The sequence below is a fragment of the Thalassotalea ganghwensis genome, assembly GCF_053485795.1.
The window spans coordinates 115,344-230,686 of record NZ_JBQRUM010000005.1 but is presented as its reverse complement, the minus strand read 5'-3'; the positions used below and the strand labels follow the sequence as shown (position 1 = coordinate 230,686).

Sequence of the window (115,343 nt, the reverse complement as noted above, 5' to 3'; positions counted from 1 at the left end):
CTGCTTTCGCCCGCTAATTCAATACCTGTTTGCTCACCAAAGCCTGCTTCAAAAAATTTATCCAGAAAGTACTCTTTAGGCATTGATAACGCTAATTTCGATGTCCCCATGTTAGAGCTGTGTATCAAAATATCAGTAAGTGATTGCTCTTTACGGTTGATTGGGTCGCTAACGCGTCGCCCACCTAGACGCATCCAACCAGGGTTAGTATCAACAATTCCATCCGCTTCAATCTGACCGAATTCTAATGCCGATATTATGGTTAACGGCTTCATCGCAGAACCAGGCTCGTAAAAGTCGGTGATCGCGCGGTTTCTAAAGCGGTGTGGTGCTACATCAACGCGATTGTTGGGGTTATAGCTTGGGCTATTAACTAAAGCGAGAATTTCGCCAGTATGGACATTGGTTACAACAACAGAGCCAGAAGTTGCTTTAAATGCCTTAACCGCCCCTTTTAATTCTTTATAGGCAAGCGCTTGGATACGCTGATCAATGCTGAGGACTAGGTCTTGAGGAGGTGTCGACTCAACATCTTCCAATATCTCAATAGGATTCCCTTTAGCGTCTTTACGATAGCGCTTTTTGCCACTTTCACCAGTGAGTAGGTTATCGAAAACTCGTTCAATACCTTCAATGCCTTTATCATCTAAATCGGTAAAACCAACAACATGAGCACTGATCTCTCCGGTCGGATAAAAACGTTTCGATTCCTTACGAAGATAGATGCCTGGGATTTTTAGTTCTTTAATGTATCTTGCCATCGCAGGGGAAACCTGACGCTCAACATAGATAAATCGACGCGTTGGATGCTCAGTAATACGATTTTTCAGATCAATGACATCTTTATCGAGTACTTCAGCCAACGCTTGCCAATGGTCTACCATTGCTAAGCCATTATTGGCGATAACTGTTTTCGGATCAGCCCACACCGTTTCAACTGGCACACTTACCGCTAATTCATTGCCATTTCTGTCGACAATTGAACCACGATGCACTTCGTTCTCTGCGGTACGCAATGAACGCAAGTCGCCTTGACGTTGCAGCATATCAGGTTCTATGACTTGAATATAAGCAGAGCGTGCCGCTAAGCTCACATAAATCAAAACAACAACAGAAACCACGACGTAAAAACGCCATGCGACTGTTTTTGGTTTTTGATTTACGGCTCTATTACTCACATTACACTCATTTAATTTTTATTATCACTTCCGAATCAACACTCGGACGTTTCATATTCAACTTTTTACGGGCTTTACTTTCTATAACGCTATGCTCTGCCAAACTGTTTTGCTCTATTAGCAAATTACGCCATTCAACATCTAACTCATCTCGCTCGCTCAACAACCGCTCCAGTGTTACCGTAGTTTGGCGATTTAAATGGGTAAAATAAATTACCGCAAATGCACTCCCCACAACGGCTACTAGCAACAAGTAAGTCAACAAATGGCGTTGAATGTCCTGCCAGATATCGAAAACCAGCACGACCTTTTTCGTCGCCATTACTTAGTCAGCCAACCTTTGTGCGACTCGCATCACCGAGCTTCTTGAGCGCACGTTTTCTTCAACTTCCGATTGCGATGGTTTAGTTTTGCGTCCAACCAACGAAAGTTTTTTACCTTTATTTAATTCAGCTTCACTTACTGGCATACCGCGAGGCACTTGTTTACCTTGTGAATGCTTCTTCATGAACTGTTTTACCAGACGATCTTCTAATGAATGAAAACTGATCACCACCAAGCGCCCATCAACTTTTAGTACGTCGAGAGAGGCTGCTAATGCATTTTCGATTTGTTCCAATTCACTGTTGATATACATACGAATAGCTTGAAAAGAACGCGTAGCAGGATGCTTTTTTATTTCTCGCTGCGGTGCCGTTTTTTTAATAAGCGCTGCTAATTCACTGGTTCTTGTTAATGGTTGTTGCTCTCTGGTATCAACAATCGCATTTGCGATACGCCACGCATGCTTTTCTTCACCGAAAGTTTTTAGTACCCAGCTAATATCCTCAACATCGGCTTTTGCTAACCATTGGGCCGCAGTTTGACCTTTACTGGTATCCATGCGCATATCTAATGGGCCATCTTTCATGAAGCTAAAGCCTCGTTCAGCCTCATCGAGTTGCGGCGAAGAAACGCCAAGATCCATCAAAATACCGTCGACTTGCCTCGTTAACCCCAGTTTTTCAGCGATTTCAGCTAGGTTGGCAAAACCATCATGCACAATTGAAAATCGAGCATCACTGGCATACTTTTCTGCTGCTTTAATCGCCGTAGGATCTCTATCGATAGCAATGAGCCTGCCTGAGTCAGACAGTTGAGAAAGGATAAGCCCCGAGTGGCCGCCGCGACCAAACGTACAGTCGATATAAATACCGTCTGGCTTAATCGCGAGTCCAGTGATAGCTTCGTCAAGCAGCACTGAAATGTGTGACTTATCTTTTTGCATTTAAATAAACGCCGTTTTTTATATTGTAATTTTTATTTACAGAGACAAGTCTAAAAGACGCTCTGTAAGTTCTATTTCACCGGACTGAATCTTGGCGATGCCTTGTTGCATTTGTCCTTGCCAAGCTTCTTCACTCCATATTTCAAACTTTTTAAGTTGACCAACTAGCATAATGTTCTTTTCTAGCCCGGCATGCTGTCTCAAAGGTCCGTTAATCAATAAGCGACCACTCTTATCAATTTCACAGTCGGAGGCATTACCAAGTAACACTTGCTGTAAAATGCGCTCTTGCGGATTCATACTTGATAAACCACAAAGCTTTAATTCAATTTCTTCCCATTCAGGGAGTGGGTATAACAATAAACAAGGGTGTTGAATATCGACGGTACACACCATTTTTCCTTGGCAATCAGAAAATAGCTCCTCGCGATACTTCGTCGGTATCGTGATTCTATTTTTACTGTCTAGCGTGATTGCGCTGGTGCCTCTAAACATAACCTTATTTTTATATTGGAATCTTATCTGATCCACTATTTCCCACTTTTCTCCACATTTATACAGTTTAGTGAGAATTGTGAAGCTATGTCAAGCAATGATTTACTATTTTGATCGCCTTGATCACTAATAAAATAGCGGGTTGAAAGGAAGTTGATGAATTTGTGGGGTTTTGTGGATCTGAGGCCCAATTTTAACAAGAAAACTTCATTAATGGCAGCAATAAAGCGGTCAATATTGTGCCAAAGAGACAAATAGTTAACATTCCAATAGCTTATCAGGGCAGTGATACCAACTGAATTAAATATTTGATCATTCAGCGAGAATTAAAACAATCCCTTATGGTTTTAACCCCACCGCTCCGATAACAATTAACCAAAACGAAAAAAACAATTTTAATCGTCTCGCTGAAAGTCGAGTAACCACAGTTTTAGCGATGACACCACCAAGCAGTGCAGAAAGTGACATCGGTGCTAATACAACCAGCAATAGCCAAGAGCACAAAAATGTGGTGAATAAACTTATTGTTACCTTACTCAGACGATTTAAAAGCATTAGAAAAAACGAAACTAAGATGTTTGAGATTTAATATGCGCTCGAATTAAGTCTTCCGCCCAGTCATTAAGATGTTGCTTAGACAAATAGTTAGCGCCCGCGGGGTGTAATATCAAATAACCTTTTTCGGTTGGTTTTATCTCACTAATCTCCTGCCAAGCAATACGTTGTTGATGATAAAAAGATTTGGTGGTGATGTGTTGTTCATCAATGGTTAAATCTACCGTGGTTTTAGATTCCTTACTGAGCATTTGTCGAGTGACCCACCACGCCTTTCGGTAGATTTGAGCAACTATTTCGAGAATACCTAACGCAAAAATAAACCACGCGGCATAGTCATTGACCTCAGTAAACAACACTAAAACCATACCTAATACAATAAAAAATATGGCTTTAGCGTATAACTGTGAAAATGATTTAGGCTGCTCTGATTGCTCGAAGCACTCTTGATAATAGGCTTTATCAAGAACCAATTGATGTTGATATACGTTGCTCAAATCTTAGCTTCCAATGTGTGGTTCAATTAAGTGCATGACCATATCACAATGATCACTGCGATCATTTAATGCTGGGATATAATGGTACGTTTCGCCGCCTGCTGATAGAAAAACATCTTTATTTTCATGTTTAAGCTCTTCTAAGGTCTCTAAGCAATCAGCACTGAAAGCAGGACTAATAATCGCGACATGTTTGTGACCTTCCTTAGCTAATTGCGCTAACGTTTCATCAGTATAAGGTTTAAGCCATTCAGCCTTGCCAAACCGCGATTGAAAGCTCATCACAAAATCTTGCTCTTGCCATCCTAAACGCTCTCTCACCAAGCGAGTGGTTTTATGACAAAAACAGTAATAAGGATCTCCGCTGTCAAGAAAGTGCTTAGGCATACCATGATAAGAAAGCACCAATTTATCTGGCTTACCATGTGCGGCGACATGCTCTTCAATTGTCTTTACTAAAGCTTCGATATATAAAGGCTGATCATGATAACTGCCAATAAAATGGAGTGATGGGATCCAACGCCATTTCTTCATATGATTTACAACAGCATCAAATGTCGAACCAGTGGTTGGGCCGGCATATTGCGGATACATTGGTAAAACAATAATGCGCTGTACCCCTTGTTTTTGAAAGTTTTCTAACGCATTGTCAATACTTGGCTGACCGTAACGCATCGCTAAGTCGACGATAACCTTATCTTGATGCTTTTCTTGTAATCGTGAGGCGACTTGCTCGGTCAACGCTTGGCTAATCACCATTAATGGCGAGCCTTGCTCAGTCCAAATACTTTGATATAACTTGGCTGACTTTTGCGGTCGTACTCTTAAAATAATGCCATGCAGTATCACCATCCAAATGAGGCGTGGTATTTCAACCACACGAGGGTCGGATAAAAACTCTCGCAAGTAACGTCTTAATGCAGGTGCCGTTGGTTGCTCTGGCGTACCTAAGTTTGTTAACAAGACCCCAACCTTGGCTTTAGTTTGGTGAATTTCTTTGCTGCGCCCCAAAAATCTCGACATCATGATGACCTTATCGTTACAAATACCAACAATACTTATTCGATGACACTATCGATCACTAAGTTAAGTGTTTCTTTGCTATTAACCACCACATTATCAAGCTGCGCTTTATAATCACCCGGGTTAATACCTGCGCTACCCGTTGATGATGCAATAGCAAAAACATGAACCTGTTCAGCTTGGCTTAGTTTTGCTTGGGGCGTCATAGCATTGTCATCACTTAAGGTGATAGTTACAGGTAAGTCACTGGTTCTGAGTTTTAATGCTGCTAATGGCATTCTTGAACCGCTAGTCGGTATTGCGTAAACAAAAACGACCCGATCTTCTTGCTCCATAAGTTCATTGTTTAATGCTTCAGATAAGCTCACATTAATTGACAATGAAGCATTTTCCGCGGATGAAGGTTGAGCATTTTGCGGAAGACGACGTTGAGCTTCAGTAATTGCATTTTGCAAGGCGACAACATTAACGTTTTCGCGGTTGTCGTTTACAACCAGCTGCCAATAGCTAATTGCTTGCTCAAACTCTTCGCGTAGAAAGTGATCCATCCCCAGCAAAATGTTGGTAGAAGGTTCTTTCGCATCTAGCGCCAACGCTTTATCAATATATTGTTGTACATCGGCTGTAATTTGTTGATTATTTTGATAGTAACTCGCCTGTGCTTTAACACCATAGACATCAGCTTTTTCGCCTTCTATCGCTAATACGGTATCAAACGCTTCTTGAGCTTTACTAAATTCACCAACAGAAACCAAAGCTTGCCCATAGCTATACCACAAATCGGAATTGTCTGGCGTTAATGTTAACTGTTGTTTAAATTGCGCTAATTGCGCCGCTTGCTGCTGCTGGACACTTAGCTGCTCATTAGTACTTTGCTTTGGTTGACTAACTATTTGTTGGTAGGCACCTTGCTGATGGTAATAGTAGCCACTAAAACCAATGACAAAAAGCGTTAAAAACGCTGGCCACATTATGCTTAACGGTTTTGAAGAAGCACTACCTTCTTGCTCCGCTTTATTTTCTTCAATGTCTTGCAATAAGCTTTGGTTAAGTTCAGTCAATAAATATTGATAGCTTTCTTCATCGATATTTTTTTGCTCAAAGTCTTTTTCTATCTCAGCTTTATGCTCATGATATAAATCAATATTCATTTGGTCACGAAAGCGATTATCGACATCACTCACATGACTTTTTTGCTTAAAGAAGTGTAACCAAATAACCAGGATAATAAGCGCGATAAAAGCGATAAGAACGATCAGTAATTCAGACATAAGTTATTTATCTTTTAAAATATCTTCAAGTTTTTGCTGCTGTTGAGGCGAAAGCGTTTTGTTTTTCTTTTTAGCACTAGTTCTTAAGACAAACACAACCACCATTGCACCCAACAATAATAAAATTGCTGGGCCAAACCACAGGATATAAGTCAAATTTGACACTTTGGGACGATACAAAACAAACTCACCGTAGCGCTTAACCATAAAATTAACAATTTCACCATCGCTTTTGTTTTGCATTAACATTTCATAGACCTCTCGGCGAAGATCCGCAGCAATGGGGGAGTTTGAATCTGCCAAATTTTGATTTTGGCACTTAGGGCAGCGCAACTCTTTAATTAACGTGTTGTATCGCTTTTGAGTCACCTTGTCTTCAAATTGATAAACATCAGTTGCAAACGCAGATAACGAGCTGACCGATAAAACCAAAGCACATAGTAATAGAAAGTGTTTCATTAACTTTTTTCTCCCATTCTTTCTGCTTCTAAAATTGATATCATCGGTTCAAATTTTTCCTTCCAAACCATGCCATCAATCGGCCCAGCATGTCTCATGCGAATGATACCTTGATGATCGATCACAAACGTTTCAGGTGCGCCATACACTCCCAAGTCAATACCAAGCCGACCTAAACGGTCAAATATCGAAAAGACAAAAGGGTCTTTATAATCATTTAGCCATTGCAAGGCATCTGAACGTTCATCTTTGTAATTTATGCCATATAAAGTGATCCGTTTATCTTTAGCAATATCAACTAAAAAGGGATGCTCTTGAGTACATGCCCAGCACCAAGATCCCCATACATTTAACAAAACAATTTCGCCAGTTAAATCTTGCTCAGTAAGTTGTTTATTTTCATCACTCAGTTGAGGCAAGCTAAACTTAGGCATCGGCTGACCAACAAGCGCTGATGGCAATTTTTGCGGATCATTGAATAAACTCAGATATAAAACTGATCCAAGTGCAATAACCACAATTAAAGGTAAAATACGAATTAACTTATTCATTAACGCGCTTCCTCCGCAACTGCACTCTTTATCACTGATTTTGATGCGCGAACCTTCGCTTTATTTTCAACACGACGACGATAACGTTTGTCAGCCATGGCAAATAGTCCCCCAATGGCCATAAAAATTGCCCCTAGCCAAATCCAACGAACGAAGGGTTTATGATGAACTCTCACTGCCCAAGCACCATCTGGTAACGGATCGCCTAACGCAACATAAACATCTCTGAACAACCCTGGATCAATACCTGCTTCGGTCATTCCCATGGTTTGCACTAAATAGGTACGGCGTTCAGGTTTAAGCAAAGCGATAAAGTCTCCATCTTGGTAAATTTCAAACTGCCCTTGCTCGGCCGAGTAATTAGGCCCTTTAACTTGTTTAATACCGTTAAATTTGACATCAAAGCCAGCCACATGAGCTGTTTCACCGCTCGCCATTTTAACATTAGTTTCTGTTTCATAAATAGAAACTAAGGTGACACCAACCACCGTTACAGCGATACCTAAATGAGCGATAGTCATTCCCCACTGGCTCAAACTAACCTTATCAAATTGATACCGTTTACCGTCTCTTTTAGCTTGATTACGCAAGTCTTTAATCACCACCAACGCAACCCAAAACGCAAGCGTCATTCCCATGGCAACCAAGGCATTAAATTCACCGCCATACACAAAAGGAAAAGCAACACCAAGCACAATACTAATGACTGAGGGCTTAACAATTTGTTTTCTTAATTCCCCTTGCTTGGCTTTTTTCCAACGGATTAATGGACCAATGCCCATAACGATAAATAAACAGCTCATTATTGGCACAAATACCGCGTTGAAATATGGCGGTCCAACAGATATTTTGCCTAATCCCATCGCATCAATAATCAACGGGTAAATCGTCCCTAGTAACACAGTCACTGCAGCAACAACTAAGATGATATTAGCTACCAGTAACGCCGTTTCTCTAGAGTAAAAGGCAAACCGACTAAAACTGGCTACGTTTGACGCTCTAAGCGCAAACAAGGTTAATGAACCACCAACGGTAATTGCCAGGAGCATCAAGATGAATGAACCTCGTGTTGGATCACTAGCAAAAGAATGAACCGATGTAATAACACCTGAACGAACCAAAAACGTCCCTAATAAACTTAAGCTAAAGGCAAAAATCGCTAACAATACGGTCCAGTTTCTAAAGGTACCTCGCTTTTCGGTAACCGCTAAAGAATGGAGTAATGCCGTACCAACAAGCCAAGGCATAAAAGAAGCATTTTCAACGGGATCCCAGAACCACCAGCCGCCCCAGCCAAGTTCGTAGTAAGCCCACCAACTTCCTAAGGCGATCCCTAACGTTAAAAATATCCACGCAGCTACAACCCATGGCCTTGCCCACCTTGCCCAAGCGGCATCTAGCTTACCAGCCATCAAGGCAGCAACAGCGAATGCAAATGACACAGCAAAACCAACGTAACCCAAATACAGCATTGGCGGATGGATAATTAAGCCAACATCTTGTAACAATGGGTTTAAATCTCGCCCTTCACTCGGAACCACTGGCCATAAACGATCAAATGGATTTGAAGTCAGCAATGTAAATAACATAAAGCCAACGGCTACCATTCCTAGCACGGAAAGCACCCGAGCAATAAACACTTCGTCAATGCCTTTGCTAAACTTGGCTACCGCCATTGTCCATGCCGTTAATGAGAAAACCCACAACAATAACGAGCCTTCATGTCCACCCCATACGGCACTAATTTTAAAATAATAAGGCAATAAAGAGTTTGAATGCCCCGCGATATAGCGAACAGAGAAATCGTCGACAACAAAGCTATACGCTAAGATGACAATACTTATCGTAGTAAAAGCAAACATACCAAAGGTTAATGGTTTAGCATAACGGGCAAGGTGTAAGTGACCTGTTACACTGCCAAACAACGGAACAATACTTAAGCATAAAGCAAATGCGAGCGCGACGACTAAGGCTAAATGCCCCAATTCAGGTATCATAGAATTCTCCGAATACTAAGTTGGTAAACTTAGACTACTCAAACACGATAAATAATTGTTTCAGCCATGTAGGCAAAAAAATTGCTGCAATTCTAGCACTGTTTTACGTAAACTTGCATCAATCGATCAAAGCAAATACAAAAATAGCTGCGAAAGGTCAACACATCCTAGGATCATGAGCGATTGTGTAGTAGCATTAGCGCCATTAATTGAGACTAAAGATCTAGAGCTTATTTGTCGCCTCTTGGGTTTAGCAAGCATAAAAATTCAATGTCTGATTCGATAGAACCATTACTTTCCGCTAAGAACCTCACCTGTATTCGTGAAGAAAGGGTCTTGTTTGAAGCGCTCGATTTAACCTTCTTACCCGGTGAAATTGTCCAAATAGAAGGACCTAATGGCGCGGGAAAAACCAGTCTTTTAAGAATTTTGGCGGGTTTAAGCGTGCCATATGACGGCAATGTTTTCTTTCATCAACAAGATATCACGAGAGACAAAGAAACATTTCATCAAAATTTACTCTATATAGGTCATCTTGCTGGAGTAAAAGGTGAAATGACGGCGCAAGAAAACCTCACGTTCAATTTGGCAATGGCTGGCTTAATATCAAATCAGGCTGAACAAACCCTTGAAAAAGTCAACTTACTAGGGTTTGAAGATGCGCTTGCCAATCACCTAAGTGCCGGACAACATCGCCGCATCGCATTAGCAAAGCTTTGGCAAAGTAATGCGCCTATTTGGATACTCGACGAACCTTTTACCGCAATTGATAAAACCGGCGTTTCAACGTTAGAACAACTATTTGTAGACCATACGAAACGCGGTGGGTGTGTTATTCTCACCACTCACCAAGATTTAAACCTCAGCGAGAATCAATATAGAAAAATCTCGCTCGCTTATCGCTTTTACTGATGGGAAAATTGGATGCAATCTCAATTAAATTCTGTCGACAATAAACTTTCTTATCGCCGCGCGTTTAGTTTAGTATTTTCTCGTGATATCACTATTGCCTTCCGCCATAAAGACGATATTTTTAATCCATTGCTGTTCTTTGTCATCGTCATTACCTTATTCCCTTTAGGTATTGGGCCTGAGCCTAACACGCTCTCAAGGATTGCACCGGGTATTATTTGGGTAGCTGCTTTGTTAGCAACACTATTATCACTTGATCGGCTATTTAAATCGGATCATAGTGATGGTTCATTAGAGCAATTATTATTAAGCCCAGCACCATTGTTTATCATCGTCTTGGCAAAAGTAACTGCACATTGGGTGCTGACCGGCTTACCTTTGCTCCTTGTTGCACCACTTTTAGCTGTATTATTAAATTTGCACAGCGATAGCTACTATGCATTATTCCTTACCTTACTGTTAGGAACACCTATTTTAAGTTTTATTGGTGCCATTGGTGTCGCATTAACCGTAGGCATTAAAAAAGGCGGCGTCTTGCTGAGCTTATTGGTCCTGCCGCTTTATATTCCCGTATTGATATTTGCGACCAGTGCTATCGATAGTGCGGCAATGAACTTACCCTACAATGGACAACTTGCTATAATCGCCGCTTTATTGGTGGGATCTGTCACCTTAGCTCCCTTAGCAATATCATCAGCCCTAAAAGTGAGTACAAACTAACATGTGGAAATGGTTACATCCTTATGCTAATCCAGAGGTGAGCTATCACTTCACAGGTAAATTAATACCTTGGTTTAAAACCTTATCGTTATTCCTCTTTTCGATTGGATTAATTTGGGTCTTACTTTATGTCCCTGCTGATTACCAACAGGGTAATAGTTTTAGGATCTTTTATATACATGTACCAACTGCGATCCTTTCATTAAGTATTTATACGGCAATGGCAGTTGCTGCTTTTTGTGGCTTGGTATGGCAACTAAAACTTTCAGATGCCTCTGTGGCCGCCATAGCACCGGTAGGCGCAGTTTATACAGCGATTGCATTGATCACTGGCGCTGCGTGGGGAAGACCTACGTGGGGCACCTGGTGGGTTTGGGATGCACGCTTAACATCAGAGCTGATTCTTCTTTTCCTTTACTTGGGCGTCATTGCTTTACACAATGCTTTTAGTGACAAAAATCAAGCTGGAAAAGCCGCTAATATCTTGACCTTAGTAGGGGTCATTAATATTCCCATTATCAAATATTCAGTTGAATGGTGGAATACATTACACCAAGGACAAACCGTCACCAAACTTGGCGCGCCATCAATGGCGTCAAGCATGTACTGGCCATTTGTTGTTTGTTTTTTCGCTTTTGTCTGTTTTGCTGGCTGGATAATATGTCAGCGCTTTAGAACCGAATTAATACAACGCAATGCGATGCGTCCATGGGTGAAACAATTAGTCATTGGAGATAACCGTGCAGTTTAATAGTTTTAGCGAATTTATCGCCATGGGCAACCATGGTTTCTATATTTGGTTATCGTTTGGCATTACCTTTGTGTTGATGGCCTTGTTACTTATCTTTACGCAAGTAAATGATAAAAATGTCCGTAAACAAATCATGCAACGCGATCGCCGCGAGCAAAAACTAAAACGTGCGGCGCAGCAACAAGAATTTAGTAAATCTCAAGAGGAATCGCTATGAACCCGCGTCGTAAAAAGCGACTAACCATTGTCGTTTCAATTCTAATCGCCATTGGTATTATTACCTCTTTAGTGTTGTATGCGCTAAGCCAAAATATTGATTTGTTTTATACACCAAGTGAAATAATCAATGGGAAAGATGATACGGGTAAAAAACCTAGCATAGGTCAACGCATTCGCGTTGGGGGATTAGTCGTTCCTGGCAGTGTCAAACGAGATCAAGACAGTCTTAAAGTTCAATTTGACTTAACCAATAAAGGTGAAACCATTACCGTTAAATATGATGGCATCTTACCGGATTTATTTCGTGAAGGTCAGGGCATTATTGCCAATGGCGTATTATCAGAAAGCACGTTAATTCAAGCACATGAAGTGTTGGCTAAACATGACGAAAACTATATGCCAAAAGAAATCGCCGACTCTTTAGGTGAAGGTCATCAAAAGCCTACCTACTCTGCAGAGCAATTAAAGAAAAACGGCTATTAACTTATCCTAGCATCAGGCATGACATCACAAATTAGCCTCAAATCACTTGGGTGATAATGAGGCTATTTCTTATTCAAACCTGAGGTTATTTAGGATGATAAGTCGAGATGATTCTCTGACCCTCTTGTTCCAAAATCACTTCAACTTTGTGTACCTTAACCAATAAGCTATCACGCTGACCTGGTTTTAGCCCAATAACATTAAAATATAAACGGTGCAAAAAAGTCGCCTTATTTTGCGCTAAAGCAGTCAATAAATTGTCTACTTGACTTCTCTCATACGGGATAGGCTTAATATCTTCATGATTAGCAATAAACAATTTGTATTGACGCGCAAAACGGTTATTACGGGTGTATAACGCTTCAAATACCATACTGTAATACTCTGATACCTCGGTAACTTTAAATTGCTCATGCGCATAATCATAGCTACCAATATCCATTGAGCTGATCACTTCAAAGCAGTCTGTACTGTAAGCCTTAACTTCATTTTTGAAGTCTTGCTGAGCTTTGGCAAGCACCTGCGCTTCTTGCTGTTCATTACCAAAAACCTTTTGGAGTAATTCGATATTGGTTAACGCTAAATACGCGCGACTATAACGTTGGTAGTCATAATCAGTGCCCATAAGTTTAGCAACAGAAAAAATACCATCTCGATGGCTAAACTCTCGATAATTTTGACATTCTTTTGCTAAAAGCTGAAGGCTCGTCGTTAAGGATACAATGAGTAAGATAAAAAAGGTAAAACGCTTCACTTTAAACACCATCATGGGTTGAAAAATTAACAGAACAGCGTATCAAAGGCTGGTATTCTCATCCCTTTGCAATAGCCTATATTATGGTATCGCTTTTTACTCTGCCCTGCCCATCTTTAGACATTAGTACAAAAGAAAATAATCACGCCACTTCAACAACATTTAAACAGCAATTTAGCGCGTATTGATATTTCTCGGCAAAAAAACCGCTAAAAATAAACCCGCTTTAAACAGTATAGATAAAAAAAACCCCGAGAATAAACTCGGGGTCGATCAATTCGATCAATTAACGCACCCTCAAACTAATGAGATGATTCACCCGGTATCGGGGAATTAGGAAGAAACACACCAAGAGGCTATTTCCATGATTTCATTTTATGACCTTTTACGGCATAAAATAGTATGAATAAATAACAAGGTAACATGACAACATAGGCGCCTTGCTGGCCGATAGAAGTACCACTGGCTAGCCCCCAGAACAAAGGTCCAAAAGCCCCGCCTGCAATTCCCATGATAAGTAACGCTGATCCAGTACTTGTTAAGGCCCCTAATCCTGATAATGCTAACGGCCATACCGCTGGCCAAACAATGGCATTTGCCAAACCAAGCAATGCAATCAGCAATAAGGTATCTGGTAGTTGCGCACCACCAAATGGCACGAGTAAAGCATTTGCTATCGTATATGACTGACTATCACCCCAAATAATTAATAGCGTTAAAATAACTCCCAAAACAGCCGATATCATTAAAGCAGTGGGCTGGGAGATGAACCTAGGGATAGTTAAAATGCCTAGACTATAGCCAACGACCATACAAACCATAGTGTAAGATGTCATCACAGCATAGTTTTCTACCCCAAGTGATAATGCAAATGTGCCAATGGTATCGCCTGCGATAACTTCAACAGCAACATAAACAAAAAGGGCAACCACTCCTAATGCGAGGCTAGGTGTCGCAAGCGCTGCTTTTATTTGGCCTTCACTGTGGTTTTCTTCCTGCTCACCTTCTAGTTCTGGCAAAGGAGATTTCTTAACAGCAAATGCCAAAAGACCAATAAAAATTGCCATACCAAGATATGGCAATACTAAGCTATTTGCCATTTCATCAATTTTGGCTTGAGTCAATTCTGTACCGACAGTATCAGTGAAGTTACTTAATATAAGAGCGGTAAATACCATCGGAGCGACAACACCTGCTCCTTTATTTAAAATACCCATAACGCTAACTCGCGCAGCAGCTGATTCTTCAGGTCCCAACCGCACTACATAAGGATTAACCGCCGTTTGTAGCAATGTTTGCCCTGTCCCCATCACCAATTGTGCAAACAGAAACAGCGCAAATATTTGCGTTTTTGCTGCGGGTATAAACAGAAGGCCAGCAACCATCATCACCCCCATGCCAAGGGCCATGCCATTTTTGTAGCCGACTTTTCGTATCACCCAGGCAGACGGCAACGCAGTGAATGTCACCGCGATATAAAATGAAAATAAAATTAACGACGCTTGAAATGGTGTTAATTGTAAAATCTGTTTTAAGTAAGGCATTAAAGAGCCATTTAGCCAGGTAGCAAACCCGAGAATAAAAAACAAAATAGCGACAATTGCCATCGGCAACACACTACTTTTGCGTTTTGTGCTTTGTACTGTCATTTCCATAATTTCCTCAAATTCTAGCGTTGTTATTGTTGTTATTTATTTTGTAAAAACCGCTTGTCCACCTATCCATGTCGACAACACAGTGTGTTTATGATCAAGTACAACAAAGTCTGCTGCCTGACCGACTGTTAACTGGCCACGAATACCCTTTTGATTGAGGTAATTGGCTGGATACGTGCTCGCCATTCTAACCGCTTCTTCTAAATCAATGCCTAAACCATTTACACTATTATTCACTGCGGTGATCATGTCCAGTGCTGCTCCGGCTAACTCACCGGTAGTCGAGGTCAGTTTACCGTCTCGTAGATAGACCGTTCTGCCAAAAAATGCGAATTGTGTTTGCTCACTACCTACAGTTGACATCGCATCAGTGACTAAGAACAGAGAACCTCTAGGCTTGGTTTTAAGCGCTAATTTAGCTGAGGTGTAATCGACATGGTGGCCATCGAGTATAATGCCGCAACTGGTATGGTCATTTAATAACGCACAGCCGGTGACTCCTGGCTCTCGTCCTTGTATAGGTGACATCGCGTTAAATAAATGTGTAAAACCATCCGCTCCGGCATCAACTGCTTGTTGAGCGGTGTTATAATCTGCATTGGTATGGCCCAGACATACTTTGATGCCCAGCGACACCATTGTTTGGATATCTTCTTTTGATACAGTTTCAGGAGCTAAAGTCACTAAAATTTGTCCGATATCTTTACGTTCGAGAATTGCCCATTCTCGCGCTGAAATTGGACGAATAAACTCTTGAGCATGAGTTCCTTTTTTGGCTACTGATAAATGCGGCCCTTCAAAATGTATCCCAAGGATACCAGGTACTTGTTCCGCAATTGCTAAAGCAACAGCATCAGCAGCTTGTTCCATAACCTCAACTTTATCGGTGATCAGTGTTGGTAACATGCCGGTGGTACCAAACTGAGAATGAGCGGTGATGATGGTCTTCAGTTTATCTAACGAGGGAGAATCATTAAACAATACACCACCACCACCATTAACTTGTAGGTCGATAAAACCTGGAACGACTAGGCCACTCAACTGATCATCGATAGTATCAGTATGTTCATCAATGGCTGTGATGATACCAGACTCTATCGTTAGCACTTGTTCGCTACGAATATCTTCGCCATTAAACAAGCGTTGAGCTAAAAGTCGTTTTGTAGCCATTATAGTGTCCTAGTTACCTTCTTTAGACCTTTAGGTTCATCTGGGTTAAACCCTCTACTTACAGCAACCTTGGCGACATCTAAATAGAAACGCTGCAATACAACTAATGGTGCTAGACGCGGATGAATCTTATCATCGAGTTGCGATAAGCTAACAATATCAGCCCCTCGCTCGGTGACATCTTCAATTTGTAACTGATGTGATTTAGCACTTTCATCGTTCACTTGGCAGTTTAGGATAGCAAGTCCTTGCTCGACTAGCGTTACAGGACCATGTAAAAACTCGGCACTACTAAAGGCTTCTGCATGAATACTGGCCACTTCTTTTAATTTTAGCGCCATCTCTTTTGAAACCGCATAGCCCAACCCTCGACCTAGCACTACCATATTTTTCACCCCATCAATCGATTGTGGAGTAAGCTGGTAATCACTCTCAATAATGGATTTTAATGCACTTGGAAGGGTGTCTAAAGCCGCTATCAACGACTGATTTTGTGTCCAATACGCCGTTAATTGAAGAAGTGCTGACAGTGTTGCTAAATAACTTTTGGTTGCTGCTACCGAAATTTCTGCCCCCGCCTTTAATGGTAAAACCACATCAACGATATCTTTTAGCGGCGAGGATTCGTCGTTGACAAGTGCAACGCAAAAAGCACCCGCTTTTTTCGCCATTTCCGCTTGTGCAATAATGTCAGGACTTCGGCCCGACTGCGAAATAACAATGACTAATGCTTGTGCGAGTTTTAGCTGCTTACCATAAACACTCGATACTGAAGGTGCTGCAGCAAACGTAGGTACAGAGGCTTCAATTTCAATTAAGTACTTTCCAAATACGCCAGCATGATCAGACGACCCTCGACCAATAATCATGACCATTTTAGGATCAAAGTCTCTAAGCTGCTCACCGAGCTGTTGTGCGAGTTGCTGATTAGAAGCAAGCTGCCCTTGAATGACTTCAGGTGCTTGTTTAGCTTCTTTTTCCATAATAGTTTGTGACATGTGCGAGCCTACCTTTTTAATTTATTGTTTGCGCGTTTAACAGTGCGAGCTGCTGTTTGGCAAATAACACTGACCCCAACTCTGGCGGACAAAGTGGTTGTTTTAATATATCTTGGACATCCTTAGCTAACCAAGGAATCAATCTCACCGTTAGGCCACCGATAAGTGAAAGCCTAGGTGGTTGTTGTTTGAGTAACTGTCTTGCGACGCCATCAATATAAGCTGCACCTTCTTTAACAATATTGATGGCGACAGAATCACCGGCTTCTGCGGCATCAAAAACAATATTAGCCATTTTGGCATAAAATGCTGCTGGCTTTCCGGCGATGATTTCCACTAGCTCAATACTATGATTGACTTGATGAAGCGCGAGTAGTTTTTCATTAATCAAAGAGGATTCAACTAAGCCATCGAGTGACATCAATACATGATTGGCGGCTTGAAAACCAAACCAAGCACCACTGCCTTTGTCACCATGAGGAAAACCGTGTCCACCGATGGTATAGGGCTGACCATTAACATAAGAAAAACCACAAGAGCCTGTTCCTGAGATAATAACTGCACCATCTCCTCCTCGGTGAGCACCCAGACAGGCAACCAGCAAATCAGTCGCCAAAAACATTTCTTTAAATGGATGCTGCCAATTGGCTATTTTGTCAAACAATACCGGTAGATTAACTCCCGCTAAACCAACCCCAGCAATAACTTGATCAAGTGATAATTGAGCAATGTTAGCATCAGCTAATGCTAACTCGGCCGACTCTGTAATGGAGTCTATTGCTTGCTGGTAGCCGTGCAAAGGATTTGCAGGACCCGAAATGCCGCTGCCTAATACATTATTATTCGCATCAACTATGATAGCTTTGCATTTACTACCACCGCCATCAATGCCAATAAAATACTGATTTTCATTACTACTACCGAGCATTTCGACCTCGTGTATTTTTTAATTATTTTCAGCGACACTTTCCTGATCATCGCCCTTTAACTTTTTTACATCTTAACCACAAATGACAGCGTTGTCATTTATTATTTTAAAATTGAAGAAATAAATTTTTATTTATTTAAATTCAAATTGTTACGTTATAATATTGTTTTATTTTACCTGAACTGTGCGAGAAAAACGCTGACCATCATAGCTCACCGCCCTAACAAACACGTTATTTGAGACATTTACCGGCCCCTGATAACTTTGCCAATCTCCCTCCCCCTTTCGATATTGAATCGCAAGGCCAGGGAAAGCAATATTGGCGTATAACCGACCATCTTCAATTTTGGCACCTACGGTTGGCAAGCGATAAAAGATGTTGTCTCGTTCTAGCTTAATAAGTTCTTTTTGACCTAACGCATTAGCAAACACTTTCCACTGCTGGTTTCGTTGTTCTTTAAGTGATTGATTAAAAACATTGGTCTGTTGCGAATATTTAAACCCCTGATAATTATACGGCACTGCCCAATTCGCTTGATGCCAAGCACGTTCGGCCAAGGCTAACACTCTCGGAAAAATTTTATATTCAGCCATCTCATCGTTAAATAAGTTTTCACTCCAAAGCTGACCTTGCAAACCATAAAAACGCCTACCTTGCTCTATCGGTTTGTGAATAATATTTCCGTGTTGGTCATGTTGTAACGTGTCATCTACTTGGTAAGGCAAATCTTGTCTATCCAACCAAAACTCAGCGTGGATAGGTAAGTTTTCTGGCATAAACTGAAAAACTTTTTCGGTATTGGTATGTCTAGACGCCCAATAATAGCCGTGCTCTTTCGGATCAGCTTCATACGGAAAATCAAAATACGTCGCGTCAGGCGTTGATACCACAATTTGCCAATTTCTATTGGTTAGTTCGTTAACTTTGTGATGAGCATCCCAAGGTAAATGATCCCAAGCATTTGCTTGGACAACAGCAGGCATATTGTTTTTATTCGTATGCTCTAAACCATCACTCCAGGCTGCTGGCTCTATGCCCATGTCAGATAACATGTTTGCTACCCGCTCAACGAAGTAAGCGCCTAATTGTTTAGTCTCAGTTATCCCTTTATCATTATTCGCTAAAAATGTCTGACATACCTCAGAGTCAGTCCACGCGCCTGCCGTTTCATCAGCGCCAATATGGTAACGAGTCAATGGCTGACCTGCATCAGCGTGTATTTTTTGAACTTCTTTCATCACTTTTTCAACAAAAGCGAAAGAGGATTCTTGACACGGATTGATCGTGTTGTCGTTATAAAACTGCACTGACGAATAGCGCGACTTATCGTTTGGATCGTGCAATAAGTACTGGCGCGCTTTGTCATGCTGTTCGGCTTTGTTGTATTTTTCAAAACGTGCCGCCATTGATTTGATCGCAGCGCGCGAATGCCCGGGCATATCAAGAGATGGGATCACTTGAATATGTCGCTCATTGGCTGCGCGTAAAATGTCTTGATAATCTTCAACACTGTAGTAACCATTGACCTGACTTTGTGGATCAATGCCTGCGCCAAGCTGGGGCATTAAACATTGTTGCTCAGATAAATCAAAACAGCGACGTGCACCAACCTCAGTCAACTCGGGAAGCCCAGGAATTTCAAGACGCCATGCTTCATCCTCGCCCATGTGCAAATGTAACTTATTTAATTTATAAGCAGCCATTTGCTCCATCAAGGACAACAAAAATTCCTTACTTCTAAAGTTTCTTGCAGTATCGACCAATAAACCTCTAAAACCAAAGAGTGGTTCATCGTGAATCGCCAACACTGGGATAGTTAGTTTACCCGGCACGACTAAACTCGCTATTGACTGCAGTCCGTAAAAAACACCGGCACCATCAACGCCTGTGACAGAAATATTCTCTTTGCTGATCATTAGTTGATAACTGCCCATTGGCTTCTCAGGGTTTGACACAACACTAAGAGTTATCGGAATGCCTTGGTCCTTTTGCACAAGCCCTAATTTATCCATGCGTTTTAACGCAACATTAACGTCGCGAATATCAACATTACCAAAGTCAACCTGGATGCCACTTGATAAATCTAGCGTTGCACCTGATTGATCGCGAATAATAGATTTTGGTGTTGGGATAATAACATCGCTAACATCGACGAGCCCTTCCCCTAATTTGGTATTGTCTTGGTAGTAGTCGCTACTTAATTTCCACTTTGTTTTATCCGCTGGCGTGCGCTTAAACTGATGCTGGTAATCGGTATACTCAGTCACATAAGGCAAATACAGTAAACCGGTATCATCATCAATTGCAGCTCGCGTACTTTCAATTACCCTAGGTTCAAGGCCATCGGCATAAATGATGTAGTTTGGCAGTAAATCAGACTCTGACAATGACCAAAACCCAGCACGGTAGGTAATTGTTTTCGTCTCTCCCTTTTTAAAACCACGAAATTGTGAAGTTAAGGTTATTTTATGTAAATCACCATTGAGATGCTCGATAGCGAACTCGCCTTGGTCAACATTATGGATAGGTGCAATTTGGCCGTAAAAGATCTGCCAATTATTGGCATCTATCGCTTCCTTTGCAGTTAAATGTAATTTCGCTTCATAACAATTACCATCAGTAATATCAGACTCACACTTTTCCTTTTGTTTATTACTGACTAATTCAAATCTTACATCTAAACTATTGGCAATAGCATCGACATCGGGTTGCGCTGCAAGCTTTAACGATATTGTCGGCGATGATAAAGCTTTTTGACTATCTAGCGCATCCGGTTTATCACAGCCAAATAATATCACCGTCGTTAACGCCAAACCTGTCGAAATCTTTTTACTCATACATCACCATAATTAATTTTTAAAGCTGTTGATTCGTTTTCTCGTATTATTCACTTTACCAATTTTGACAGCGCTGTCAAAAGAAATTATGCTTTGCATTAAAATTAATCGATATTGACGAAAAATAGCAGATGAAAGCAACTATTGATAAAGAAACGAAGCGAGTGGTTATCGTTGGTGGTGGCACTGCCGGTTGGATTAGTGCATGCTATTTGGCTAAACATTTGAATAGTAAGGCAGAAAACTCCGTAAAGGTTACGGTCATTGAATCTGAAGATATTGCTACCATTGGTGTTGGCGAGGGAACCTTTCCGACGATTAAAACCACACTCGCCTTTTTGGGCATCAATGAAGCCGAGTTTCTTGAACAAACAGATGCAACATTTAAACAAGCGATCAAGTTTGATCATTGGCTTTATACCCCTGGTACAAGCCAGCACAGAAATAGCTACTTTCATTTATTTGATGTGCCTAAAGGTGCGCCAAATTTTGACTTATCCCCCTATTGGCTAAATAAACATCATGAAAACGCTTGTCATTTCGACGAGCAAACCTCGGCACAAACTTATTTATGTCGGGCGGATTTAGCACCTAAAAAAATCACGCAAAAAGCCTTTCATGGGCTCAACTATGCCTACCATTTAGATGCGGTAAAATTTGCTCGTTTTTTAAGGGATTATGCCATCAAAAACCTCGGCGTCACTCACCTAGTTGGCACTGTATCTGATGTCTCTTTGGATAAGCAAGGCTTTATTCGAGCGCTTAAGAGTGAACAACAAGGGGAACTCATTGGTGATTTATTTATAGATTGTTCTGGCTTTAGTGCACTACTCATCGATAAAACCTACAAAATAGACTTTGTCGACAATAGTAATGTCCTCTTTGTAAACCGGGCTGTCACTATGCAGATCCCTTATCAAGATGAGCAATGCTCAATTCCAAGTTGTACGATTTCCACAGCACATGCTGCAGGATGGACTTGGGATATTGCCCTGACAAAAAGACGCGGTGTCGGCTATGTTTATTCAAATGCCCATTGCAGCGACGAGCAAGCCGAGCAGACTCTGCGCCATTATATTGGTTATCAAGCAGATCAACTAACAACACGAAAAATTTCGTTTCAAAGTGGCTATCGAGAAAAACAGTGGCATAAAAACTGCGTAGCAATTGGGCTTTCAGCAGGGTTTGTTGAGCCATTAGAGTCTTCCGCCATCGCGATGATCGAACTAGCGGCTAAATTTGTCGCCGAAGAGTTTCCATACTCCAGAGCAATGATGGCAATAAGTGCTGATAAATTTAACCAAGCGTTTAGCTATCGTTGGCAAAGGATAATCGACTTTATTAAGCTGCACTATGCAATAAGCAAGCGCAAAGACAGTGAATTTTGGTGCGATAACCGCGAACAAAGCAGTATCCCACAAACGCTACAAGATAACTTAGCAAAGTGGGCTCTGACACCTGTCACTCGTAATGATTTTCCTTCGATGTATGATTTATTTGGTTTAGAAAGTTATCAATACGTTTTATATGGCATGGAATACTTACCTGACATCCGTCATATGCAACCGGCCCTAGATCAGCACTGCAATATTGCTCACTACCTATTTAACCAAGTAGTTCAGCAACGTGAAACGCTTGCTCAGCAAATGCCGAGTAATCGAAAATTAATTATGCAAGCCTATCAGCATGGATTTAGCAAGCTATAAACAGCTGCAAATCACCAGATAGGCGCTCTGGTATTAACGAGGCCTTCTCGTTTAAATACTTGTTCCATCGCAGGTGTCATCATAAATTTCAATCTAGGTTCAAGGAGATTGACATCGTTCTCTGACAGTTTTACTTGCTGTTCAATAACCTCTGCAATCGCTTTTATTTCTTCAATCGCGTTAGCGCGTTTTACCTTTTTGATTTGTTGAGCAAATGCAGTGTCCGGATAAAACTGTTGAATATGCTGTTTAAAGAGTTTCACCCACTTCTTTGCATATTCTTTACCATTTCTCACGGTTTTATGAAGATAAATATTGAGGGTGATCAGAAACTTTTTATGGCTTTCAATAAACGCTTTGTTTTTTAACGCTATTTCAAGGATACAAAACCTCGTCGTGTATGGCAGTATGTGATCAAACCTGTCGCCAATATGTCGGTATTTTTTTCGATTGATTTCTGAAGCTTTAGTTAATAATCTATCATTAAAGTGCTGATAAAGTTTCAAGTCTAACGCATTATTTTCAAGGATATTTGCTATAGTTTGTTTATCTAATGCTTGAAGCGGAGGACGATTAATCGTCGCTCTTTTTATCGCCACCTTATCGGGCCAACGAATAGAACCACTCTGTTCGAAATAGGCCAGTGATAAATCAAAATGTTCATAGATACCAACATGAACATTGAGGCACTCCATCCTCTCAATAATGTCAATTGCTCTTGCTTCGCTCATTAAATTTGGATCGTAAATACGATCACCATTTAAAAACTTGAGCATATAGTTGGCGGTTTCAGTAAGGGTAATGAACTCGTCAAAATCTCGTGGCTCTTTCGATAAAAGCGCCATAAACTCAGGATGTTGGCGCAAAAAGTAATACTCTGAAATTAGCCGATCGACTGGGTGTCTCAACATGGTAAAAATAAAATATTCTTGATATTTTTCTTTACCTTCTTCAGTAAATATATCGCCACAATTGGATTTTTTCGTCTCATAAATTAAGTGGCGATAATTAAAATCAGGTGTTGTTTGCCACTCGGTATTTTGCATCATGCAATTAATACTGGTACCGCCCGTTTTCGGGATATGAATAAAAATCGGTTTATCTTCTGCTTTACTGTTATTCATTATTTGTTCGCATTAATTTTTTAGTCTACTTAATCGACTGACCCTATCGCTCAACTCAGTTGTTTGCTTAACCACTTGCGGATTTCACTTTGTAACTTTGGGGTTAACTTATCGAGCACACCATGGGCATGCTCAGGAATATGTTGATACTTACCAGACTGCTCTGAAAAAATGTAGTACTCGAAAAACGCTCGCCAAGCATCTTTTTGTTGTTGCGGTAGATCTCTAATCGACAACATCGCCATTAACAAATTATCTTGTGGAACCGGTTTGTTTTTACCTGATATTGCACCACCACTCCAATAATTGACGAGCATATTGACACCGCCATATGCCTCAACATGGTGCCACCACAGAGATGGAATATAGATAGCATCTCCAGGTTCAAGTTCAGCTTGCAAGCCATGCTCAAGGGCTGTCGCCACTTTAGGAAATCGTTCAAAATCTATATCGTTAAAATCTACCAAGCTTACCGGTGCTCCAGCAGGAGTAAATTCAATTGGCCCGACATAGAGATTAGCTAATTGCTCAGGCGGAAATAGCGTAAAACGGCGTTTACCGGCAACGACACAAGCAATATTTTCCGCATCATCGTTATGCGCATTGACGATAGAATCGTTACCTATCCAAACTCGGCTCACTCTATCTTCACGTAAAAAATCAAAGGAATTTTGTTGCTCAAACTCTGGAAAGTAGTCACTTAGAGGCGCACTTTGTAGTGCAATAACATCTTGTTCTTTAGCGCTGGCATTAGCGAGTAGCTGTTCAAAAAACAGCTCAAAAGATACAATATCTCGAGTAAAATTAAATCCATTAAACGCTTGATTATAAAAGAACAATCCCTTTTCTTTACGAGGAAGTTTCGCACAGCGAAGCTTACCGCCAGCATATATGCCTTTAAGGTAAGTGACTAACGCTTTGTTGCCTGCACTTGAGTGCTGAACACATGGCCAATGTTTAACAAGCCCTTTTAATATCGCGGGTTGTGCTAACGGTTGAATTTCTTGCTCGAAAGTCGTTTTAGTCACATTCTGCCAGCAGGTTACGCCCTTTAATGGTGGCAACATCGCTCACTCCTAACTTGCTTTTTGATTCGCTTTTAACTGTAATAAACGATTTATTTGACTCAATGAAGCAAGATGAGCATAAATTGCTGGGAAATAATGTTGCTTGTATAACGATAAGACAACGTCATCCGATAAGCTTTGCAGTACTTGTTCATCCACTTTGTAAACACCATTTATTTTGTGCTCCCCCTCAGGGCCTAAACGTACTGTAAACTCAGTTGCTTGCAGTAAATCGTTTTCAACCAAGGTCTTGATAAACTTATCTGTAGCTTGTTCTTTCGCAATCATATCAGAAACCAAGTTACTCATTTGTTGAGTAGCTTCGGTTAAACTGCCATCATCATTAAATATTCTAACGCCCTTAGATTCGTGTAATAGCTCACTATTCTCATCAATACATAGTACTAAATTATCGTCAGTTATATTCTCCCCACCAGCAGCAAATGGATAGCGACGAATATTTACTGGCACATAATGAGTGAACACCTTGCCTTGATTAAAGACTAAGTTTTCCCCGCTCGAAAATCCTAAAAGCGCGACCGCTTTAAATTGACCAGTCTCTTGCTGTTTCACAAAAACGATGGGAAAGTTAGTCGACGCGGCGAGAAACTCCGACGCAAGCAGTGGTATCATACTTTGCTGCCCAATATGAGGATACGTAGGGTCGACATCCACTCTTAATGTTTTATGTTTATTTGAATCTAAAGGTACCATGCTAATGGCCATAATATTTCCTCATTTAATTGGCTTTTACTGAGCATTCGCTTGCTAAGCTAAATTCTACTCAAACCATATTGTTTTATTTTTTCAATGACTTCTCGATGCATAGCTAGCTGCTTAGCTAACTGAGATGCATGCTGCTGAATACGGTTAAAGCCCTGCTGCGCTTGCTGTTTTTGCGGTAAATTCTTGATGTCGATTTCGGTGTTAAAATTCATCCCATATAAGACGTACAGATAATTCTCTAATTGAAAGACTTCATATTGACTAAAAAAATCAGAAGGTGTTGGCACATTGTGCTGCCAAAAAGCGAGCTTTTCCAGCAAACTGTCTGGGGCTGTTTTTGGATCAACATTATCACGCCAAAAATCGTTATCGTTTCGTTGACTCAAAAAATAATGTAATTTTATGAACTCTATCACCCGCTCCCAAGCGTAGCAGGTTATTTTGTTGTAACTTGATTGCGCGTAATGTACGCCCTGTAAGTGATTAGGTAGCTTTTCAGCGAGTAACTTAGCACTTGCTTCAACAATGAGTAAAGCGGTTGCTTCAAGCGGTTCAACAAAGCCCGCTGATAAGCCTATCGCCACGCAGTTCTTAACCCAAAACTGTTCTCTGTAACCAATATTCATTGGAATTTTTCGCGCAATTAAGCCTTCACTTTGTGTTCCTGCATATTCGCGCAGCGTTTGTTCTGCTTGCTGATCACAAGTATGAGCACTGGAATACACATAACCAACACCTTTTCGTTGTGTCAAACCGATATCCCAAATCCACCCAGCCTCTTTTGCTGTCGCGATAGTGTATGGTGGTATTTCAATGTCACCTTGCGGATAAGGAACTTGCATCGCTATCGCTGTATCTACCAGCAATTGATGTGATTTACTGACAAATTTTACTTGTAAGGCCTTAGCAATTAACTTCGCTGCGAAGCCCGAGCAATCAATAAATAAGTCGCCATGAAATCGCTGCCCCTCGCGACTGACTAAAGTACTAATATTGCCTTGTTTATCCAATTCAACATGTTCAATAGTGGCAAATACTCGCTGAATGTTTAACTGGTTTTCACCGTGTTTAGCCAAAAAAGCGCCAAACTTCGCCGCATCTAAATGATAAGCGTATTCTGCTGCGCCTTGATATTCTTGATGCGTTATTTTCTTGGGGGCTAATCCAAGGTCACATAAGAGCGCTTGTCCACTAAGGGCGTGGGCATAACTCTGTTGCTGCGTTCCGGCCAACCAATGTGAGGATAAATCAACTGCTTGAATATTCGGATAGTTAAACAAGTGATGGTAGCTATGAGATTTACCTTCACTTGGACTATAAAGCCAATCAACAAACTTAATTGATTGTTTAAAAGTGACGTCACATTCGCGAATAAAGTCAGTTTCCGATACGCCAATCATTTTGAGCGTTTGTCGCATTGTCGGCACAGTACCTTCACCAACCCCGACTGTAGGAATATCTGGAGATTCAATAACCGTCACCTGATAGTGAGCTGCATCACGCTTGGCTAATTGACTCGCTAAAATGCAAGCGCTCAACCAACCTGCAGTACCACCGCCTAATACGATTATTTCTTGAAAAGGCTTTTTCATATGACCTCAATACACCTAGGATAAAAAACCTGACTATTTACTCTCAATAATCCACCTTAACCAATGTAAAAATATTGCTCAAGGGATAAAAAAAGCCGAGCATGAGCTCGACTTTTTTAGACTTAACTTCAACTAGAAGTTAACACGTACACCAGCAACAAAGCGGCGACCGTTGGCATAAAGCGACATAATACGCGCTTTATCAACGTTATATTCCATCACTTCTTCATCGGTTAAGTTAACCGCTTCCAATGTAAAGGTAATATTTTCGTTAAAGTTATAAGCGGCACTTGCATCCCACTGACCAAATGCATCGTTGAATAACTCGTCGCCGTTAAAGTGCAATCCTTTGTACCACTCACTACGGTAGTTATACATTAAGCGAGCGCCAAATGTATCGTTTTCATAGTATGCTGTCAGGTTCAACATGTTCTGAGAAGTACCTTCAACTAACCCTGAACCAGGTTTTTCTGGGTTATGCTCTTCTTCCGCATCGCTATTGGTGTAGGTATAGTTTGCTGAAAAACCGTAACCACCAAAGTCGTGTTGAATCGCAAGTTCAATACCGTCAATCACACCACCTAAGCCGTTGCCAGGTTGAGTAAAATCTACATCAACCATCTGGTCGCTTTCTTGATCATAACGTTGCTCTCTAACAACAGATGAAGTTCTTAGCGATTTAATATCTTTGACAAAATATGTTGCTGAAAATAACGAGGCATCGGCATAGTACCATTCATATGAAATATCAAACTGATTAGCTAAGGTTGGTTTTAAGTACGGATTACCACGAGAGCCAGCTCCAACGAATCCTTCATCACCACTTAATGAACCAAACGTTTCCAAACCAGAAATATCTGCCCAATTTTGGCGCGCCATAACACGAGCGGCACCCACGCGTAAGATTTGATCATCGGCTAAGTCAAAGGCAATGTTAAAGCTCGGTAAAAACTCATTGTAGTCATTATCTTTAGAAACCCACTCTAAATAGCTTGGGTCTAACCATTCACCATTGATAGTTTTAAGGCCCCAAGAATCACCTGAGAATTCATAGCCAGAAGAGGTTTGATCGGTGGCGACATAACGTAAACCTAAGTTACCTCTAAAACCGTCACCTGAAAAGTCACCTTGCACATAAAGCGAGATAACGTCTTCTTCTACTGCCCAAATTTCTGGTAAGTTATCGTGAACAAAGTAAAAGCTATCAACGCCATTTAGGCTACCAAAAGCGATTTCTTCCATCACGTCACGTACATGGCCAACTTGATTGGTTATATTACCATTTGCTAAAACATCTACATTCACAGCACCATCAGCATTTAAACCGCAATCGGCAAGTGTCGGACATTGATTGAAAATCCACGCCATATAATGTGGCTGATCACCAGCACCATCTTGTGGGCCGTGCCAGCTATATGCAGTGCGCTCTTGAGTACGCTCTGCTTGGCGATATTTAACACCAGTTTTAATACTTGTAAACGGGCCAACTTCAACTGGTACTTCAATGTCTAATTGTGCAAAAGTCTCTTCATCAGTAGTTGGTTTTGAGCCCCCCCAAATCCAACCAGCAGCAAAATTACTACCATTTGACGGATCAACACCTACATCAACACTAGGTGTACCGGTTAAATCAAAACTATAACCTGCTTCTGGCGCAACATATTCCCATGAGGTTTCACGGTAAGTACCACCTTTTGCTTTGGTTGAACCAATTTCAAAATTCAGCTGGTAATCAGCACCAGAATAATCGACATCTAAATGAAACTGGTTAGTTTTCGTTGATGATACACGGTTGATATAGTTATAGGCATAACGGCCATTGGCACTTGATGACGCCAGTACCGCACCATTTTCAACCGTTGTTGCATTCGCAATGACTTCATTTCGCTCAGCTTCTGCTGTACCAGCAAAATTAATTAAATTGGCATTTTGGTTGTCAACGTCCATTTCAGATGACATTGCGTTGAACGTAACCAGTAAGTTGTCATTTGGAGCATACTGCAAGGTACCGAAAACCGTTTCACGCTCTCGATCTTGTAAGAACTTAGGTACACCAATATTACGAGGTACGGAAAACTCATCGTCTTCACTCTCGATCCAACCTAAGACTTCAAAACCTTGACGTTCAAGGGTACGATCTTGCTTAACAGCTGAGATCATTACACCAAAAGTTTCTTCTTCATTCTTCCAAGAGTACATACCTGAAAGGTTTGGATCTGTTTCACCCGAGCTATCAGAGTATTGTGCTTCAGCCGCTAAGCTAACCGTATTGGCGTCTAAATCGAGTGGGCGACGTGTACGTAAAATAACGGTACCACCAAGAGAACCTTCATCAATAGAAGCAGATGGCGATTTATACACTTCTAAATCTGAAATAATAACAGAAGGTAGCATAGTGTAGTTAAAACTACGGTTTGCTTCATCTAAAATAAACCAGTCAGCAGTACCAACAGTTTGTCCATTTAATAAAGTGCGATTGTACTTAGGTCCAGCACCACGAATGGTGATTTTTTCACCTTCGCCAAATTCACGACTTACCGCAACACCAGTAATACGAGATAATGTTTCAGCAACGTTTTTATCTGGAAACTTCCCGATATCTTCGGCAGTAATTACGTCTACTACGTTATCCGCAAATCGCTTAGCATTAAGATTCTCTTTTAAAGAACCGCGAATACCGCGAACTTCAATTACTTCTGTTGCTTCGTCAGCCTGTTTAGCTTCGTCTGCCGCCAAAGCAAGTGGTGAGACACCACCAGCAAGAACCATGGCAACACTACTTGCTAGAACGCCTTTTTTAAATGTTTTAGATGACATCGACTTTCCCTTACACACGTTTTTTAAAAGTATAGTTATGTTTAATAACCTTATTAAAGACAGCGCTGTCTTTAATATTTATGACAGCGTTGTCATTTGGTTAAGTAAAACCATACACAAAAATCTTTCAATTGGCTAGTCATTAACCAAAAAAAATAAAGGTTTTTATTTAACCCTATAATTATAAAGCAAATATTATTTAATCATTGTTAAAGAACATTTTAGAATGTCTCGAAAATTACTACTTGATTAATTAAAAAAGGCTTATATAAAAGCCTTTTAAAAGATCTAAAACTTATTAAAAACTAAAGCGATTGAGTACAACGCTTATAATAACGAATTAAATTTGCTGTCGAACAATCGTGCTGTGTTGACAAAGCATCACTCACTAGCTCTTGATGTATACTTGCTGCTAGCCCTTTGCCAAGCTCTACCCCCCATTGATCAAAGGAGCATATTTTTAAAATAATGCCTTGCACAAATATTTTGTGTTCATAAAGCGCAATTAGATTACCTAGTGTTTTAGGATCGATACGCTTTAATAAAATGGTATTCGTTGGCCTATTGCCTTGATGCACTTTATGAGGAGCAACCTTATCTATATATTCAGGTGTCCGCCCTTTCGCTTTTAGATCTTCCCGTACTTGTTGTTCATTAACGCCAGTCATTAATGCCTGCGTTTGTGCAAAAAAGTTCGACATGAGGGTTTCGTGATGCCCTTGCACTGGTGTGACACTAGCAACTGAACCGATAAAGTCAGCGGGAACGATATTATTACTTTGATGTAAATATTGGTAAAATGCGTGCTGGCCATTTATTCCCAGTTCGCCCCAAATTGAAGGTACTGTTGCATAGTCAACTTCTACTCCATCCCAAGTCACCGACTTACCATTGCTCTCCATTTCTGCTTGCTGTAAATAGGCAGAAAGCATATGCAATGTTTGGTCATAAGGTAAAATAGCCTGCGACTTCGCCCCCAAAAATGTCGTATTCCAAACGCTCAGCAGCGCCAGAATGGTCGGCATATTCTCTTTTAGGGGTGCCTGTTCAAAATGCCTATCCATTTCATTAGCACCTTCAAGCAACGCCTTAAACTTATCAAAACCAAGATCGAGTGCAATCGCGAGGCCGATTGCTGACCACAACGAAAATCGACCGCCAACCCAGTCCCACATGTCGAAGATATTTGTCTCTTCAATACCAAACGACTTGGCATTTTCTTTATTTGCAGTCACCGCAACAAAATGTTTTGCTACCGATTTACTATCAAAAGATGACGCAGTTAACCAATTAATCGCGGTTTTGGCATTGGTCATGGTTTCTGTGGTGGTGAACGTCTTACTTGAAACAATGAAAAGTACTTTTTCAGGATCTAACGGCCTAAGTATTTCTACGATTTGAGCCCCATCTACGTTAGAGACGTAGTGAACGCGTATGCTGTTATCGCTATAGTGCTTTAGCGCCTCGGTGACCATTTGTGGACCAAGATTTGAGCCCCCTACTCCGATATTAACGACATCAGTGATACGCTTTCCAGAGTACCCTCGCCATTGCCCTTCGCGCACGGAATGAACAAAAGCTTCCATTTTACTCAGTTGTTGATTAACGCTTTCTGTAACGTTTTCACCATCAACTATCAAAGGTGAATTGTCATTTCTTCGTAACGCAGTATGCAATACCGCTCGTTCTTCAGTACTATTAATTTTTTCACCTGAAAGCATTTTTTCACGCCATTGCTCTACTTCACACTCTTGGGCAAGATTTAATAAAGTGTCCATGACTTCGCTGTCTATCAGATTTTTTGAGTAGTCGAGTAATAGCCTTGGAAGCTCAATGGAAAATTTTTCAAACCGCTGTTTATCTTGAGCAAATAGGTCATTCATATGCTCTGTTTTTTTTTGTTTCGCTAACTCACTTAACCGCTTCCAGCTACTTAACAATTGACGATCTGACATACCCCACTCCATCACCTAGAAAAAGAATTTTGCCAACCATATTCCAAAATGACAGCGCTGTCAATTTGATTTGATTGTTCGTTGGTGCCCAATTATTAAACTTCCGCCATGCTAGGAAAAATTAGTAGTTGCTGAACATCAGATAAACCAATACCCTATGACAACGATAGACAATAAATAGCGCTTAATGTTTGCAACCTTATTCATTGACTCAGCAAACAGTGAAACAAGCGCATTTCCAATGACGAGTAAGGTTCAAATAATAGATGAAAGCAACGATTAATGATGTTGCCAAGCAAGCTGGCGTTTCAATTAAAACCGTTTCAAGAGTGATGAATAATGAGCCTTCCGTACGCCAGCCGACGAGAGAAAAGGTTATGGCGGTGGTAAAGGAGCTTAATTACCAACCGAACTTGGCCGCGCGAAATTTGGCCGGCACCAAAGCTTTTAGTATTGCCTTTATTTATGATAATCCAAACGCCTACTACGTTATCGACATGCAAAATGGTATTCTGCAAGCATGTAAACGATTGGGGTTTGAACTACTCATCCACCCCTGTAGTGCAAAATCCGAAGGGTTACTTGATGAAATTAGCAATATGATCAAACACTCGCGTATCGCTGGGTTGATCTTGACGCCGCCATTCTCGGAAAATCCAGAGTTTGTAAAACATCTATTAGCTTTAGATATTGATATTGTACGGATAATGTCTGGAGATAATAAACCTGATAACTTAACGCCTTGTATAATGGTTAATGACTTTGAAGCATCGTTAAGTATTACACAGCATTTAATCGATCAAGGTCACAAAGAAATTGCTTTTATTGCCGGTGAAGCAGAGCATAAATCCACGGTTGAGCGATTAAAAGGTTATAAACAAGCATTACTCAACAACCAGTTAAACGTTGATAAGCATTTGATTATTCGTGGTGAATACTCTTTTGAATCTGGCGTAGAAGGTGCCAAAGCACTGCTAAGTGGTAAAAGTTTACCCAGCGCTATTATGTGTTGTAATGATGAAATTGCCGCTGGGGCGTTATTTGCGTCTCGCCTATTAGGAGTAGCAGTACCTGAAAAATTAGCCATAACAGGTTTTGAAAACAGTCCATTTTCACGCCAAACTTGGCCAAGATTAACAACCGCAGATCAGCCAACCAGTGAAATTGCAGAAAATGCTGCTAACTTATTAATTGCGACGTCAAAAAAGCAACCTATTAACCATATAGTAACTCACTATACGCCGCAATTAATCGTGCGAGATTCAACCGCTAACAACGCATAAATAGCATCAGGCCTTAATCGTGAGGACTAAGGCCTTGTTTAATTTTTTCAATTCGTTCTTGGTGTCTGTGATGAGCTTTTAAACCAGCAATGGCAAACACACCAACAATGGCGACGATAGGAATTAACAAAGATAAAACATCTGTAGTAAACAAGCGACTTAACCAGTCCATATATATATTCCTTTATTTTCTTGTCGTTATTTTGTGCAATACGTTAATTGTAGTTTATTATTCTTCGAAGTACGTACCCCAACCATCATAATCTACATTTTGTTGTTTTGCTAACCCAAACATAGTTTTTATTTCATCATTAATGATAGTAGCATCTAAAGGCTGCTCGGTGATCACATCAAACGCATAAACTTTTTCGCCACTCTCCAACATGGCTTCTTCGGGTTCTTCTACTTCTAATCCCATTTTAAAAGCGGCAATCGCTGCCTTTTCAAGCAAATCAAAATCAGTGCTAGAAAAGTGATGTTCTATCGTGTGGTGAACCTCTTCGTTTGTTCCATCTTCAATGAGGTCGTTGATTAAATTGTCGGTGTGTTCAAACCATTGCGCTAGTTCTTGATCAATCATAAAAATTCTCTATTGCCTGAATATCAGGCGTTAACATTAGGCTATTTGCTCGGCTTCAGCTGATAATGCCGCTATTTTTGCTTTCATTAAAGCATGAGTTTCATTGGCAATAGCTCTCATGTTGTCACTATTGGCATCATCTAAGTATATCGGTGGTAAAAATTCGATAATCATCTTACCGTTGTTCCAGCGATTAAGGTGTATTTTATCATGCAAATTACTGGCGCAAATTGGCACGATAGGTACATGAGCTTGCATTGCCGTTCGAAACGCGCCGGTTTTAAAAGGTAAAAGGCCTCTACCATTACTTCGCGTCCCTTCTGGGAATAGCCATACGGAAAGTTGTTTTTCTCTGATTTTGTTGGCGGTCAACGCAATCGTGTTCATCGCTTTATTGGTATTTTTTCGATCGATCAAAATATTACCGGTTAACCAATACATCTGACCGAAAAATGGGATCCATTTTAAACTTTTTTTACCAACACTAACCGTACCAGGACGAACAGCATTACTGACAGTAAAAATGTCGTAACTATTTTGATGGTTACAAATATAAACTACAGGGCTTAACGATTTGACACTTTCTGGAACTCTCACTTCAACAGTTAAACCAAGAAGCTTGGCAACTTTGCCCATCACTTTAGCGGTATGATAAACGTTGTCACGATGAAATGGTCTCAACAAACTGTAGCAACATGAAACTATAGAAATAAAAACAATCGCTACAGCCATTAAAATAATGCGTAAAATGGCTAACAAAATAGCACCTCAATAATCAACAAGTGCGCAAGTATACCTTAATGTTTACGATGCTAAAACAAGCAGATACCTAACTTTCACTTTCATTGAATGTTTTTACCAAAATGTAAAATCTAAATATCTTGGCAAATTAAGCATTTATAAAAAACAATCAATTTCTGTGTAATTTTTACTTAAAGTTTTTGCTAATTTAGCTATAGTAGAGGGTAGGCTTTTAAAAACAATAATAACAAAGAGAACACGAAGTACATTTATATAAGTTTTTCAACGAGTCACTTGGGGGGAATATGCGATTAATAGTTGTAGCGATATTATGGCTATTCTCTTCTGTTGTTTTTGCAAATAATTTGGAAAACAGCGCCGACTCGCAATCAAAACCTAACGAAACGTTATCTGATCATGAGCACACCAAAGCGACAAGTTTCAGTCAACAGCTAGGGCTGATTGCCATCAATATTCCTGAAATGCTCTCAGGCCAACAACAAACGTCGCAATTAACACCTTCAATCGCTGCTGATAACAACCTCAGCAACACAAGCCTTTATAGTCGAGATGGCGCTTGGTTTAATAAAAATGAAACGGCCGGTATTTGGTTAGGCAGGATTATTACCGACGAATCTTCGTTTGCTTCATCTTCACACATAATGCCTACTCAGGGTACCTCAGGGTTAAACGCAGCGATTAATGTTGGCCGTTTTAGCGCAGAAACCGCACTATTTACCAATGGCGACAGTGTTTTGAACAGTGAGAAGTTCTACCTTCAAGGTAGCTACACGTTTTTAGAAAAAGATTCATTTAATCTGGCGATCACTGCGAAATTAGAAACGTTAAGCTCTCAAGGGGTAGGTAAGTATCTAGGAGAGGACATCTATAACTTTAAAGCCGATTCTGTGATAAAACATCAAGCAAAAAACGCCACACTTGGTTTAGTTGGTACTTTTGAACTTGCACCAAACTGGACGGTTATGGGCGCTTTAACCTCAACAACTATCGATAAAGATATTCAAAAAAGTCCATTAATTAATAGTAATTATGTCAACATGGCATTAATTGGCACCAGTTACTCGTTTTAATTACTCTTCTACTTGGTAACATCATTGATTAACTGATTCGTGGATCAGTTTCTTTCACCATAGGCTCGCGGTTAAATTGTTCAAAAAAAGTCACTAATGTTTGATCATCTTGCCACTGATAAAGCGAACGAAATGCCATCCAGTCGAGTAAACAAAATAACGACACCGATAAGTAGTGCCATGAGTTAAACTCTCCCTTTGCTACCGCCTCACTCAGCGATTTCATAATATGCTGTACGCGTTCTCTTTGTAAGTTAAAAAATAAAGCATCTTCTGATGTATCAATTGCAGAGCGTTCTAACACTAGCATTGACACTAAAGCATCATTAGCACCATTAATTAACGTCAATAAGTTTTCTTGATGCCAGCTCATTTTATCCAGTTGATATTTTTCTCTTAAATAACGATAAATGACATTGGAGTCATAAATAATTTGCTCGTTATCTATTAACACGGGAATTTTCTGAATAGGATTATTGTCAGTTAGTACAGCTCGCGAATTAGCTTCGAAAATATCCATGTCAATAAACTCAATCCCCTTACTTAAAAAGAATAACTTGAGTCTTCGAACATAAGGTGACGTGGTTGAACCTAAAATTTTCATAAAAATCCCCTACAGCGATAATTTCCAACACTGTAACGTTACAGTGGTTTTCAAACCAGCTTGAATCGTTATTAAGCGATTCAAGCTTTGGAAAATTTTCATTACGCTGCAGGAGTTTATTTCACTTCTAAAGTAAAGTGTTACCTCTAGTCTCTAGTTACTTTGGAATTGGAAAGCCTCGGTCACGCATTAGCGCTTCTACTTTAGCATCACGCCCTCTAAATAGACGATAAGCTTCAGCAGGATCGATAGCGTTTCGCACTGAAAACAAATGATCGACTAATTTTTTAGCCATCGCTTTGTCGTAATAACCACCTGGCGCTTGCTCAAAAGCTTCGGCAGCGTCAGAGGTTAACACTTCAGCCCACATGTAACCGTAATAACCCGCTGAGTATCCCTCACCTGAAAAAATATGCCCAAAGTGCGGCGTACGATGTCGCATGACAAGCTCTTTTGGCATATTCATCGCTTTTAGGGTTTCGCGTTCAAACTTATCTGGATCAATTCCTGTTGGATCTATGGTATGAAGTTTTAAATCAATCATCGCTGAAGCTAAATATTCGGTCGTTTTAAAGCCTTCGTTAAAAGTTGCGGCTTTTTTAATTTTCTCAACTAACTCTGCTGGAATCGACTCTCCAGTTTCAGCATGCGTTAAGTAATTATCAATAACCGCATCAGTCGTTAACCAACGCTCCAATAATTGAGATTGAAACTCAGTATAATCACGGACACCGCCATTTTGCGAAGGATACTCTACATTGGATGATAAATAATGCAATGCGTGACCAAACTCGTGAAATAACGTTTCAGCATCATCCCAAGAAATTAACGTAGGTTTACCCGCGACACCTTTAACAAAGTTTGAGTTATTCGAAGATAGTACATTGGTTTTTCCTTCAAATGTCGTATGACTACGATAGGAGGTTGCCCATGCACCAGAACGTTTGCCTTTACGAGCATATGGGTCTAAATACCAAAGGCCAATATGAGCACCAGTGGATTTATTTGTCACTTCCCAGACTTTTACGTCTTGGTGAAATACAGGAACTGAGCCTTCTTTTACTGGGGTGAACTCAAAATCAAATAACTCACCGGCGACATAAAACATCGCTTTTATTAAGTTATCTACCTGCAAGTATTGTTTAACTTCATCAGAATCTAAATCGTATTTTGCCTTACGCACTTTTTCCGCATAGTAACGATAGTCCCAAGGAGCTATTTCGATATTAGCGCCTTCTTTATCTGCGACCGCTTGCATATCTGCAACTTCTTCTTTTACTCTTGCTATCGCAGCAGGCCAGACTTTATTCATTAAAGCAAATGCATTCTCTGGCGTTTTGGCCATTCTATCTTCTAAACGCCACTGAGCATAATTGTCATATCCGAGCAGCTGAACACGCTCATGACGTAACTTTAAAATTTGGGCAATAATTTCATTATTATCGTACTCGTCACCGTTATCGCCGCGGCTATAATAAGCAGTCCATACTTTTTCTCGTAATGCTCGATTGTCCGAATAGGTTAAAAATGGGTCCATTGAAGATCGGGTATTGGTGATAGCATATAACCCCTCTTTTCCTAAACTTTTGGCTGCTGCCGCCGCTGCAGTTACCACAGAATCAGGTAAACCGCCGAGCTGTTCTTGGGTTAAAAATGTTACATAGTTTTCTTCGTCAGCTAAAACATTATTGCCAAATTGCGTATGTAGCTTTGACAGCTCTAACTGTATTTCAGCGTAACGCTCTTTATCTTTACCCGACAACAACGCACCACTGCGAACAAAGCCAAGATACTTATTCTTAACTAAGCGCTGCTGATCTTTACGTAAGGTTTTCATTTCATCGCTTTCATAAACCGCTTTTATGCGCTGAAACAAAGCTTCATTTTGATTTATTTTGGAGTAAAACTCAGACAGCATTGGTGCCAATTCTTTTGATATTTCACGGACTTCAGGGGTCGATTTATTTGAGCGCCAAATACCATAATACGCATAAACACGATCTAGATCTTGACCTGCGGCTTCCATTGCAACAATGGTATTTTCAAAGTTAGCTGGCGCAGAATTATTTACGATAGCGTCGATTTCTGCTAATTGAATAGCCATCGCCTTTTCCATCGCCGGCTTTAAATCTTCAAGTTTAACGGTATCAAATGCAGGAACCCCTTGATATGGCCCAGTCCATTTTGCAAATACCGTATTGGTTTGCTGCACTTGTTGAACAGGAGCCGGTTCTTTGTAGGCGACTGTTGAGGTCGTTCCACAAGCGACTATAGTCCCTGCAAGTGCTAATGATATCGCGAGTTTAATTTTATTTTGCATGCTTATCCCTAGTTATTATTGTTATCAAATCACCTATATAAGCAAAGCTTAACGGCTTTCTCAAGTTTTGCAGGTTTAACTGCCCAGTTTGACCGACAAATAACATGTACGCTAAAACCAATAAATAAACATCACCACTCATCTGTGCGCAGATGCGTTTATTATCATTACTTTGCAGTATTAGAATAAGACGTGCTAACTTAAGCTTCATGGTAAGTTGAAGCAATGCCATCATCTAAGAATGACTAACAAAATAAAAAAACAGCGTAATCTAAATACGATTGAACTTCACTTATAGCTGAACAAAAAAGCCAGCGTCATTGCAGTAACGCTGGCTTTGATATGTTTTTTAACAATGGTTTTGCTAAAACAAGTCTTCTGAAAAAGCAAACAAAGGTTCTGCACCCGATTTTATTGCTGCGATTAAAGAATGACGACGTGGTAATAAACGTGCAAAATAGTAACGCGCTGTTAATAATTTACTTTGATAAAAATCATCATTACTATCAAGTTTTGACATCGCTACTTGCGCCATTTGAGCCCATGTAAAAGCCATCGCGGTATAACCTAATAAATGCAAGTAATCATTCGCTGCACACCCCAACTCTTCTGGATTTTGTGCCGCTTGGCCAAGTATATATTCAGTGACTTCGGCAAAATCTTGAATTGCATCGGCAAGAGGCTGGGTAAATTCTTGCATTTTTACATCCGTGGTTTCAGCTAAATAAGCACTTACTTCTTCAATAAATACTGTTGCTAACTGCCCTTTTGAGCCCGCCACTTTACGCGCGAGCAAATCCATCGCTTGAACACCATTGGTCCCCTCGTAAATTTGAGCAATGCGCGTATCCCGCACCAGCTGTTCTTGACCCCACTCACGAATAAACCCATGCCCACCAAAAACTTGCTGTCCAGTAACGGTTGAATCAAATCCTAGGTCGGTAAAAAATGCCTTGGCTACTGGTGTCATTAACGCTACTAATTGTTCTGCTTTTTGCTTAGCTGTTCCTTCACCGTAGGTGGCAATATCAAGTTGCATTGCAATATAGCTCGATAATGCGCGAGAGCCTTCATTCTTTGCTTTCATGTCAAGTAGCATTCGGCGAACATCACCGTGAACCATAATTGAATCAGCGGCTTTTTCTGGAGATTTTGCACCTGATAATGCTCGTCCTTGCACACGATCTTTCGCATATGCTAACGCATTTTGATAAGAGCGCTCTGCGGCACCAATTCCTTGAATTCCAACACCAATACGTTCAAAGTTCATCATGGTAAACATGCACGCTAAACCTTTATTGAGTTCACCAACCAAATATCCTTTAGCGCCATCAAAGTTCATTACACAAGTTGCTGAAGCATGAATACCCATTTTGTGCTCTATTGAACCACAGGTGACGTGGTTAAACTCACCTAAACTTTCATCATCATTAACGAGGTATTTCGGAACAAGAAATAAGGAGATACCTTTTGGACCCGCCGGTGCGTCTGGGAGCTTAGCCAGCACTAAATGAATAATGTTGTCGGTTAAATCGTGTTCACCGCCGGTTATGAATATTTTATTACCGGTGATTTGATAACTACCATCGGCTTGAGGGATTGCTTTGGTGCGGATCATACCTAAATCAGTGCCGGCATGAGATTCAGTTAAACACATCGTCGCCGCCCAATCACCCGCATACATGCGAGTTAAATAACGCTGCTTAAGTTCTTCGATCGCATGCTTGGCGATTGATAATGCCGCACCGGCTGTCAGCCCTGGATACAAACTAAATGAAATATCTGCTGAACAAAGCATTTCTTCATGCAATGCCGTGATCATTTTTGGCATGCCCATGCCGCCATAACTGATATCTCCACCTAAAGCAGTCCACCCCCCTTCTGCATAGGTTTTAAAAGCCTCTTTATAACCTTCAGCTGTGGTGACTTTGCCATCAGAAAAGCTCACACCTTGCTCGTCTCCCTGACGAGAAATGGGCGCAACGACTTGTTCAGCAATTTTGGCGCATTCATCAAGAATCGCATCTGCCGTTTCAACGTCCACGTGGTCACTTAATGTGGGTAGCTTTTGCCATAGCGCTTCCACATTAAATACTTCATGAAGTAAAAATTTCATATCTTTTAGTGGTACACGATAATCAGCCATCATAGCCTCCGCAGCTAAAAATAAAACAAACAATTAAAACAGCTGTTTGAATATAACCAATCCTTTAGGTAATTGCAAAGTCTGCCGATAGCAATTTATATCAACAAGAGGATATTTGGCGCGCTTTGCCGATAGCGCTATACTAACTAAATGAAAATTAAAGCAATCTTATTAACACTCGCTATGGTGCTTAGCTTATGTCTCAGTGGGCCCGTAATTGCAGAGCAAACTTCGTTTATTAAACTTAAACGCGGAGAAAGTTACCTCTTTAAATACCAATGGCGAGATATTAACGATCAACCACAGTCTTTAGCGTTTTCAATCCCCCGCAAGAGTCTTTTTGCCAAATTTAGAGGATTTCGTCGATACAAAAGTGCGATGGCAAATGAATACGTTAAAACCGCACTTAAAAAACATTTTCGTCAACATCCGATCACCGGTGTAACACTTGAATATACGGGTTCAATAGAAGGTAATATCATCGAAGTTTCTGGGCGAAATGAGCAACTTGTTAATCAAACATATCAAACATTGATGGAATTAGAGCAAAAGTTTTTCCAACAATACTTGGAGCAAAGTTTTTATCATCAGTTTAACCTTCCAACCGGTGAAATTGGCATCAAGCCTGATCATCTGCGCTTTGCTCGCTTATCAGTAGATGATTTAAAGGTAATTAAGTCGATTGTTTTAGACGAAGTTGAAGTAAAAAATATCCGCAAGGTTACCAATTACTTATTAGGTTTTGTACAAAATATTCCCTATGAAACATTAGAATCGAGAGCAACCTCTCTTGGCGCCGGTTACAACCCACCATTACGTGTACTTTGGGAAAATAAAGGCGATTGTGATAGTAAAGCAACGTTAACCGTAGCGATGTTAAGAGCGCTCATGCCTCGCATTAAAATGGCACTAGTTTTTATTGATAAGCACGCGCTTTTGGGAATTAATGTTCCTCCACAAGGAAATGACAGTCAAATTACCATCGATAATGTGACTTATGTATTAGCTGATCCAACAGGCCCTCGTTTAATGAACCTAGGTCAAATTAGTGCCGAGGTTCAGAACGTCATTAATAGTGGACACTATACGATAGAAACCTTTCACGATTAACATCAATGGCAAGCTTGAGCTTTTTCCTCCAACACCTGCAATATACTGCTCAATAGCAATTCAGCTTTAACCGGTTTTGAAACATGTAAATCCATGCCTGCTTCGAGACTTTGCAAACGATCCTCCTCTCTAGCATGAGCGGTCATCGCGATTATTGGTAAATTCGCAAATTTGGGATTTTTTCGAATTTCTTTTGTTGCAGTGAGACCATCCATAACCGGCATTTGAATATCCATTAGCACCAAATCAAAGGTCTGTGTTTGCAGTGCATGTAATGCTTTTTCTCCATTTTCAGCTATGACAACTTCCGCTTCCATACTTTTCAGCAGTTCTTTAGCAACTAATTGATTAACTAGATTATCTTCAACTAATAATATGTTAATGCCTGAAAGATTCGCTTTGGTATCTATCTCGTTAACCGCTTTACTTGCTTGATTAGTTTGGGAAACATTTTGATGAACAACCAGCGCATTTCTTAAGTCATCAAATAAGCGAATTAAACAGTAGCGATACATCGGGTGCTCACAGACGACATACGGTAGTTGATAACGATCAAACCATTTTAAGGTATTGATATTAGTGCCTTGTTGTTGACCTTGACACAAAACGAATGCTTCGACATCAAACGCTTTATTTTTTAATCCTTGCTGAAGCTGTTGACATATTGTCTCAGTGCATTGCTCCGCATCAACAAACGCAACAGTTGGCAACTTGTCTTTTGGCACAAAATTCATCAGTTCAGTTACCGAGGCTAACGTCGTAACCGGATAAGCTAACGCGGTTAAATTTTCCGAAATGGTCTCTGGCAACGAAGGGGCGGCGTTTATAAATTGATATGATTTGTCTAAGGTTAATTTGTTGTCCGTACTTTGCACAGACATCGGCAACGTAAAACTGAAGGTTGCCCCTTCACCTTCATCACTATCAATAATAATGTTTCCACCAAGCAAATTGACAATTTGTTGGCAAATGGACAAGCCAAGTCCTGAACCACCGTATTTTCTGGTCATCGATTCATCAGCCTGGCGAAACGCTTCAAATAAAAATGACTGCTTGTCTTTGGCAATACCGATACCGCTATCTTGCACACTAAAATGAACCAAAGCGTTTTTTTCGTTTTGATGCGCTTGGCTTTGTTGCGCTTCACTTTGTTCAAGTTTAGAAAGTGAAAGATTGATATAGCCGCTTTCAGTAAATTTAACGGCATTATTAATTAAGTTGGAAATAACTTGTACCAACCTCATTTCATCAGTGTCGACATACATCGGCACATTAGGGGCGATATCAACATTAATCGCTAGGCCTTTTGACGCCGCTAAACCGATATTTAGTTTCAACGCTTGATTAACCACTTTATCTAAGCTTGTTCGCGATTTAACCATGGTCATATTGCCCGATTCAATCTTAGCAAGATCTAATAACTCATCGACTAAATGCAGTAATGCTGTAGAGGCACTTTGTGCATTATCTAAATGAATACGCTGGCCACTCGACAACCCCGATTGACTTAGTAAAAAGTGCATTCCTTGAATTGCATTTATCGGCGTGCGAATTTCATGACTCATATTGGCTAAAAACTGACTCTTAGTGCGGTTTGCTTGCTCTGCTTGGTTTTTTGCTTGTTCTAATGCCAAATTGATTTCAGTTTGTTTGGTAATATCACGAATCATGACAATTGAACCCAGCACTTCTTTATCGCCATTGATAAACTGCTCGATAAAAATATCGTACGTTTTTCCTTGGGCTTTAACTTGCTTTATAAATGCTTTATCGAGTGAGTGAATGTTGCTGTTTTCAATTAGGACATCGGCGATTTCTTTATAAACCAGAGATGGCGCCTTGCGCCCTAACATTTGACTTTCACTGATCCCAACAAGGCGTTCAAAAGCTAAGTTGCACCCAATAATGTTTCCATGAGTGTCATTAAAAATTAAATAGTCTGGAATGGCATCCATCACCGACCGCAATATGGCATAGTCATGCTGATGCTGTTCACTTTTGTCCCGTAATGCTTGGGTTTTTTCATGAACACGTAAATCAAGAATTTTATTTTGATCCTTGAGTTGCTGCATTAAGCTTCTGTTTTGGCTAAAGATATCTTCAACCAGCTGAAACCAATGTCTCCACCCTTTAGGCGGACGAACCACGCCATGGTCACCTCTAGCACTATGCTCTATATGGGCAATAAATTCTTGAGTAGGTTTAATAAATGTTCGACGTGTAACGTAATAAATGGTCACGAGTAAACTAATGAGCCCAGTTAATGACAACAAAAAGCTCGTTAAAAACTGATCGGTTACTTGATTAACGACATTACTGTATGGTTGATATCGTAGAATTATCCAGTCATTTAGCGGGATACGGGTATGCTGTACAAAGTAATCTCCTAACTTAAATCCTTTGTTATGGTTATACATTGAAGAATAAGTTAATGAGGTTAATTCTTTTGGTTCAATATTGGCAATACTGGTGTTAGCACTAACTTGTTCACTGCCTTTGGTTTTGTGGACTAGAATGGAGTTATTTTTATCTATCACCAATAAACCGACATCAGGTGAACTGATTTTGGTGATTTTTTCATGTAACTTACCTAAGCTAATATCAATGACTACCGCTCCTGCAAGCTTATCACCATAAAATACTGGCGCTGCTAATGCGGTGTTCAACCCCTTTTCTGCTGCATCTTCATAAGGGCGAGACCAATAAAAATAATCGTGTTGATCTTTTTTAACCTTGGCGATAGCTAGCATGTGCTCCATATTCACGGTACGCTCAGTAAACTGCCAAGTATCGCGACTTATCCACGGATACAAACTAATAAAATTTGAATAGGAGGTATAGTAAAACCAATTAGCCTCTTCATTAATTTGCTCTGCAGCGATAAAAGCCGGCGTTAAAGCGCGAGCCATTTTAAGCTCTAATGCTAGTTGAGGACTTATCTCATCAATACGACCAATACCGGTAATATTGGCGTCGAGCGGTTGGCGATACTTAATTATGTCATGATTAGCTTTGGCAAGATAAAAATGCTCTCCATCTTGAACAAGTTGAGGCTCTTGAATTGATAACTCATCGGGGTTATCTAAATAGTAATTGGCAAAGTCTCGCATGCCAGTCAAGGCATTTACCGAGCCTGACAATACATTATTTAAGTAATCAGCGTGTTTAGTTAGCCTTTCGTATTTTTCAGCTTTGAACGCTTCAAAGCCGTGAACATATCTTGTTATTGCCATCGCAATTGCAGCAATAACTAATACAATAAAAACCGCTAACACGGAAGCATGGTAACGACGAACAAGATTGTTCTTCAAAGGAGTTCTTAACATCGTTTAAACATTGGCCTCCAGTTGTAAACCTTTAGAATACACGACTACTCATTCACGTCTAGTTGTTTAGCGAGTAAAGCAGAACAAAGAATAAATAAAGCCGAAACCAATACACAGATCCCTAAACCAAACTGCTGAAAAAGATAACCCGATAATATCGTGCCAAGCAACCTCCCTAATGCATTTGCCATATAGTAAAACCCGACATCAAGGGAGACTGAACGTCGATCGGCGAAATTGACAATTAAATAACTATGCAGTGAGGAGTTTATCGCAAAAAAAGCGCCAAAGGCAAAAAGGCCAATCATTAACATTAGTGCCGAGGCTTGCAAAAAAATCACACAAAGTGCTAAAGCCAAAGTCACCACAAATAGTGCCAAGGCCCAACTGGCCGCTGCACTGGTTGAAATACCACCACGACTATTTTTTTTGGTAATTGCTGGCGCTATAGACTGCACGATACCATAGGCTATTATCCAACACGCCATAAACGCACCAACTTGCCAGTGACTCCATGCTAAACTTTGCGCTAAATAGACAGGCACAGCAATTACAAACCAAATATCACGAGCTGCAAAGAGGAACATTCGAGCCGCAGATAAATAGTTAATCGAGCGACTTTTAGAAAATAATTCCGTGAATTTTGGCTTTGTTTTACTTTTACCTAAATCTTTGGTTAAAAAAACTAAGCTAACAATCCAAACCACAAGCAACGCAGCAGACATTGTTAACACAGCACCTTTGAAACCAAATAAGGTCAGTAATAAGCTGCCAAGAAAAAAGCCAACCCCTTTTAAGGCATTCTTTGAGCCTGTGAGTAAAGCGATCCAGCGATATAAAGTATTGTTAGCATCTTCTGGCACAAACAATTTTATCGCACTTTTCGCGCTCATTTTATTAAGATCTTTGGCAATACCTGATAGCGCTTGAGCAAACATCACATAAAACACGGTTAAATAGTCGCTCGGAACCGCCAACATCGCTAAAGCGATAATTTGCATCACTAAGCCGGTATTCATCGTTTTATTCAAGCCGATTTTCGCGCCCAACCAACCACCAACCAAGTTGGTAACCACCCCAAAAATTTCATAAAAAAGAAATAAACTGGCAATGGCAAGTGGTGCATATCCTAACTGATAAAAGTGCAAAACTATCAGCATTCTCAAAGCGCCATCTGTTAGCGTGAACATCCAATAGTTCGCAGTAATTAGACCATACTGCTTTAACGCGGGAGAAAACGAAGGGTTGCCAACCATCAAAAAACTCGTCCATTTTTATCAACTGAGAAACAAAAAACACAGGTTAACCTGTGTTTTTTACCGACTATATTTTTGTATAAATACAGCGCATTATTTTAACCAGAAAATAAGGTGCTGACTATCGATTATCGTGTGCTAGTGTCGTTAATCTGTGTTTATTTTTCTGCAATAGGCTATTTTTGATAATAGCGAAGCCGCGTGATCGAGGTTTGGTTATTCTAAATGAGTGAATGCTAATGCCACTGCTATTTAAAATAGCTATTGCCCCTTTCGTTTATGTCTAGGGGCTGAGGCTAAAATTTTAAACAAAGGTCAATAAACCCTAGAGCGTGTTGATCTAGCGCTCACTATAGGTTTTCTTCAGCAAATGAAGCAAGTCGACTTCGTACGACACCATTAAGGTTAACGGTTGCGCTGCCTGGAAAGTCCTTAAAGCGCTCGACAATGTAGGTCAATCCAGAGGTCAATGCTGTTAAATAATTACTGTCTATCTGAGCCAAATTACCTGAACACACTATTTTTGTACCTTCACCACAGCGGGTGATAATAGTTTTCAGTTGCGAAGCCGTTAGGTTTTGGCATTCGTCTAACAAAACTAAGCTATTTTGAATGCTACGACCACGCATAAAGTTAATGGATTTGAACTGAATATTCGCCTTATCCATAATGTAATTTAAACTACCACTCATGTTTTCATCATGCTTGTGCAGCACTTCAAGTGAGTCTGTAATCGCCGCTAACCAAGGCGCCATTTTCTCTTCTTCGGTACCCGGTAAAAACCCAATAGACTCGCCAATTTCAGGTGTACTTCGTGTCACAATAACTTTGTCATACAAACCACGCTCAATCACTTGTTCAAGCGCACTTGCTAACGCCAACAGTGTTTTACCACAGCCGGCAGGCCCAGTGAGGATAACCAACTCAATATTTGGATCAAGTAAGGCATCCATCGCCATCCCTTGATAAATATTTTTTGGCGTTATCCCCCATGCTTGCTTGGCCATTAATCGCTCACGACTTAAATCGATAAAGGAGAGTCTTTCATCATCATAACCCGTGACCCTGCCAGCAAAATGTTCACCTTCATCAATCAGGTATTCATTCATATAAACGCTTGGGATAACATCTCGCTTAATATAATGTGTGGTATTACGCCCTTCTGTTTCACTTTCACAATCTTGTACTAGCTGCCAAAAGTCTCCTTCGAACTTATGGTAGCCTTTGGTTAAAAACTGAATATCATCAATCAATTGATCGGTACGATAGTCTTCAACGTGGTTTAAGCCTGCACCTTTAGCTTTAAGGCGCATGTTAATATCTTTAGTGACTAAAACGACTTTCTTATTTTTATGCTTGCTTTGAAGGTGAATTGCCGTATTAATAATGCGATTGTCATTTTCATTGTATGACAACTTACCCGCGACGTGCTCTAAGGTATAATCGTTGAATATTGATAAACAGCCACTGGCATGAGTTTCGTCGCTATTCGGTAATGGCACACCAGCTAACACTTGCTCTGGTGTCGCATCAACTAAGGCATCCTCTAATGCTCTGATAGCAACTCGGGCATCTCTGCTAACATCTCTTTGTCGATCTTTAATTGAATCTAACTCTTCCAGTACCGTCATCGGAACAACGACGTCATGTTCTTTAAAAGATAGAAAAGCGAAAGGTTCGTGAAGTAAAATATTGGTATCGAGAATATAAATCGTTTTTTCTTCAGTCATAGAGCAGTGTCCAATTTCAGTAATGGAAAAAGTCGAAATTGATAGAATGATGCATGCTCAAATTCCACATTGCCTCGCCTAAAAAAGTCGACGTAGATATAGTCAAACAGTCAGATTCCTTGAGTGCATTTAACTTAACTTTGACAGTTTATTTGGCATCTCGCAAGCGACTTTTATAAAAAAATACAGGTCAAAAAAAATCGCTTTTTAAGGCGTTTTTTTTGTGTCATTATGAGGAGATAACTCGCCCTCCCCTATCTTCTTTTCTCTTGTCATTAAGATTTTTAAGAATTTTTTAATGATCACAACTATGATTAACGTTACCATAGCGCCCTTTTTTCGCAGCCTAGTGCTCAAAAGTTAGTTTTGGAGTGAGTTTTTATGTCGTTTTACCCTGGTCAACGTTGGATAAGTGATGGAGAATCAGATCAAGGATTAGGAACAGTTACTACTGTTGAAGGTCGATTTATTACCATCATGTTCACTGCCACTGGGGACATAAGAAAATACGCCATAGAAAACGCGCCACTCACCCGTGTTATTTTTAATCAGGGAGATACCATTCCAAGCCATGAAGGCTGGAAAATGATTGTAAACACAATTGAAGGTGATGAGTTACTGACTTATCACGGCACGAGAACCGATAACGATGAGCCTGTAAGTTTAAAAGAGGTGATGATTGATCACTTTATTAAGTTTAATAAACCACACGATAGATTACTTAATGGACAAGTTGATCGACTCGATTGGTATCGTTTAAGAAAAGATAGTCTCTCTCATCAATACAATCTTCAGCAATCTGAGCTTACCGGTTTAATCGGCGGTAGAGTTAGCCTTATTCCCCATCAACTGTATATTGCCGAAGAAGTGGGTAGTCGATTTGCGCCACGCGTTTTACTCGCCGACGAAGTGGGTTTAGGTAAAACGATTGAAGCGGGTCTGATCATTCATCAACAATTAGTGACAGGACGAGCACAACGAGTACTGATTGTCGTTCCTGAATCGTTAGTTCACCAATGGTTGGTGGAAATGCTAAGACGCTTTAACCTTAAATTTAGTATTTTTGACGAGAGCCGATGCCAAGAAAGTGACCAAGAAAACCCATTTAGCGATGAACAGTTAGTGCTCGTTAACCTTTCGTTTATTACCAATAATCCGACATGGTATGAAGCCCTTGTCGCTGAAGAATGGGACTTAATGATCGTTGACGAAGCGCATCATTTAAACTGGCAAGTCGATAACCCTAGTATCGAATACCAATGTATCGAGCAATTATCACAAATAGTTCCTGGCGTATTATTGTTAACGGCCACTCCTGATCAACTTGGCCACGAAAGCCATTTTGCCCGCTTGCGTCTGCTTGATCCGGATCGTTTTTACGATTACGAAAAATTTATTGAAGAAGAGCAACATTATGCTGAAGTCGCTGATGCTGCAAACACGTTAATTGGCCTTGAACCATTAAATAAATCACAACAAAAGACCATCATTAATTTGCTTAAAGAAAGTGATATTAGTGAGCTTATCGAGCAACTAGACGCTCCAGAACATCAACAATCAGCACGCGCTTCACTGCTTAATCAATTGCTTGATCGTCACGGTACAGGGCGCATTCTTTTTAGAAACAGCCGCAATACGATTAAGGGATTTCCAGGCAGAAAACTTCACCCAACATCGTTAGCGATGCCCGAACAATATCAAGAAAAAATTGAGGATTTTCTCTTAGATGGTGGCGGTCAATCACAACAGGCCAAGTATATCTATACCCCTGAAATGCTATATGCATTAGACCGTCATGACGCCTGGTTCGACTTTGATCCTCGCGTTGATTATTTAATTAATTTATTAAAATCACTTAATAAAGAAAAGGTATTGGTTATCTGTGCACATGCGCAAACCGCGATTGACCTAGAACAAGCGCTACGGGTCAAAGAGGGCATGCGAGCCGCCGTTTTCCATGAAGGCCTATCGATATTTGAACGTGATAAAGCCGCCGCTTATTTTGCTCAAGACGAAGACAGTGCCCAAGTGCTTTTATGCTCTGAAATAGGAAGTGAAGGTCGAAACTTTCAATTTGCTCATCATTTAGTGTTATTTGATTTACCAAGTAACCCTGATTTACTCGAACAACGAATTGGTCGATTGGATCGTATCGGCCAAACACAAACCATAGAGCTGCACGTGCCTTATTTTGAAAATTCAGCGCAACATATTCTCTTTGATTGGTACCAACAAAGTTTACAAGCGTTTGAACATACCTGTATAACCGGCAGAGCGGTTTATGAGCAATTTAACAAGCAACTATTTGCATTGTCGTTAAGTGCTGATCTTCAGTCATCAGAAAAAGCTGAATTAATACAGCAAAGCCATGAATTACATTTGCGTATTAAAAAAGACTTAGAGTCTGGTCGTGATAAATTGCTAGAAATCCATTCGTCTGGACAAGGCAAAGCTCAAGCATTAGTGGAACAAATAGCAAAGCAAGACAATCAGGTTTATTTACCTCAGTACATGTTTCAAGTTTTTGATATATTTGGGATCGCACAAGACGATAAGTCTGATAACGCGATTGCTCTTCAACCTACCGAACACATGCTCAGTGCAAACTTTCCATGCTTGCCTGAAGATGGTACTACAGTGACGTTTAACCGTGATACCGCGTTATCTTATGAAGATTATCACTTATTAACATGGGACCATCCTATGGTCACTGGCGCCATGGACTTAGTGTTGTCTGACGAAATTGGTAACGCAACCATTGGTTTATTGAAAAATCCCGCGCTTCCTGCTGGCACATTCTTTTTAGAATGTATTTTTACTGTTGAAGCGATAGCACCAAGCAAGCTGCAGCTTGGACGTTATCTCCCAGTAACTCCTATTCGTGTGCTCGTCGACAAGGCCGGTAATAACTTAGCTGATAAAGTAAGTGAAGCAGTACTAGATCAACAGTTGGCACCAGTGAAAAAACAAATTGCGCTTCAGTTGGTGAAAGCGCTGAAAGATCAAGTGTCGCCGTTAGTAGATAGAGCAGAGCAACATGCACAAAGCATGGTTAACGATATTCAACAAAAAGCATTGCAAACGATGCAAACTAAGTTAGCCGATGAATTTAAACGATTAAGTGCCTTAAAGGCTATTAACCCAAGTGTTCGTCAAGAAGAATTAGATTTCATTAATCTTCAACAACAAGAGCTCACGCACTTTATTGAGCATGCGCAACTAAAATTTGAAGCAATTAGACTTATCGTGGTAAGTGGTTAAAGGTTAGTGGTTAACTTATGAGAGCAAACCTACGATGAGCGCCAACCCCGATTTTATTTATGCTCCACCGATGTCGCCTTATCTTGAGATCATTTATCGAGATGACGACATCGTCGTGTTGAATAAACCCAGTGGTTTGCTGAGTGTGCCAGGACGGTTAGCGGAGCATAGCGATTGTTTGCAACATCGCGTTCAATCGGTACTGCCAACTGCCACAATTGTACACCGCTTAGATATGGCAACATCTGGCATTATATTAATGGCTCTGAATAAACCAGCACATGTTGACATTAGCCGTCAATTTGAAAAACGTTTAACCGATAAAAGTTATATCGCACATGTTTATGGTGTAATCGAAGATGATCAGGGGTCAATCAACAAGCCGTTAATTTGCGACTGGCCCAATCGCCCCAAGCAAAAAGTTGATGAAGAAAATGGTAAGCAGGCACTTACACACTACCAAGTGATAGAAAGAAAGGCTCACTCAACATTAGTGAAACTTACCCCTATCACTGGACGCTCTCATCAGTTACGCGTTCATATGTTGTCAATTGGTCATCCTATCTTAGGTGATCGTTTGTATGCTCATGAAAAAGCGTTAACGATAAGTGCGCGTTTACAGTTACATGCCAATACCTTGAGCATCAAACAACCAACATCGGGGAAATCCTTGTCTTTTTGCTCTCCTTGCCCATTTATCAATGAAGATGATGAGTTTTAACCTTCGCCTCTACCCCTAATGCACTTTGCGCGTTAAGATATCGTTATTACTGTCGATACAGTACTAGAATCATTTTTGGGGTAACCGATTAGATGCGTTTATATTTTTGTTTGATCATTTATGCGTTGGTTGTCGTTATGGCGATGCCAATTGCAACGGCGCAAGAAGCGAGTGAAGCACAATCAACACAAGCTCAAAATTCATCGGCGACGAATGATACAGCGAGTACCAATGCCGAAAACAGTAGCCAAGACAAAATCGCAGACCCTGAGCAATCAAAAAATGAAGATAATGCTAATACTCAAGAAAATAAGGAGGGTGGCGGTAATACAGCGAATCTTCCCCCTACTCCCTTAAACTCGGGGGTAATAAATGCGCCTATTGACACGCTTTTACAACACCAAAGCGACTTAAAACACTACTTGCCCAATAAAAATATCAAAGCAATGCAGCTAGGTATGCAAGAGCATTTGGTTTTAATTGAAGAAAATAAAACCAGCCAAAGTAAAGGCGTGATGATTTTGCTGCCCAACTGGCATAAGAATGCTGCTGGCTCTAATGCAATTAATCATTTGAGAAATTCGCTACCAGAGCAAGGTTGGACGACGCTCACCATTCAGCCTCCATCTAAACCTGATGGCTATCCATCTAAAGCACTTGATAACAAACAACGTCAGGAAGAAAATCAAAAAATATTGACCGAGTATCAAGAACAACTTGCACAAATTATCAGCCAAGTTACCCAGCAAGCATCGGAGTACCCTGGCGTTATCATTGCAGTTGCTGAAGGTGGTCATGGTGCAGTGCTTACCAGTGTTTATCAAAGGCAGCTAAGCCCTTCACCCACGGCATTAGTTTTACTTAGTAGTGCGCTCGATACGCTAACGCAAAATCAGATGACCGCTGAGCACTTAACTGAGCTTTCTTTTCCTATCTTGGATCTCGCGTTATTTCGCGATAATGATAAGGTTAGACATGCCATCAAACTCAGAGATGAAGCTGTTAAACAACAACTCAAAAGCTTTTATCGACAACGTATTATTCAAAACCAAATTCCAAGTCAATACCCACCGACATCTTTACTTAAAAACATCAAGGGCTGGTTAGCCTCGCTAGGCTGGTAGCTATCGTTTTTTTGCCTGGCTAACCACTTCGTATGCCGCTTGAATATCTTGTGCTTTTTGTTTTGCCACTTCAAGCATTTCCGGTGGTAACCCTTTAGCAATCAGTTTATCAGGATGATGCTGCGCCATTTGTTTTCGATACGCTTTTTTGATTTCTTGTGCACTAGCTGAGGCACTAACCCCCAATAACTTATAAGCATTTTCAATTTGTGAAGCGCTAGCCGTTGCTCCGGGCTTTCCTTGCCCCTGATGAAATTGCGCACCCGCTATTATCATTTCAAGAAGTTTATCTAGTTCTCTGGCTGAAAACCCCAATATTCTGGCAATTCGATGTAATGCACCACGCTCTTCTTGTCCTAACTGGCCATCAGCAAACGCTACTTGGATCTGGATTTCCATAAACATCAACAGTAAATCATGACGAGAACGACATATCGCTTTAAGTTTAGTAATCGTTTCATCGATAGGGAACCCTGCCATTTTTCCCTCATTAAATGCATCTTTAGCTTGCTGACGCATACTCGCATCTAAGCCTAGCTTATCCATATAGGCACTAGCGAAGGCTATCTCGTGCTCTGAGACTCGACCATCTGCCTTGGCAATAAAGCCCATGGCGGCAAAACTGGAATAAAAAAATAATTGCTGCCGCTCTCCCTCATGTGCTTTGTTGAGCCCGTCAAAATCAAAGGACATCCCTTTATCAAAACGATGTCCAAGCCAAAGGCCAATCAAAGCACCTAACAGATGTTTACTCAACATTAAACCAAACAGAAAACCAAAAACCTTTCCCCAGATCCGCATCTTACTTGCATTCCTCATATTGTTGATTTAATTGCTCCAGGCGCTCAACTGTGCCGACATCAGTCCAAGAGCCTTGATAATGGCTGGCATTAATAACGCCTTGTTCGGCGTGATCTTTAATAACATCGCCTAGCTTAACGACTTTTTTATTTAAATAAGGAGCAAAGATACTCGCCTTATACAACCCGATACCACTAAACGTAAGCTTTTTATCTTTTTCAGTTTTCGATACACATCTAGCTGTGTCACCATGCAAATAAAAGTCGCCTAGTGGGTGATGCTCTGGATTGTCAACAAGCCATAGGTGCGCCAATGATTTCGAAGTTAACGTCGGCAATTTATCCATACCCCAATCGGTAAAAATATCCCCATTAATCACCAAAAACTGTTGCTCGCTCAACGACTGACGCTGATCAATCAACAACGGCATTGCATGAATGATCCCCCCTGCTGTTTCCAACGGTTTCGGCAACTCATGACTGTATTGAATATTAACCTGCCATTTAGAGCCATCTCCTAAGTAATCTATTAATTTTTCTGCTAAATAGGAGACATTTACGACAATATCGGTCAGGCCTGCATGAGCCAACTTAATGATATGGTGCTCGATCAGTGGCAAACCATGCACTTTTACTAATGGCTTTGGTGTGTGGTCGGTAATCGGTTTTAAGCGTTCTCCGCGACCAGCCGCTAAAATCATCACTTTCATGAGTTGGTGTCCGGTTGCGCTTTCTCTACCACTAGCGGTAATACTCTGTTTTCAACAAAATTAGCGAGGAATTGCAATGACTGATAACGACTTGCGATCTCTATGATGTATGACAAGGTTAATGGAATATCTTTCAAATACCCCAATTTGCCATCTCGATGAAACAATCTCGCAAAAATACCGCTCGCTTTAAGATGACGCTGCAACCCCATTAAATCAAACCACATTATCCATTGTTGCTCGGTAATATTTGCTAACTGCATGGTATCTTTTATTTGATTGAAGTAAGAAAGTGATAAGCTGGTCACCTTATCATCTGGATAACGGACATAACAATCGCGAAGCAAAGAAACAATATCGTAAGTAACCGGCCCTCGAACGGCATCTTGAAAATCAATCACCGCTAATTGCTCATTTCCTAACACCATAAGATTTCGACTATGATAGTCTCGATGCATAAATACTGTCGGCTGTGCTAACGCATTTTCTGTCAATAACTCAAAACATTGTTTGAGTTGTTGACACTCCTCTTCGGTCATGACCACCCCTAGGTGTTTACTCAATAGCCATTGGGTAAATATTCCTAACTCCATTTCAATAAAAGCACGATCGTAAATGGGTAAATTTTTAGTTTCAAGTTGGCTTAACGTGCTTAATGTTTTTATCGGTTTGTTCGCCAGTATTTGCACATTGTCAACCGAAATAATATCTGACAGTAAGCAATCGCCTAAATCACTCAAACAAAAAAAGCCTTGTTGCGCTTGGTGAGCAATTAAATCAGGTACCTTTATATGTGCCATTGCCAGTTCTTGACGCCTAGCAATAAATGCATCGTTATTACAAGTTTCAATGGGAGTATCTACGGCAATATAGGAGTTATCTTGAACGAAAAAACGATAATATCGTCTAAAACCTGCATCCCCCGTTAAAGGGGACAAAGTAATCGATTGTTGCGGAAAAATGGACGCTAGCCAAGTCATCAATTTTTCTTGGCGAATATCAGTTGGCAATGGAACGCTCCCTTACTATTTTCGACAATATAACGAATAATTCAGATAAATAAAATTGCTATATTATTTTAGAATTTAGCGTTAAAATACACAGGTTTATTTATTCATTTTTTAGTTAGCTTATTTATCGGACAATTCATGCCTCGTTTTTCTAAATTCTTGACGATTTTATTGTTGCTCTCCAGCAACACAAATCACGCCCAACAGTATTTGGCGGAGAGTCAAGCGACGGCAACCTGTCCATTACCCAGTTACCCAGCAATAGATACACGCGCCGCTGATAATAGAAATGACAGTATTACCATTTTTTCTAAGCGCTCTGAAATAATAGAAAATCAGCGTGCTTCTTTTTTCGGTGGTGTTACCTTAATGAATAAAGACCAAGCGATAAACGCAAATCAGATAGAAATAGATCGGTTAACCGAGACCATCAAAGCGCGAGGTGATATTCATTTTCAAAACCAAGGGCTCAACATTTTTGCATCCAGTTTAATGGCCAGCGAGAAGAACAAAGAAACCGAGTTATTAGATAGCTCCTACCAACTCAATGGTAACCCGGGCCACGGAAGCGCTGGAAAAATATATGTCAACTTAGACGGAACGTTAAGTTTAGTCGATTCGAGTTTTACCACCTGTTACGGGGAAACACCTGATTGGCAGCTCCAAGCAAGTGAAATTAATATTTCAGTAAAAGAAAATTTAGGTGAAGCTTTTCATGCTCGGCTAAAAGTTTTCGACATCCCTGTACTGTATATTCCTTATATCTCATTTCCGGTAACCAATGAGCGAAAGTCTGGTTTTTTATATCCAACGATCCGTTCATCAAATAATTCAGGTTTAGTGGTTGAGCTTCCCTATTATTTAAACCTTGCCGAAAATGCAGATGCAACTATCACTCCTCGACTGATTTCTAAGAGGGGTTTGCAACTCGATACCGAATTTCGTTATTTACTGGGTGAGCAGTCCGGTGAAATCAATATTGAGTATTTAGGTAAAGATAATGAATTAAAAATCAATCAAGATCCGCGTTACCTCGCCCGCATTGAGCACGTCGGTAGTTTTGCCGACCGTTATCGTGCGTATGTCGATTATACAACACTCAGTGATGATAACTATTTAGTTGATATCGATACCGACCAATACAACGCAAATGACGCTTATCTCTATCAAATTGGTGAGCTAGCCTATTTTGGTGAAAGCTGGCAGGCCAAAGTTCAATTTCAAGATTTTGAAGTTTTGGGTAACTACAAAGCGAGCTATAAAACCTTGCCACATATAGAAGTTCGTAATACAACTCTACTCCCCTTTTTCAACGGTCAATTTGATATTTATTCCGAGCTTACACACTTTAAATCTAGCGATAAAAACTTACCGGAAGCGAAACGATATCATATTGAGGCTGGGGCACTATTTCCGATATCAACACCTGCATGGTTTTTAAACTCAGAATTTAAAGTACTGCAAACCCACTATAAACAAGCTAATTTGCCAAACGATACGTTTCTTGAGGAAGACGTAAAACGCACGTTACCTAAAGTTCGCATGCATGGTGGTATTAACCTCGAACGAGAGACCAGCTTTTTTAAACAAAAACTTTTGCAAACCTTAGAACCACAAATACAGTACCTTTATGTTCCAGAAAAAGATCAACGCAATATTGGGGTTTACGATACCACTAACCTTCAAGACGACTATAATGGTTTGTTTAGGGATAAACGCTATAGTGGCTTAGATCGTATCGCCCAAGCAAACCAATATTCTTGGGGTGTTACCAGTCGATTATATTCAGATACCAACACCGAGATATTTCGCCTAAGTTTAGGGCGTATTGTTTATTTAAATGATGAAAACTTATTTAACGATCAGACACTATTTTCAAATGAATCAGCGTTAGCGACTGAAATATTTTGGCAATTAAGCAGTAAGTGGCAATTTAGTAGTGATATTCAATACAATACCGAAAGTAATATTACTCGTAAAAGTCAAAGTAGCCTAGATTATCAATATTCAACAAATCAGACAATTCAGTTGAACCATCGCTATACAAGTAATGTCTCAGGTAAGAGTCTAGAGCAAGTGTCGTTGTTAACAAGCTATCAGTTAAACCGTGACTGGCAACTTGTCGCACGGACAACTCGAGATATTCAGAACAAACGTAGCTTAGAAAGCTATTTAGGGTTACAGTATGAAAGTTGTTGTTGGGCAATTCGCCTTGCTTATCATCGTCATATCAACTCTAATATAGACGACGTGGATTTTATCAATGAAAACCGCGATGAATTTGATAGTGGTTTTATGTTACATTTCGTCATTAATGGACTCAGTGGTGGTAAAGGCTCTGTAAATACAGAGGATATGTTTAACGCAAGTATTTTTGGATATAAGCGTCCTTACTTTCTCAATAATTAGATTTAAGAAAACTAAACTACATGAATAAAAAATTAACTATAATTTCCCTCGCTAGTGCCTTATTTTTCAGCATCGCAAGTTTCGCTGAAGAAGTGGTAATAGATAGAGTAGCAGCCATTGTTAACTCTGGTGTTGTGCTAGAATCGGAAGTACAAGAATTAATGGCCTCAGTAAAAGCTCAATCGAAAAAAAATAACCAAAGCTTACCCTCTGATAATGCCTTAAGAGTGCAAGTTACTGATAAGCTTATCAACGATGCAATTATCCTGCAGCTAGGTGAGCGTATGGGGATTCAAGTCAGCGACGCGCAATTAGATGAGACTTTAACTAACATGGCGCAAGAAAATAGCTTATCGCTCGAAGAGTTTCGCCGTTCTGTCGAAGCCGACGGTGTGTCCTATGAAAGTTTTCGTGAATCGGTAAGAAAAGAATTAATTACTGGTGAAGTAAAGCGAGGCAGCTTACGCCGAAGAATTTACATTTCACCACAAGAAATCGCCAACTTAATCTCGGCAATGAAAGAGCAAAAAAGTGATGAGGTAGAATATCACCTTGGTCATATCTTGATTGAATTTCCTCCTGAGCCCACTCAAGAAGACATGAACAATGCCAAAGATCGCGCTAACAAAGTTATTGAACTTTTAAAAAATGGTGGTGATTTTGCTGAAATCGCGATTGCATCTTCTGGTGGAGATAAAGCACTTGAAGGTGGAGACTGGGGCTGGAAAAGTATTAATGAAATGCCGACGTTATTCTCTGAGGTCATTGTTGATAAAAATAAAAACGACATTATTGGACCAATTCGCACAGGTTTAGGTTTCAGTATTGTCAAGATTAAGGACATTAGAGGTAAAGAGGTTGTTGAAATAGAGGAAGTTAGAGCACGACATATCCTTATTGAACCTTCGATTATTTTAAGTGAAGCTAAAGCTGAAGCGATGTTAGAAGAATTCAGGCAAAAAATCTTAGCGGGTGAAGCAGATTTTGCCGAGCTTGCTAAAGAGCACTCAGATGGACCAACGGCGGTAAAAGGTGGTGATTTAGGTTGGGCGGAAGCTCGGATTTATGATCCGGCCTTTAGAGATGCTTTAGCTCGACTGGAAGTTGATGAAATTCATAAGCCATTCCGTTCATCGTTTGGTTGGCATTTAACACAACTAACCGGTCGAAGAACGCTTGATGCAACAAAACAAATGAATGAGAATCGTGCTTATCAAATGCTTTATCAACGCAAATTTGGTATGGAAAGCGCCCGCTGGATCAAAGAGCTAAGAGATGAAGCTTATATCGAAGTAATTGGTTTGAGATATAAAGATGACGATTAAGCGCATTGCGATTACCCCGGGAGAACCAGCAGGCATTGGCCCTGATTTGGTCATAACCATTGCTCAACAGGATTGGCCAGTTGAAATCGTTGTTGTCGCATCGCAGCGCCTGCTTGAAGAAAGGGCAAAAAAGTTATGTCTGCCGCTTGAACTTAAGCAATACGATGAAAGCCAACCTGCAGAGCCTCAAAAAGCGGGCACGTTAACTATCCTTCCTTTGGAGTTAAATGCCCCCTGTATTCCTGGCAAATTAAACCCGGAAAATGGCCATTATGTTGTCGAAACATTGAAAATGGCATGTGATAAAAATATCAGTGGAGAATTTGATGCCGTAGTGACAGGCCCTGTCCATAAAGGTCTAATTAATCAAGCGGGTATCCCCTTCAGTGGCCATACAGAATATTTTGCTCACCAAGCCAACTGCTCAGACGTTGTTATGATGTTAGCGACAGAGGGACTGCGTGTTGCTTTAGTGACAACACATATTCCTCTTGCCTATGTTTCTAAAGCCATCACCAAAGAGCGCTTACTTAAAGTTACCCGTATTTTGCATCAAGATTTACTCGAAAAATTTGGTCTGCCTGATCCTAAAATATATGTCTGTGGTATTAACCCTCATGCTGGTGAAGGCGGGCACTTAGGTCGGGAAGAAATAGATGTTGTCATTCCTGCACTTGAAGAAATGCGTGCTGAAGGCATGAACTTAATAGGCCCTTTACCTGCAGATACCATTTTCCAAGAAAAGTATCTCAGCCAAGCTGATGCTATTTTGAGTATGTATCATGACCAGGGATTACCTGTGTTAAAATATAAAGGTTTTGGGGCCTCAGTTAACATTACCCTAGGTTTGCCGTTTATTCGTACATCTGTTGATCATGGCACGGCATTAGAATTAGCGGGCACTGTCAATGCCGATCCGGGAAGCTTCTATGAAGCAATAAGAACAGCAATTACATTAGCTCATAATCAAACGAAGCCAGCTTAATGAAAAAAAACAATATGCATCTTGGTCATCAAGCGAAAAAAAGATTTGGCCAAAACTTTCTCCATAATGATGCCATCATCAGTAAGATTGTTGATGCTATAAATCCTGAGCCGGGTGAAAATTTATTAGAAATTGGCCCAGGTTTAGGCGCATTAACTGAGCCCGTGGTTGAGCGAGCTGGTGCTTTGTCAGTTGTAGAGCTCGATAGAGATTTAGCACATCGCCTCAAGCACCATCCGTTTCTTGCCCCTAAACTTACAATTTATGAGCAAGATGCGTTAAAGTTTGATTTCAGTCAACTGGCGACAGCAGACAAGCCATTAAGAGTTTTTGGTAACCTACCCTATAATATTTCGACACCGCTTATTTTTCATTTATTGTCGTTTAAAGCGCATATTCAAGACATGCACTTTATGTTACAGAAAGAGGTTGTTGAGCGAATGGCATCGGGCCCTAACTGTAAGGCTTTTGGACGTTTAAGCATAATGACACAATATCAATGCCAGGTGGTTCCTGTAATGGAAATTGGCCCCGAGGCCTTTCAGCCGCCACCGAAAGTTGATTCAGCTATTGTACGACTAATTCCCAGAAAAACAGTCGACAACCCAGTAAGCGACCTAAATTTATTAAATACCGTCTGTTTAACCGCGTTTAACCAACGCAGGAAGACGATACGAAATAGTTTTAAAACATTGATGGATGTCGAGCAATTGCAAAATTTAGGTATCGACCCATCATTACGTCCAGAGAATTTAACCATTAATGACTATATCGCTATTGCTAATTATATTAGCGAGAATCCGATAGTGGAGTAATATGCAAAAAGAGCAATTACTTGAAATTAGTCAACAAATAAAGGTAAGTGTCACCAGTCAATACGTAACAAAAATAGACGACAAAGGGACACCCCTCTATGTGTTCAGCTATACCATTACGATCACCAATAATAGCTCATATTCTGTTACTTTAGCCTCAAGATACTGGCTTATAACCAATGGCGAAGGCGAACAGTCAGAAGTATCCGGCGAAGGTGTTGTTGGCGAACAACCTACTATTTTACCAAACGCAAGTTACCAATATTCCAGTGGCTGTCATTTAACGACGCCGGTAGGCACAATGCAAGGTCATTATGTAATGCATACGTCAAATCAAGAGAAGCTAAACGTTAGTATCCCTTTATTTCAACTTTCCCAACCTTATAGCATTCATTAATGAGTACGTACTTTATTGGCGATATACAGGGCTGCTTTAACGAACTTGATCTTCTGCTCAATCGCATCAGCTTTAATCGAGCAAAAGATCAGCTCTGGGTAGCAGGCGATATGGTTGCCCGTGGTCCGAATTCTCTCGAAACAATGGAATTGTTGTTATCGCTAGGCGATAGCGTTAAAGCAGTGCTTGGCAATCACGACTTACACCTATTAGCTGTAGCAGCAGGACATAAAACAGCAAAGAAAGTGGATAAGCTTGCTCCATTATTAAACAGCCCGAAGCTTGGAACAATTATAGATTGGTTAAGTACAACGCCATTAATGCGAAAACTTGACGGAGAAAAAGTTTATATGTCTCACGCTGGACTTTCGCCACAATGGTCGATAAGAACAGCCAAACAACAAGCGAAATTTGCTCAGGCAATTATTCAATCAACAAAACGAGATGACTGGCTAAAAGTTATGTATGGAGAAGCGCCTCACTCTTGGCATAACGTCCATACAGAAAAACAAGCTTTTCGCTATACCATCAATGCCTTTACTCGGATGCGATACTGTTTTTTAGACGGTTCTTTAGATTTTAGCTGTAAAACCGCCCCCGAAGGCGCCCCTAAAAAACTTGCTCCATGGTATGAATTAGTTGATCTACCTCCGACTCGTTCATGGCTATTTGGTCACTGGGCCGCATTGATGGGTAAGTGTCCTCGCAATAATATCCATGCACTTGATACAGGCTGTGTTTGGGGTGGTGCTTTAACACTATTGCATTGGGAAAAAATGACACGTATCCAACAAAAAAGCCTTCAATAGCATTAAACTCACATTAAGCTTGCTGATTTACGATATTTTATTTCGCTAAATAGATGAAAATTTTCAATTAATACTATAAAGTTAAACACATAACTAAATAAAAACTTGAGACTCTGTCTCGTTAAACACCCCTAATCAAGATAAAGGCGAAGTTCATGAACCTAACGGTACGAATGAAAATAATTGGTGGTTTTGCCATTATTTCAGCTTTGATCGTCCTCACCAGTGCAATGTCATATCGTAATCTTTCGGCAATTGATGAAGCGACACTCATACAAAGTGAATTGGCGATCCCAACATTAAAAACCAGTAATTTACTGGCAACAGATTTAGTTGAAATAGGTAGCGTTACGTTGCGAGCGTATTATCAAACCAAAATTGACCAATTGAATATCAACCGCGAAAATTATCAAAAAATTAGCAGCAGCTTCAGTAAAAATGAACAAGCGTTGAGGGTCATTGTTAAGGATGAACCAGCTTTAACTAAGAACCTCAAGGAAATTGAAGAACTCTACCAAATCCTGATCGCTGATATCCAAAAGGTCTTTGATAATCGTAGTGAAAGCATTAATCGGCGCAATATGCTTATCGATAGCATAGACGCACTTGAAGAAAAGGCCGATGAAGCGGCAACGATTATGCTAGATTTGGCCTACCATGATTTGGCCAAAACAAAGCTACAGCGAGCCGTTACTCTAGGGGAAAGCATAGAAGCATCCTTTAATAGCATAGTATCTTCTGCTTTTGAATATCGTGATAACGTCGATCCTACTACCGAAGATCTTATTGAAGGTGAAATCAATCGGGTTAATGAAAGCCTACAAAATACCGCCAAAGAAATCATCAACGAACTCAACATTAATGGCGTAGAAGGTATTGCCGAAGAGTTCAGTGATATTATGGTAAGCATTAATACCATTATCACTGGCACTGATGGGATCTATAGCCATAAAAAAGCCCAGTTAGCTGCGATAGCTAATGCAACAGCTAGCCTAAATGCTGCAGAAACAAATATCAAAAAAGCCAATGCATTACTTGCTAAGCAAGTAGAGTTAGCCAATAAAACCACCAACGAAGCAACTGCATTAATTAGTGATAAAGTTTCTAGCGGTACTACCCAAACTATTTTGATCTTAATTATTTCAATTGGTTTGGCAACAGGTATTGCCTGGATTACCTTAATCAGTATTACTCGCCCACTAGAACGCGTCAATGACATGCTAAACGTTGTTGCTTCCGGTGATCTATCGCGTAAACTCGACGACAGTGGTAAAGATGAGTTTGCTGAACTTTCTCGTAACTGCAATACCTTAATTGATAGCTTAAGAGCCCTTATCAACGGCATTGTCAGTCGCGCAAGTCAACTAGCAACCGCAGCTGAGCAAACTTCAGCTGTAACCGCACAAAGCACCACCGCTATTGCAGAGCAACGAACACAGGTAGAGCAAGCTGCCTCTGCAACAACAGAGATGAGTAGTACCGCTCAAAGCGTACTTTCAGGCGCAAATGATGCGTTAGGGGAAATTAAGCAAGCGGATGATGAAGCAGAACGTGTTAAAGTCATTTCCGATCGTAATAAGTCAACTATCGAGCTGTTAGCAAAAGAAGTAGAGGATGCTTCAGCGGTCATCAATAAATTAGAGCAAGACAGTGCTTCCATAGGAGGGATTTTAGATGTAATCCGTGGCATTGCCGAGCAAACTAATTTACTTGCACTAAATGCTGCAATAGAAGCGGCCCGAGCCGGTGAACAAGGGCGAGGCTTTGCCGTTGTAGCTGATGAAGTTCGTACGTTGGCGAGTCGCACGCAAGAGTCGACCCAAGAAATTCAACATATGATTGAAGCCTTACAAACCGGCGCGCAAAAAGCAGTAGCGGTAATGGAAACCGGTAAAAAGCAAGCGGCTGAGTGTGTAACCCAAAGTGATGAAGCGAACGCTGCACTTGAAACAATTACGCATGCAGTCCATGAAGCATTCGATCGCAGTTCTCAAATTGCCACGGCTGCCGAAGAGCAAAGCGTGGTTGCTCACGAAATTAGTGAAAACTTGGAGTCGATTGTGGCAATCGCTGAACAAACAACAGCAGGGTCACAACAAACGGCAGAGTCGAGCAGTGAAGTGGCTCGCTTAGCTGAAGAATTACAATCTTCCGTTCGAGAGTTTAAACTGTAAGGTTATCGAAGGTATTTGAAAAGCCGTCACAAGACGGCTTTTTTTGTATATGATTTTTATAATCCGCGTTGCCATTCTTGTCGCAAGATAACGTCGTGTGGTTGGATTAATGCTCGCTCAACTTGGTTTAAAATAGCTGTCTTGTCTTTGTCAAGTATCCCTTTTAGCACCAAATAATTAGACGCGTGATCAGAGCGAAATATGGTTTTATTTAACTCAAGCGCACTAACTAACCACTTCATTTCTTGAAAAAGTTCAGCTTGAGTTAGTAGGCGAAACTCGCCGTCGAAAGCTTTGGCAAATCGCTCTTGACCGAAAGGGAAAGACACAACGAGCGTTGATAAGTAATCTGGCTGGGCTTCATTCATTAACTTGGCGGAATGTAGCGCATGCTGTTTAGCATATTTTGGGCCACCCAATCCATTGAGGATCATTACCGAGCTTTTCATACCCGCTTGCTTAATTTTGATCAGTGCTTCGAGTGAGCTCTGGTAACTTTCTCCCTTATTCACTAAGGTTAATACGTGGTCATCACCACTTTCACAGCCAACATACAGTAAGGTTAATCCTAGCGCATTTAATTCAGCCAACTGCTCTACTGTTTTATTTTTAAGATTTCGAGGCAAGCAATAACTCGATACTCGACTCACATCTGGAAAATACCGCTTAATCAACAACAATAGACTTTTTAACCGCTCAAAAGGAAGCATCATCGCATCGCCATCAGCGAGAAAGATACGAAACACGGGTAGACCAGAATCAGTGATCTTTGTTAACTCTTCCTCTATCGCTTCAAGTTTTTTGGGACGAAATTTTTTATCTTCACTGGTGTACATTTCACAAAAAGTACATTGGTTCCACGAACAACCATTAGTGACTTGTAATATTAAGCTTTTCCATTCACTAGGTGGTCTAAAAACAGGTTCGATATATGAGAGTGGATACATAATTTATTGTTGCTTCTCGTAAACACAGAACTCTAGGTTATATGCATTTTTTTCATCTGCTGTGTAATATTCGCTACTCACTTTTTGCCAAACGGTTTTAGTATCATAATCAGGAAATTGCGTATCACCGTCAATTGAAGCATCAATGTGTGTGATATAAAGCCTGTCAGCAAATGGTAAACAGTGTTGATAGATAGCGCCGCCACCGATGACCATCACCTCATCGACATTCCCCGCTTGCGCTAATGCATTTTCTACCGAAGAAACGACGGTAACGCCAGGAGCTTGGTAATTCATATCGCGAGAAATGACGATATTCAGTCTTCCGGGTAGCGCTCTACCAATAGATTCATAGGTTTTGCGCCCCATAATCACGGGTTTACCTAACGTTGTCTTTTTAAAATAAGCTAGGTCTGCCGGTAAATGCCAAGGCATGTCATTGTCTTTGCCAATAATGCGATTATCAGCGTGAGCAACAATCATAGATAAGATAGTCATGATTAGATTTATTGATTGCTTAAAACCTTATGTTACCACGGCTAAGGATTGGTAAAAAGAGAGTTAGCTAGATAGCTATTAAAGCTTAATGCTTCATATTACAGGTTATTGTGAACTCTCCTATTTATTAATATATCAAATAAAAAACGCTCATTAACCAATGAGCGTTTTTTACAATAATCAGTTAACGACGATATTCAACTTCGACATCGTAATCGTCTTCATCCCAATCGTCATCGTCAAGGTCATCATCAAAATCATCCATGGCATCTTGATGGTAGTTATCCCATTTGAACTCAACCGCTTTCTCTTCAGGTGCTGCTTCTAACGCTTCTGCTGGTAATTGCTCTATGAAGGTCATCAACTCTTGGCAAAGCTCTTCGGTACCTTGTTTATTAAATGCCGATATTTCAAAAACGCGATCTTGCCAGTTTAATCCTTTGAGAATACGCTCTGTAACTTCTTGAGCCTCTTCTTCTAGCATTAAGTCGAGCTTATTGAACACTAACCAACGAGGTTTCTGAGCAAGCTTTGCTGAATGAGATTCAAGTTCATTAATAATGGTTTTAGCATTTTCTAATGGGTCTGAGCCATCAACAGGCATAACATCAATGACATGCAATAACACCCGACAACGCTCTAGATGTTTAAGAAACTGCGTACCTAAACCAGCACCATCAGCTGCCCCTTCAATAAGTCCTGGGATATCAGCAATAACAAAACTTCGCTCTGCGCTTAATCGAACAACACCTAAATTAGGAACTAACGTGGTAAAGGGGTAATCTGCTACCTTAGGCTTCGCCGCTGAAACACTTCTAATCAACGTAGATTTACCTGCATTAGGTAATCCCAACAAACCAACATCGGCAAGTAACAACAACTCTAATTTCAAGTTACGGATCTCGCCTGGGGTACCATCTGTTTTTTGGCGTGGTGCTCGATTAGTGGAACTTTTAAAGCGGGTATTACCCAAGCCATGCCAGCCCCCTTTAGCCACCATCAATTTTTGGCCATGTTTGGTTAAATCGCCAAGCTGCTCATCGGTATCAATATCGACAGCTCTGGTACCTACAGGTACCTTTAATAACAAATCATCGGCACTTTTACCGGTCATATCACGGCTTTTACCATTTTCGCCACGTTTGGCACGATGAAACCGCTCAAACTGATAATCAATTAAGGTATTTAAGTTCTCATCTGCGACAAGATAGACATCGCCACCATCGCCACCGTCACCACCGTTTGGTCCACCAAACTCGATGTATTTTTCACGGCGAAAGCTAACACAGCCATTGCCGCCGTCACCTGCCTCAACCCTAATTTCTACTTCATCAACAAATTTCATGGTGCTTTAAAACACTCCAAACCTTTTTCATTGCTGCAATTATAAGCGATTTTTACTATTAACCCTAACCATGGTTAACAAATCACTCAAAAATTACGCTATAAGTTAAACCGTTAGCGAAAAAAAAACCCTGCTTTGATGCAGGGTTTTTCAAAGGTATTAAGTATTATTACTCAGCAACAATACTTACAAATTTGCGGTTTTTAGGACCTTTAACATCAAACTGAACTTTACCGTCAGTTAATGCAAATAATGTGTGGTCTTTACCGATACCCATGTTGTCACCTGCGTGGAACTTAGTACCACGTTGACGAACGATGATGTTACCCGCTAAAACAGACTCACCACCAAAACGCTTAACACCTAAGCGTTTGCTTTCTGAATCACGACCGTTTTTGGTACTACCTGCTGCCTTCTTATGTGCCATTGTAAATCGCTCCTAATTAGCCGTTAATACCAGTAATCTTCACTTCAGTGAACCATTGGCGATGGCCCGCTTGCTTGCGTGAATGCTTACGACGTTTGAATTTAACGATTTTAACTTTATCGCCACGACCTTGTTCTACAACTTCAGCCACAACTTTACCACCTTTAATGTAAGGCGCGCCTACATTGATGTTATCGCCATCAGCGATCATTAAAACGTTATCGAATTCTACTGACGCACCAATTTCAAGTTCAATTTTCTCTAAACGAACTGTTTGGCCTTCAGTTACACGGTGCTGTTTACCACCGCTTTGGAATACCGCGTACATAGCTACTCCGTACTGCGCTCTAAACTAAACGCATAAATTTAAAAATATAGGGCGCGAATTCTACTCGATGGGGTAATTGATCGCAAGTAGAAATATGAATTTTTATTTAATATTTTAAAGAACGTCATCTAACCTTCTTTATTGAACAAAATCGTGTAAACTTTGTCGCAAATTTTTCCGATAAATTCGCAGTAAAACATTCATAGGCTTATGAACATCAAAGATATTCAAGCACTGGCTCAACAAGATATGACCCAGGTTAACGATTTGATATACGCACAGTTAACCTCAGATGTCGCCTTGATTAATCAGCTAGGCATTTATATTGTCAATGCAGGCGGCAAACGAATGCGCCCTATGTTGAGCGTTTTAGCCGCTCGTGCTCTTGGCTATGATAAACAACAGCATATTGATATTGCAGCTATTGTTGAGTTTATCCATACCGCTACGCTGCTACATGATGATGTGGTAGACGAATCAGATATGCGCAGAGGCAGAGAAACGGCTAACGCATTGTTTGGTAATAGCGCCAGCGTATTAGTTGGTGACTTTCTATACACCCGTGCTTTTCAAATGATGACGAAACTCAACAACATGCGAATCATGGACATATTATCCGATGTTACCAATGTTGTTGCCGAAGGTGAAGTTTTACAGTTAATGAACTGCAATGATGCAAGCACAACCGAAGAAAGTTACATGCAAGTCATTTATTGTAAGACCGCGAAACTTTTCGAAGCTGCTACGCAATTAGCGGCAGTTATTAGTGATCAAGAGCCAAGCATAGAACAAGCAATGATCGATTACGGGAAATATCTCGGTACAGCATTTCAATTGGTTGATGATATTATGGACTACACTGCTGATGCCAAAGAAATGGGGAAAAATGTTGGCGATGATCTTGCCGAAGGAAAGCCTACTTTACCGCTAATTTATGCCATGCAACATGGAACTGAACAACAAGCGGCAATGATTACAGAAGCCATAGAAACAGGTAACGGTATGGAAAACCTAGAGGCTATCTTGTCAGCAATGAAAGAAACAGGTTCATTGACCTATACGCAAAAAATCGCTGAACGAGAAGCCGATAAAGCGATAAAAGCTTTAGCACCATTGGCTGACTCTCCCTACAAAGAAGCGCTAATTAACTTAGCTCATATTGCCGCTAACCGAACGGCTTAATCACCAATAACGCTTGTAAACATTTCGTACTTTAGGACGGGATATTGTATCAAAAAAGGCCGCTAACGCGGCCTTTTTTAATGTTAAGGGTTAATTCTATCCATTGATAAAATCAATACCTTCTTGAATATCTTTATTTAACGTTTCAAGCATATCGTTTTTCGCTTGCTCTTCAAACGCGCTTAACGGACCGTAAGGTAAAATCTCTTCGACACCATTCTTGCCTAAACGAACTGGATGAGCGAAAAATGGTGCATCACCACCTTCTACTTCAACGTAAGCATAATCAACAACTGACTCACCTTGTAAACCTTTAACTAAAGACATACAAAAACGTGCCGCTGCTGCGCCCATAGATAAAGTTGCAGAGCCACCACCTGCCTTAGCGTTAACAACTTCTGTGCCTGCATTTTGAATACGTGGCGTTAATGCCGCAACTTCTTCATCAGTGAACTCAACTCCTTCGACTTGAGAAAGCAGTGGTAAAATTGTTGTACCTGAGTGACCACCGATTACTGGTACACGCGTTTTAGCAACATCTAAGCCTTTTAATTCGGCAACGAATGCTTCACTACGGATAACGTCAAGTGTTGTAACACCAAAAACTCGATTCGCTTCATAAGTACCCGCTTTTTTAAATACTTCAGCAACAATAGGTACAGTGCCATTAACTGGGTTGGTAATGATACCTACTAATGCTTTAGGGCAATTTTCAACAATACCTTCAGCAAGTGTTTTAACAATACCAGCATTAACGGCAAATAGATCGGCGCGATCCATACCAGGCTTACGTGGCATACCTGCTGGGATAATAACAATATCAGCACCTGTTAATGCTTGAGCTAAGTCATCTTTACCAAAACCTGCAACTTTTACGTCTGTAGGGATATGTGATAAATCTACAGCAACACCCGGTACTACTGGGGCAACGTCATACAATGACAATTCTGAACCTGCTGGCAATTGGGTTTTTAATAGTAAAGATAACGCTTGGCCGATACCGCCAGCTGCGCCTAAAACAGCTACTTTCATGGGTTGTCTCCGAATTTGAGTAATTACGTAAAATTTAGGTGGCCAGAAGATAATGCATTGGCCTCCAAAAAACAATGATTATACAACTGTTATGGCAAACTAGGATACCGTATAATCGAAAACATTAAATAATACTATGGTAGTATAGCAGCGAGATAAAATTTTCTTGAATGGTTTAATGAGGAATATAAAAACTTATGAGCGGACAACAAAAACAAGAAGCTTTGGTGCAAGCCTTTAAAGATCTATTGAAGCAAGAACAATTTGGTTCACAAGGCGAAATTGTTGATGCCTTAAAGTCACAAGGATTTGACAATATCAGTCAATCAAAAGTTTCTCGTATGCTCAGTAAGTTTGGCGCAGTAAGAACACGTAACGCCCGACAAGAAATGGTTTACTGTTTACCGGCTGAACTTGGCGTGCCAACCGCTAAAAGTCCGTTAAAGCAATTGGTACTGGATATTGAACACAATGACGTGATGATCATCATCAGAACCAGTCCTGGCGCCGCTCAACTAATTGCAAGATTACTAGACAGTTTAAGTAAAAGTGATGGCGTTTTGGGTACCATCGCTGGCGACGATACTATCTTTATCGCACCAACGAATGTAAACCAAATTAAACAAACTATCGAAAAGTTAGAGGTTTTATTTTCCAAAAACCTCAGCTAAACCTACTCAATCAATGTCTGTTGTATTCTTTGAGACTAAGGTTGCCAGTACATTTAGGCTGGGCGCAAAAAATGCCGCTCCCGTTTCTGCTTGAGTATAATTTAATAAGTGGTCACTATGACCATGGGCATCCCCAACAATCATGCTACGCAACATCATGGTAAAGGGCTCTGGTGAATGACAATATGCAACAAACATTAAACCTTGCAGTTTCATGTCGCCATAGGGCATGCTTTGGCGCAGTATCTCGATGCTTTTTCCTTGTTCATCTTTTAAATTGACCCGCTTGATGTGGGCCGTTGCGGGTTTGTTTTCTGAGGTATATTCTTCATTATCAATTTTTGTGCGAGCAATAATATCTTCTTGCTCTTTAACTTCTAGCGTATTCCACAAATTCAAGTTATGCCGATAACGCTGAATATGCAAATAACTTCCACCAGCAAATTTAGGGTCTTCTTGTTCTCCCACTAAAGCAACTTCGCGACGATGCCGCCCTCTTGGATTTTCAGTACCATCAACAAAACCGGTAAGATCTCGACCATCAAGAAATCTAAAAGCACGAACCTGCTCGACGAGTTCGACACTGTCAGCCAATAAGTTACACACCTTAGTGGCAACAATATGATTAACATCTGCGCGATCACTTCTTACCTCGATGTATAAATCATAATGTGTCGCTGGTGCAATACGATCATCAGCTAAAATCTCACTAAAAGGCGCCAATTGCTTTGGACGGGCATCAGGGAACAACTCATCCCAATAGTTAGCACCGATTGCTACGACACCAGTTAAATTACTCTCTGAAAACCTATCGGCATACTTATCAAAAAGTGCTGGCAAACGTGACAGTGCTTCACGAATATAATCGGTATCATCATCAACAACATTAAATAACAAATAATACCCATGTAAACTCGGCTCTGCGCAAATACCAAACTGTTCTCTTGCCATTAATTGCTCCTGGCAGCCACAACTTCAATAAAATTATCTCATTCTACACGAAAAAATACTTTTGACAGTAACGGTTTAATTTTACATAAAAAAACCTTCTACTTGCTAGAAGGTTTTTATGTTAGAAGGTTTTTATACTAATCGCTAAATTGATCAAGAGCGAGAGAATTCTGGATAAGCCTCTAAACCACAATCTGATTTATCAACCCCTTCATACTCTTCTTCTGCACTAACTCGAATTCCCATCGTGACTTTCAAAATGAACCAAACAATTAAACTGGTCACAAATACCCAAGCAAAGATAGTCGCTGCCCCCATTAACTGGCCAGAAAAACTCGACGAAGTGTTAGTCAAAGGAACTAACATCAAGCCGAAGAATCCAACCACACCGTGCACCGAGATTGCACCAACAGGATCATCTATCTTCATTTTATCAAGCGCGACAATGGAACCAACGACAATGATACCACCTAGGGCACCAAACAATGTCGCTTGCAATGCCGTCGGCGTTGAAGGTTCTGCAGTAATAGCAACCAGCCCTGCTAATGCGCCATTGAGCACCATAGTCAAATCAGCTTTTTTGAACATTACCTTTGCTAAGACTAAGGCTGCAATCGCACCACCAGCGGCCGCTGCATTGGTGTTTAGAAAAACCATCGCGACAGAATGTGAATTGCCGATATCAGCAAGCTTAAGTACTGAGCCCCCATTGAAGCCAAACCATCCCATCCATAAAATGAAAGTACCTAAAGTCGCTAGCGGTAAATTCGCTCCAGGGATCGCATGAATGCGTCCATCTTTACCATATTTTCCTTGACGAGGCCCTAATAGCAGTACGCCTGCTAACGCTGCAGCAGCACCTGCCATATGTACAATGCCTGAACCTGCAAAATCAGAAAAGCCAAGGTCACCTAAGGTATACAGTCCAAATACCGCATTCCCCCCCCAAGTCCAGCTACCTTCCATAGGGTAAATAAACGCCGTTAATACCACAGTAAATGATAAAAATGCCCATAACTTCATACGTTCAGCAACAGCGCCTGATACGATAGACATCGCCGTTGCAACAAAGACGACTTGGAAAAAGAAATCTGACGCTTTTGAGTAAATAGCACCGCCAGTAAAGCCATCCTCTCGACCAGCAAATTCGCCAAGCACGGCCGCTGTATCGACGCTTTCAATACCTGATAAGAAGTAGCCACCACCGTACATAATTTGATAACCGCAAGCTAAGTACATAATGCAAGAAATCGCATAAAGTGCGACGTTCTTGGTCAAAATTTCAGTGGTGTTTTTTGCTCGCACTAATCCGGCTTCAAGCATAGAAAAGCCTGCTGCCATCCACATGACTAATGCACCACAAACTAGAAAATAAAACGTATCAATTGCATACTGTAGGTGAAAAATATTTTGTTCCATAAGTGCCTCCTACAATGCTTCAATGTCAGTTTCGCCGGTACGAATACGTACTGCTTGCTCTAGATCGAAAACAAATATTTTACCGTCTCCGATCTTTCCTGTATGCGCCGCTTTGGTTATTGTCTCGACCAAGCGCTCAACGACGTCATCATTGACTGCAATCTCTAACTTAACTTTAGGCAAAAAGTCGACCTGATATTCTGCTCCACGATACAGTTCGGTATGCCCTTTTTGACGACCAAAGCCTTTAACTTCACTTACCGTTAAGCCTTCGACGCCTATTTCAGAGATCGCTTCTCTGACGTCATCCAACTTGAACGGTTTAATAATTGCGTTGACAAGTTTCATTATTTACCCCTAGTTATTGTTTGGAGTTAACTATTCAAGTGACATGCCAAACAGTTAAAGCGTTAAATAACAAAAGGATAGAGTTTGAAGTATCAAAAAAAACTTAAGCTTCGCACCAATTTGGAGCAGTAAAACTCTGTATGGAGCGATATGGTGCATAAACACAATGAAATAATGAAATAATGATCAGTAATTGAAAATCATCGAGAAAACACCACGAACCTATTTAACAGCTGCTCTGATGGCTCGTGGTGCACTTTAACCTACATTCAGTAAGGTTGATTAGGGTTTTTTGTCTGAACTCTCAGATGTTAATAAATCATAGCAGCGCTTGGTTTTAACACAGCGAGAATACCTAATCGCTCCATATCACAAAAGCTATTCGCCTCAGTGACTAATTCTTTGGTTACTCGAGTTTGCGTTAACACTTCAGGATTCAAGATTAATTCTTGTGGATGTTCGCCGCACTGGTAATTTAATAAGGTAATACGTTTTGCCACGTAGAGTAGCTTAGTCTCTTCTGTGCTATATTCGAAATCATCTAGATCCTGATAACGTATAGGCTCAACAATGCTAAAAGGAATTTGCCATAACTTAAGCAGTTCCGCACTTACATCGGCATAGGTAAATTGAAATACTTGTTGCTGCTTTAGCCAAGGTAGCTCAGTCTTGTTATTAATACGAGCTTGCTCTACTTTTTCGGGTTCAAATTGATGCATCACCAACTCACCAATATTATGTAACAACCCGAAAATAAATAATCGTTCCGCATTTTGCATACCTAATTTAGCGCCTAAATACTTGACGATTAATGCCGCATCTACGCTACTTTCCCAGAACGTCTCTAAAAAGTCTGGATCTGCTTTTATCGATTTAAACGCTTCTGTTGTAAAGTAGGCAATAACTAGGTTATACACTTCAGTTATTCCTAAAACGAGCACCGCTTTAGATATCGTGTCTATCTTTCCGGGATAGTTAAAAAAGGAGCTATTAGCAAGTTTTAATATTGTCCCAGCCAGAGCAGGATCTAATAAGATAACGTCGGCAATATCGTCTATTGTCGAGGCTTCATCGTCAATTAACTCTCTTATTCTCACAAAAGAGTCTGAGATAACAAATATCTCACTTGCTTTTTCTGCGTAATCTTCAGCATCCATGTAAATATCCTAAAATTTAATAATTTCAAAAATCTATACTGAATAATAATGATATCAAGCGCTTTTCTAAAAGGTCAAACAGCGAGATTTCACCTTAAAGCGTCAGTTTTAGTCATTCATTATTCTAGTATAGTCTCAAACTTGTAAAATTGAGCTTTTAACTCACTGAAAGTTTCACTTGGTAAGCGCCAAACTTTCTAATATTTATGACGCCACAATCTAATATCAAATATTGGCCCTTAATACCTAGCAGCTTACCTTCAATAATTGTCGTTTTATCAAAGCTTAATGAATGTATTTTTGTAGGAAAGCTTTCTACAGGATAGTTGAGCGCTATAACATCCGCATTCATTCGTTCAATTGCCCCAAGGCTAAAACGTGAGGTAAGTTCGTTTAGCGTCTCGTCTATATCAGGAATAAGTCGATTGGCTAATTCATGTAAATTGATCGGACTGTTGTCGCCTTTCAACATTTCTCGCCAATTCGTTTTGTCTGCGATGTGTTGACCTAAAGCCGTTTCAATGAGTCCCGATTGCATCCTCGTGCTAACTTTGAAAATAGGTAAAGCTTGTGTCGCCCCTTGATCAATCCACCTTGTTGGAATTTGTGTATGACGAGTAATCCCGACCTTCAATCCCGATGTATTAGCTAAATAAACATAGTGAGGGATCATACAATGATGCTCTCCCCATTGTGGTTCACGGCAGCTGCCTTGAAAGTAGTGGCAGGTTTCGGGCTTCATGATACACATGTCACACTGAGCAAGCTTCTGACTACAAGGAAAGCAAAAACCTTGCGAATAACTTTTTTTCGTTTCTTGATGACAATTGCTGCATAGAATTGTCCCACTAAATTCTAGTTTAATGGAACGTTGGAGATACTCACTGATCGGTAATGATTGCTCACCAATGGGAAGGGAATAGGCGACTAAACCATCATTATTTAACGATCCTCGCATCTTTTTTAAAAGACCAAACTCTGTCGTAATCTCTGTCATTTTATTTATAATATTACCTATTTTTATTGGCGACATACTACGTAAAAATGTCAAAGTACTCTAGTCATTTTACTGCAAACAGGAAAATCTATTGGCAAATACTTGGTTTACATACATAGTGCAATGTGCCGATGACTCCCTTTATACCGGCGTAACCACCGATATTCAAAGGCGGTTAACCGAACATAACAATGGTAAGCTAGGCGCAAAATATACGCGGACCAGGCGACCGGTTAAACTGGTTTATCACGCTATATTGTGTTCACGTAGTGAAGCCTGCAAGCTAGAGCATCAAATAAAACAGCTTTCTCGAGCGGAGAAATTGGCATTAATTGCAACGTAATTTAGCAAAGGTCTTATTGCCAGTGGTCTGCTGAGTATCGATAATCAAGGTTTTCTTCGATTTTTAAATAAACTGCTGGTAGAATGCGTCGGTTTTTTTACAGATAAATGATAAAGCCGTACCATGTTTCTTGAAACTTACTGCCAAATAGATAATCAAAAAATTAGTTTTACTCGCCAACAAGCAAGTGATTTCGCTAAAAAAGTCGCCAATGACTTTAACCCGTTGCATGACGTTGATGCCAAGAGATTTTGCGTACCCGGCGATTTGCTATTTGCATTAATTCTTGAAAAATCGGGGCTTTCTCAACAAATGACCTTTAATTTTTCAGGTATGGTAACCGATGGAGTTGCCCTGAACTTTCCTGATGATATTCGCGATTGCGCCTTTATCAGTGACGACAATGGTAAAGAGTATCTATCTGTCCAAGCAAGCGGAAAGAAAACAACAAACGCTAACACTATTGCGGCGTTAACTAAAGCGTATGTCGAATTTTCTGGTCAAACTTTCCCGCATATTTTAGTAAAGCTTATGCAGGATCAACAAGTCATGATCAACCCTTCAAGGCCTATGGTAATGTATGAATCCATGGCGATTGAAATAGAAAGTCTCGACTTTGATTCAATTGAATTATCGCTCGCAAAGACCACGCTATCCATAGAAGGTAAGCGCGGTATTGCCGACCTCAGTTTTAACCTGATATCGCAAGGAGAGACGATTGGCCATGGTAAAAAACACATGATTTTGAGCGGCCTTAGACCTTACGAGCAAAGTGTTATAGACGAAATTGTTGAACTTTATAACAATAAAAAGGCCAGTTTTAGCGCTTAACGTCGCATTTTTACAAAAAATCGATCAAGTTTTTCAGCACTGGTTCTCATCCAACGTTGGCATTTTTTAAGCCAACGTTGAGCCCAAAAATATTCAGTACTAAGCAAAGCTAAACCAAGCGGCAGAAAAATCACTGCAGGCCCAGGTAACAAAATAAACAGTATGCCTATCGCTAAACAACAATAGCCAACACTTATTTTGCTCAAACGTTTTAGTTTATCCATTTTTATTGTGCCATTAAACCTATCTTAATCATTCTCAAGCAAGTTAGACTCCAACAATATAAAAACCTTTAAATTCATACTTTTAAGAAAAACACCTTTGATTGGAACGCTATAACGTTAACTAATTTCACTAAAATCTAGTAATTTTTTAATCGTTTTCACCAAACTAACTATACTTAAAAATAGCCAGACTCATAAATTCTCCTATATGAACAGGGATGTTCACATGCTATACCAACCATGAATTCCTTTTTTTGCTAGGGTCTGTTGCAGAAAAAATAAACAAAGTTCAGCGAACCCGAATGTAATGATGGTAAAACGTCAAGAGCTATGCCAAGATTTGCAGGCGATTAACAGAATTTCGAGGACATATGGAACTTCATTTATGGTTATCACTGGTGACCATTTGCATACTCGGCGCACTATCTCCTGGGCCTAGCTTAGCGTTAGTCATTCGTAATACATTACAAGGTGGTTCATCAACCGGCTATGCAACGGCAATCAGTCATGGGTTAGGGGTTGCATTATACGCTGCAATTACCGCAACAGGCATAGCATTAATTATTGTCAGTTCACCGTTGCTCTACAAAATTATCCAGTACAGCGGTGCGGCGTTTTTGGTTTATTTAGGCATCAAAGCACTGCTAAGCAAAAAACAAAACATACACGTTGATGAACAGGTTCAAACAGAAACTAACGTAAAGGCAATTAATGGTTGGCGCGATGGCTTTCTTATTGCGTTTCTAAACCCTAAACTTGCGATATTCTTTCTGGCACTGTTTAGTCAATTTGTCGATGAAAATGCTGACTGGCAACAAAAAATCATAATGACAATGACGGTAGGTTGTATCGATGCTCTTTGGTATGTCATCGTCGCTTATATGATATCTCGAGGTCCTATTATTTCGAGATTAAAACAAAATAGTCACATCATCGATAAAGTCACAGGAAGCTTTTTAATATTGCTCGCTGCGCGAGTAGTGATAAATTAATCGAATTAAATTTTATAGCCTCTATTAGAGGCTATAAAAATAATAATAACAGTGCAGAGTTAGTATTCTGGTTAATAAACAAAGTGCAAAACTTTAAGACCTTTTCCTTGTTGGGCCTCTTTAAAAACCACAGGATTGTCTATTTTACCGATAAATCGACATTCTGGACACTCTCTTGATACTTCAGCGATCAGAAAGGCTTCATCTAAATCAGGCGAGTTCAAACATAGTAGTGCCTCAGCACCTGGTGAGAGTAGTTCTGGTATTCTTTTTATTATCTTCTTATAGTCTCTTTTAATATCGACACTCCCTTTTTGAAAAGACGGAGGGTCACAGATTAATAATTGGTATGGACCATATTTTTTTAATCGAGCATAGGACTTGAAAATATCAACACCTTCAAACTTAACCTTACTCAAATCTTGTTTATTTAAGCGATGGTTTTCTCTCCCTTTGGCTAACGCTGATTTACTCATGTCAATATTAACCACTTGTGTCGCTCCACCAGCAATAGCCGCTACAGAAAAAGCACATGTATAGGCAAATAAGTTTAAAACGTTTTTTCCCATTGCATGTTCTTTTACCCAAGAACGTCCATTAGCCATATCAAAGAATAAGCCCAAATTTTGCGACTTCCCGAGTTGTAAATGGTACTTTTGCCCTTTCTCTAATGCCACGGCATGATCGATAGGCGCTCCCCATACCACTTTGATCGGTGCAAACTTTTGGTAACGATGTTGTACTTGTATCGACTGACAAGCACTAATAAGACTTTTGAGGCTCGACACTAACTCAGCCAACCATGGCTCCTCTACCGCTTGATATAGCGTGATCAGCACAACTGGCTCAAACCAATCAACATTAACATGTGACAGCGATGGGTAGGCATGACCTCGACCATGGAACAATCGCCCACTTTCTTTAAGGTTTGATGTATCAAGGTATTGCAGCATGAATATTTCTGGCAAAAAAATAAGGCCCCATAATAACAAATTATCCGGCCTTATATATCTATTAAATCTTAACTAAATAAACTGATAGCAAAGAACTTAGTCATTACCGTATTGATGAAAATAAACAACACTATCACTGGGATAAAGGTACTCAAAGAAAAATTAATATATTTTTCGACCCAAGAATTAGCATAACTATCATTGCCCTGGGCAAGCTCTTCACTCAATTTGTGTTTCTTCCAGCGGTAGCTAACAAACACACAAATCAAGAAACCATTGAGTGGCAAAATAGTGTCATAAAAAATGTCTGTAACCACATCAAAGAAAGACTTTTGCGCACCAGCGTAATTCACAAATTTAGTGAAGAACTCCACCATCCCAAAAGACACCGTTGCAAATATCGTTAAAATACCCGCTGTCATTAACAAGGTTAATAAGGCTTTCTTTCTAGACTGACACTTTTCTGTGACTAAATATGAAACCGGAACTTCGATAATTGACACCAACGAAGTAATAGCGGCAAAAAATACTAAGATAAAGAAGAACGCAGCGACAGCACTCGCAGCAAAATAGCCAATTGATGACTGTAGCGCTAAAAATATTTTAGGTAAAAAGGTAAAAATTAACGATACAGAACTATCACTTAATTCAGCAGGGTTTACGTCAGGATTGAACGAAAATACTGCGGGTAAAATCATTAAACCGGCGGTAAACGCCACTGCAGTATCGGTTAAAGCAACTAACTTAGCTGAACCAACAATATCTGTTTTTTGGGTGATGTATGAACCATAAGTCACCAAAATCCCCATCCCCAAAGACAATGAAAAGAAAGCTTGTGACAACGCACCATTAATTACTGAAGGCGTTATCTTATCGACGTCAGGAATAAGGAAGAATTCGATTCCGGCCATGGCATTGTCTAAGGTTAGCACAAATATAACCATCAATATCAACATAACAAATAGCGCAGGCATTAATGTTTTAGCGGCTTTTTCGATACCATCCTTGACACCCGCGACCAAAATAAAATTGATGATCGCTGCAACGACTACCATCGCGCCAAAAATGTAGGGACTATTGATAAAAGCGCCAAATGCTTCACCCGTTGCCAAGTAATCTAAATTACCAGTAACGATCATCGCGATATAGCCAAATATCCACACTGTCAACACCATATAAAAAACCGCTATCATAAATGGAGTAAACACCCCTAAAAACCCAGCAGCTCCCCATAGTTTGCTGTCATTCGAAAGTGTTTTGTATGCACCAACGGGTTCTTTTTGGGTTTTTCTACCAACAGCCATTTCGGCTATCATGATCGGTAAACAGATGAAAAGTACGAAAAGAGCGTACATTAGTAAAAACGCACCGCCACCGTTTTTAGCGGCATTTACTGGAAAACCAACAAGGTTTCCTATACCGACAGCAGAACCTGCTGCGGCTAATATAAATCCAATTCGGGAGCTAAAATGTTCTCTTGCTGCTGTCATAAATGTCCTTGATTATAATTTTTTATAGGGCATATTGTTATTAACACGCTATCGATACATTGCAACCTATGCTGCAACGCTATAGCGTTTATTAATTGTTGCCTGATGCTACCAAGGATTAAGGCGAATGTCTTGTCTTACCTTTACGTAAAGTACAACAAATTGTAGAAATTTATTTGCACTGAGGGTAAATAGTTGAAAAACGACGCTAAGTGCGCTGTTGGCTGTATTGATTAACGCCCATTATCGATAAAATACTCTGAGCTTCATCTGAAGCAAATGTGCTTGCTGCTTCAAGATCATCCATCGATATTGCTAAACTTTTACACATCCCAGCGTCGATAGTCTCATCATAATTAAAACAATCGGGATCACTATCCACTAACGCAAGTCGACTTGCTAAATATAACACTTTGACATCTTTATTAATTTGAATATCTTTCGCTTGATTATAGTGACGGATCGGTAAAATTATCTTTTCCGGTATTTGCCATATTTTTAGCAATTCTGCGGTGACATCGGTATAAGTAAAGCCAAGTGTCTTTTTCTGGATTGTCCAAGGTAAATTATCGGCGTCATACTGCTCACATTGTTTAGCGATCTCTGGCGAAATTTTTGCGACGATAAGTTCGCCAAAATTTTGCAATAACCCTGCAACAAATAATCGTTCAATGTCGCGGATCCCTGCTTTGATGGATAAGTTTTTAGTGGCTAAACCACAAAAGACACTTTGTCGCCAAAAACGTTTAAGATCAATAGCTTGATTTGCGAAGTGCTTAAATGCACTGGCAGCAACGTCAACCAACATCATATTATATATTGCTTGCGTACCGATAATGGTAATTGCCCTTGAAATCGTGCTTATTTCACCCGGAAAACTATATATAGCACTGTTTGCGATTTGTAATAATCGAGAAGTCATTGACGGATCAACACTGATGACATTAGCAAAGTCTTCAATCGTCGAGTTTTCGTCTTCCATTAACGATTTAATTTTAAAGCAGGCATCGGGTAAAGCAAACGAACCGTTGGCTCGTAAAGCATAATCATATGCGTTCATAACAGTGCTCAATGTGAATGTTAACGATACCTTACACATTTTTAATCGACAAAAAAAGCGCAGATTATAAATCTGCGCTTTTTAGAACAATATCTTAGCAATAATTATTGGGCAAAGGTTTTACCGAAAAAGTCGCCTTTGTTCCACGTAGGACGTTTTTCTTGATTAGCAATCTCTAAACCTATCATCATATTAACTTCAGCAAATTTTGCAGCCGCATCATAGCGAATCGGTAAATCGATTTCATCACTGTGCTGATGATAATGATTTTTCAAGAAATCACCAAAAACTTCACCACCATCGATATTTTCGTCAGTCGACTTAAAACCTGTCATTAAGAAAACAGAAGGGATACCTTTTTTTACAAAACTGTAATGATCGCTGCGCGTAAATAATGCTTGTTCCGGCATTGGATCCGGGCTCAAACTAATATCAACCTTCTGTGCCGCTGTTTCAACAATGGGTCCAAGACTAGAGTGAGTTGCACCAAAGGCGATGACATCAGCAAAAGGATATAAGATTAACGGCATATCTAAATTAACATTAGCAACCATATTCATCACGGGTACGGTTGGGTTACTTGCGAAATAGCTGGAACCCAATAATCCTTTTTCTTCACCCGTTACCACAACAAACAAAATAGAACGCTTCGGCGGCGTTGCTTTAGAGGCTAGTAAACGAGCAGTTTCTAACATAATAGAAACCCCAGAAGCATTGTCCAAAGCGCCATTATTTATTTTGTCTTCTTTTTCTTCATCATGATGGCTAACACCGATGTGATCTAAGTGACCACTGAACACCACGAACTCATCTTTAAGTTTCGGATCGCTACCCTCTAACGTCGCAATAATGTTAGGGCTGGTTATTTCTTCATGGCGCGTTTTCTTAGCCAAGCTAACCGATGAATTCAATGCAAAGCCTGTGATCTTTTTATTTTCCATGTCGTCATTTAATATTTGCTCTAATGACATCGTTGCACCAGTGAACAAAGGAGCTGCTTTTTCATGTAATAAATAAGCTCCACCTTTGATGCTTTCATAGGAACCATAAGGTTTATTATCCTTATCTAACCAGGTATAGGCAGGTGTTCTGGCATATTGAGCCGATTTTTCGAAACTTCTAACTTTATCTCGCTTAGGGGTGTGTATGGTAATAAAACCCACAGCTCCACGCTCTGCCGCATGTCTTAGTTTTTCTCTACTAGAGCCAATATGCGCTCCTTCTTCTGACGGTAAATCATCTGGACGGCCATGTAACGCAACAACCACTTTGCCTTTTACATCAAGATCTTGGTAATCATCATATCCAAAATCTTTACTAATAACACCGTAGCCAACAAACACAGTCTCGGCGGTGATCATCGACTCAGTTTCCATCGCTGAACCTGACATAATATAATCATCGATTTCAGTGAGCTCTGTAACCCCTTCTTCATTGGTGATAGAAAACGTTGCACTGTCTGGCTCTAGGTATGATTTACGAAAAGTGACTTGCTGCAAAAAGCCTTCATTTTCTCCTCGAGGTTTAAGCCCTAACTGCTTAAAGTTTGCAATGACGTAATTGGCAGCAATTTGATATTCATTACTTCCGGTATCACGTCCTTTCATGGCGTCATCCGCTAAAAACTCAAGATGAGCTTTGATATTATCTGGATTTACCTTCAGTGTATCCACAGAATCACTGGTAGTGATTTTCGCTTGTTCACCACAGGCGGCCAATAACGACAATGCAAAACCGGCAACGGTTAATAATTTATATTTCATTGAATTTCTCTCTAGATGTTATGCTCTCTCGCCATACATCAATTAATCTATGACATAGCATTTGTTATTTCGATACCCATAGCCGACGAAAAATGAGTTCCCGTCAAAAATGCAAAGCACCATAATATATCGGTTCAACCATTAAAAGACCAGTAAGTATTAATGACTATTGTTGCATATTTGTATCAGAAACAGCTTTGTCATTAAATGTAATCAATGCTTTTTTCTATCGAATCAAAAGATAGGAAATCCGGTATCACGGATAATATGGTCAGTAACTATATAGGTGTGAGTTTGTGCAACTGCAGGTAAGTCAACAATACTAGCTAAGGTATCGCGATAAGAGTCCATATCTGAGAAAACAATTTTGATCAAATAATCAAAGCCACCAGCAACAAGGTTGCATTCGGTAACATATTTAATTTTAACCACGCCTTCTCGAAATCTATCAAACACATCGGCAGTGGTTCGATCAAGGGTTACTTGCACAAATGCTGACATTCCATAGTTAAGCGCTCGAGCATTTAAATAAGCCCCATAATGCTCAATAACCCCTTCTTTCTCCAACCGTCTCACTCGCTCTAGACAAGGGCTAGCACTTAAATTAACGCGCTTTGCTAATTCAGCATTCGAAATACGACCGTTTCTTTGAAGAACATCGAGAATCGTTAGGTCTATCCTATCGAATTTCCTTGGGAGTTGTTGGCTCATTTTCGATATTTCCTATGGATTTATTACGCCTTTTCCATAGATTATTCTCTAAAAATACGTTTTTCGCAAACACATTCTGTTTGCTTTCATATAAAATTCGCATCCATTTTTGAAATATCCTGTTAACCGATGTAGGTGATTTATGCTTTTTACTGGCTCTTTAGTTGCAAAAAATAGCATTCGACAAACCATTAGAAACAATTACCGAGCAAACGAGAATGATGTGCTCGCCAAGTTACTACCAATTGCTGAAATTAGCGTTGATGCAAAATCACGCGCTTGGGATTATGCCCGTCAATTAGTCGTCAATATTCGTAAAGATCAGAAAGGTAAAGGTGGTATCGACGCCTTACTAAATGAGTTCTCTTTGTCAACCGAAGAAGGCGTAGTGTTAATGTGTTTGGCTGAAGCCTTGTTAAGAGTGCCAGATAAGCATACAGCGGATCGTTTAATTCGCGATAAATTAGCCAACGGTGATTGGAGCTCACACATAGGTAACAGTGATTCTATATTTGTTAATGCGTCTTCTTGGGGCTTACTATTAACAGGTAAATTGGTTAACTATTCAGATGAGAAAAAAGAAGAGCAGTTTGGTTTATTAAAGCGCACTGTTGGTCGTTTAGGTGAACCTGTTATTCGTAAAGCGGTTCGCTATGCCATGAAAATCATGGGTACCCAATTTGTCATGGGGCATAAGATAGCAAGTGCAATTGAACGCGCTCAGGAAACAGAAGCCAAAGGCTATACCTATTCATACGACATGTTAGGCGAAGGCGCACGAACAATGAAAGACGCCGATCGTTACTTCGACAGCTATATGGAAGCAATTGACGCGATCGGTATTGCGGCTAAATCTAAAGGTCCACAAAAGAGCCCGGGCATTTCAGTTAAATTATCAGCAATTCATCCACGTTATGAATTCTCACATCGTGACCGTGTATTAGCAGAAATTGTTCCTCGTTTGAAAAAGTTAGCGCTAGCTGCAAAAGCCTACGATATTGGTTTTACCGTTGACGCTGAAGAAGCAAACCGCCTCGATATATCACTTGATATTATTGAAGCCGTTTTTAGCGATAGTGATTTAGACGGCTGGAACGGATTTGGTATTGCCGTTCAGGCCTATCAAAAACGCGGTATCGATGTCATAGAATGGGTCAGAGAATTAACACAACAAGTTGGTCGTCAAATGATGGTTCGTCTTGTTAAAGGTGCTTATTGGGATAGTGAAGTCAAAGATACCCAAGTTGAAGGATATGCTGACTTCCCTGTATTTTCGCGTAAGCCTTCAACGGACGTTTCTTATCAAGCATGTGCTAAAAAGCTTTTAGCGTATAGAGATACTATTTATCCGCAGTTTGCGACCCACAATGCTTATACCGTTGCGACTATTTTAGAAATGGCCGAAGAACTTTCGGGATTTGAGTTCCAGCGCCTACATGGTATGGGTGAGTCACTCTACGACCAAGTCGTTACGCAAAAACGTGTTCCTTGCCGCGTTTATGCACCTGTTGGTGAGCATTCGGATCTATTAGCTTATTTAGTGAGACGTTTATTGGAAAACGGCGCTAACAGTTCATTTGTTAACAATATCGTCGATGACAATATTCCTGTTGAATCTTTGTTGGCTGATCCAGTTGAAACTGTGCAAGCATGGGATAACAAATACAACCCACAGATCCCACAATCAATTGAGCTATATCAAGATGAAGGCACGATGCCGCGAGTTAACTCCAAAGGGATCGATCTTACCGATATCGATGAATTAACCGAAATGCGCGCTAATCTTGATGCATGGTTTGAAAATGCTATCAAGTGTCAAGCGCCAGAAGGTGGCTTGCCAGTAACAAACCCTGCCAACCACAATGAAGTAATCGGCTATATTAGTCACGCTGATGAGCAAGAAATGCAAGCCATTGTTGAGCGCGCTCATACTGCCTTTACAACATGGTCAACAACCCCTATCGAGCAACGTGCTGAGATACTATACAAAACGGCAGACATTCTTGAAGAACATCGTGATGAACTTATTGCCCTTTGTACTAAAGAAGCAGGTAAAACAATACCTGACGGTGTAGCAGAAGTTCGTGAAGCTGTTGATTTCTGTCGTTATTATGCCAATAGAGCACAAGAGTTGTTGGCAAATGCTGATCTAGTTGCTCGAGGTGTTGTCGTATGTATAAGCCCATGGAACTTCCCTTTAGCAATATTTTTAGGTCAAGTATCAGCAGCGATTGTTACAGGTAATACCGTAGTTGCAAAACCAGCTGAGCAAACAAGTTTAGTCGCATTGCGCACAATAGAGCTTATGGAACAAGTGGGCTTACCAAAACATGTTGTTGAACCTGTAATTGCCCGCGGTAGCAAAGTTGGACAAATAATAGTTCCTGATGGACGTGTACAAGCAGTAATGTTTACCGGTTCAACAGAAACAGGTAGCAGAATTTCGCAAACATTGGCAAAACGTGGGGGTGATCCCGTTCCGCTTATCGCAGAAACAGGTGGTCAAAACTGTATGATCGTCGATTCAACCGCATTACCAGAGCAAGTGGTTGATGATGTGATAAACTCAGGCTTCCAAAGTGCTGGTCAGCGTTGTTCAGCACTACGCGTGTTATTTTTACAAGATGACGTTGCCGACAAAATCATCGAGATGTTAAAAGGTGCGATGGCTGAACTTCATGTTGGTGATCCAGCTTATTTATCAACCGATGTTGGCCCGGTAATTGATGAAAAAGCGCTGACGGCGTTGAATGAGCACGTAGACTACCTAAAAACCAATGGAACCTTGCTATATACCTGTAAAGCGCCTGAGCTTGACGCCAGCATCGCTGATGATCAACATAATTTCTTCTTACCTCGCCTATATGAAATTCGCGATTTATCAGTTTTAACTAAAGAAGTATTTGGTCCCGTAGTGCATGTGATTAGGTATAAAGCTAAAGACTTAGAAAATGTCATTGATCAAGTCAATGGCACTGGTTTTGGTTTGACCATGGGTATCCATACGCGTATCGAAGAAAAGAGCCAATACTTGGCAGCTCGCTCTCGTGCTGGCAATGTTTATATAAACCGCAATATGATTGGTGCTGTCGTTGGTGTGCAACCTTTTGGTGGTCGCGGACTATCAGGTACAGGCCCTAAAGCAGGTGGCCCAATGTACTTGACCCGTTTAGTTAAAGATAAACACTCAGCTACCGATGTCGATTTATCTAACGAGCAACGAGAAGCTTACGAGCAAGCCATTGAAAAATGCCAAGCGACACTTAACAGTGTTAATGAGCAATTTTTACAAGCAAAGCAAGTTGAAACTCGCTGGTCCTTTACTCCGGTTAATACCAAGATTTCTATTTTGCGTCAGCTATTAGCCAACCTTGCTTCCAATAAAATTGTCTTATCGCAAGAAGGTCATCTGCCGGAAACGTTGACTGAAGCTCGTGCTCAATTGCTCTTTATCGAAAAGCAATTGTCTAGGCCGATGCAGCTTCCAGGGCCTACAGGTGAATCTAACACCTTGTTTTTGGAGTCAAGAGGCACAGTAACAACGCTTCGTTGTCAAGATACACCATTTAAATTTTGGATGATGTCAATAATCTCAGCACTAGCTGCCGGTAACTGTGTGGTAACAGTAGTAGATAATACCTACCTAGCAGAAGCTCAAGCTATCGAGGGAATTCTAAGTGCTGCTGGCTTACCTAAAGGTGTATTTCAGGTTGCTATGCTTGGTCATTTGCCTTGCGTCTTGACGCAACCGACTCTAGCCGGTGCAATTGTTGACCATGCTAGTCCATTTAAAAAGCTAGTAGGCGAGACGATTGCCGCGCGTAGCGGTGCTATTTTACCATTAATTACCGCTTACACTAATAAGAGCTTGTTCCATCGAATGGTGACTGAAAAAACGGTTACTATCGATACGACCGCAGCAGGTGGAAACGCCTCCTTAATGACCATGGAGTCAAATGTAGGATAAATAAGTGATAGTCGTATAGTAAAAAGGAACCTATTAGGTTCCTTTTTTGTTTTTCGCTTGCTTTTTATCTAACTCAAACAACAATATCATTTATTTTACAGTAATTCTGATAGTTCTTTAGCTGGCATTGGTCGATAAAAGTAAAATCCTTGACCATAGATACAATCCATACGTTGCAAAAGTTTGGCGTCGGCCAAATTTTCAATCCCCTCTCCAACGGTTGCCATCTGTAAATTCGTCGCTAAATCAATAATCGTTTTGATTATGGCTTGATGGTTACCATGCTCATGAACGTTATTAATAAATGAACGGTCAATTTTTAAGACATCGATTGGAAAGCGATGTAAGTAACTCAAACTTGAATAACCGGTACCAAAATCGTCTAATAAAATTTTAATACCCAACTTTTTCAGTGCCATCATATTTTTAAGCACCACATCGGTATTTTCCAACAGTGCTCGTTCGGTCAATTCTAACCTTAAATGCTGAGGTGCCATGCCAACTTTATTTAATATCGCTTCAATTTCATTTGGCAGGTTAGGATTGAAAAAATGATTACCAAATAAGTTACAAGACACGTAAAGCTGATCGCAGCCTAAAACTTTTTGCCACGCTTTGAGTTGCCTGCATGACTTTTCAATAATTTGAAAGTCGATCGCCATAATAAGGTTGGTTTCTTCAGCAAGCGGAATAAAATCATTTGGAAAGACTATTCCTCTTGATTGACTGTGCCAGCGTGCTAACGCCTCAAAACCGACAATTTGGTGATCACTGAGCCTAACAATAGGCTGATAATAAGGAATGAACTCTTGATTATCGATTCCTTCTCGAATATCAGTTTCTAGGCGCAAGGCGTTTTCAACTTTTTTATGCATACTGGCATCAAAAACTTCGTAGCGCCCTTTACCATTATCTTTTGCATGATACATTGCCGTATCAGCATCTCGGAGCATTAAGTCTGCGCTTTGATAGCGAATATCGTTAAATAAAATCCCGATACTCGTACCAATAAATACCGATTGATTAAATATATTAAATGGACTCGATAGATACTCGGTAATGCGGTTAGCAATTTCAAACGCTTCAGCATCACTGTCTAAATCTTCAATCAAAATGACAAACTCATCCCCCCCTAAACGCGCAACCGTATCCTTATTACGCACCATTGATTTTAAGCCTTGCGCAACCTGTTTAAGTAACTCATCTCCAGCATGGTGCCCCAAGCTATCATTAACCACTTTAAAGCGATCTAAATCGAGAAATAAAATCGCGAACTTTAAATCTGGACGACGTTCGTTACATGCTATGGCGTGATTAAGCAAATCGATAAAGATGGTACGGTTAGGTAGGCCCGTTAAGCTATCATGGCTTGCAGCATGTTTTAATTTTGCTTCAGCATCTTTACGCTGTTTTATCTCTTCTTCTAATGCCAACGTTCTCAGTTTAACTTGGTGCTCTAACAGCTCGTGAGTTTCTCTTTCAAATTGTGCTATTTCGCGACGTTTTATTGCGGTGGATACGTGTTGAGAAACGAAGTTAAGCAGCTCAGCATCTTGTTCGGTATAAATGATGTTGTCTTGATAGCTTTGAATTACCATCGCACCAATGACTTGTTCTGATTGAATCAATGGCACCCCAAGCCAAGATTTGGTTGCTGTTTGTGGTGCAATCGTTTCTCCATCTCGGTGCAAGGCTTGCATTTCTTGCTGGTCAAGCAACACAGTCTCTCCACGTCGAATAACAAGCTCTGTATATCGCTTGCCCATCTTTCTCGGCTGAAAATCTATTGATGGGTCATCATTATGCTGATCAGAGTGGTAAACAAAAGAGAGCATCTCGGTACTATCATCATACTTCGCGATAAAGAAGTTTTCGGCGTTGATTAATTGCCCGATAATGTTATGAACCATTGAATAAAATTGATCAATCTCATATTTGCTATCACTGGTTAATTCGGAAATTCGATAAAGCGATTCTTGTAAAAGTTCTGATTTTTCTCGTTCACGTATTTGTCCCAACAACTCTCGCGTTCTGGCTTCTACCGCTTGTTGAAGTCGCTCCCTATCTTGAAGCTTGGTCATTGCTGTTACCACATGCTGCGCAGTAAACATCATCATTTCTAAGTCATGCTCTTGATAGCGTGTCCCTTCATCGTAACTTTGCACCACCATGACGCCTGTTACAAAGCCATCACTGATCATCGGTACACCAAGCCAATCAATACCAGCTGTACCATGGGGTTTTAATTTCCCTTGTTCAACCAAGGTTTTTATTCTATCGGGGGTTGCCAGCAACGGTTTCGCTGAATCAATGACATAGCAAGTCATTGAACCACTGAATGTCTCATAAGGAATCGAACCTATAGGACAAGCATCCTTTTCATCAACGTGATAAACAAACTCGAGCGAAGAACCCATGGGGTCATAAAGGACGATATAGAAGTTATCGGCCTTCATTATCGAGGAAATAGTATGATGAACTTGCGCGAAAAATACGTTGATGTCAGTACAGTCTATCGCCAACTGATGCAAATTAAATAAAGCAGTATAGCGAGCTTCTAAACGACGATATCGCTCTAACAGCTGTAAACTTTCTGTCGCTAATTGATGCTCACTTGCCTTTAATTTGTTGTCGGAAAAATCTGTCATACCACTTTAAAACTACCATTGACGATTTTCCATAATGACGTGATTAATCATAAATTTCTAGTACTAAATGAGGCGCTAACGACTCATTTACCGCTCTTCTTCTTTACAGGGCTTGATTGACGGCCACTTTCTTGGTTTACATTTTTTTCACATAAAGTACTATCATGCTCATCACGATAAAATCTAACATCGACACAAGACTCCTGATAACGTCTTTCAAGCTCCGTTCTTAATATTGGTCGCTGTTTAGCTTGGCTTATCTTGGTTTGTAACAATTGACACTCTTGAAGTTGTTCTTTGGCAATCAATATGTCTTCACAAGGTGGTTCTGTCATAGAACAACCAGAGGCGCTTATCATGGCAACGATAGCTACAGTTTTGTTCATTGTGCCTCCTAAACCTCATCTGTAAATTTAGTATAGGCTTTGTTAACTGTAACCGAAAGGTTAAAATAGCAATGATAGTTGAAAATTTTGACTATGATAAAGACATAACACCCGCCCGATAGTGCAAATGTTAATAAAAATAATGCATATCGTTTACCATAATTTATTAATAAGGGAGCAAAAGATGCAAGTTAAAGTGGTCGACTTTCAATCTGAGAATGCCGCTCAGGAGTTTGTCGAAAGTCTAAAAGAAACGGGATTTGGTGTCTTAAAAAACCATCCCATTAACCAAGAACTGGTCAATAGAATTTATCACGACTGGTATGAATTTTTTAAAAATGGCAATCCACAGGAATTTGCTTTCGACCCAGAAAAGCAAGACGGTTATTTTGCCCCAGAAATATCAGAGACCGCTAAAGGTCATAGTAAAAAAGACATCAAGGAATACTATCATATTTACCCTTGGGGTCGCATTCCCAAATCACTAAAGGCTGATATTTTAACTTATTATCAAAATACCTCTGCGCTTGCTGCGCAACTACTCGACTGGGTTGAGCAATATAGTCCACAAGATGTATCTAGATTGTATTCAGAGCCGTTGTCATCAATGATAAAAGACACCCCTAATACGTTATTAAGAGTATTGCACTACCCACCGCTGACAGGCGAAGAAGACCCCGGTGCCCTGCGAGCAGCTGCTCACGAAGATATTAATTTATTAACCATTTTACCGGCAGCTAATGAACCTGGCTTACAAGTTAAAGCGCAAAGTGGAGAATGGTTAGATGTTCCTGCTGATTTTGGCCATCTCATTATTAATATTGGTGACATGCTCCAAGAAGCTTCTGGAGGATATTTTCCATCGACAAGTCATCGAGTGGTCAACCCAACAGGCGAGAATGCTAAAAAATCACGTATTTCGTTACCTTTGTTCTTACACCCTAGAGACGAAGTGGTTTTATCAGAACGTCATACTCAAAAAAGCTACTTGCTTGAACGTCTGAAAGAATTAGGGGTTAAATAGCCTGCATATTCTCTACACAATAAAAAAGGCATCATTAGATGCCTTTTTTGAACGTAGCTTTTATGACTAAATGATGCAGAGATTAGTTTTGCAGTGCTTCATTAGTCACATTTGAATCCGTCGTATGTGACGTTTTCTTGCGTCTAAATACACCTTTCAAATCTTCGAAAATAATGTACAAGCTTGGAATAAATACCAAGGTAACAATCGTCGCAAACAAGATACCAAACGATAGAGATACCGCCATAGGTATTACGATTTGCGCTTGCATACTCGTTTCAAAGAACACGATGGGTACTAAGCCGATAAACGTGGTGATTGACGTTAACATAATCGCTCTAAAACGACGTGTTCCAGCAAAGACGACCGCCTCTTTTAACGGTATGCCTTCTTTTCGGGCGTTATTAACATAATCAACCATGACCAGTGAATCATTTATAACTACACCTGATGCGGCGATGATGCCGAATATCGAAAGTGCATTTAGATCCATTCCCATAATTAAGTGACCAAATGCTGCGCCAATGATGCCAAATGGAATAACCGTCATGATCATCATCGGCTGAGAGTATGAACGGAGTGGAATCGCTAATAATGAATATATCACCATTAATGAAATCACAAAGTCACGTAATTGTTGTGCTGCACTGTCCATTTCTTCTTGAATTCGACCGGTCACTTCACTTTTAACCGTTGGGTACTCACGTAAAAGCTCTGGTACAAAGTTTTCACGAATGTCTTTTGCTACTTTAAACGGCTCAACCTGATCAGCATCAACACTTGCCCAGACATTGATGGTACGATTGCCGCCTTCACGACGAATGCTAGTCACCCCTTCCGTTAGCTTAATCGTCGCTAATTCAGATAATGGCAACTCAGCACCATTAGGAGCTTTGATCATTACATTATCGACAGCGCCTACTGAGCTTCGTTGCTCTAATGGGTAGCGTATCATTACTTTAATTTCTTCAGTATCACGCAAGATACGCTGAGCTTCTAAGCCATAAAAACTATAGCTAACTTGTGAGGCGATATCTGACAAAGTCACCCCTAAATTATACGCTAATGGCTTAAGTTCAAACTGCACTTCTTTCGCACTGGTTTGACGACTATCATTAACATCACCAACCCCTTTTAAAGAGTTAAGTTTAGCTTTTAATTTCATTGCCGCAGCAATTAACTGGTCATCATTTTTACTTTCTAGACGGAAACTAATATCACCATCTTCACGACCACCACCAAACAAGCTATCGTTAACGGTAAATGATTTAACGCCTGGCATTCTAGGAAGTGCTGCTCGCCATTTTTCGGCTAAAGCAAAAGTATCCATCACTCGCTCCGCCGGATCGACCAGTTTAACGGTAATATTTCCTTGAGTTCGACCGCGAATATCAACGTTCATATCGGCAATCATACCTTGACCATATTCAGCCTCTATTTGCTTATCAACCGCATAGAGAATATTTTCAACTTTCAACAAGGTATCAAGCGTTGCCTGATCAGATGAATCAACATTCATTTCAATATTAATACGCGGAAAATCATGCGGTATTTTAGGTTGGCCAACATATTTCAACATACCACCACTGTATAAACCGGCACTAATAAACAGTAACGAAATGAAGAAGGTTAATACTCCATAACGGTAAGTTAAAAACACCTTCAACGCTGGTTCATAATAGTTATCAATGAGTTTTTTGAGGCCTCTATCAACTGACGCTCTTAAACGATCAAGAGGATTCTTCGGATTAAACTTTTTAACCTTCATACCCGCTAAATGCGCAGGCAAAATCAATTTAGATTCTATTAATGAGAACAATAAACAGAAGATAACGACAAAACCAATTGATTTACTAAACGCTGACGAAGGCCCATCTCCCATGACAAAGGGAACAAACGCAGCAATTGTGGTTAAAACACCAAACGTAGCTGGCATCGCTACCCGTTGCACACCTCGAATAACATTCTCAGTTGATTGCCCTTTAGCTTCAATTTCACTATGGGCGCTTTCCCCCATGACTATCGCGTCATCAACTACGATCCCCAGTACCAAGATGAAAGCAAACAAACTGGTAATATTAATGGTAACGTTAACAAATTCCATTGGCATGACCAATAAGGTTCCAAGGAAACACACTGGTAACCCCATCATTACCCAAAATGCTAGGCGTATGCGTAAAAATAATGCCAACATCAAAAATACCAACACGGCACCAGACTGCATATTTTCAATCATCATATTAAGACGACCTTCCAAATAGTAGGTCATATCTACCCAGGTTTCTAAATTAACGCCATTGGGTAAAGCCTCTGATTTTTGTTCTACGTAGCGATTTATCACTTTGGCAATATCAGTAATGCTTTGATTCTCTGCCGCACCAATAAAAAAGGTCATTGAATTTTTGCCATTGAACTTAGAGTACTGAATGCCTTCTTGAAAGCCATCTTTAACTGTAGCCACTTCACCAAGGAGCACTTTAGTACCATCATCTAGCGTCAACAGAGGAATTTGCTCAAATTCATGGCCGCGATAGGCCTGATTCTCAACACGTAAATTGATGTAACCATTTTCGGCTTTTATCTGTCCAGCTGACATATTTCTCGAATAGCTGCGCACTGCACGAGCAATGTCATTAAAGCTTAAGTTATATTCTCTAAGCTTATCTTTGCTCACTTCGATTGATATTTCGTAACCTAAGCCACTAAAAAACTCCGAAATGTTAACATGTGGCAATTCTTGAATTTCATCATGAATACCGCGACCAAGCTCCTTAAGTTCAGTCATCGACAAATCGCCATATAAGCTAATGTACATGACTTCTTGACGGAATTTGATTCGTTCAATTTTCGGGCGTTCCATACCATCAGGAAAGCTCGGTATAGAATCGATCGCCGATTTGACTTCTTCTAAAACAACTTGCGGATCATAGCTTTCATCAACACGAAAGTAGCCTGAAGACGCATTGCGGTTAGAATAGGTAATAACACGCTCGAGCCCTTGAACGGTTTCGAGTGCTTCCTCGATTTTTATGGTGATCCCTTCCTCAACTTCCTGAGGAGCAGCACCTGGATAAACAGCAGAATATTGAATCCAGTTAATCTGAACCTGAGGAAACATTTGCTTATTAATGGTAAATGCGGTTAGCAAACCACCGACTATAATGAAAATCATCAATAAGTTTGCTGCAACACTGTTACGAGCAAACCAGGCAATTAGCCCTTTGTTGGTATTATCCATGGTTTACTCCTTGATGCTCGCAATTTGCGTAGCTGAAGTACCGTCCTCATCAGTAACAGACTTATCACTTGGTAGCGCTAGTTTCATGCCTTCTACTGGATAGTCTAATGCTGACACTATCATTTTGTCACCTTGGGCAAGACCACTCGAAACGATGACATCTCGGCCAATTTGACGAACAATCTCGATATCAACCAGATGCAACTTAGAGTCAGCATCTAATACAGCTACTTGATTGTTATTGACTAAATATCTTGGAATTTTGGTCGCTTTAGCAAGTGAAACCCCGTTAATTTGTGCTTTCACATAAGCACCAAACCTTAGCGGAATATGGTCACTATCTTTACCATTGAGCCCATATGGGTCTTTTACTTGTGCAACGAAATAGCTCATGCGGCTTTTATCATCAACAACACCTTCATTACGGACAACTTTCGCATGCCACTCTTGCTCTTGGCCGGCAAACTCGCCTTTTAACACAACTTGTGCATCTAATCCTTGCTGCTCTAAAAACTGCAATTCATTATCAGCAACAGGAAGTCTCACTTCAGCGATAGCAGTTCCAAGCACTTTACCAATGCTTCTGCCGGTTGAAACGAAGGCGCCTAAACCAATTTCTCGGCTTTGGATCATCGCATCGTAAGGTGCGATAATTTCTGTTCTTTCCAGATTCCTTTGCGCACGAAGCACAGCAGCTTCAGCTGCTTTAACGCGAGCTAGTTCTTGAGCTAACTGAGGTTTACGAAGACTCAATGCGGTAGGTGAAGTATCAGTAATCGCTTTCCACTCACGCTCTGCAACTTTACCTTGAGCTTGTTCCTTTTCCAACGATGCTTTGGCTGATGCTAGGTTAGCTTGGGCATCAATCAACGCGGCGCGGTAATCGTTTGGATCAATTCGCGCGAGTAATTGACCTTGCTTAACAAAGCCGCCGCGAACAAAAGTTTCTGAAAGCTCAACAATTTGACCACTGACTTGAGCAACAAGCTCAGTTTCATATTTGGGCTTTACTACACCGTATGAATCAACGGTTAACAACATCGGTCCCATTTCAATATTTTCAACGGCAACAATAGGAGTCTTATCAACTTTTGCTTTTTCTTCTGGTGGCTTTTTCATGCTAGAAAAAGCGACAAAAAGCAAAATACCAGCAATTAAGATGGCTATAGGAACGAGAATCTGTTTTTTACGAGTCACCACTATATTCCTCAAGTAATGTAAGCAAATATGAATCTTGTAATATTTTATTATGACTATGATAGCTAATTAGTCGCACAAATTTTCAAGAAAGTTGTAAAAGCTTATTACAAATATCAAGCCGATTTTTTTAATTGAAAGAAATAATCACAAATAACAAATTTAAATTACTATTTAACAATGAGTTACGCTTCATTGAGGAAATATAAAAATAGCCAACTGGTTTGAATTAGCTGCAATGACATTTAGTTTATTGGTTAAATTAACCAATAAACTAAACTTTTATAAAAATTTTTCGGCAATATAACCAATAAAGCACCAACCACTGTATTACTATCAGCCCAGAATAATACACTAGCTGTGACGCTCCTGATGGCAAAGCCTCAAAAATTCCGCCCAATAGGCTCTGTGTTAGGTATTGCCAATCAAATAAACTTGTCGCCAAATAAGCAACAATAGAATTACACCCGATAACAGCAAAAAATACTGCCCATTTTGATATCGCTAAACCATCGATAACACCATAAAACAAAGACAAAAGTAACAGACTATAACCAACAGTCACTAAAACAAATGAACTCGTCCAAAGGGTCTTGTTGATTGGAAAAACAACATCCCAGCTATAGCCAAGTACGAGTACAATAATCCCAACACAGAACAAACGACTAACAACGTAACCAAATTTACCACTATGTTTTTTAAGAAACTGTCCAGTAAAAACACCAAAGAGCGCATTAACGATAGAAGGTAGGTTAGACAATATCCCTTCTGGATCGATTAAAGCACCTTGATAAGTAGTGCCCGGTAGAAACTGTTGATCAAACCACGCATTTAGAGCGCCATTTGCACTATAGTCTCCGCCACCATAGCCATCAATGGTGACAAAGGTCAGCAGCAACCAATATCCGATAAGAATGATAACAGCAATCAGCCATTGCTGACGTTCCGTTAAATACCAAACAACAAAGGCTGCAACAAACCAAGCGATTCCAATTCGAGCTAAGACACTGGCGTATCGAATAGCGTCGGGCTCTAACGGGATCCCTACCCCCCAACCATGGTTATAGATTACGCCTAATAACATCAGTACCAGCAGACGCTTAACAGCATGATGTTTTAAGTTTCTAGCCTTCACTGAAGAAAAACTTGAGATTGGTTTGGCGGATAGCCCTAAACTGACACCTGATAAAAAAATGAATAGCGGAAATATCAGATCATAAACGGTTATCCCATGCCAACTGGTATGCTGCATTTGCTGATCTAACGACTGAAACACTGACCAACCGGTTAATAGAAACAAGGCTAAAAATAGCTTTTCAGCTCCTAGTATCCATATCATGTCAAACCCGCGAAGGGCATCAATGGACAATAATCTTTGCTTTTGTTTTATTGGTTGCTCATTGCTGATATCAGTTGATTTCAAAGCATGATTATCTTCAGAGCCTTTTATATTAAGAGATGACATAATTAACCATTTTTATCTGAAATTATCGCTAACGCCGCCAATAGACAACGCTGTCATTTGACCATGTTAGATTCCAGACAGATAAATAGCAATAACAAGTTAATAAGATAACATTAAGCCTATCAATTACCGGCTGATACGAGTGTTTAACTGGATGCTGTACTTGCACTCACACAAAATAGGGAACAAAAACTGGGGCGTGTTGATCTTTTAAGGCTATTTTTGCAACAATTGATAACCTACCAAATAGATTTGAATCACTCTGACGTATTTGCTTGCAAATTTTTGCGACAAGCTCAATCTATAAAGGTTAAGGTTAAGGCAACACCGGTTAAGCAAATAAAACCACTTTGTTCCACAGTACAGTTTGGTGTTGAAATGTCGAGCTTTATGAATGCTCATTAATCTTTGGGTATGCTTTGAACGTAACCCCATTACACTGCTGCAAAAAAGCGCACTGTTGCCCGAGTTTATTAATGCGGAGAAAATATGATCAAAAGAATTAAGCAATTTTTAGATGAATTATCACAGCCTCCCTCAGAAGAAAGCGCTAATGAGTTATCCATTGAAATGGCAAGCACTGTCTTATTATGCGAAGTAATGAAAGCTGATGGCACGCTTGCTCAGGAAGAAATCCATCATATTAGTGAGCAAGTTAGTTTACGCTTTACGCTGAATAAAGAAGAGGTTGATGAACTCATTCAACAAGCCATGTCAACTAGCGAGCATGCAACTGATTTTTATCAGTTTACCTCCAAAATTAACCGTCATTATAGTGCTAAAGAAAAAGTCGATATGGTCAAACACTTGTGGCTTTTAGCAAATTCAGATGGCGATATCAGTGCTATTGAAGAACACACGATTCGTAAAATTGCGGATTTATTGCATTTAAGGCGACACGAATACATTGAAGCGAAAGAAGTTCTCATCAATCTTTAATGTTGTCGTTCGATACGTTAAGTGCGACTTTCACTTCCACTTTAGGCTATAATGATTGCACATTCCCCTGTTACTTTCGCACTATATGGCTGATCTTGGAAAAATTAATACACTCCCTATAATCGCAATCAATGAGCTCGGTGCTTATTTAGATGCTGGCGCTCTTGGAGAGGCTATATTGCCGGCCCGTCAATTAACGAGCCAACAAGTCGGTGAAAGCATAGATGTCTATCTCTACCATGATTCTGCTGACCGACTCGTCGCAACCACCGTTAAGCCAAAAGTCGTTGCCGATGAATTTGCCTCACTCAAGGTTGTTCAAGTCAACAAAATGGGCACCTTTTTAGACATAGGCTTACCGAAAGATCTTTTGGTACCTTTTAACCAACAGCATAAACGAATGGAAGTAGGCCGACACTATGTTGTCAAAGTTTATGTTGATCAACGCAGTCAGCGTTTAGTCGGTTCAAGTAAACTCGATAAATTTTTAGATATCTGGCCAGCTCAATATAAAAGTGGAGAAAAAGTGTCGTTGGTGATCGCTGCAAAAACGGATTTAGGGTTTAAAGCAATCATCAATCACCAACATTGGGGGTTATTATATGATAACGAAATTTTCAAGCCGCTTAGAGTTGGTCAATCAGTGGATGGTTATATCAAACAAATCCGCGACGATGAACGTATTGATTTGACACTGACACGCTCCGGTAAAGGAAAAGTTATCGATTTCAGCGATCAGTTACTTAACTACATAAAATCGAATAACGGTTTTACCAAACTTAATGATAAAAGCGCACCAGAACTTATCCAAAAAGAGCTTAATGTCAGTAAAAAAACCTTTAAATCAACCGTCGGAAATCTGCTAAAGCGTGGAAAAATCAAACTCGTTAACGGTGGAATTGAACTCGTTTAATCACAATTGTCAATAAATCTTCCAGATAAGCAACTTTGCGTTTGCTTATCTGGAAAGAAATAAAATTAGATAAACCTACTGGGTGCCACCAACGGTTAATTGATCAATTTTAAGTGTTGGTTGTCCGACACCTACAGGAACACTTTGACCATCTTTACCACAAACACCAACACCAGCATCTAAAGCTAAGTCATTACCTACCATGCTGACATTTTTCATAGCTTCAGGACCACTGCCTATAAGTGTCGCGCCTTTGATAGGTGAAGTAATCTCGCCATTTTCAATCAAATATGCTTCTGAACTCGTAAAAACAAATTTACCCGATGTTATATCAACTTGACCACCGGCAAAATGCGGCGCATAAATTCCCTTTTCGACGCTGGCGATAATATCTTTCGGATCATATTTTCCAGCTAACATATAAGTATTGGTCATTCTAGGCATTGGCAGGTGAGCATAAGATTCTCGGCGCCCATTACCTGTCGGTGCAACTCCCATTAACTTAGCATTATGTTTATCTTGCATATAGCCTTTCAAGACCCCATTTTCTATTAAAACATTATACTGAGATGGCGTACCTTCATCGTCAATGGTTAATGAGCCTCTGCGATTCGCTAAAGTACCATCATCGGCGATAGTACAATGCTCTGATGTCACTTGTTGACCTACCCGATTTGAGAACGTCGAAGAGCCTTTGCGATTAAAGTCGCCCTCTAATCCGTGTCCAACCGCTTCATGCAATAAGACGCCAGGCCAACCGTTGCCCAACACTACCGGAAAACTGCCAGCAGGAGAGTCTATCGCCACTAAATTGACTAAGGCTTGACGCACCGCTTCCTCTGCGTAACCAAGGTAGCGAGCTTTTCCCGATACAGGTTCGAAGAAGTAACTATAGTCAGTGCGCGCGCCACCGCCTGCACTAGCTCGTTCTCGCTTGCCATTTTCTTCAACTAAAACAGAGCAGTTTAAGCGAACCAGTGGCCTAATATCAGTTGCATAAGTTCCGTCACTTGCTGCAACTAAAATTTTCTCATATACACCTGATAGGCTTACGATAACTTGTTTTACGCGGCTATCAACTTGACGAGCATGCGCTTCAACCTCATGAAGTAGCGCAATTTTTTGTTCTTGAGATAAACTTGCTAAAGGGTCATTAGCGAAATATATTTCACTCACTTTTTGCTTTTTAAAAGCATGCACCGACCCTGTTTGTTCGGCAGTTGCAATACCTCGAGCAGCCTCTGCCGCCATGGTTAATGCTTCAGGGGTAATATCATCGGAGTATGCAAAGCCAGTTTTTTCACCAGAAATTGCCCTCACGCCAACACCTTTTTCGATGTTATATGAGCCTTCCTTGACGATACCGTCTTCCAACATCCAAGATTCATGACGGCTTGCCTGAAAATATAAATCGGCTAAATCTATTTTTCGCCGGTAAATACTGGCTAAGGTTTTTTGTAAAAAGTCTGCGTCTAACTGACTATCAAACAAGAGCGCTTGCTCTACACTATTCATAATTTTTCAACTTTGTAATAAACTGATTATGGTCATTAACTGGCATCGCATTTCTAACTTCATTTAAGGTATCAAGACAAAACGATGCGCTGGCATGACCTTCTTGTTCTTCTAAACTGGTTAATATGTCACCCCAAGGGCTTATTATCACACTGTGTCCCCAGGTCTCTCGGCCATTTACATGAACCCCTGATTGACCCGCTGCAACGATATATACTTGATTTTCAATTGCCCTTGCTCGCAACAAAACTTGCCAATGCGCTGCTCCGGTTACTCGTGTAAAAGCGCTTGGAACGGTAATAACGTTAGCCCCTTGGGAAGTTAAATGACGAAAAAGCTCAGGAAAGCGCAAATCATAACAAATCGTTAATCCTAATGTCACCTCACCTATTTCTACTAATTGAGCTTTATCGCCTGGTTGGGTGTACCTGGACTCTAAGTAGTTTTTCTCACCATCATCAACAGTAACATCAAATAAATGTATTTTGTCATACCGACTTAGTTGAGCACCCGTTTTATCAAAAACGAAACAAGTATTAGTGTATTTTTCGTGATTATCACTCAGCATTGGAATACTGCCGGCAACCAAAGTAACACGATATTTACCAGCGAGTTCAGATAACGCTTTTACTAAGGCATTACTCTCTGTTGTCGCCTGCGCTAATGCTAACTGCTCTACATCTTTACTACCAAAGAAAAGACAGCATTCTGGTAACACCACGACATGCTCTGACGATACCTCAAGACTTGCCAGTTGTTGCTCAATAAAAGCAAGGTTTTTATCAACATCTGGCGTTGAACACATTTGAATGACGGTAAGTTTAGTCATTATAACTCCTTTGGAACCTCTATTTCAGTTTCAGGTTCACTTGTCTTTTCGGTGTTGTCAGATGCTTTGACATCAGTATCAACTATTTGAGGTGGACTAGAGCGGCCAACGCTTATATTTTGACTTTTTCTATTTACCTCACGTAAACTTGGCTCGTTAATATTTCCGGTCAGTTCAAATGTAAATTCCGACCAAACCTTTGATATCAACACTTCGTCAAGCGCTAAGGCGCCTAAAAATGTCACTGGGTTTAATGTCGCTATCCAAGCAATTGCCGGTAAACTAGCACTAAAGTTTGGTTTATAGGACATGCGATAATCTAATGTCTCAGAAACAAGATTGGTATTACCCTGAATCGATAAATCACCTGCAGCGCCTTTCATCTTGGTATTGTCAGTATACAACACGCCATCTTCCAATCGGGCGTGACTTTTAATTTGACTGTAAAACATGCCATCACTAAAAATATCGCGAAAATCTAATGTCAATTTTCGCACCAGTGACTGTAAACTTAATACCGAAAAAATTCTTAGCCCTTTGTCATCAACATCAGCTAAATACCCATCATCAAGTTCACTACTGATTTCGCCGTCCAATGTTTCTAGGTTCCATTGAAAAGGCGCCCCTTCCCAATTCAATTCAAAATTGCTTTCTAAACCACTATCTTTGATTAACGAAGCATAGCCAAGTTTCTTTAATTCCTGCTCAATGTCGTCCAGCTCAATTCTACCCTTAAATTGGCTATCATAGCCCTGTTCAGCTTTTTGCCACTGTCCTGACAGAATCACTTGACTCTTATCTCGTTTGGCGATGAAACTATCAACCGTTATCGAGCCCTGCTCTCTTCTAGAAATTGAAAAATTCAGTTCGCCCAGATCAAGCCCCCATAGTGTGCAGCGCCGACATTGCGCAGTAATAGGGGGTAAGGCATTAAACACGTTATCAGCAATTGCTAATTGCTGTTTCTCATCATCAGCTTCGACAACTGATGATTCACTTTCAGTGAGTTTGGCTGGTATATTGATAAAATCTGCATCAATAGCGATGCCTTGAGTGAGCCAGTCAGGATAAAATTTTATTTGCCCTTGGGCTTGGACACTGCTTAGGTCAAGCGCCCACCAAGCTTGTTCATCGCTTAAGTTAAAAATGACATCATCAATGGTTTCCCCTAAGACATTGAGCTGAGCTACCTTTCCTCTAACTCGTTGCGGTGCAGGCATTAATGAAAGTGAAGCGGCATTGTCAGGCACATGCTCTTCGATTGACGTAAGAATATCGCTAATTAGCGGTTGCCATTCACTGATATCTGCCGAGTCTAGCGCGGCACTAATATGAAAACCGTTTAGCGGTAACAGCATATCTTCTTGCCCTAACACTAGATGCGCGCGCTTAAAAACAGTCTTTTGATGATCAAGTACCCCATAAAAACTAATGTTTTCTCCAACCACTGCATCTAAAGTACTTTCATGTTCATCACCTGTAACTTTTGCATAAACTGAGCGTTTATCATCAATTGCTTTATTAAACGGTTTGGGTAAATTTAATTGTGTTCTGGCCAAATCAGACAAAACCGACAATTCATAGCTAAATTTACCGTCATTATCATTGTTTAATATTAACTCTGCTCGCCAATCAACTTGCCCCTGGGCATAAGCAGTTAAAGACTCTGGTAATTGTGCTTGCCATTGGCTCTCTTGCCAAGGCGCTTCAATTGATAAGCGTGTTTGATAAGTTGACTCGCTTGGCGCACTATCAACGGCAATCGATAGCGGCATACCTCGCCAATCTGTCGTTAAGTTTTTCGACTTGATAACTTCGTCAACGAATGAAAGTACACCACTAACCTGCTCAAAGTGCATCTCTGGGGACTGCAATGTAATCGCATTATTATCGAAATAAACCTTTCCTGCGACTGAAGTTTTGTCGGTATCATTGAGCGGAATACTTAGTGTTATATCAGCATCAACCGGTTTGCCAATACTGACTTGTTCAAGCACTGCTCCAACGCTGTCATCTAAAGGGCTTTGCGCCATTAATACCTTGATATCTGATGGCTTAGCATCAAGCACTTTGGCATCAATTGCCAACAGTTGTTCACCGACTAACTCTTCAATAACTGCAGTCACGCCGGTAACATTAATGCCTTTTAAAGTGCCAGAACGTCCAGTGATCAACATACTATTGTTAGTAAAATTCAAGTTACCATAAAAGTTTTCGATTTCAGGCCAGCTTGGGTCAAATTGAAAGGTCGCATTCTCTAATTCTGCATTAACGGTAAAGATGCCTTGATGGTCGGTAAACGGAAATTCTTGAAGGGGCCCATTAAATAACACCTGCGCTTGCGATACCTGGCCATCAACTAATGAATCCGATAAATAATTAACAAGATCGCCCCCCATTAGATGCACAGGGTAATAATGCATTGCTTGACTTGCATTGGCGTTTTTAACGTCAGCGAGCAATGCCATCGTCGTTGGCTTGCCTTCAGTGACATCTATCTGTGCCTGGCCATTTAACACTAAGTCTTCATTAACTAAAAATAAGCGATTTAACTGAGCTGTTACCCCTTGCTCTTTAAAGAACATATCAAGGTGTATCGCCAACTCGTTGTATTCCATTGGCTGATCAAACTGGTCTTGAAAATCAAGCGCACTATCATAGCTAGCCACAGTAAGATTTAGGTGTTGGTCATGAAAACTGAGTTTTCCGTCAACTCCCTCCATTTTAGGTATCCCTTGGTAATACTGGTTACCAAATCCTTCAACAGTTGCCAGTGCACTCAACACGCCATTTTTCGATTGCCACTGAACGTCAAGCAATGTGCCTTGCGGTGCTAAATGAGCGATCCATTGACGAATTTGTTCATTTTCAGCAAAAAGTGGCGTTAGTAATGCGCTGCCACTTATATTTAACGCCGAGATAACCCCCTCTAGTTGACCTTTATCGGAAGATACGGCGATAGAAAGAGGTTGCCATTGCTGATTATTCGAACTCACCGAAATAGTTGACGTTTGTAGGTTGAAATTATCTTTACCGTTAATATTCGAGACCAAGACTTGGCTAGGCATGATATTAAACGTTTGAATTTTTCCTTGATGTTGCCAGGCGATTTGGTTTTCCCCCAACTCCACTTGCAGACGATTGATGGCTCCTTGCTCTATCGACATCCACGCATCAAAGTTAATTGAGGCATGGGTATCTTCATCACCAATAGCCAATACTTTATCCAGCCAAGGTGTTATATTGACCTGATTAGCTTTTGCATAAAGCACTCCGGTCATATCTTGAATGGCTTCCCCCTCAACAGCGAGAGCGATATTGATATTGTTTGACGTTAAACCATCAATAATGACACTACCATTTGCATTATGACGACTACCTTGATTTAACCAACTGAGAGTTTCAATTAAATAGGTGTGTTGTGCATGTTCGTTACGATAGATAACTTGAGAATTAACTAACGAGAAACGACTGATTTGTTGAAGAAATATGTCAGCAATATTATTTAGTATTTCATAACTTTGCTCTGAACTGTCCGACGACTGAAGCAATGCTTTATCAAAGAGTATTTTAACGCCGTTTAAAGTTAAGTCCTTGGTGACCACTTGCTGATTGGCAATACTGCGCCAAAAGTCCAAATTAAAATCGATTTCACCGATGTATACTTCAACCCCTTCTGCCTGTAAAAAGCTGACATTTCTCGCGACAAACGCGGGGCCAGATTTTTGCCAATCCATGTGCAGTGTGCCAATAACAATCTCACTATGATAGGTTTTATTGATGTAGTTTTGAAAATCTAAACGATAGTTATGAGCATAAGGAAGGAGTAGTCTAAGTGCACTAATTAAAACAGCAAAAGTCACCAACAAAATCGCCAAAATTTTGTATATTCGGTTTAATACCCGATTGGAAACCTTACTAATGCCCATTAATACTCTACTACTGATTATTCGGTAACTATAACGTTACCGCTTAAAATAAACACAGTGTGATACTCAGTTACATAACAACTTATACAATGGAGATCACATCATAACAACGTCAAACTGCTCCTGATTATACATGCTTTCTGTTTGGATCTTAATTTGTTTACCAATAAAGACCTCGAGCTCAGCTAAGTTGTGAAATTCATCGTTAATTAATGACTCACTGACTAAGGTCGATGCGTAAACGATAAACTTGTCAGCATCATACGCTCGATTAACACGAACGATTTCTCTTAAAATTTCAAAACACACGGTTTCTACCGTTTTAAGGTTGCCACGCCCAGAACAAACGTCACATTCACTACACAAAATATGTTCTAAACTCTCCCGCGTTCTTTTTCGGGTCATTTCAACTAACCCCAGCGCTGAAAAGCCACTAATACTAAATTTGACCTTATCTTTCGACATCGCACTTTCTAAGCTGTGCAATACGCGCCTTTTGTGATCTTCATTGGTCATATCAATAAAGTCGACAATAATAATTCCGCCTAAATTGCGTAAGCGAAGTTGTCTAGCAATAGCCTGTGTCGCTTCGATATTGGTATTAAATATCGTTTCTTCTAAATTGCGATGACCAACAAAAGCGCCGGTATTAATATCGATTGTCGTCATTGCCTCTGTTTGGTCAATAATCAAATACCCACCTGACTTTAAGGTGATCTTTCGGTGCAATGCCCGTTGAATTTCATTCTCAACATCAAACAAATCAAAAATGGGCCGCTCACCTGGGTAATATTCCAATACTTTTGTTAACTCAGGTACAAACTCTTGAGTAAATTCTACCAGCTGATCGAACGTTAATTTAGAATCAACGCGAATACGTTCAAGTTCAATACCAACAAAATCTCGTAAGACACGAAATGCTAATGATAAATCTTGATATAGTGCGACTTTCGTTTGCTTTCGTTTCTTACGCTCTACTACCTTAGACCATACTCTGCGCAAAAATTCCGCATCATGCTTTAATTCTTGCTCGCCAGCGCCTTCAGCGGCAGTACGCACAATAAAACCATGGTGTTCATCACAATAGGGGGTGACAATATCTTTTAATCGATTACGCTCGCTAACATCTTCTATTCGCTGAGAAATCCCAGCGTGACTCGCATTGGGCATTAACACTAAATAACGTGCTGCAACGGTGATATCTGTGGTCAAACGAGCACCCTTGGTACCCAGCGGATCTTTAACCACTTGCACGACAATATATTGTCCTTCATGAACCAAGCTTCTGATATCGGGTACCGTTTTAGAGTCTTGCTCTTCGTTTAACATGAGACTGGAATTAATATCGGAGGCGTGTAAAAACGCGGCTTTATCTAAATTTATGTCAACAAAAGCTGCTTGCATACCCGGTAAAACGCGGATCACTTTACCAAGATAAATATTACCCACTAACCCCCTACGTGCCTCGCGCTCAATATGCACTTCTTGAAGTACACCATTTTCTATTAACGCAACACGAGTTTCACTAGGGGTGACATTAATTAGTAACTCTCCACTCATTTTTAAATACCTGATGCCTGTACTGGTGTTGGCCAGTTAAATTGGGCTAATAATCTTGCCGTCTCGTATAAGGGTAAGCCAACCACTGCACTATAGCTACCTTTTATCTCAGTAACAAATTGTCCACCTATGCCCTGAATGCCATAACTACCGGCTTTATCTTGTGGTTCGCCGGTGTGCCAATAATTAGCAATTTCCTGTTCGGATAATCTCTTAAACGTAACGTCTGTTGTAATTAGCTCTGTTTGACTGTCGCCATTACCGATCACGGCAATGGCCGTGAACACTTGGTGGGTATTGCCAGAAAGCAAAGTCAACATTTGCAAACTATCTTGAAAATCCTTCGGTTTACCCAGAATATGATGTTGATAAACAACAGCGGTATCTGAACCTAGCACCACATCAGAGCTCGGTCTTAGTTTAGCAACCGCTTCAGCCTTAGCTAATGCAACCCTTTTCACATAATCAACAGGGGACTCTTGCGTTAACGGTGTTTCATCTATGTCGGCTACTAGGCAATGAAACTCATAGCCTAACTGGCGAAGTAACTCTGCTCGTCTTGGCGACTGCGAGGCAAGAACTAATGATGGTTTCATATTATTTAATCTTAAAGTGACGACGAATTTTTCTCAGCAGTAAAAACGCCCAAGGCCACAGTATGACCGTGGTTATTACTGGATACAAATAGCTCGGTAAAAAAACTACATCGGTCAGAAAACGTTGAAACCAAAACACCAGTAAGTGATAAAGCGCCGATAAAACGCCAATAATCAAGGCTTGCTGCCACACGGAAAAGTTACGAATTTTTTGAAAGTTGCTGGCAATGATAAAGCATGAAATCGCCATGGCTGCTGCGTGTATGCCAAGTACAGAGCCCAACAAAATATCAATGATTAAACCTAATAGCCAGGCAGTACCGACATTAATTCTACTTGGCAGAGCCAAACACCAATAAAGCACCGCAACCAATGCCCAATCAGGGCGAAAAGCATCAACCGCTAATGGAAGTGGGATAATGGTCGCCGTTAACGCGGCAATAAAGGTGAGCAATATAATTAAGCCATTGTGAGCAAACATTATTGGCTCTCCTCTTGTTCAGCTTGAGAAGCAGACGAGAACAAACTCTGTTCACTTTTCGGCCACAGTAACAATAAATACCTTAGCCTATCAATCTTAGCAACGGGTTCACTTTGTACCTGTTTAAACGGTCGAGATTCATCTTGCCTAACAACCACGACTCGCGCAACGGGGTAACCTTCTGGGTATTTACCACCCAACCCAGAAGTCACCAGCAGATCCCCTTCTTTAATATCAGTGCTGTGCGGGACAAAATTATGGGTTAATTTATCTAGCGTTCCAGTGCCGCTTGCCACCAGGCGAACACCGTTTCGGCTCACTCGAACGGGCACCCCTTGTGTGACATCGGTGATCAGCAGGACTCGGCTGCTATTAGTGCCAACATGCAATATTTGACCAACAACGCCGTTATCATCAATAACCGCTTGCCCTTCAAAAACACCTTCGTTAGCCCCTTTGTTTATTACCACTTGATGTGAATAGGGATCGCTGTCTACCGAAACAATTTCAGCAACCATTTTTTTCGCTTCCGTACGAACCGGTGAAGCAAGCAAAGAGCGTAATCGAGCATTTTCTTTTTTAAGCATTTCTAACTGCATTAACTGCTCTTTCAATTTCAATTGATTGGCTTTAAAAAGTTGATTTTGTTCTATGAGTTTTTGTCGACTGACTAAGTTCTCAGCAGCCCAATCAACGGCATTTTTCGGGGCAGAAGCGAGATATTGCAATGGACTAACTAACGATTGAAGATACCCTCTTACCGCTTCAAAACTATTCATTTTGTAATCAAAGAATATTAGTAGAATCGACAAAATGAGCATCATAATAAGACGATGCTGAGGTGAGGGGCCGTGTTTAAATATTGGGTTCATTAAAGCTGTCGAGTATCGGTTAACGAAACATAGGCAAGTGAGCAAAAGGCGATGAAGTTATCATCGCCTTTTGTGGTTTTATTCGTAAGAAAATAAATCGCCGCCATGCATATCTATCATTTCGAGAGCTTTACCACCACCTCGAGCAACACAAGTTAGCGGATCATCTGCAACGACTACCGGAATACCGGTTTCCTCCATTAATAAACGATCTAAATCTTTTAATAATGCACCACCGCCAGTGAGTACCATGCCACGCTCAGAAATATCAGAAGCGAGTTCTGGTGGCGATTGCTCCAAGGTTACCATGATGGCACTAACGATACCCGTTAGTGGTTCTTGTAAAGCTTCTAAAATTTCATTGCTGTTTAGGGTAAAGCTACGTGGTACACCTTCGGCTAAGTTACGACCACGTACTTCTATTTCAATTAACTCTTCACCAGGGTAAGCGGAGCCGATTTCATGTTTAATGCGCTCTGCAGTTGCTTCACCTATCAGGCTACCAAAGTTACGGCGGACATAATTGATAATCGCATCATCAAACTTATCACCACCAATGCGCACTGAAGACGAATAAACCACGCCATTTAACGAGATAATACCAACTTCAGTCGTACCACCACCGATATCAACCACCATTGAGCCTGTTGCTTCAGATACTGGCATACCGGCACCAATCGCGGCTGCCATCGGCTCATCAATTAAATAAACTTCACGCGCTCCAGCACCTAATGCTGATTCTCGAATAGCGCGACGTTCAACCTGAGTAGAACCGCAAGGAACACAAACTAAAACTCGCGGGCTAGGACGTAAAAAGTTATTGCTATGCACTTGTTTAATGAAGTATTGCAACATTTTCTCAGTAACAAAAAAGTTAGCAATCACACCATCTTTCATTGGACGAATGGCTTCAATGTTACCAGGGGTACGCCCTAACATCTGTTTAGCCGCCGCACCTACAGCCGCCACACTTTTAGAACCACCTGAGCGATCTTGACGAATCGCAACCACGGACGGTTCATTTAACACAATGCCTTGGTCTTTGACATAGATGAGGGTATTGGCTGTTCCTAAATCGATAGAAAGATCGTTTGAAAACATGCCGCGTAATTTCTTAAACATAAAGTCTAACTGTCCTTTTTAGGTCAACAAGGCAAGTCTTTGCCTAAACAAGTTATAATTTTTATCATTACCGTTAATCATACCCTAGCTTTGTTCAGATGTGATGCCTCAAATGTGAAAAAATCACAGAAATTTGCGATTTTTTCACTGAAATGATTAAAAACACCTTAATTCCCCACTTCTCGCCACGAAATAATCCGATCGTTTCCGCGATAAAGGCCAAAGGTAATAACGGCACTCGGGTTTTGCTCGAATGGACCGTCACCATCATCCCAATCATATTTCAGCCAAGTGGGTACTTCGTACTCAAATATCACCGAACCCTGTTGGCCAATGACTGGCGCTGAGAACGTCAACTTATTTAACACCCCATCAAAAAACGTATCATTAACTGACGCATTTGTTTGGTCTGCACTTAAACCATCTTTCTCGACCAAACGATAATCATAAAGGTCATCCATTGGGTCGTACAAATCTCCTAACTCTTTATCGTTAATCTTAGCAAGCGTACAAGAATCATCACTATTTACCACAAACCTTGTACCGTCGTAATACTGTACTTGCATAGGTGCAATAATGTTTGAAGTTTCAGGTCCATAGGCATTTTCGATAAACCAGCGGCCAAAGCGTATTTTACTCTCACCTGACAAACTTTTAGCTATAAACAAAGGCTCGTCTTCAGTACCATTATTTAGCATATTCAAGTCATTGAGTTGACTGCCATCAGGATCTTCAAGCTTTATTCCAAATTTAAGATTATCATAAGGGCCATCTACTTTTTTGGTGCGGGTAAATTGGCCTACATCATACTTAATACCACTTATCTGAACTGTACTATCACTGTCGTTTTTGTAAACCCCATTATCCCATAAGCCCTTATTTTTTATATCAAAACCTTGAAGTCGATCCGTGAGTTCGGTAGTACTGTCATTTTCTGCAACTACCGTAATTTTCGCTTTGGCTAAATCGCCAAAATAGTTTTTCGTCGGTTCCTTTTGCATATTCAGGGCATGAATTTCATAATGCAGCTTTAATTCAGGTTGCCCCATATAGGTCATCGAGTAGGTCATCGAGTCACAGAAGTTTTTGACCTTAGAATATTTTAAGTCAAAGGATGCAGGGATAAAACGGCCTATGACGCTTTCGCCTTGAGCATCAATACTGTTTGCACTGCCGCCACGTACAAACAACTTAACGCCCCCCACTTCACTATAACGCGCGCCATTCGGTGGCGTTGATGTGGTTAAGCTCTGGTATATCCCATTATTTAATGAAATTTCGCTATTATTAAAATTAGGTGGACTGCTTGTTGAAGACGTCAAACTAACCCCATTAGCAGTGAATACGCCTTCAACACTGTTTTGAACCAATTGAGTAGGAAGCGGTTCAGTAGGAAGCAGTCGTTGTAAGGCAAGCTTAACCGTGCCTTGATAATTCCCTGTAACATCACCATTTACATTAACGGCTTTTATCTCCAAGTTAAAAGGATTGCCCGCTAACTCAGTTGGATCACCAGCAGAATTAGTATTATTAAGTGAAGTATCATTGTTTTTTTCATCTTTCTTGTAAGCATCAACAATAAATCGTTTGGGGCGCACATAAAAATCTCTACTGGCTCCGGTGAGCGTCACTTCGGGGGAAGTATCTGTTGCTGGTATCGTATGACTTGCTTGAAGCGCTATCTTACCAGCATCGAAATAAATATTCTCTGGTAGTTGAGCGCTAGAGTTTTCATCAAAACTCAATAGTACATCTTGAGGTAAAGAAACCTCACCAATTTGGTACGCTAATCCAGTTGTGCTCGGGGCAATATTTTTCAAACTAAAACGAATACTGCGCTGTCCAGCATTATCAAAATAGGCTTCACACACACCATTATTATCTTTTACTGCCTGAATATAAATACGCGAACCGTTAGCATCGACCATCGGTTCACCTGCAACTTCGATGTCATTAAAACCGGTAATTTTAAAGCCAGCATCAGCAAACGTCATTACGCAACTTGGCCCATTGCCTGTCAGACAAACATTGCTATTCGTCGCTGCTATCGATTCATTCGATAACGAAAGAATGACATTTTCTGCAAAATAATAATTGAAATTAACCGTGCCAACACCATTGATAAACGTCCCATCCTTTCGAACAACATCATTGTCGCCGACAACATTCAAGGTAAAACTGCCAGCTAGAGGCGCGGGGTCACAAGTACCATCAAAGTCATTAGTACAGGCCATGATAGTCACGGTTTCACTATCACAGGTTAAGCCACTGCCATCATGGAGTATTTGATAATGGTTCACAGTCGGGGGAGTTACACCACACTGATAAAAAACACGTGCACTATCAATGATATTAATATTAGCCCCTGATAATGCGCCATCAATATCAGGCCCTCCCCATACGGTAATATCACCTCTGGCGTAAACTAACGCCTGAACACGGGCTGCTTGATCAATATTAATATTATTGTAGCCGGCAATCGATAGCTTGCGATCAACGCTAGGCACAGTAGCTACATTAAACTCACTATACCTATTCGTTGAAAAGCTATTAAAAACAAAGAGTTTAACTTCTCCTGGAGAAGATATATTGATTACACTGCCCTCTGCCAACAATAAGTTTTCTATCCAATATTCTCCTGGCGCGAGGTTCAGCGTAGCATATTGCCCGGTTGTCGATAAATTTCTAATTTTATAAACAGAACTTTTCGAGGATGTAGTTAATTGAGCTCCGGCAGCGACGACAATATCCCTGTATTCAGTGTCATTAGATGTACCTATGGTCGCTGTTTGATTGACATTTAAATATAAGGTTTGAACACTCGAAGTGGTTTTAAAGCTCGGTAAGGTAATTTTTTGAGTAGGTGAGCCACTGGCGCTACACACACCTTGATTCCAACAAGAGTTGGTATTAAAAAAGTTGGTGGTAACCGATGGCGTCGCCAAGATGGTATCTGGGTTATCGTGCAAATACGCATTGGCGCCAAAATTAATGTTACCACTACCGCTGTGAGAGGTTAAGCCATCAACAAAAGTGGTATCGCAACTAAACTCAGGGCTAGCGACAATAGGGGTTATTGTACCAGTTCCACTACCATTACCAATATTCGCGCCGCTCGAGCCGTCGAGGAACAACTCAAACGTTCGAGTGACATTATCGCCGACTAAGGTTGTCGATATGGGTGGTAGCGTTATAGAACTATAGCCTGCTGGAATAAAGACAGGCGTTTGACTAACACCTTGATAATGCGTTGGCGATATTGCCGTGTTATCAAAGGTACGGTAGCGAAAGGCAACATCATAATAAGTGGTTATAGGGTCGCCTTGGAAATTGGTTAATTGCACGGTAAAAACAATGTTATTACCCTGCTCGGTGCTAGCGTCCAAGACACGAAGGTAAGGGAAATTACCGCCATTACCCGCACCTGGAGTATTGTTTTTAGCGGCATTGATCACTTGCCAAGGTCCGGTGCCATCAGGAATGCGATGCAACAGCTTAGTACCATTTTCGGTCATTGGAATATTGTATTGATAGGCAAGGTTGCTGCAATTAATCGACTGATAGTTTCTGCCATTAACACTGATATAATCGATAGCATGACCATTGGCATCCAATAATGCGACATCAAAGCCATTTGCAAAGTCAATATAAATATCATTTAAGATCGGCGATTGGTAATACAACCAAGGGTAAGACGCGCCGCCACCAGCAGCATCTGAGACGCTAATCGTTTGGCAACTGATAGTGCTGCGACAAATTTTCATTGACCAATTGTTATAGACACTAGCCGGCACTGCTGAATCTATCAGTTTAATTTCGATAAACGAAGGACGGTCGGCTCCTGTTTTCTTAAAGAAAACCTCATTAATACTTGCCGAACCAATATATGAAGAACATTGTGCTACCGAATACAAGCTCAGTAACGTCAACAATATTCCACTTAACAGGGTCAAAAACTTCTTCATGCAGCGCTAGACAATTTAACCGTTATTAGCCTTAGTGTAGTTAACGTTACTCTTTAGTGCATCATTTAACAAGTAACTACTTGAATTTGTATTAGGTTTAATAAACAAATTGATAAAAAAAGCCCCGCGGAATGCAGGGCTAACTTTTCATGAAACAAACAGACTTAGTTATTATAGGAATTTATCGCGCACTGAGAGTAATAATAAACCTAATGCAAATATCAATATCGATGTAGGCTCTGGAATACTAGCGCTTGCGGCATGTGGTCTGACGTAAAAAGTTTCAGCTTGGATCATCATCGAATACGCCATTGAATAATCAAAAGAATTGTTGAAATCGTCTGGTGATAGTCCAGCATTTTCTGCCCAAACGCTTCTAACAATTCTTTGTGAAATATCAGAAACATCATCAACAGTGCTGTAAAATGTATTCCAATATTCAAAAGCATGAATATACTCAATACCGTTATCCGTCTGACGAGTAAATAAGTCAAACTGCCCATCCTCTGCTATGTCGGCAGATAATGCGTCTTTTAAAAGCTGAAGTTGTTCATCATTGGCATACCCCCAACCTTCATGGAATTCTGGCGCGT

96 protein-coding genes (2 of these 96 cut by a window edge) are annotated in these 115,343 nt (G+C 40.4%); 28 read left to right on the top strand and 68 right to left on the bottom strand.

Going from position 1 to position 115,343, the window contains the following annotated elements; all coding sequences use genetic code 11:
• The 11 genes from ACSLUH_RS07390 to ACSLUH_RS07340 form a co-directional block, all read right to left on the bottom strand.
• Window positions 1-1,178, bottom strand: the 5' portion of a protein-coding gene (locus tag ACSLUH_RS07390) for a peptidoglycan D,D-transpeptidase FtsI family protein (protein ID WP_448565662.1). 568 nt of this gene lie to the left of the window's left edge; the window shows 1,178 of its 1,746 coding nt (coding positions 1-1,178); its start codon is at window positions 1,176-1,178; its stop codon lies beyond the left edge, outside the window.
• A gap of 7 nt (window positions 1,179-1,185) precedes the next feature.
• Window positions 1,186-1,500, bottom strand: coding sequence for a cell division protein FtsL (gene ftsL / locus ACSLUH_RS07385; RefSeq protein ID WP_448565661.1), 315 nt, complete (start codon window positions 1,498-1,500; stop codon window positions 1,186-1,188).
• Window positions 1,501-1,503: 3 nt separating this feature from the next.
• Complete coding sequence (gene rsmH, locus ACSLUH_RS07380; RefSeq protein ID WP_448565660.1) at window positions 1,504-2,445, bottom strand: 16S rRNA (cytosine(1402)-N(4))-methyltransferase RsmH; 942 nt, start codon at window positions 2,443-2,445, stop codon at window positions 1,504-1,506.
• 36 nt (window positions 2,446-2,481) lie between these two features.
• The gene (gene mraZ / locus ACSLUH_RS07375) at window positions 2,482-2,940 is read right to left on the bottom strand and encodes a division/cell wall cluster transcriptional repressor MraZ (protein ID WP_448565698.1); all 459 of its coding nucleotides are present in this window, start codon (window positions 2,938-2,940) and stop codon (window positions 2,482-2,484) included.
• Between the two features lie 339 nt (window positions 2,941-3,279).
• Entirely contained in the window at window positions 3,280-3,495 is a 216-nt protein-coding gene (locus ACSLUH_RS07370) for a hypothetical protein (RefSeq protein ID WP_448565659.1), read from the bottom strand.
• Window positions 3,496-3,509: 14 nt separating this feature from the next.
• The gene (locus ACSLUH_RS07365) at window positions 3,510-3,992 is read right to left on the bottom strand and encodes a YcxB family protein (RefSeq protein WP_448565658.1); all 483 of its coding nucleotides are present in this window, start codon (window positions 3,990-3,992) and stop codon (window positions 3,510-3,512) included.
• A gap of 3 nt (window positions 3,993-3,995) precedes the next feature.
• Window positions 3,996-5,015, bottom strand: a complete 1,020-nt coding sequence (gene hemH, locus ACSLUH_RS07360) for a ferrochelatase (protein WP_448565697.1) — start codon at window positions 5,013-5,015, stop codon at window positions 3,996-3,998.
• Between the two features lie 35 nt (window positions 5,016-5,050).
• Window positions 5,051-6,286, bottom strand: coding sequence for a c-type cytochrome biogenesis protein CcmI (ccmI, locus tag ACSLUH_RS07355; protein ID WP_448565657.1), 1,236 nt, complete (start codon window positions 6,284-6,286; stop codon window positions 5,051-5,053).
• 3 nt (window positions 6,287-6,289) lie between these two features.
• Window positions 6,290-6,745: a cytochrome c-type biogenesis protein gene (locus ACSLUH_RS07350; protein WP_448565656.1), complete on the bottom strand. Its 456-nt coding sequence runs from the start codon at window positions 6,743-6,745 to the stop codon at window positions 6,290-6,292.
• Complete coding sequence (locus ACSLUH_RS07345) at window positions 6,745-7,296, bottom strand: DsbE family thiol:disulfide interchange protein (protein ID WP_448565655.1); 552 nt, start codon at window positions 7,294-7,296, stop codon at window positions 6,745-6,747. Before ACSLUH_RS07345 ends, ACSLUH_RS07350 begins: the two co-directional genes overlap by 1 nt.
• Entirely contained in the window at window positions 7,296-9,293 is a 1,998-nt protein-coding gene (locus tag ACSLUH_RS07340; protein ID WP_448565654.1) for a heme lyase CcmF/NrfE family subunit, read from the bottom strand. Before ACSLUH_RS07340 ends, ACSLUH_RS07345 begins: the two co-directional genes overlap by 1 nt.
• Before the next feature lie 270 nt (window positions 9,294-9,563).
• Here ACSLUH_RS07340 and ccmA point away from each other — a divergent pair, with 270 nt between their 5' ends.
• The 5 genes from ccmA to ccmE are packed head-to-tail and all read left to right on the top strand — an operon-like array spanning window position 9,564 to window position 12,378.
• Window positions 9,564-10,205 (top strand): cytochrome c biogenesis heme-transporting ATPase CcmA, encoded by a 642-nt coding sequence (gene ccmA, locus ACSLUH_RS07335; protein WP_448565653.1) that lies wholly within the window; start codon window positions 9,564-9,566, stop codon window positions 10,203-10,205.
• A gap of 12 nt (window positions 10,206-10,217) precedes the next feature.
• Window positions 10,218-10,925, top strand: coding sequence for a heme exporter protein CcmB (gene ccmB / locus ACSLUH_RS07330; RefSeq protein ID WP_448565652.1), 708 nt, complete (start codon window positions 10,218-10,220; stop codon window positions 10,923-10,925).
• 1 nt (window position 10,926) lies between these two features.
• Window positions 10,927-11,676 (top strand): heme ABC transporter permease, encoded by a 750-nt coding sequence (locus ACSLUH_RS07325; RefSeq protein WP_448565651.1) that lies wholly within the window; start codon window positions 10,927-10,929, stop codon window positions 11,674-11,676.
• Window positions 11,666-11,893: a heme exporter protein CcmD gene (gene ccmD / locus ACSLUH_RS07320; RefSeq protein WP_448565650.1), complete on the top strand. Its 228-nt coding sequence runs from the start codon at window positions 11,666-11,668 to the stop codon at window positions 11,891-11,893. Before ACSLUH_RS07325 ends, ccmD begins: the two co-directional genes overlap by 11 nt.
• Entirely contained in the window at window positions 11,890-12,378 is a 489-nt protein-coding gene (ccmE, locus tag ACSLUH_RS07315) for a cytochrome c maturation protein CcmE (protein WP_448565649.1), read from the top strand. The genes ccmD and ccmE overlap by 4 nt, the downstream gene beginning before the upstream one ends.
• 85 nt (window positions 12,379-12,463) lie before the next feature.
• On the opposite strand, the gene ACSLUH_RS07310 is transcribed toward ccmE, so the two are convergent.
• The 6 genes from ACSLUH_RS07310 to ACSLUH_RS07285 all read right to left on the bottom strand — a co-directional run bounded on the left by ACSLUH_RS07310 (window position 12,464) and on the right by ACSLUH_RS07285 (window position 20,721).
• A complete protein-coding gene (locus tag ACSLUH_RS07310; RefSeq protein ID WP_448565648.1) occupies window positions 12,464-13,132 on the bottom strand; it encodes a DUF4852 domain-containing protein in 669 nt (222 codons plus the stop codon).
• Between the two features lie 356 nt (window positions 13,133-13,488).
• Window positions 13,489-14,787 carry an N-acetylglucosamine MFS transporter NagP gene (nagP, locus tag ACSLUH_RS07305; protein ID WP_448565647.1) on the bottom strand — a complete coding sequence of 433 codons (1,299 nt, stop codon included), beginning with the start codon at window positions 14,785-14,787 and terminating at the stop codon, window positions 13,489-13,491.
• A gap of 36 nt (window positions 14,788-14,823) precedes the next feature.
• On the bottom strand, window positions 14,824-15,957 hold the full coding sequence (gene nagA / locus ACSLUH_RS07300; RefSeq protein WP_448565646.1) for an N-acetylglucosamine-6-phosphate deacetylase: 1,134 nt from the start codon (window positions 15,955-15,957) through the stop codon (window positions 14,824-14,826).
• A complete protein-coding gene (gene nagB-II, locus ACSLUH_RS07295; RefSeq protein WP_448565645.1) occupies window positions 15,957-16,955 on the bottom strand; it encodes a glucosamine-6-phosphate deaminase NagB-II in 999 nt (332 codons plus the stop codon). The genes nagA and nagB-II overlap by 1 nt, the downstream gene beginning before the upstream one ends.
• Before the next feature lie 16 nt (window positions 16,956-16,971).
• Window positions 16,972-17,883 (bottom strand): N-acetylglucosamine kinase, encoded by a 912-nt coding sequence (gene nagK / locus ACSLUH_RS07290; RefSeq protein ID WP_448565644.1) that lies wholly within the window; start codon window positions 17,881-17,883, stop codon window positions 16,972-16,974.
• A gap of 168 nt (window positions 17,884-18,051) precedes the next feature.
• The gene (locus ACSLUH_RS07285; protein ID WP_448565643.1) at window positions 18,052-20,721 is read right to left on the bottom strand and encodes a beta-N-acetylhexosaminidase; all 2,670 of its coding nucleotides are present in this window, start codon (window positions 20,719-20,721) and stop codon (window positions 18,052-18,054) included.
• A 131-nt stretch (window positions 20,722-20,852) separates the two neighbouring features.
• Between ACSLUH_RS07285 and ACSLUH_RS07280 the strand changes: the two genes are divergently transcribed.
• Window positions 20,853-22,427 (top strand): tryptophan halogenase family protein, encoded by a 1,575-nt coding sequence (locus ACSLUH_RS07280; protein ID WP_448565642.1) that lies wholly within the window; start codon window positions 20,853-20,855, stop codon window positions 22,425-22,427.
• Between the two features lie 11 nt (window positions 22,428-22,438).
• Here ACSLUH_RS07280 and ACSLUH_RS07275 read toward each other — a convergent pair whose 3' ends face one another.
• The 6 genes from ACSLUH_RS07275 to pgi all read right to left on the bottom strand — a co-directional run bounded on the left by ACSLUH_RS07275 (window position 22,439) and on the right by pgi (window position 31,708).
• Window positions 22,439-23,551, bottom strand: a complete 1,113-nt coding sequence (locus ACSLUH_RS07275; protein WP_448565641.1) for a sulfotransferase family 2 domain-containing protein — start codon at window positions 23,549-23,551, stop codon at window positions 22,439-22,441.
• Window positions 23,552-23,601: 50 nt separating this feature from the next.
• Window positions 23,602-24,618, bottom strand: a complete 1,017-nt coding sequence (locus tag ACSLUH_RS07270; RefSeq protein ID WP_448565640.1) for a cupin-like domain-containing protein — start codon at window positions 24,616-24,618, stop codon at window positions 23,602-23,604.
• A gap of 9 nt (window positions 24,619-24,627) precedes the next feature.
• Window positions 24,628-25,344, bottom strand: a complete 717-nt coding sequence (locus ACSLUH_RS07265; protein WP_448565639.1) for a SapC family protein — start codon at window positions 25,342-25,344, stop codon at window positions 24,628-24,630.
• A gap of 47 nt (window positions 25,345-25,391) precedes the next feature.
• Window positions 25,392-26,936, bottom strand: a complete 1,545-nt coding sequence (locus ACSLUH_RS07260) for a tryptophan halogenase family protein (RefSeq protein ID WP_448565638.1) — start codon at window positions 26,934-26,936, stop codon at window positions 25,392-25,394.
• A 132-nt stretch (window positions 26,937-27,068) separates the two neighbouring features.
• The gene (locus ACSLUH_RS07255) at window positions 27,069-29,753 is read right to left on the bottom strand and encodes a TonB-dependent receptor (RefSeq protein ID WP_448565637.1); all 2,685 of its coding nucleotides are present in this window, start codon (window positions 29,751-29,753) and stop codon (window positions 27,069-27,071) included.
• Window positions 29,754-30,058: 305 nt separating this feature from the next.
• Window positions 30,059-31,708, bottom strand: a complete 1,650-nt coding sequence (gene pgi / locus ACSLUH_RS07250) for a glucose-6-phosphate isomerase (protein ID WP_448565636.1) — start codon at window positions 31,706-31,708, stop codon at window positions 30,059-30,061.
• A gap of 266 nt (window positions 31,709-31,974) precedes the next feature.
• Here pgi and ACSLUH_RS07245 point away from each other — a divergent pair, with 266 nt between their 5' ends.
• Window positions 31,975-32,991: a LacI family DNA-binding transcriptional regulator gene (locus ACSLUH_RS07245; RefSeq protein WP_448565635.1), complete on the top strand. Its 1,017-nt coding sequence runs from the start codon at window positions 31,975-31,977 to the stop codon at window positions 32,989-32,991.
• A 13-nt stretch (window positions 32,992-33,004) separates the two neighbouring features.
• Here ACSLUH_RS07245 and ACSLUH_RS07240 read toward each other — a convergent pair whose 3' ends face one another.
• The 3 genes from ACSLUH_RS07240 to ACSLUH_RS07230 are packed head-to-tail and all read right to left on the bottom strand — an operon-like array spanning window position 33,005 to window position 34,330.
• Entirely contained in the window at window positions 33,005-33,163 is a 159-nt protein-coding gene (locus ACSLUH_RS07240; RefSeq protein ID WP_448565634.1) for a hypothetical protein, read from the bottom strand.
• Window positions 33,164-33,220: 57 nt separating this feature from the next.
• Window positions 33,221-33,571 carry a ribonuclease E inhibitor RraB gene (gene rraB / locus ACSLUH_RS07235; protein ID WP_448565633.1) on the bottom strand — a complete coding sequence of 117 codons (351 nt, stop codon included), beginning with the start codon at window positions 33,569-33,571 and terminating at the stop codon, window positions 33,221-33,223.
• 36 nt (window positions 33,572-33,607) lie between these two features.
• Window positions 33,608-34,330: a 1-acylglycerol-3-phosphate O-acyltransferase gene (locus tag ACSLUH_RS07230; RefSeq protein WP_448565632.1), complete on the bottom strand. Its 723-nt coding sequence runs from the start codon at window positions 34,328-34,330 to the stop codon at window positions 33,608-33,610.
• Window positions 34,331-34,617: 287 nt separating this feature from the next.
• On the opposite strand from ACSLUH_RS07230, the gene ACSLUH_RS07225 reads away from it, so the two are divergent.
• Window positions 34,618-35,403, top strand: coding sequence for a MipA/OmpV family protein (locus ACSLUH_RS07225; protein ID WP_448565631.1), 786 nt, complete (start codon window positions 34,618-34,620; stop codon window positions 35,401-35,403).
• Between the two features lie 28 nt (window positions 35,404-35,431).
• Here the strand turns inward: ACSLUH_RS07225 and ACSLUH_RS07220 are convergent, their stop codons facing one another.
• The 4 genes from ACSLUH_RS07220 to ACSLUH_RS07205 form a co-directional block, all read right to left on the bottom strand.
• Window positions 35,432-36,007 (bottom strand): glutathione S-transferase N-terminal domain-containing protein, encoded by a 576-nt coding sequence (locus tag ACSLUH_RS07220; protein WP_448565630.1) that lies wholly within the window; start codon window positions 36,005-36,007, stop codon window positions 35,432-35,434.
• Between the two features lie 157 nt (window positions 36,008-36,164).
• Window positions 36,165-38,327: a M3 family metallopeptidase gene (locus ACSLUH_RS07215; RefSeq protein WP_448565629.1), complete on the bottom strand. Its 2,163-nt coding sequence runs from the start codon at window positions 38,325-38,327 to the stop codon at window positions 36,165-36,167.
• Window positions 38,317-38,562 carry a hypothetical protein gene (locus ACSLUH_RS07210; RefSeq protein ID WP_448565628.1) on the bottom strand — a complete coding sequence of 82 codons (246 nt, stop codon included), beginning with the start codon at window positions 38,560-38,562 and terminating at the stop codon, window positions 38,317-38,319. The genes ACSLUH_RS07215 and ACSLUH_RS07210 overlap by 11 nt, the downstream gene beginning before the upstream one ends.
• Before the next feature lie 129 nt (window positions 38,563-38,691).
• Window positions 38,692-40,473, bottom strand: coding sequence for an acyl-CoA dehydrogenase C-terminal domain-containing protein (locus tag ACSLUH_RS07205; protein ID WP_448565696.1), 1,782 nt, complete (start codon window positions 40,471-40,473; stop codon window positions 38,692-38,694).
• Window positions 40,474-40,623: 150 nt separating this feature from the next.
• On the opposite strand from ACSLUH_RS07205, the gene ACSLUH_RS07200 reads away from it, so the two are divergent.
• On the top strand, window positions 40,624-41,583 hold the full coding sequence (locus tag ACSLUH_RS07200) for a transglutaminase domain-containing protein (protein ID WP_448565627.1): 960 nt from the start codon (window positions 40,624-40,626) through the stop codon (window positions 41,581-41,583).
• A gap of 2 nt (window positions 41,584-41,585) precedes the next feature.
• On the opposite strand, the gene ACSLUH_RS07195 is transcribed toward ACSLUH_RS07200, so the two are convergent.
• From ACSLUH_RS07195 to ACSLUH_RS07185, 3 genes are all read right to left on the bottom strand, one after another.
• Window positions 41,586-44,894, bottom strand: a complete 3,309-nt coding sequence (locus tag ACSLUH_RS07195) for a response regulator (protein WP_448565626.1) — start codon at window positions 44,892-44,894, stop codon at window positions 41,586-41,588.
• Window positions 44,895-44,953: 59 nt separating this feature from the next.
• On the bottom strand, window positions 44,954-46,165 hold the full coding sequence (gene arsJ, locus ACSLUH_RS07190; RefSeq protein ID WP_448565625.1) for an organoarsenical effux MFS transporter ArsJ: 1,212 nt from the start codon (window positions 46,163-46,165) through the stop codon (window positions 44,954-44,956).
• A 350-nt stretch (window positions 46,166-46,515) separates the two neighbouring features.
• The gene (locus tag ACSLUH_RS07185) at window positions 46,516-47,895 is read right to left on the bottom strand and encodes a PhoH family protein (RefSeq protein WP_448565624.1); all 1,380 of its coding nucleotides are present in this window, start codon (window positions 47,893-47,895) and stop codon (window positions 46,516-46,518) included.
• A 381-nt stretch (window positions 47,896-48,276) separates the two neighbouring features.
• Here ACSLUH_RS07185 and rapA point away from each other — a divergent pair, with 381 nt between their 5' ends.
• The 3 genes from rapA to ACSLUH_RS07170 all read left to right on the top strand — a co-directional run bounded on the left by rapA (window position 48,277) and on the right by ACSLUH_RS07170 (window position 53,001).
• Window positions 48,277-51,156, top strand: coding sequence for an RNA polymerase-associated protein RapA (gene rapA, locus ACSLUH_RS07180; RefSeq protein WP_448565623.1), 2,880 nt, complete (start codon window positions 48,277-48,279; stop codon window positions 51,154-51,156).
• A 34-nt stretch (window positions 51,157-51,190) separates the two neighbouring features.
• On the top strand, window positions 51,191-51,877 hold the full coding sequence (locus ACSLUH_RS07175) for an RluA family pseudouridine synthase (RefSeq protein WP_448565622.1): 687 nt from the start codon (window positions 51,191-51,193) through the stop codon (window positions 51,875-51,877).
• Between the two features lie 92 nt (window positions 51,878-51,969).
• A complete protein-coding gene (locus tag ACSLUH_RS07170) occupies window positions 51,970-53,001 on the top strand; it encodes a DUF3530 family protein (RefSeq protein ID WP_448565621.1) in 1,032 nt (343 codons plus the stop codon).
• On the opposite strand, the gene djlA is transcribed toward ACSLUH_RS07170, so the two are convergent.
• The 3 genes from djlA to ACSLUH_RS07155 are packed head-to-tail and all read right to left on the bottom strand — an operon-like array spanning window position 53,002 to window position 55,521.
• Entirely contained in the window at window positions 53,002-53,802 is an 801-nt protein-coding gene (gene djlA, locus ACSLUH_RS07165; RefSeq protein WP_448565620.1) for a co-chaperone DjlA, read from the bottom strand. It lies immediately after the preceding gene.
• A 1-nt stretch (window position 53,803) separates the two neighbouring features.
• The gene (gene murU / locus ACSLUH_RS07160; RefSeq protein ID WP_448565619.1) at window positions 53,804-54,511 is read right to left on the bottom strand and encodes an N-acetylmuramate alpha-1-phosphate uridylyltransferase MurU; all 708 of its coding nucleotides are present in this window, start codon (window positions 54,509-54,511) and stop codon (window positions 53,804-53,806) included.
• Entirely contained in the window at window positions 54,508-55,521 is a 1,014-nt protein-coding gene (locus tag ACSLUH_RS07155) for an aminoglycoside phosphotransferase family protein (protein WP_448565618.1), read from the bottom strand. The genes murU and ACSLUH_RS07155 overlap by 4 nt, the downstream gene beginning before the upstream one ends.
• A 138-nt stretch (window positions 55,522-55,659) precedes the next feature.
• Here ACSLUH_RS07155 and lptD point away from each other — a divergent pair, with 138 nt between their 5' ends.
• From lptD to ACSLUH_RS07120, 7 genes are all read left to right on the top strand, one after another.
• Entirely contained in the window at window positions 55,660-57,930 is a 2,271-nt protein-coding gene (gene lptD / locus ACSLUH_RS07150; RefSeq protein ID WP_448565617.1) for an LPS-assembly protein LptD, read from the top strand.
• A gap of 20 nt (window positions 57,931-57,950) precedes the next feature.
• On the top strand, window positions 57,951-59,255 hold the full coding sequence (gene surA / locus ACSLUH_RS07145; RefSeq protein ID WP_448565616.1) for a peptidylprolyl isomerase SurA: 1,305 nt from the start codon (window positions 57,951-57,953) through the stop codon (window positions 59,253-59,255).
• Window positions 59,245-60,240: a 4-hydroxythreonine-4-phosphate dehydrogenase PdxA gene (gene pdxA / locus ACSLUH_RS07140; protein ID WP_448565615.1), complete on the top strand. Its 996-nt coding sequence runs from the start codon at window positions 59,245-59,247 to the stop codon at window positions 60,238-60,240. Before surA ends, pdxA begins: the two co-directional genes overlap by 11 nt.
• Entirely contained in the window at window positions 60,240-61,055 is an 816-nt protein-coding gene (rsmA, locus tag ACSLUH_RS07135) for a 16S rRNA (adenine(1518)-N(6)/adenine(1519)-N(6))-dimethyltransferase RsmA (protein WP_448565614.1), read from the top strand. The genes pdxA and rsmA overlap by 1 nt, the downstream gene beginning before the upstream one ends.
• 1 nt (window position 61,056) lies before the next feature.
• Window positions 61,057-61,452 (top strand): Co2+/Mg2+ efflux facilitator ApaG/CorD, encoded by a 396-nt coding sequence (gene apaG, locus ACSLUH_RS07130; RefSeq protein ID WP_448565613.1) that lies wholly within the window; start codon window positions 61,057-61,059, stop codon window positions 61,450-61,452.
• On the top strand, window positions 61,452-62,261 hold the full coding sequence (locus ACSLUH_RS07125) for a symmetrical bis(5'-nucleosyl)-tetraphosphatase (RefSeq protein ID WP_448565612.1): 810 nt from the start codon (window positions 61,452-61,454) through the stop codon (window positions 62,259-62,261). Before apaG ends, ACSLUH_RS07125 begins: the two co-directional genes overlap by 1 nt.
• A gap of 155 nt (window positions 62,262-62,416) precedes the next feature.
• Complete coding sequence (locus ACSLUH_RS07120; RefSeq protein WP_448565611.1) at window positions 62,417-64,435, top strand: methyl-accepting chemotaxis protein; 2,019 nt, start codon at window positions 62,417-62,419, stop codon at window positions 64,433-64,435.
• A 56-nt stretch (window positions 64,436-64,491) separates the two neighbouring features.
• On the opposite strand, the gene ACSLUH_RS07115 is transcribed toward ACSLUH_RS07120, so the two are convergent.
• The 5 genes from ACSLUH_RS07115 to rplU form a co-directional block, all read right to left on the bottom strand.
• Window positions 64,492-65,382, bottom strand: a complete 891-nt coding sequence (locus tag ACSLUH_RS07115; RefSeq protein ID WP_448565610.1) for a radical SAM protein — start codon at window positions 65,380-65,382, stop codon at window positions 64,492-64,494.
• 3 nt (window positions 65,383-65,385) lie between these two features.
• On the bottom strand, window positions 65,386-65,880 hold the full coding sequence (folA, locus tag ACSLUH_RS07110) for a type 3 dihydrofolate reductase (protein ID WP_448565609.1): 495 nt from the start codon (window positions 65,878-65,880) through the stop codon (window positions 65,386-65,388).
• Between the two features lie 184 nt (window positions 65,881-66,064).
• Complete coding sequence (gene cgtA, locus ACSLUH_RS07105; protein WP_448565608.1) at window positions 66,065-67,225, bottom strand: Obg family GTPase CgtA; 1,161 nt, start codon at window positions 67,223-67,225, stop codon at window positions 66,065-66,067.
• Between the two features lie 169 nt (window positions 67,226-67,394).
• Window positions 67,395-67,652: a 50S ribosomal protein L27 gene (gene rpmA, locus ACSLUH_RS07100; protein WP_448565607.1), complete on the bottom strand. Its 258-nt coding sequence runs from the start codon at window positions 67,650-67,652 to the stop codon at window positions 67,395-67,397.
• A gap of 16 nt (window positions 67,653-67,668) precedes the next feature.
• Window positions 67,669-67,980, bottom strand: coding sequence for a 50S ribosomal protein L21 (rplU, locus tag ACSLUH_RS07095; RefSeq protein WP_448565606.1), 312 nt, complete (start codon window positions 67,978-67,980; stop codon window positions 67,669-67,671).
• A gap of 210 nt (window positions 67,981-68,190) precedes the next feature.
• Between rplU and ispB the strand changes: the two genes are divergently transcribed.
• The gene (gene ispB, locus ACSLUH_RS07090) at window positions 68,191-69,162 is read left to right on the top strand and encodes an octaprenyl diphosphate synthase (protein WP_448565605.1); all 972 of its coding nucleotides are present in this window, start codon (window positions 68,191-68,193) and stop codon (window positions 69,160-69,162) included.
• Window positions 69,163-69,258: 96 nt separating this feature from the next.
• Here ispB and mdh read toward each other — a convergent pair whose 3' ends face one another.
• Window positions 69,259-70,194 (bottom strand): malate dehydrogenase, encoded by a 936-nt coding sequence (gene mdh / locus ACSLUH_RS07085; protein ID WP_448565604.1) that lies wholly within the window; start codon window positions 70,192-70,194, stop codon window positions 69,259-69,261.
• Between the two features lie 197 nt (window positions 70,195-70,391).
• Between mdh and argR the strand changes: the two genes are divergently transcribed.
• Complete coding sequence (gene argR / locus ACSLUH_RS07080; RefSeq protein ID WP_448565603.1) at window positions 70,392-70,865, top strand: transcriptional regulator ArgR; 474 nt, start codon at window positions 70,392-70,394, stop codon at window positions 70,863-70,865.
• A gap of 6 nt (window positions 70,866-70,871) precedes the next feature.
• Here argR and ACSLUH_RS07075 read toward each other — a convergent pair whose 3' ends face one another.
• The 5 genes from ACSLUH_RS07075 to ACSLUH_RS07055 form a co-directional block, all read right to left on the bottom strand.
• Window positions 70,872-71,816 (bottom strand): Dyp-type peroxidase, encoded by a 945-nt coding sequence (locus tag ACSLUH_RS07075; protein WP_448565602.1) that lies wholly within the window; start codon window positions 71,814-71,816, stop codon window positions 70,872-70,874.
• Between the two features lie 153 nt (window positions 71,817-71,969).
• Window positions 71,970-73,235, bottom strand: a complete 1,266-nt coding sequence (gene amtB / locus ACSLUH_RS07070) for an ammonium transporter AmtB (protein ID WP_448565601.1) — start codon at window positions 73,233-73,235, stop codon at window positions 71,970-71,972.
• A gap of 9 nt (window positions 73,236-73,244) precedes the next feature.
• Window positions 73,245-73,583, bottom strand: a complete 339-nt coding sequence (gene glnK / locus ACSLUH_RS07065; protein WP_448565600.1) for a P-II family nitrogen regulator — start codon at window positions 73,581-73,583, stop codon at window positions 73,245-73,247.
• A 311-nt stretch (window positions 73,584-73,894) separates the two neighbouring features.
• Entirely contained in the window at window positions 73,895-74,740 is an 846-nt protein-coding gene (locus ACSLUH_RS07060) for an HDOD domain-containing protein (protein ID WP_448565599.1), read from the bottom strand.
• Window positions 74,741-74,897: 157 nt separating this feature from the next.
• Window positions 74,898-75,737 (bottom strand): DUF2797 domain-containing protein, encoded by an 840-nt coding sequence (locus ACSLUH_RS07055; protein WP_448565598.1) that lies wholly within the window; start codon window positions 75,735-75,737, stop codon window positions 74,898-74,900.
• Between the two features lie 91 nt (window positions 75,738-75,828).
• On the opposite strand from ACSLUH_RS07055, the gene ACSLUH_RS07050 reads away from it, so the two are divergent.
• Complete coding sequence (locus ACSLUH_RS07050; protein WP_448565597.1) at window positions 75,829-76,080, top strand: GIY-YIG nuclease family protein; 252 nt, start codon at window positions 75,829-75,831, stop codon at window positions 76,078-76,080.
• A 123-nt stretch (window positions 76,081-76,203) separates the two neighbouring features.
• The gene (locus ACSLUH_RS07045; RefSeq protein ID WP_448565596.1) at window positions 76,204-76,911 is read left to right on the top strand and encodes a DUF3581 family protein; all 708 of its coding nucleotides are present in this window, start codon (window positions 76,204-76,206) and stop codon (window positions 76,909-76,911) included.
• On the opposite strand, the gene ACSLUH_RS07040 is transcribed toward ACSLUH_RS07045, so the two are convergent.
• A complete protein-coding gene (locus ACSLUH_RS07040) occupies window positions 76,908-77,135 on the bottom strand; it encodes a PGPGW domain-containing protein (protein WP_448565595.1) in 228 nt (75 codons plus the stop codon). The genes ACSLUH_RS07045 and ACSLUH_RS07040 overlap by 4 nt on opposite strands.
• Before the next feature lie 371 nt (window positions 77,136-77,506).
• Between ACSLUH_RS07040 and ACSLUH_RS07035 the strand changes: the two genes are divergently transcribed.
• Window positions 77,507-78,127, top strand: a complete 621-nt coding sequence (locus ACSLUH_RS07035) for a LysE family translocator (RefSeq protein WP_448565594.1) — start codon at window positions 77,507-77,509, stop codon at window positions 78,125-78,127.
• Window positions 78,128-78,198: 71 nt separating this feature from the next.
• Here the strand turns inward: ACSLUH_RS07035 and ACSLUH_RS07030 are convergent, their stop codons facing one another.
• The 5 genes from ACSLUH_RS07030 to ACSLUH_RS07010 all read right to left on the bottom strand — a co-directional run bounded on the left by ACSLUH_RS07030 (window position 78,199) and on the right by ACSLUH_RS07010 (window position 84,104).
• Entirely contained in the window at window positions 78,199-79,095 is an 897-nt protein-coding gene (locus ACSLUH_RS07030) for a class I SAM-dependent methyltransferase (protein ID WP_448565593.1), read from the bottom strand.
• A 53-nt stretch (window positions 79,096-79,148) separates the two neighbouring features.
• A complete protein-coding gene (locus ACSLUH_RS07025; RefSeq protein ID WP_448565592.1) occupies window positions 79,149-80,570 on the bottom strand; it encodes a sodium-dependent transporter in 1,422 nt (473 codons plus the stop codon).
• A 208-nt stretch (window positions 80,571-80,778) separates the two neighbouring features.
• Complete coding sequence (locus ACSLUH_RS07020; protein ID WP_448565591.1) at window positions 80,779-81,630, bottom strand: HDOD domain-containing protein; 852 nt, start codon at window positions 81,628-81,630, stop codon at window positions 80,779-80,781.
• Window positions 81,631-81,734: 104 nt separating this feature from the next.
• Window positions 81,735-83,393, bottom strand: a complete 1,659-nt coding sequence (locus tag ACSLUH_RS07015; RefSeq protein WP_448565590.1) for a M28 family metallopeptidase — start codon at window positions 83,391-83,393, stop codon at window positions 81,735-81,737.
• A 234-nt stretch (window positions 83,394-83,627) separates the two neighbouring features.
• The gene (locus tag ACSLUH_RS07010) at window positions 83,628-84,104 is read right to left on the bottom strand and encodes a winged helix-turn-helix transcriptional regulator (protein WP_448565589.1); all 477 of its coding nucleotides are present in this window, start codon (window positions 84,102-84,104) and stop codon (window positions 83,628-83,630) included.
• Between the two features lie 142 nt (window positions 84,105-84,246).
• Between ACSLUH_RS07010 and putA the strand changes: the two genes are divergently transcribed.
• Entirely contained in the window at window positions 84,247-88,071 is a 3,825-nt protein-coding gene (gene putA / locus ACSLUH_RS07005) for a bifunctional proline dehydrogenase/L-glutamate gamma-semialdehyde dehydrogenase PutA (RefSeq protein WP_448565588.1), read from the top strand.
• Window positions 88,072-88,166: 95 nt separating this feature from the next.
• On the opposite strand, the gene ACSLUH_RS07000 is transcribed toward putA, so the two are convergent.
• Window positions 88,167-90,719 (bottom strand): sensor domain-containing phosphodiesterase, encoded by a 2,553-nt coding sequence (locus ACSLUH_RS07000; RefSeq protein ID WP_448565587.1) that lies wholly within the window; start codon window positions 90,717-90,719, stop codon window positions 88,167-88,169.
• Window positions 90,720-90,802: 83 nt separating this feature from the next.
• A complete protein-coding gene (locus tag ACSLUH_RS06995; RefSeq protein ID WP_448565586.1) occupies window positions 90,803-91,105 on the bottom strand; it encodes a hypothetical protein in 303 nt (100 codons plus the stop codon).
• 184 nt (window positions 91,106-91,289) lie between these two features.
• Between ACSLUH_RS06995 and ACSLUH_RS06990 the strand changes: the two genes are divergently transcribed.
• Window positions 91,290-92,129, top strand: coding sequence for a 2OG-Fe(II) oxygenase family protein (locus ACSLUH_RS06990; RefSeq protein ID WP_448565585.1), 840 nt, complete (start codon window positions 91,290-91,292; stop codon window positions 92,127-92,129).
• Window positions 92,130-92,211: 82 nt separating this feature from the next.
• Here ACSLUH_RS06990 and ACSLUH_RS06985 read toward each other — a convergent pair whose 3' ends face one another.
• The 3 genes from ACSLUH_RS06985 to nagX all read right to left on the bottom strand — a co-directional run bounded on the left by ACSLUH_RS06985 (window position 92,212) and on the right by nagX (window position 98,029).
• Window positions 92,212-95,367, bottom strand: coding sequence for an efflux RND transporter permease subunit (locus ACSLUH_RS06985; RefSeq protein WP_448565584.1), 3,156 nt, complete (start codon window positions 95,365-95,367; stop codon window positions 92,212-92,214).
• 3 nt (window positions 95,368-95,370) lie between these two features.
• The gene (locus tag ACSLUH_RS06980; RefSeq protein ID WP_448565695.1) at window positions 95,371-96,564 is read right to left on the bottom strand and encodes an efflux RND transporter periplasmic adaptor subunit; all 1,194 of its coding nucleotides are present in this window, start codon (window positions 96,562-96,564) and stop codon (window positions 95,371-95,373) included.
• A 274-nt stretch (window positions 96,565-96,838) separates the two neighbouring features.
• Window positions 96,839-98,029 carry a transmembrane glucosamine N-acetyltransferase NagX gene (gene nagX / locus ACSLUH_RS06975; RefSeq protein WP_448565583.1) on the bottom strand — a complete coding sequence of 397 codons (1,191 nt, stop codon included), beginning with the start codon at window positions 98,027-98,029 and terminating at the stop codon, window positions 96,839-96,841.
• 489 nt (window positions 98,030-98,518) lie between these two features.
• Here nagX and ACSLUH_RS06970 point away from each other — a divergent pair, with 489 nt between their 5' ends.
• Together ACSLUH_RS06970 and ACSLUH_RS06965 are read left to right on the top strand one after the other, a co-directional pair.
• On the top strand, window positions 98,519-98,968 hold the full coding sequence (locus tag ACSLUH_RS06970) for a tellurite resistance TerB family protein (RefSeq protein WP_448565582.1): 450 nt from the start codon (window positions 98,519-98,521) through the stop codon (window positions 98,966-98,968).
• A gap of 55 nt (window positions 98,969-99,023) precedes the next feature.
• Complete coding sequence (locus ACSLUH_RS06965; RefSeq protein WP_448565581.1) at window positions 99,024-99,881, top strand: CvfB family protein; 858 nt, start codon at window positions 99,024-99,026, stop codon at window positions 99,879-99,881.
• 75 nt (window positions 99,882-99,956) lie between these two features.
• Here the strand turns inward: ACSLUH_RS06965 and tldD are convergent, their stop codons facing one another.
• The 10 genes from tldD to ACSLUH_RS06915 all read right to left on the bottom strand — a co-directional run.
• On the bottom strand, window positions 99,957-101,396 hold the full coding sequence (gene tldD, locus ACSLUH_RS06960) for a metalloprotease TldD (RefSeq protein ID WP_448565580.1): 1,440 nt from the start codon (window positions 101,394-101,396) through the stop codon (window positions 99,957-99,959).
• Entirely contained in the window at window positions 101,389-102,225 is an 837-nt protein-coding gene (locus ACSLUH_RS06955) for a carbon-nitrogen hydrolase family protein (protein WP_448565579.1), read from the bottom strand. Before ACSLUH_RS06955 ends, tldD begins: the two co-directional genes overlap by 8 nt.
• Window positions 102,225-106,154, bottom strand: coding sequence for a YhdP family protein (locus ACSLUH_RS06950; RefSeq protein WP_448565578.1), 3,930 nt, complete (start codon window positions 106,152-106,154; stop codon window positions 102,225-102,227). Before ACSLUH_RS06950 ends, ACSLUH_RS06955 begins: the two co-directional genes overlap by 1 nt.
• 96 nt (window positions 106,155-106,250) lie before the next feature.
• On the bottom strand, window positions 106,251-107,714 hold the full coding sequence (gene rng / locus ACSLUH_RS06945; protein ID WP_448565577.1) for a ribonuclease G: 1,464 nt from the start codon (window positions 107,712-107,714) through the stop codon (window positions 106,251-106,253).
• Between the two features lie 2 nt (window positions 107,715-107,716).
• Entirely contained in the window at window positions 107,717-108,310 is a 594-nt protein-coding gene (locus ACSLUH_RS06940) for a Maf family protein (protein WP_448565576.1), read from the bottom strand.
• Between the two features lies 1 nt (window position 108,311).
• Window positions 108,312-108,791 (bottom strand): rod shape-determining protein MreD, encoded by a 480-nt coding sequence (mreD, locus tag ACSLUH_RS06935; RefSeq protein WP_448565575.1) that lies wholly within the window; start codon window positions 108,789-108,791, stop codon window positions 108,312-108,314.
• A complete protein-coding gene (gene mreC / locus ACSLUH_RS06930; RefSeq protein ID WP_448565574.1) occupies window positions 108,791-109,663 on the bottom strand; it encodes a rod shape-determining protein MreC in 873 nt (290 codons plus the stop codon). Before mreC ends, mreD begins: the two co-directional genes overlap by 1 nt.
• 78 nt (window positions 109,664-109,741) lie before the next feature.
• Window positions 109,742-110,785 carry a rod shape-determining protein gene (locus ACSLUH_RS06925; RefSeq protein WP_448565573.1) on the bottom strand — a complete coding sequence of 348 codons (1,044 nt, stop codon included), beginning with the start codon at window positions 110,783-110,785 and terminating at the stop codon, window positions 109,742-109,744.
• A gap of 167 nt (window positions 110,786-110,952) precedes the next feature.
• Window positions 110,953-114,714, bottom strand: a complete 3,762-nt coding sequence (locus ACSLUH_RS06920) for a DUF6701 domain-containing protein (RefSeq protein WP_448565572.1) — start codon at window positions 114,712-114,714, stop codon at window positions 110,953-110,955.
• 207 nt (window positions 114,715-114,921) lie between these two features.
• On the bottom strand, window positions 114,922-115,343 hold the 3' portion of the coding sequence (locus ACSLUH_RS06915) for a hypothetical protein (RefSeq protein ID WP_448565571.1). Its footprint extends 106 nt past the window's final position; only the last 422 of its 528 coding nucleotides appear in the window; the start codon falls outside the window, past its right edge — the gene reads right to left on this strand; its stop codon occupies window positions 114,922-114,924.

Bases quoted from the DNA above. Each gene is read 5' to 3' on its own strand.
- ftsL (WP_448565661.1), bottom strand. From the start codon at position 1,500: ATGGCGACGAAAAAGGTCGTGCTGGTTTTCGATATCTGGCAGGACATT.
- rsmH (WP_448565660.1), bottom strand. From the start codon at position 2,445: ATGCAAAAAGATAAGTCACACATTTCAGTGCTGCTTGACGAAGCTATC.
- mraZ (WP_448565698.1), bottom strand. From the start codon at position 2,940: ATGTTTAGAGGCACCAGCGCAATCACGCTAGACAGTAAAAATAGAATC.
- ACSLUH_RS07370 (WP_448565659.1), bottom strand. From the start codon at position 3,495: ATGCTTTTAAATCGTCTGAGTAAGGTAACAATAAGTTTATTCACCACA.
- hemH (WP_448565697.1), bottom strand. From the start codon at position 5,015: ATGTCGAGATTTTTGGGGCGCAGCAAAGAAATTCACCAAACTAAAGCC.
- ccmI (WP_448565657.1), bottom strand. From the start codon at position 6,286: ATGTCTGAATTACTGATCGTTCTTATCGCTTTTATCGCGCTTATTATC.
- ACSLUH_RS07350 (WP_448565656.1), bottom strand. From the start codon at position 6,745: ATGAAACACTTTCTATTACTATGTGCTTTGGTTTTATCGGTCAGCTCG.
- ACSLUH_RS07345 (WP_448565655.1), bottom strand. From the start codon at position 7,296: ATGAATAAGTTAATTCGTATTTTACCTTTAATTGTGGTTATTGCACTT.
- ACSLUH_RS07340 (WP_448565654.1), bottom strand. From the start codon at position 9,293: ATGATACCTGAATTGGGGCATTTAGCCTTAGTCGTCGCGCTCGCATTT.
- ccmA (WP_448565653.1), top strand. From the start codon at position 9,564: ATGTCTGATTCGATAGAACCATTACTTTCCGCTAAGAACCTCACCTGT.
- ccmB (WP_448565652.1), top strand. From the start codon at position 10,218: ATGCAATCTCAATTAAATTCTGTCGACAATAAACTTTCTTATCGCCGC.
- ACSLUH_RS07325 (WP_448565651.1), top strand. From the start codon at position 10,927: ATGTGGAAATGGTTACATCCTTATGCTAATCCAGAGGTGAGCTATCAC.
- ccmE (WP_448565649.1), top strand. From the start codon at position 11,890: ATGAACCCGCGTCGTAAAAAGCGACTAACCATTGTCGTTTCAATTCTA.
- nagP (WP_448565647.1), bottom strand. From the start codon at position 14,787: ATGGAAATGACAGTACAAAGCACAAAACGCAAAAGTAGTGTGTTGCCG.
- nagA (WP_448565646.1), bottom strand. From the start codon at position 15,957: ATGGCTACAAAACGACTTTTAGCTCAACGCTTGTTTAATGGCGAAGAT.
- nagB-II (WP_448565645.1), bottom strand. From the start codon at position 16,955: ATGTCACAAACTATTATGGAAAAAGAAGCTAAACAAGCACCTGAAGTC.
- nagK (WP_448565644.1), bottom strand. From the start codon at position 17,883: ATGCTCGGTAGTAGTAATGAAAATCAGTATTTTATTGGCATTGATGGC.
- ACSLUH_RS07285 (WP_448565643.1), bottom strand. From the start codon at position 20,721: ATGAGTAAAAAGATTTCGACAGGTTTGGCGTTAACGACGGTGATATTA.
- ACSLUH_RS07280 (WP_448565642.1), top strand. From the start codon at position 20,853: ATGAAAGCAACTATTGATAAAGAAACGAAGCGAGTGGTTATCGTTGGT.
- ACSLUH_RS07275 (WP_448565641.1), bottom strand. From the start codon at position 23,551: ATGAATAACAGTAAAGCAGAAGATAAACCGATTTTTATTCATATCCCG.
- ACSLUH_RS07270 (WP_448565640.1), bottom strand. From the start codon at position 24,618: ATGTTGCCACCATTAAAGGGCGTAACCTGCTGGCAGAATGTGACTAAA.
- ACSLUH_RS07265 (WP_448565639.1), bottom strand. From the start codon at position 25,344: ATGGCCATTAGCATGGTACCTTTAGATTCAAATAAACATAAAACATTA.
- ACSLUH_RS07260 (WP_448565638.1), bottom strand. From the start codon at position 26,936: ATGAAAAAGCCTTTTCAAGAAATAATCGTATTAGGCGGTGGTACTGCA.
- ACSLUH_RS07255 (WP_448565637.1), bottom strand. From the start codon at position 29,753: ATGTCATCTAAAACATTTAAAAAAGGCGTTCTAGCAAGTAGTGTTGCC.
- pgi (WP_448565636.1), bottom strand. From the start codon at position 31,708: ATGTCAGATCGTCAATTGTTAAGTAGCTGGAAGCGGTTAAGTGAGTTA.
- ACSLUH_RS07245 (WP_448565635.1), top strand. From the start codon at position 31,975: ATGAAAGCAACGATTAATGATGTTGCCAAGCAAGCTGGCGTTTCAATT.
- ACSLUH_RS07240 (WP_448565634.1), bottom strand. From the start codon at position 33,163: ATGGACTGGTTAAGTCGCTTGTTTACTACAGATGTTTTATCTTTGTTA.
- rraB (WP_448565633.1), bottom strand. From the start codon at position 33,571: ATGATTGATCAAGAACTAGCGCAATGGTTTGAACACACCGACAATTTA.
- ACSLUH_RS07225 (WP_448565631.1), top strand. From the start codon at position 34,618: ATGCGATTAATAGTTGTAGCGATATTATGGCTATTCTCTTCTGTTGTT.
- ACSLUH_RS07220 (WP_448565630.1), bottom strand. From the start codon at position 36,007: ATGAAAATTTTAGGTTCAACCACGTCACCTTATGTTCGAAGACTCAAG.
- ACSLUH_RS07215 (WP_448565629.1), bottom strand. From the start codon at position 38,327: ATGCAAAATAAAATTAAACTCGCGATATCATTAGCACTTGCAGGGACT.
- ACSLUH_RS07210 (WP_448565628.1), bottom strand. From the start codon at position 38,562: ATGATGGCATTGCTTCAACTTACCATGAAGCTTAAGTTAGCACGTCTT.
- ACSLUH_RS07205 (WP_448565696.1), bottom strand. From the start codon at position 40,473: ATGGCTGATTATCGTGTACCACTAAAAGATATGAAATTTTTACTTCAT.
- ACSLUH_RS07200 (WP_448565627.1), top strand. From the start codon at position 40,624: ATGAAAATTAAAGCAATCTTATTAACACTCGCTATGGTGCTTAGCTTA.
- arsJ (WP_448565625.1), bottom strand. From the start codon at position 46,165: ATGGTTGGCAACCCTTCGTTTTCTCCCGCGTTAAAGCAGTATGGTCTA.
- ACSLUH_RS07185 (WP_448565624.1), bottom strand. From the start codon at position 47,895: ATGACTGAAGAAAAAACGATTTATATTCTCGATACCAATATTTTACTT.
- rapA (WP_448565623.1), top strand. From the start codon at position 48,277: ATGTCGTTTTACCCTGGTCAACGTTGGATAAGTGATGGAGAATCAGAT.
- ACSLUH_RS07175 (WP_448565622.1), top strand. From the start codon at position 51,191: ATGAGCGCCAACCCCGATTTTATTTATGCTCCACCGATGTCGCCTTAT.
- ACSLUH_RS07170 (WP_448565621.1), top strand. From the start codon at position 51,970: ATGCGTTTATATTTTTGTTTGATCATTTATGCGTTGGTTGTCGTTATG.
- djlA (WP_448565620.1), bottom strand. From the start codon at position 53,802: ATGCGGATCTGGGGAAAGGTTTTTGGTTTTCTGTTTGGTTTAATGTTG.
- murU (WP_448565619.1), bottom strand. From the start codon at position 54,511: ATGAAAGTGATGATTTTAGCGGCTGGTCGCGGAGAACGCTTAAAACCG.
- lptD (WP_448565617.1), top strand. From the start codon at position 55,660: ATGCCTCGTTTTTCTAAATTCTTGACGATTTTATTGTTGCTCTCCAGC.
- surA (WP_448565616.1), top strand. From the start codon at position 57,951: ATGAATAAAAAATTAACTATAATTTCCCTCGCTAGTGCCTTATTTTTC.
- pdxA (WP_448565615.1), top strand. From the start codon at position 59,245: ATGACGATTAAGCGCATTGCGATTACCCCGGGAGAACCAGCAGGCATT.
- rsmA (WP_448565614.1), top strand. From the start codon at position 60,240: ATGAAAAAAAACAATATGCATCTTGGTCATCAAGCGAAAAAAAGATTT.
- apaG (WP_448565613.1), top strand. From the start codon at position 61,057: ATGCAAAAAGAGCAATTACTTGAAATTAGTCAACAAATAAAGGTAAGT.
- ACSLUH_RS07125 (WP_448565612.1), top strand. From the start codon at position 61,452: ATGAGTACGTACTTTATTGGCGATATACAGGGCTGCTTTAACGAACTT.
- ACSLUH_RS07120 (WP_448565611.1), top strand. From the start codon at position 62,417: ATGAACCTAACGGTACGAATGAAAATAATTGGTGGTTTTGCCATTATT.
- ACSLUH_RS07115 (WP_448565610.1), bottom strand. From the start codon at position 65,382: ATGTATCCACTCTCATATATCGAACCTGTTTTTAGACCACCTAGTGAA.
- folA (WP_448565609.1), bottom strand. From the start codon at position 65,880: ATGACTATCTTATCTATGATTGTTGCTCACGCTGATAATCGCATTATT.
- cgtA (WP_448565608.1), bottom strand. From the start codon at position 67,225: ATGAAATTTGTTGATGAAGTAGAAATTAGGGTTGAGGCAGGTGACGGC.
- rpmA (WP_448565607.1), bottom strand. From the start codon at position 67,652: ATGGCACATAAGAAGGCAGCAGGTAGTACCAAAAACGGTCGTGATTCA.
- rplU (WP_448565606.1), bottom strand. From the start codon at position 67,980: ATGTACGCGGTATTCCAAAGCGGTGGTAAACAGCACCGTGTAACTGAA.
- ispB (WP_448565605.1), top strand. From the start codon at position 68,191: ATGAACATCAAAGATATTCAAGCACTGGCTCAACAAGATATGACCCAG.
- mdh (WP_448565604.1), bottom strand. From the start codon at position 70,194: ATGAAAGTAGCTGTTTTAGGCGCAGCTGGCGGTATCGGCCAAGCGTTA.
- argR (WP_448565603.1), top strand. From the start codon at position 70,392: ATGAGCGGACAACAAAAACAAGAAGCTTTGGTGCAAGCCTTTAAAGAT.
- ACSLUH_RS07075 (WP_448565602.1), bottom strand. From the start codon at position 71,816: ATGGCAAGAGAACAGTTTGGTATTTGCGCAGAGCCGAGTTTACATGGG.
- amtB (WP_448565601.1), bottom strand. From the start codon at position 73,235: ATGGAACAAAATATTTTTCACCTACAGTATGCAATTGATACGTTTTAT.
- glnK (WP_448565600.1), bottom strand. From the start codon at position 73,583: ATGAAACTTGTCAACGCAATTATTAAACCGTTCAAGTTGGATGACGTC.
- ACSLUH_RS07060 (WP_448565599.1), bottom strand. From the start codon at position 74,740: ATGGATGCTGAAGATTACGCAGAAAAAGCAAGTGAGATATTTGTTATC.
- ACSLUH_RS07055 (WP_448565598.1), bottom strand. From the start codon at position 75,737: ATGACAGAGATTACGACAGAGTTTGGTCTTTTAAAAAAGATGCGAGGA.
- ACSLUH_RS07045 (WP_448565596.1), top strand. From the start codon at position 76,204: ATGTTTCTTGAAACTTACTGCCAAATAGATAATCAAAAAATTAGTTTT.
- ACSLUH_RS07040 (WP_448565595.1), bottom strand. From the start codon at position 77,135: ATGGATAAACTAAAACGTTTGAGCAAAATAAGTGTTGGCTATTGTTGT.
- ACSLUH_RS07035 (WP_448565594.1), top strand. From the start codon at position 77,507: ATGGAACTTCATTTATGGTTATCACTGGTGACCATTTGCATACTCGGC.
- ACSLUH_RS07025 (WP_448565592.1), bottom strand. From the start codon at position 80,570: ATGACAGCAGCAAGAGAACATTTTAGCTCCCGAATTGGATTTATATTA.
- ACSLUH_RS07020 (WP_448565591.1), bottom strand. From the start codon at position 81,630: ATGAACGCATATGATTATGCTTTACGAGCCAACGGTTCGTTTGCTTTA.
- ACSLUH_RS07015 (WP_448565590.1), bottom strand. From the start codon at position 83,393: ATGAAATATAAATTATTAACCGTTGCCGGTTTTGCATTGTCGTTATTG.
- ACSLUH_RS07010 (WP_448565589.1), bottom strand. From the start codon at position 84,104: ATGAGCCAACAACTCCCAAGGAAATTCGATAGGATAGACCTAACGATT.
- putA (WP_448565588.1), top strand. From the start codon at position 84,247: ATGCTTTTTACTGGCTCTTTAGTTGCAAAAAATAGCATTCGACAAACC.
- ACSLUH_RS07000 (WP_448565587.1), bottom strand. From the start codon at position 90,719: ATGACAGATTTTTCCGACAACAAATTAAAGGCAAGTGAGCATCAATTA.
- ACSLUH_RS06995 (WP_448565586.1), bottom strand. From the start codon at position 91,105: ATGAACAAAACTGTAGCTATCGTTGCCATGATAAGCGCCTCTGGTTGT.
- ACSLUH_RS06990 (WP_448565585.1), top strand. From the start codon at position 91,290: ATGCAAGTTAAAGTGGTCGACTTTCAATCTGAGAATGCCGCTCAGGAG.
- ACSLUH_RS06985 (WP_448565584.1), bottom strand. From the start codon at position 95,367: ATGGATAATACCAACAAAGGGCTAATTGCCTGGTTTGCTCGTAACAGT.
- nagX (WP_448565583.1), bottom strand. From the start codon at position 98,029: ATGTCATCTCTTAATATAAAAGGCTCTGAAGATAATCATGCTTTGAAA.
- ACSLUH_RS06970 (WP_448565582.1), top strand. From the start codon at position 98,519: ATGATCAAAAGAATTAAGCAATTTTTAGATGAATTATCACAGCCTCCC.
- tldD (WP_448565580.1), bottom strand. From the start codon at position 101,396: ATGAATAGTGTAGAGCAAGCGCTCTTGTTTGATAGTCAGTTAGACGCA.
- ACSLUH_RS06955 (WP_448565579.1), bottom strand. From the start codon at position 102,225: ATGACTAAACTTACCGTCATTCAAATGTGTTCAACGCCAGATGTTGAT.
- ACSLUH_RS06950 (WP_448565578.1), bottom strand. From the start codon at position 106,154: ATGGGCATTAGTAAGGTTTCCAATCGGGTATTAAACCGAATATACAAA.
- rng (WP_448565577.1), bottom strand. From the start codon at position 107,714: ATGAGTGGAGAGTTACTAATTAATGTCACCCCTAGTGAAACTCGTGTT.
- ACSLUH_RS06940 (WP_448565576.1), bottom strand. From the start codon at position 108,310: ATGAAACCATCATTAGTTCTTGCCTCGCAGTCGCCAAGACGAGCAGAG.
- mreD (WP_448565575.1), bottom strand. From the start codon at position 108,791: ATGTTTGCTCACAATGGCTTAATTATATTGCTCACCTTTATTGCCGCG.
- mreC (WP_448565574.1), bottom strand. From the start codon at position 109,663: ATGAACCCAATATTTAAACACGGCCCCTCACCTCAGCATCGTCTTATT.
- ACSLUH_RS06925 (WP_448565573.1), bottom strand. From the start codon at position 110,785: ATGTTTAAGAAATTACGCGGCATGTTTTCAAACGATCTTTCTATCGAT.